Raw genomic sequence first — 115,343 nt, forward strand, 5'->3', positions numbered from 1 at the left:
GTGGTTGTACTTCGACGACGGGATTGTATGGCGCCAGACCGAACCACTTGACCGGCGAACCCGCGAAACGCCGGATCGCGTACTTCATCTTCAGACTCAACGCCTCACGGGCCGACAGCTTCGACTCCGGCATCAACGCCTTATGGATCAGCACATACCGCACCGTGCCGATATCCGGATCCGCATCCACCTTCGGATACACCGACACCTGCGCCGGCAACTCCCCCGTCGCCGACAGATCATGCATCACCTGATGGATGTACGCCGGAATCGACTGCGACACCTTGAACCCCAGACGGATACGCACCCGGAACATATAGTCCGTGCCGAAATCCTCCACCGAATACTCACGCGTGAACGGCTCGTCCGTGGTCACCACCGACACCGCCCACCACGCACGCGCACGCTTCGGATGGTCCGCGAAGATCGAGAAGAAGATGTCCGTGTCCAACCGGCGCATCTCGCAATCCGACGTCAGATACACGATGTTGTCCGCGAAATACGGCAGACGGAAATCATCATGCAGCTTCGCCAACGCCGGCTTGAAATCACGGGCCCGCATATGCCGACGCTGGCTCCGCTCGATCTTCGTGCCGTCATTCCACGTCACCATCACCAACAGAATCAACGCAGTCAACAACATCGTAAACCAACCACCACGAAGGAACTTCGACATGGACGCGATGAAGAAAAGGGTCTGAATGGCAATGAAAATAACGAAGAACACGCCCGCGATCACATGGTAGTGCTTATACCACAAATAGACCGAAAGCAAGATCGTGGTGGTGATCATGGTGATGGTCAGGGCCAGTCCGTAGGCGGCGGAGATATGCTCCGAATCCTTGAACAGGGCCAGCACCATCAACGTCGCCACGCACAGGACCACGTTCACCACCGGAATATACAGCTGCCCACGCGTACGCGACGGATACCGCACCTGAAGATGCGGCATCCAGTTCAGACCCGTCGCCTCCGACACCATCGTGAACGCGCCCGTGATCAACGCCTGCGACGCGATCACGCCCGCCGCCACCGACAGCACCACGCCCACATACCGCACGCCCGGGCTCATCATCTCGAAGAACGGATTCACGTTGACCAACGCCGCATCGCCCCGGTTGCGCAGCATCCACGCGCCCTGCCCGAAATAGTTGAACACCAGCGCCACGAAGATGAACGGCCACGTGAAATAGATGTTCCCACGACCCACATGACCCATATCCGAATACAACGCCTCCGCACCAGTAGTCGAAAGAAACACCGTACCCATGATGGCGAGGCCGGCCATATTATGCGAGCTGAAAAGGAATTCGATGCCGTACACGGGGTTGGCGGCTTCGAAAATGCTCCAATCACCGCCGATGTTGACGATGCCGGTTATCGCCAGGAAGGTGAACCACACAAGCACGACCGAACCGAACACCTTGCCGATGCTCTCCGTGCCACGCGACTGCACACAGAACAACAATACGATGATGACAACGGTGATAACCAGCGAAATGCTGCCATTCTCATGGAATGCAGGCTCGAAAAGCGGGATGGTCTTCAGCCCCTCCACGGCCGACGAGATCGACACGGCGGGCGTGAGCACCGAATCGGCAAGGAACGCCGCACCACCAAGCATGGCGGGAACGACCAGCCACTTGCCGTGGTGGCGAATCAGCGAGAACAGCGCGAAGATGCCGCCCTCACCCTTGTTGTCAATGCGCATGGCGACCAACACGTATTTGACCGTCGTAATCAGCGTAATCGACCAGAAGACCAGTGACAATAGCCCCAGCACCGCAGGCCGGTCGATATTGGTCAGTCCGCCCTGCCCGGCAAGGAAGGTCTGCGCCGTATACAGCGGCGACGTGCCGATGTCGCCATACACCACACCCAGCGCAACAACCGACATCGCCAGCGTGACCCGATCTGGGCTGGACTGTATCTTGTGCCACCATCGTCCGACCGGGCCGCGCGAAGGAACCTTGGCGAGCTTCTCAGCCTCCTCGGCCTCCTCCTCATGCAGTTTCTCAATCTGTTCACGCTCTTCGTTGGTCAGCGTACGAGCCGAAACCCTCGGGGCATTGGTGAAGGTATCCGCACGGAGCAATGCCCGTTTTTCAGCGCGGGCCTTCTGCTCCTCACGAGTCACCGACCTATTATTATTCTTGTTACGTTTTTTGGGTTTTGTACCCTGTTTTTCTGCGCCTGTGTCATGTCCACTACTATGCGACTGCGCCATGACGTGTCCTCCAAAGACAGGAAAGAACTTTTTCCCGCCAGCTCTCTATCTGCATCTTTTACTTACAAACCCAAAGGGATAGTCTAGCTAGGGGTGTCCCGAATGCCAAAAATCACTAATCTCTGAGCCGATAATCTTCACACGCCATAGACGGCCCTTGTGGTGCTGCGAGTCGCTTGGGCGACCTCGACGAGCGGCAGGTCGAGCGCTTCGGCCAGGGCCCGTAACGTGTAGGGAATCATGTATGGAGCATTGGTGCGGCCTCGATAGGGCATGGGCGCGAGATAGGGTGCGTCCGTCTCGACCATGATGTGATCGAGGCCCACCACGGCGGCCGAGTCCCGAATCTGAGCGTTGCCCTTGAAACTCGCAGTGCCGGAAAAACTCAGGTACCAGCCATGTTCACAGGCAATTTGCGCGGTTTCGATGTCTCCGGACCAGCTGTGGAACACCGTGCGCTCGGGACTGCCGTCCTTCAGCAGCGTTTCGATGACCTCGCGGTGCGCGTCGCGGTCGTGAATCTGCATGGGCAGGTTGAGCTCCTTGGCCAAGGCGATGTGCGCGCGGAACGCCTCGCGTTGAATTTCGAGCGCCTCCGTACCGGTGCGGAACAAATCCATGCCGGTCTCCCCGATTGTCACGACCTGCCGAGGGTACTGTCGCGCCAGTCGCTCGACTTGTGCCAGAGCGTCTTCGAAGCTTGTTTCATGCCAAGGCTGATAGCGCACTGGCAGACCATCGGGACCAGCTGCACCGCGATGACCGTGCAGCACGGCCTCGTTGGGGTGAATAGCCAGTCCTGCATGCACGACACCGGGGTGGTCGAGCGCCATTTGGACAGCGGTCATGAGGTCAGGCAGTTCACACCCCACGTCGATCACTCCCTCGACCCCCACCGCCTGGGCCTGTGCAAGCAGTTCGCCCACACCGTAGACGGGAACCGGCGCCTGACCGCGCTCGATCGCCTGCCGGTTCATCTCACGAGCGAAGGGCACCACGCTGGCCACATGCGTGTGGTCGTCCACCACCCGCACCCCTTCAGGCAACGCCTCCGGCGCCGGCGCCCAGCTTCTGTCACGATGTTTCGTCTTAGCCATAACGCCTGATTCTAGTCGTCTGACCCCACGCATCGAGTGACGCGGAAAGATCCCGCCTTTATCCTGACCCGAATCCATCCGCAAACGCATAGACACCCGAAGTGATCAGCTCTGCGCATTGCACAAATCTCATCCGCCGTGTCCTGGTTTTGGTCTCAAACGAAGCATGTCATCCACGATATCCGGTAGTATGGTACATACAACGTTGTAAAAAAAAAGAACCGGATCTATCCGATTCATCAGATAAAGGAGCAGGATGGCTGCGATGTCATGCACACAAAAGGCACAGCTCATCGTCGACGAGGATTTCGAAATAGGTCAGGTGAACGACCGCCTATTCGGCTCGTTCGTAGAGCATTTGGGACGCTGCGTATATACGGGTCTCTACGAACCCGGTCATCCCACAGCCGACGCCAACGGATTCCGGCGGGACGTCATCGACTTGGTACGCGAACTGGGCGCAACCACCATCCGTTATCCTGGCGGCAACTTTGTCTCCGGCTACCGGTGGGAGGACGGCGTCGGGCCGAAAGGTGGCCGTCCACGTCGGCTCGACGAGGCTTGGCACTCCACCGAAACCAACCAGTTCGGCCTGCATGAGATGGCGACCTGGCTCGACACCGTGGGCGGCAACGAGCTGATGGAGGCGGTGAACCTCGGCACGCGTGGGCTCGAAGACGCACTCGACCTGCTGGAATATGCCAACATTCCCGGAGGCACGGCGCTTTCCGAAGCCCGCAGGGCCAACGGCGCGGACGAACCCTTCAACATCCGCATGTGGTGCCTGGGCAACGAGATGGACGGCCCTTGGCAAATGGGGCATAAGTCGGCCGAAGACTACGGCACGCTGGCAGCGTCGGTCGCACGCGGCATGCGACAGATCGACCCCGACCTTGAGCTGGTGGTGTGCGGCTCCTCGGCCCACAACATGCCCACCTTCGGCAGCTGGGAGGAGACGGTGCTGACCAAGGCGTACGACCTAGTGGACTTCGTGTCGTGCCACGCGTATTACGAACCGCATGACGGAGATATGGCCAGCTTCCTCGCCTCCGGGGTGGATATGGACGGGTTCATTAAGGACGTGGCCGCGCTCATCGCCGCCAGCAAGGCGCGCCTCAAGAGCAAGCACGACGTCTACATCTCCTTCGACGAGTGGAACGTGTGGTACCAGAGCGCCGAGGCGAGCCGCAACCCGGAGGGCATCGGCAACTGGCCGGTCGCCCCGCATCTGCTTGAGGACGTTTACTCCGTGGCCGACGCCGTGGTTTTCGGAGACCTTATGATCACGCTGCTGAAGAACGCGGACCACGTACGCTCGGCAAGCCTGGCCCAGCTGGTCAACGTCATCGCGCCGATCATGACCGAACCGGGTGGTCCCGCTTGGCGGCAGACCACGTTCTACCCCTTCTCGACCGTTGCGCGGCTGGCCAAGGGCGGCACCGTGCTGGAGCCGAAGCTCGAATCGACGCAGGTGGAAACCGGTCAGTACGGCTCGGTGGACACCGTGGACTCCGTGGCGGTGCGTGGCGCGGACGGCTCGATTTCCGTATTTGCCGTCAACCGTTCACTCGACGAGGCCGCCGAATTCGAAGTGAGTCTGCCTGAAAGTCTGTCGGACCTCGGCTCCCGGACACTGACGGCCTCGACCCTGCACGACGACGACATCCACACCCGCAATACGTTGGAATCACAGAACCGGGTAGTGCCGAAGACCAACACGACCGCCAAGTTTGACCCCGCGAGGCGCACGGTGAACATCACTCTGCCGCCGGTTTCATGGACGGCGATTCATCTGTCATAAGAGTAGCGGCACCTTGGCGCAAACCCCCGACCGCACAGGCATCACAGCATGATTGCGATCGGGGCTTGCCCATCCACCGCCACGAATCCGACACACCGTCCCGCTCTTCCCATCGAGCATAAACGTGATATGCCAGCATTGAACCACACAAACTGACTTGCAAATAAGCAGGTTGGTCATCCCGACGCTACAGATCGCACGTAGGGCTTACTCAAGCCTACCGGCACGCGGCACGGGCGACGACCGCTAACCACGTCCGTACGGGTGACCGATCAGATCCTCCAACACCTCACGGTCGGCTTGATCCACCTCGGTTCGAGAACCACCCGAACGTACCCGCTCGACTTCTGCGAGTGCTATGACGTCGATACGCTTGTTGAGGTTGAAGCGGCGGACGATCAGCCGGCAGACCACAACCGAAATGGCGTACCAGCCGAATACGAATGCGGCCGGACCGTTTTGTACCAAGGGCGTTTGCTCATGCAATGCCGTATTGAAACCGACGGCGCCCAGCACCCCCCTACGATAAGGAAGGCCAGACCGCTGGTGATTTGACGGAAGAAGCCCTGCAACCCTGAGAAGGTGGAGCCGCGATATCGCCGTGTAACCACCTGATCGACATCGGCGATGAATGGGAACACGGCCCACGGCAGGTAGCCGATCATCCCTTTGAAGCAGAAGAACCAAAGCGCTCCGGTCACGGCGAATGCCGTCCACCAAGGCTCGGGCAGCGTTTCGAGCATTCTCCAGGCGAGGGAAATCCACGCGAGCCGGACCAAGCAACCGGTGAAGCCGACGACATTCAGCCGTTTCGGACCGATTTTGGTCATGGCCGCGCCAAAAAGCGGGGTCAGCGGTGTGGAGATGATGCCGGCGCTCAGAAGCAGCGAGGCGAATGCGGCAATCTTGTTCCAGTCGTAGATGATGAAGAACAGGAACGTCTGACCAAGCAAGTCCCCGGCGGTGAGAATCAGCAGGTAGATGGCAAGATGGTGGCGGAAAACGACAAGTTTCAGCGTGCTGGCGTATTCGCCCGCCACATGCACGAGACGGTGCCACCAGCCGCGTAACCCAACGTGTGCCGAATGTGTGTTGCGACTCTCGCCGAAACCAACATCCTGCGGAGTCATCTCCCACGTGGCGCATCATCAGGCGAACAGCTGCGACACCGCCACCCACAACACATACGCCCCGCGTACATCGCAAGCGGCAGATCCGGCACCCACATCAGCATGCCGATCAGCAGGAACGGCATCGTCGGAAGCATGAAGAAGTGCCTGCGCCCGAAGCGTCTGCCCACGCCAAACAGGAAGAGGTTGCCGTCCAGAACGCCGAACACCAGCGCCGAGATGCCACTGATAACGACGCTGAGCCCGAGCACGGATTGCGCTGCGGTGATCGGCATGCCATATCCGATTGCGTCAAGCAGAGTGACGGGCGCATTGCGGTGCGCCCGATAGGGTTGATGACCGATATTTCGCAGAACATCTCGGACTTTCACAACGTGTTTCGGTTTTATGAACTGCTTTTTATCCTTCGCTCCGCCCGGCCGTCATCGACACGGACGGCGACACCGGTGGGCCGACGACATGGAGCGACACCGCTTCACCGTCATGAACCGGTCCACACAACAACCGGCAAGCGTCGAATCACGTTTGCCGGATCACGCATTGTCCAACGCAAACCAGAGGACGCCATGGGAAGGGACGACACCACGAATCACGCGATCGCGGCCCTCGCCGTCGATACTGGCCACATGAGTCGAGCTCCCCGCTCCGTCAGAAGCCGATGATCGGCCACCATCCTTGACGTCCTCGAACAAATCGGTCAGGCACCAAGGCTCATTCGCCCTGTCCAAACCTACAAGCGCCTTGAGTTCAACATGTCCCTCGAGTTCATAATCGTCGTCTCCGGTCCAGAAGATTGCGGCATACCGGCCGTTCGGGTGCGCCGATACGGTGCCATCGGCCCAGTCAGCAGCATCCGCGGCCCACACAATAAGGTCGCCACGGTACGATTCCGGATGGTCGTACCCCTGCGCGTATATCCGCTCACGCGCCACCTCGCGGTTGTGCGTCGATCCGGCGGTCACCTCACGCAACGCCGGGTTGGCGAGCATCGCTATCGTCTCCGGGGTGCTGGTGGGGAGGTCGCCGCCGACCATCAGCGGCGAGCGCCCCATCGCCCAAAGGGTCAGCAGTGTGCGGCGTTCGTCATGCGTCAGCCGGCTGTCGCGATCGGCGCCGACATGGGCACGAAGGCCTATATGCCCCAGCGGCAGCATGTCCGCGTCAGCCCAGTGCCCGGTCTGCTGCAGGGGCGCCCATCGCGCAAGCCGCGAAAACTGCTGGTACACATCGTCCCAACGATCCCACAGGTCATCGGAGATACGCCACATCTGGGCGTTGCCGCGCAGAAAATCGACGTAGGTCGTGTTGTTCCACTGCCCGGGCGACAGCGACAGCGAGATGGGGTGGCCGTGGACATGCTCGGCCTTGGCGATGGCACGGTGATAGGCTTCAATCTCGTCGTCGTGGAACGGTGTCTGCATATCGTCCATCTTGAGGAAGTCAACACCCCAGGCCGCAAACTGGTCGACCTGCGCGTCATACCATGCCTGCGCGCCGGGATGGGACTGGTTCAACCCATAGTTATCAGGATTCCACACGCACACGTGATCGAGATCCGCCACATCCTTAGCGGTATATTGCGTATCTTTGACCGGCAGGTTCCGTTCGACCGCCAGCTTCGGGATGCCCCGCATCATGTGCAGGCCGAACTTCAGACCCAGCTCGTGGACACGCGAGGCAATCGACGCGAAGCCATGTCCGTCGGCAGCGCTCGGAAACCGACCCGTGTCAGGCATCTGACGGCCGTATTCGTCAAGCACCAGTGGCGCGCCGACGTTATAATTGTGGGCCGCGGCGGTCGGGTCATACCAATCGATGTCCACCACCACCGTATCCCAGCCGAAGGCCTTCAAACGCGCCGCCATGAACTCCGCATTGGACATCAGCTCACCCTCCGTAAGCGACGAACCATAGGAATCCCAACTGTTCCAGCCCATCGGCGGACGTAACGCATTATCGAAATTATTAATCAGAACCATATCAACTCCCTCATCATCGAACATTTCTCCCTACTGTACCCAGTGCCACACAAACCACGATGACATCGATTGACGACTCACATGACACGACGTACACATCGTTTTTCGCCATAAGGCATCCCGCTCGTAATCGACCCGTCCCGCAAGAGATGGTCAATGGGAACCGGCGTTTGCCCGTTCCCGTCCCCCGGAAACCAATACCTCCGTGGGATCAGGATATATCGAGAAATACGCGCATCTCGTTCTCCCCTCGGTTGGCCCAAGCGAAATATGGAATCAAGACGGCCTCCACCCTTCGACGCACGGGCGGATGCCAGCGCGAATAAAGAGGCTTCGCATCACGAACCTCGTCGCGCCAGGCTGGCACTCTCAACCGCACCATACACCTTGAGACCGGCTCGACACCTCCGGTGCCCTTCCCATCCAACGCCTCGGCTCCGGCCTTGAAATCGAACGGTTCGACCGTCACATTCTCGGCACGCTCCCCCACACGAGCAGCATCGACGTGGAGGCAATGCAACCGCGAACCATTGTCGCATTCCTCAGCGCAATAGACCACTGGTCCGCGCACGAAGGCGACCTTGCCCGCATCCTCGCTCACACGCAAGTTCGCCTCGAGCATCATAACCGGCATTGGAAAGTCAAATTCAAAAACGTCGCCATCTCGCCATGTTCCGGCCAGATACAGGTAACCATCACGCACCCTGCGATTGACGCGCCCCTGGGCCTCTGCCGGCACAGTGGTGCACGCGGCGACTTCGATCTGGTCCCCGGCCCATGCCGGCAGACGGAACGCGAATATGAACGGAACGGAGATTTTGCCATCATGCCCATCCCCATAATCGTCAGCGCCGCCATCACCTTCGTCGACGTGCACGACAGCCCGAACGTGACCATTCCACGGCAGGCCCGATTCCACTTCCAGACGCAACGCCACATCCTCATCGTCCTCATCCTTCGACAGGACATGCACCACCGCCATTCCATCGATATACAGATGCGTGAACAGCGTCCCTCCGTCGTCGGCCAAGGTATAGGCGTATTCCTGCACGCTTTCGACCAGTCGCGCGAGGTTCGGCGGGCAGCAGGCGCAGCCGAACCACTTCTGCCTCACGTCCTTGATGTGCAAAAAGCGCGCATCGTGGCTACGGACCGCTTCGGTCCTCACCTCAAGCGGATTGACGTAAAAGAAGCTCTTGCCGTCCATCGCCATGCCCGCCAGCACAGTATTGTAGAGAGCAAGTTCCATCACATCCGCATACTCTGACTTCGGCTCGAGCTCAAGCATCCGCCTTGCGAAGAAGACAAGCGCGATGGCGGCGCAGGTCTCGGAATAGGCCAAATCGTTCGGCAGGTCGTAATCGTAGGAATACGCCTCGCCAAACGCCGTGGCGCCCACGCCCCCCGTGACGTACAGCTTCCTGTCGACGATGTTGCGCCATAGTGCACGGACGGTGTCCGCGAGTCGCTCATTCTCGGTCAGTCGGGCCACGTCGGCCACACCCGAGTACAGATAACCCGCTCGAACCGCATGACCGACCGCCTCGCGCTGGTCGACCACCGGTTCATGGGCCTGATAGTACGCATATGGCATGGGCTGGTTGTCGTTGGGAACGTACGTTGCACCTTCACGCTTCGCTCGCGTCCGATCCTCGACCTCGAAATACAGCGGTGCCCTGCCGCGCTCGTCGACGAAATATGCGGCCAGATCAAGGTAGCGACGTTCATTGGTCACCTCGTAAAGGCGCACCAACGCCATCTCGGCGATCTCATGACCCGGGTAGCCTCGCAGCCTGCCAGGCTCCGTTCCGAAGACGGAGGCCACATAGTCGGCGAAACCTTGGGCCGCATGAAGCAATCTGGTCTTACCTGTGCCCTCGTAATAGGCAACCGCGCCTTCAATCAGATGACCCATGCAGTATAGCTCGTGATGGTCCTTGAGATTGGTGAAGTGACGGTCCATGCCATTCAATATGTAATATGTATCAAGATAGCCGTTCTCCTGCTGGGCCGCACAGACGATGTCGATCGCCGCATCCGCTCGCGCCTCGAGCTCCGCGTCGGGATGATGCGCCAACGAATAGCCGACCGCCTCGATCCACTTCGAGAAATCCGTGTCCTGAAAGACGAAACCGTAGAACCTGTCGGGATCCGGCCGCTCAGGATCATCAGGCAGCACGTTGAACCCACGGTCGGTATAGACAGGCGGGACGAAACGATCGCCCTGCGACCGCGCGGCCGTGCGTCGCCTATTCTGTGCGGCCGCGGCTCTGAAGTTGTGCATGCAATAGCTCGGAGCCGCACCCGGCACATTATCATTAAGCGCGCACCATTGGAAAGGCAGCACCTGCGTTCGCACCAGCTCCTGTTCATCTCCCCAGAAACCCTGGCCCACCGTCGCATCGCGTAACGGCAGAGGCCTGCTGCGCACGGAACTCGCGCGCGCAATATCGTTGGACACAAATTCGCCGTCGCCGGCGTGAGCGTCGTCAGCCATGTCAAAACTCTCTTTCACCACAATGTCGACTTTCAAGAACGTCATCGCTTAGATCGCCGGAAAGCCGGACCTCAGACACTCATAGGAGTTGCGGGTCAGCGTCAGCACACCTCCGTGCTTGGTGTGCGGGGCGAGGCCAAAGCCCGCATCACCAAGGAGCTTCCAGCCGACATCCAGATCATCGGAAACCATTGGGCGATAGCCCACAGACGGAATCACATCGACCAGCAGATACCACCGGTCCGCATTCCCTCCATGGCCGGCAAAGACGGCCGGCCCCTCCAGACCATGACCGTCGGAGTACCCATCACCTATATTCGTTTGAATGGTGCGCCACGGGGTGTCCGGCTCCCACCAGTCGGGCGCGTCCGTGGCGTCCATCCAGATGCCACGTCCGAACGTGTTGTCCTTGGTGATGCGGTAGGTCCGCAAGGTTGCACCCGCATCCGAATCGCCTGTGCCCACTGGCCGTTGAATCATGGTCGTATCGATCGAATCGCCACCAGTGTCAATGAACACACCTCCATATTCATACATCTCCTGCGAAAAATCGGTGGTCACCCCCCAAAGCACCGTGTCATGCACCGATTTTTCGGTATGGTCGTGGTCATCAGGGGAGAAGAGCTTCGACGACCAGTACATCACGAACGCCCCACGGCCACCTTGGTGACCCACCGGGTAGTAGTCTGGCACCCACAGACACTCGCACGCCCATGCCTGCCCAAGCTCCAGCGGGGTTTCACGGTTAACCGGACGCGCCATGTCAAGCATTCGTGGACCACGCCACGAGACCAAGTCGTCCGACTCCCAGACGATCAGACATGTGCTGCCCCGATGCGACCAGTCGTACCAGTTCGCCCCGTCATCGGGTCTACCGCCGAAGACTCGCAGATCGGTCGCAATAATATAATACGTTCCCGTTTCAGGATTCTGCGTGATATGCGGGTCCCGTACGCCCGTCGTGCCGATTGAGGAGGTCAGCACCGGCTTCCCGCCGTTCAACGGCACCCAGCGCGTCGGGTCGTCTCCATCCGAAAGATCGAAGTAGATCCGTTCGGCGTACCCGTTCGGGTCTTCCCTGAAATGCACCAAGAGATAACCATACGGATCATTCTCATTCGCAAGGCCTAAAACCGATCGGTCGTCCCCAATCACGCCGCCCTCCATCGTCATCCCAAACTCCCCTCATTTTCGTAAGCCGTTTCCACACTTGCATTACAATGATTACCATTTTGCAACACACTACCTTCAGACGGTTCCACAAGGCACATGATGTCGCCACACAACTGCCGATTTCCTGCTTATTTGCACGCCACCCGGCAGGTGAAACGCGCCCGCAACGACCATCACAGCCCGTTGTCCCATTCGTCGTGCCACTGAAGCCGTGCGTGCCCATCACCGATTTCAATTGGCAGCGTCACCAAAGGCGAGCCACCCAAATCATCCGGACTCCAACGATCACCGATATAAAGGAACCGCTGCATATCAGACGATTCGGTTTTATCATCCACGCCACCTCCTGCATCACAGCGACTGTCAATCGGCACGATGGCATCGCACTGTGAATCAAACGTACGAGTACCCAAAGGAGCAAATGGACGCCACCTACTCCACGGACCATGTAGGTCGGAGGCCGTCGCGTACCGATTGTCGTTGCAGTCCCAGCCCGTCAGTTCGGAGCCAAACCAATAATACAATCCATTGCTTTTTAGCATGACCGGGGACTCGTAGCCCGCCCAGTAATCCGTACCCTTCAGGCACACTACATCCTCGACGATGCTCAGGTAATCGGGTGAGAGACGATAGACGTGAGTGCCGTGCTGGCGATCCTCGCTAAGCAGGTATCCAGTGCCGTCGTCATCCTGGAACACGCCGATATCACGCGACTCATTGCCATGAAATTGAACGGTCTCAAAAAGCTCGAACGGCCCAGTCGGACTGTCGGATAACGCAAACCCTATGTGCGCAAAAGAATAATCATCCCCACCTTCTACATGCAGATACATGACATACCTACCACTAGAAGGACAGCACAATACACGTGGACGCTCGACGACACGACCAGCCCCGAGGAAACCCTTACCTGCATCCATCGCCAGCGCATCACCATGAGCACGCCAATGCACAAAATCATTTGTCGAATAACAGGCCACCCCTTGGAACAGCCGGCCTTCGTTCTTTCTCTCGCCGTAGGCATACCACGTCGAGCCTACGCACAGTACACCAATGCCATGCAGCTGCGCCACATTGCCAACCTCGTCTCGAAAAAGCTGCACGCCTTTCATCTTCGCCATTGCCATCCTCCAAAATGCGCCACTAGCGCGCCCTACAACACCCTCGTTCGTTACGGCACCATCGATCAAGATATTCGTTCGTCACAACACAATTCACTACGGCATCGTCAGCCATATAGCCATTCATCACTTCACTATTCGTCGCTTTGCCAGCCATCTCCTCGGGACTACTTCGTCAGCGATCATCGTTCGGATCAGCAATGCCGTCCAGATCCTCACGATGCCGTCCCAACACGAAACCATCATCAGTAACAGCGACCTCATAAATGATGCCATGCGAGTCTAGAGGTACCCCCGATCTATCCTTGCGCACCATATTCGTGTGCATAATGAGCATCATGGTTCCGTCAAATGCCCGGAAAATCATGGCATGTCCGGCATCGCGGTGATCGATTGCAGGCAATTGCTCCCACGGCCCGACAACACACCCGGAACGTGAAATCGCCTGAGCGAGAATATATTCGCCACGGCTATACGAGGTCCATAAACACAGCAAGGAGCCGTTCGGTGCCCGCTCAGCAAACGGACCGTCAGTGACAAAACCAGGAGCCCCCTCCGCAAGCTTACGCACGGCCGTATCGCCGGTGAAGTCTGACTTCCATCCACCCGCCGGCGCATCACCCTCCTCCTTGTGCCACAGTCCTTCGCTAGCTGACCACAGACGCACAGAACCACCCGCGGCCTTCGCCAAATTCCACCGGTCAAGTGGCAGCGCCTCGATGGTCCCATCGAACATTTGCACCCATTCGCGAGCATAAATCATCCACGGGCTGCCGTCGGAATCGAAGGCCAGCGTGCCGTCAAGAGCCATCTGGTCTTGCGGAGTGACCGGTAGCGTCGGATCCATAATTGCGAACGGACCCGCAGGATTGTCAGCCACAGCGACGAACACGCCACGATGATCACGTATCAGTCGTTTACGGTACCATTCCGGGCCATCTACAGGATGAATGGCCGGCTGGCGCCGAGAGTGCAAGGTGACAAACATCCAGTAACACCCACGATATTCGTGGACCTCAGGTGCCCAAGGACAGTCGGAATCATCAAACCACACTCTTTCTGATAAATTCTCAAGGTCGAAGACAGCGCGTGGGCGGCTGAAATGCACAAGATCAGGACTCATGTAGAGTTCGACCGACCTGCCCCATCCGTGCGAAACGTCACGGTAGTCGAAATAATTCGCGTTATAGAGGCAATACACTTTCCTGTCTGCATCAGCCAGCACAAACGGGTCATGCAAATGAAAATCGTGCATCTTCAGGGGGTATTCAGTTAATGCCATACATATCAACCTTCACGCAATATCGTCACAGGAACCCATCTTGAGCGGAAATCACCATGTGGCCCACCTACATATGGTTGCCCCCATCTCAAAAATGTGTCTGACAACCAGCACATAACAAAGCGCCCCACTCTTACAACGCTAAAACATTGAACCAATCAACCCTTGACGGCCCCAATCATTACTCCCTTGTCGAAGTACTTTTGCAGGAACGGATAAATGACCAGCAGCGGCAGCGTCGAGACCATAATCACTCCATATTTAATCTGGTCCGCTATTTGCTGATTTTGCAATGCATTCTGTCCACCAGAGCCGGTTCCCAGCTGATTCGTCTGGTTCGCCAATAAAATATCACGCAACACGTTTTGCAATGGCTGCAAACCACTTTCGCGGATGTAGATAAGACCAGTGAAGTAGTCATTCCAATGGCCCACGAAGTAATATAGTCCGATCACAGCGATAATCGCCGAGCTCAAAGGAATAACGATTTTCATGAAGTATCCAAAATAGTTCAAGCCATCAATTTGGGCCGCATCGTGCAGATCTTCGGGAATCGAGGTTTCAAAGAATGAACGTGCAATGATGAGGTTCCATACGCTCACCGCGCCCGGCAGAATGAAGACAAGCCAATTATCGAGCAAGCCGAGCTGCTTGTAAAGCAGGTAGTTCGGAACCAATCCTCCGGCAAAGTACATAGTGAAGGTGAAAAGAAACAGAATGACCCGTCGCGGCTTCCACTCCACACGCGCAAGTGCAAAGGCGGCAGGTAGGGTGACTACCAGGTTTAATATGGTACCTAACACCGAGTAGATAATTGTATTACGATAGCCGGTCCAGATACGCGAGTCCTGAAAGACCCGCACATAACCTGCAAAGGTCAGTCCTTTTGGCCATACGGTCACCGATCCATTCGAGACCAAGTGTTGATCAGATATGGAAGCGATAACCACGAACCACAACGGGTAGAGTACCACCAGCACAATCAGGATAATCAACGCCCAGATAAGAATGTCCGCAACCCAATCACTGGCATTGCGCCGTTGATGGACATGTTTGTTCCAAGGTACGGCATCTGCAACCCGTTTAGCGCTCACGGCAGGAGATTTAGTTGTTCCGTTATTCATTTTCCTCACCTTTCACCCTAGAAGATGCTCGTATCGGATACACGCCGCGATATCTCGTTGGCGACAATGAGGAACACAAAGTTGATCACCGTGTTGAACAACCCAATTGCGGTGCCGTAGCTGAACTGGAAGGACTGGATGCCGATTTTGAACGTATAGGTCGAGATGACTTCAGAACCCGGCATATTCATAGCGTTCTGCATCAGCCAGACCTTTTCGAAACCGACGTTAAGCACAGAACCCATGTTCATGATCAGAAGGATGACACAGGTAGGCATGATGGTGGGGATATCTACATAGCGGATGAGCTGAAGCCGGCCGGCACCATCCATCCTCGCCGCTTCATACAGGCTTACATCTACCGAACTGAGCGCCGCAAGATAGATAATGGCATTCCAGCCGCAATGCTGCCAAACTTCAGAAAGCCAATAGACCGGTGCGATAGCATTCGGCTCATCAAGCGTGCTCTGCGAGCCGAAAAATCTGCCGATGATGCCGGTTTGGGGAGTCAGGAAAATGTTGAGCATGGCCACGATCACCACGGTCGAGATGAAGTGGGGCATATAGGTGATCGTCTGCACGAATCCTTTGACCTTCTGCGAGCCAAGCTGATTGATCAATAGCGCCAGAATGATTGGGGCGATGAAGCCGAACACAAGTGTTCCAAGACTAATCTTGAACGTGTTGATCATCGTTGAACCGAACATCGGCGAGCTGAAGAACTGCTTGAAGTACTTGAAGCCAACCCACTTGCCGCCGGTAAGGCCCAGCGCCGGCACGAATTCACGGAATGCGAGCTGCACACCGTACATCGGTATGTAGGCGAAAACCGCAATGAACACCATGGCGGGAATCGCCATACACCACAACTGCCAGTAATGCTTAAAATGCCATATAATCCGTTTAAATAACGGCCAAGAGCGGCGAACCTGATTATTGTCCACCACACCATTGATATCCACGACAGCCAATTCCCCACTCCTCGACATCCTGCCCCCTTGATGGTTCCCACATCACTTAGTCACACGGTGTCGGAGAGTGGGAACAACTGCACTCTCCGACACTGCGGTGCTTGGTGTTACTTCACGTACTTGTCGTACGCTTTCTGCCAAATCTGTACGTTCTGCTCAATCTGATACTTCTTGAGGCTGTCCCGGAACTGATTCCACTGAGAATCATCCTCGGCTCCACCCTTGGCCAACCACTTCGAAACCACCGGGATAGCATAGTTGAACAGAGCCGTATTGTTGTTGGCAACGGTATTCTGATCGGCTTCGCTGATGCGCACGTAGATGGGCATCATATCCTTAGTATGGTCGTAGTTGGCATACTGTTGCTTGTACGGAGCATCGGCGGCGGCCACATGATCCATGCCACGGTCACCCTGAACGGTCACATCATCGGAGACCCAACCGGCCAGCCGATCCTCAAGCGCCGGAATCTTGCTGGCGTTATCTTGAAACTTGTGGAACTCGTCCGTCACCTTATATGAGTGATCACCGGTCTTCTCCACATCCTTACCCAACGTTCCGTAAAGTTGCTGGATGGAATACTTCTCGGAGTATAGAAGGTTGATCACCTTGAGGCAGGCATCCTTATTCTTCGCATTGGCGGCCATCGACATGTGGTAGTCCTCAAAACGGTTCGCGTCGCGCGACCCATCCCACACGGCCTTGTCGACGGGCAGCCCGTCAGCTGCGGGAATGGGGATTGCCTCATACTGGTTGGCGAGCGGGGAGTCATAAGGCCCGAACGCCGATTCATCCCAGCCGAAGACCATGCCGACCTGTGCGGTCTTACCGTCGGACTGGTTGCGGGCGTTGTACTTGTCGTCTTTGATGGTCACCCAATCATTGGGAGCCCAACCCTTCTCGACCATCTCGTGGTAGAACTTGATGACCTGACGGAATTCGTTGGACTCCATCCAGTTGGAGACCTTGCCGCCCTTGACGTAAATGCCCTGCTGCGAAGGCCCGGAGTTGAAGGAGGTTGCGATACCAGTGGCGTTCATCATAAGGAACGGGCTCCACCAATCACCGATTTTACCGGTGACGAGCTCACGCGGATTGAACGGGATTTCATCGGCCTTGCCGTTGCCGTTTGGATCCTGCGTCTTGAACGCCTCCATGACGCTGCGCAGCTCATCCCAGGTAGCAGGCGCTTTGAGACCCAATTTCTCAAGCCAAGTCTTGTTAATGATAAAGTGCTGACCCGAGGCAAGGAAACCCTTGGCACGACTGGAAGGCAAAACCATGACCTTGTCGTCTACGGAAACGAATTTCTTAGCGGTGGGCTGCTCCTTGAAGAACTCCTTCACATTGGGCAACTTGTCCAAATCGTCACCCAACGGCTCAAACGCGCTCTTGTTTCGCGAGGCGTCATCAGGATTAAACGCACGGATATTGAGATCTGAAATCTCACCTGCCGCAAGCGAAGCGTTCTTCTGCTGACTCCACTGGTCGTCAGACACCTCTTTCCAATCAATTGAGACCCCTGCATCCTTCTCAAGATCCTTAGCCCACTTCATATCGGCCATAGGCGCCTGATTGCTGTTCTTGACTACGAGAATCGTGACGATGGGCTTACCGTCCTTGGTGATGGCCGACTTACCGCCGCCGCACGCCGACACTCCTGTCAATATCGCAACGGAAGCCAACGCGGCTACGAACTTCAATGTCGCATTTCTATAAGACATCTCAATTCTCCCCTTCTTTGCAGTTTCCCCTCCCCTGCCAGCTGCAGTCAATCCGCGTATCCACATCAAATGGCAACAGATCCAATTACAGCACAGGCTTTAAGGTATTTCCTACAATTTCCTTCTTTGAAATCGTAACGTTACTATTATCTTTCAACGTCGTTAATTTGTCAAATCAACTCCGACCATTTGTTTTTATTAACGATGTAAACATGGATATATAAAGGATATCGGAAAAACTGAGCTGAAAATATACAGGAATTGTTACAATATTGAAATTGCAAGGAGAGGCCTATTAATCGTAACGCTACGTTCTATCTTTTGCATTAATCGATACGTTACAACGTGTAAACTGGCACGATAAAGGTCCATAGAAACTATCGAAAGAGGGGGTCGTGGTAACACTCAAGGATGTAGCCGAAGCATCCGGCGTATCCGTCTCGACCGCCTCCGCGGTCATGCGCGGGCTGGACATCGTCAAGCCGGACACCACACGAAAAGTGAGAAATGCCGCTAAAAAGCTTCATTATCACGCCAACATCTCTGCGCGCAGCCTCAGGTCCGGCAGATCTAACATCTTTACGCTGATTGTGCCAGACCTAGAAAATCAGTATTACGCAGAATTGTCCAACTGCCTGTCGAACGAACTCCTAGCGCAACATAAACAACTGATCATCCAAGTTTCACAGTATGACAAAGACAAGGAAATCGAACAGGTACGTTCGCTCAATGCCTCAATGAGCGACGGTCTGTTCATCTGCTCAACAAATAACAGCGGGGCAGACATTAAATCCGTGGCCGGCGACTATCCCGTTATTATGTTCGACGATATGAGCGCGGCGACCGAGGCCCGCTACGATTCGGTCGAAACGCCAAGCCAGGCCGGAATGACTGCCATGATACGTCATCTGTGTCTGGAACACGACCGCAAACGGGTCGGCATCGTAGGCACCCTTGTTGAAGACCCATCGAATCGGATCTCGTACACGTTACGGCACAACCGTTGCAATTTCGCCCATCAGGCATTGATGGAATGCGGATACGACAGACCCAACACCTTTATTACCTGCGACTGGGACCACAATTCCGGCATAGCCATAGCACACCATTTGGCTGAAGAAGGTATGCCGTACGACGCGCTGTGTTGCATGAATGACGACCTTGCGCTTGGAGTGATGCGAGGGCTGGCGGAATGCGGAATCGTAGTACCCGACCAAGTGGCGGTCACCGGATACGATGGCATCACGAGCGGCTCTTACACAAGCCCCACGCTGACCACCATCGCGGTCGATTTTAAAGGCATGGCCCAAACAGCCACCGAACTTATGCAACAGAAAATATTGCATAAGGATGCATCAACACGGACCTCCATGCCGCGCAGAATCATCGTCGGGTTCCAATTACTCAGACGAGAATCGACGTGTCGATCAAGGCCTGAGGCCAACCGATAGTGTGATCCGGCAATGAATATGTGGGGCCGCGTCCTATGAACGGGGTCCCACATATCTGATGATTCGACGTTTTAAAGACGGAAGGAAAGCCCTAAACGTCAGAACCGCAATTTACCGGACGTTGTCGATAGCCTCAGATCCGGCACTGATTACTTCATGCCGGTCATGGCGATGCCTTCGACGAAACGCTTCTGAATGAAGAAGAAGACGATCACAAGCGGCAGAGCCGAGATGAGCGCACCAGCCATCACAACACCATATGGCGTCACGGACGAACCGTGCCCGGTGAGCATAGCCAGACCCACGGTGATGGTGCGGGTCTCGGGCCGTGAGGTCATAATCAACGGCCAAAGCAGGTCGTTCCAGTTACCCATCAGGTTGAACATCGTGATCGTCAACAAGGCCGGCACAGAATTCGGCAGGATGATCTGGAAGAAGATGCGCAACTCTCCCGCACCGTCGATACGCGCAGCGGCGTCGAGATCTTTAGGAATCGACACGAAGAACTGGCGCAACAGGAATATGCCGCCGACATCAGCCATACGCGGGATGATGATGCCCCAGTAGCTGTTGACCAATCCCATGCTCGCAAGCAGTTTATAGACCGGAATGAGCAGCGCCATCGCCGGAATCATCATGGTGGCGATGAGGATGTCCAGGAGCACCGTACGCCCCTTGAAATCGATGCGAGACAGGCCGTAGGCCGCCAAGGAATCGAAAAAGACGGAGAACACGGTCACCGCACAAGCGAATACCGCGGCATTGACCATCTCACGACCGATCGGCAAACGATGGAACAAGGAAGCGTAATTAGCCAGGGTGAATGTGCCGGGAATCAGCTTCGGGGGCCAGGTCTCCGTGATGTCCTTGGGGGTGAACGAGACAAGAACAACCACTAGGAGCGGGAAGATCATCAGGAACGTGATGATTGCCAGCGCGGCGTAACTGAAGAACAGACCGACGTGACGGCGGATTCTCGCATTTCTGCGCAAACGCTCGTTTTCGGCGTTGGCGGCCGCGTTCCGAGCCTCAGCCTCGGCGGGGATGGGCAGTGATGCGGAAGTAGACTCACTCATGCGATTTCCTCCTTCTCATGGCGCGCATTGTTGACCAGCACGCACAGCCCCACGATCAGGGTCATGATAAGCAATACATACGAGAGCGCGGACGCGTAGCCGAGCTTGCCGTTGCCGAACGCCTCGGTGTAGATACGGTAGACGATGGTCTCGGTTGCACGATCCGGGCCACCGGAAGTCATGATGAAGACCTGATCGAACACCTGGAACGAGCCAATCAGACCGAAAATCATAATGTAAACGAACGTCGGGCGCAGCGCCGGAACGGTGATGTACCAGAACTTCTGCCACACATTGACCCCATCGAGCGCGGCCGCTTCATACAGTTCCTGCGAAATGCCCTGAAGCCCCGCCAGGAAGATGACCATGAAATAACCGAAGTTCTTCCATACCGTGATGAGCACGATGGTGATCATGGCCGTGGAGCTTGACCCCAGAAGGTCGATGTGCTGGATGCCGGTGATTCTGCCGAGCCAATATGGAATCAGTCCCAACGACGGGGAGAGAATGAAGTCCCACGCAATGGCCGCAACGGTCATGGAGATGACATAGGGAAGGAACATGAACGTGCGGAAGAAACCGACGAACTTGAGATCCTTACGGTTGAGCAGAAGCGCGAAAAGCAGGGCCACAATCACCACGATCGGCGCGTACAGCACTGCGTAAACCAGGGTGTTGAGCACGTCCTTGCGGAAATCCGCGTTGCCGAACAGCTTGACGTAATTCTCGAAGCCCACGAACCTTCCGGAACGGTTGATGCGATCGGTGGTCAACGACGTGATGAACGTCTGAACCGCCGGGTAGAAGACGAAAATGAGGAGAATGATGAGCGCTGGGGCCACGAACGCGATACCGTGCAGGAAATTGCGCCTAGACAACGCCTTTTTGTTGTCTTTTGCGACCTGCCGCCCACCACTGTCGACTACTGCTTTGGTCATGAGATTCCTTCCATTGTACTACATAATTCAGGTGAACGGCCGGCTGCACGACCCCATGACCAAGTCGCACGAACCGGCCGAAACCGTCATCGGCCTACGCCGCTTATTCAGTTATGTATTCGAATCAATCGGTCGAATATTCGTTGAGGTAACCCTTGATCTTGCCCTCTGCCGTGGTGAGCAGCTGGGAGATGTCCGTGTCCTTACGGACGGTGTTGTTGGACAGCGCATCAACGGTGGCCGCGATATCGCCGAAGCCGCCCTTGAGCCCGGCGATGGCGATGTAGGAGTGATCCGTGTTCTTCGCGATCTTGGCGATCAAAGGACGGGACTGGAGATCCGAGGCCTGCACCTGCGTGTTGTTCGGCGGGTAGGCGGAACCAAGCGACCAGGTAATCTGGTTTTCCTTGTCGTTGTAGAACTTCATGAAGTCGTAGATGCCCTGCTTCTTCGGGGAATCCTTGACCTGGGAGGTGACCCACCAGTACAGGCCGGTCGAGCCGGTGTTGGACCCCTTGGTGCCATCAGGGTAGACGTACGTGCCGTTGCCGTCAGGCACCGGGAACAGGTCATGATCGATGTGCTTGTCGGTGGCGGCCTGATCCTCCCACGGCCCCACGATCACCATTGCCGACTGGCCGGATTCGAAGGATTCGCGAGCCTTGGTGTCATCCATGCCCTTGAGGCTGTAACCGCCCTTGTAGAAATCACGCATCTTCTCAAGGAACGCCTTGTTCTCCGGGGTGTTGATGGAGACCTTGCCGTCGGTGGTGTACACGCCGGAGCCGTTGCCCTTCAGGAACGAGGCCCAGCCGGAGTCAGACAGCGCCATGCCATACTGCTTGCCCGGGATGGTGAGCTTCTTGGCCGTCTCAAGCAGCTCGTCCCACGTCTTCGGGTAGTCGTTCTCGGTCAGGCCGGCGGCCTGCCACATCTTGGTGTTGTACCAGACGGCCGTTGGCGCATAGCCCATCGGGACACCGCATTTTTCCTCTTTGCCGTCAATCTTGAAGGTAATCTGCTTGACGACGTTGGGGATGTAGTTCTTGGTGCCATACTTCGCGTCACTGTAGAAGTCCGAAACGCACTGGAACGTGCCGTCGATCGACCAGCCCTCGCCGTTATCGGCGCCGGTGGTGACGATGTCCGGGCCATCGCCGGAGGTGATCTTGGTGACCATCGTCTCGCCGATGGTGCTCCATGGCTGCAACTGCGCATCGATTTCATACTTGTTCTGGGACTTGTTGAAGTCTTTCACCAGCTTTTCGAGCGTCTTGCCGTCGGCTTCAGAGAAGCCGTGCCACATGGTGATCTTCACCTTGCCATCCGCAGTCTTCTCGGTCTTGCCGCCGCCGTTGGAACCACAGCCGGAAAGCCCAAGCCCCGCGGCCAGAACCAGAGCCGTGGCCGCTACAAGGGTCTTTTTGATTTTCATGGATTTCTCCTTTTCTTTTTCTTGGGTCTTCCCAAGATGGTTGCGACGTCGAATGATCCAGGACCTCAAAGCTCCCGGCCATTCCACAGCCCGTAACAATGCTTGCAACACCTTTGTTTAGCTATAGAACATCAACGCCTTTGCAACGATGTAATGTCAGTATAACCTAATTTCTATCGTTGTACAAATTGTGGGCATTTTCACTTATTCACGCCGTTATTCCGCCCCATCACCGTTTCGCAAGCGTGGTCCCGGCCAGCGGTCCGCCATCATCCGGCAGGATGGTCGCCGTTTGTGGCGTCCACAGCGTGTCGGGCTGCGGCACACCAAAATCGGGGCCATTCTCGTTCCAACGGACCACTCCGACACGTGCATGACGGTTGGGGTCGAAAAGAGGATCCCCGTCAATATGGGTGTAATTCCGGGCGTGGTAAATCATCAGATCTTCCGTGTCATCCTCGGATTTGGTGAAGCTGTTGTGCCCTGGTCCATATTGACCGTTGGCCTGCGAAGTGACAAAAACCGGCTTGGGACTCTTGGCCCATGAGCCCGGGTCGGTCAGGTCGGAGCCGCGATTGGCGGTCAAAAGACCCACGGCGTACGGAACACCCGTACCGGAGGCCGAATACGTGATATAAACCTTATCGCCGTGGAGCAGGAAGGCGGGACCTTCGTTGACTTTAAAATCCACGCACTCCCAGTCATACTCGGGTCGGCTGAGCATCACCGGGTCGCTGGCCAGAGTCCACGGATTGCCCATTTTCGCAATATACAGATTGGAATTACCGGGAATCTCGGGATCTTTTTGCGCCCAGACCAAATACTGTACGCCATCGATCACTTCAGTGGTGGCATCAAGCGCGAAGGAGTCAATCGGGGTGACGATGCGCCCTCGCTCCCGCCACTGGTCTGCCGTGGGGTCGTCGGCTTCGCTTTCCAGCACATACATCCGATGGGTCGGCAAATCCTGCGAGCCGAAATCGGTTTCAGCGGCGGCAAAATAGATATACCACGCCCGACCTATGCGGTGCAGCTCCGGAGCCCAGATGTAACGACTCATCGGTCCGGACTCGTGCTTGCGCCAAACAACATGTTCCTCAGCCTTTTGCAGGCCAGCGAGAGTGTTGGCGTGCCTGATGCCAATGGTTTCGTAGGATGGATGCGAACCCGTGAAATAGTACTCACCGTTGTATTTGAGTACCCAAGGGTCCGCGCGCTGCAAAACAATGGGATTGTCGTAAACAATCATATCCAAACCTCGGATTCGATTCTCTTGGATTCTACAACGTTGAATATAGCAGATTTACATCGTTATAACAAATCAGGTGAGCTCTCAACTTCCTGTCGCTCGCAGAAGTCGCAACACCACAAAAAGTCCTTTCGCCCACCACCAGGCAAAGCGTTCATCACTCCGCCGGTCAAGCCATCGGCAATGGTCGTACCCATCTACCTGCAAGTCGAATACGGCAGGACGGCGGCAACTTTCTCAAACCACCGCCCTGCCACATACCCGCAAACTACTTCTCACGCCCCGGGGACTCTCTCCTGTAACGAAACACCAGCAGCGATGACGCCAGCCCTGGCGGCGCCCACAGCAAACAGCGCCAACACGGATACGGCACAACCAGTATTCGGCAGCGACGCGGTCTCGGATTCGGCAATCGGATCGAAGCGTCGGCGCTCCATGACTCCAACCGGATTCGCCGAGCACGGAATTTCTTGCCCCGACAGCGTTCCTGAACGCGGCAATGCACGCATGCCCCAGAAGGCGGCTCGACCCTCATGGGACGTGGCGTCAGGGCCGGCATCAGCGAAGACATCACCACCGAGGCCGGAAATAAAGAGCCGTTCAATGCCGGTCTCATCAGTCTGGTAGCCAACGGTGCCCATGTAAGTACCGTGCAACTTAGCGGCGGCCGGAGCGGCAGTGAAGAGAAGGGTCACCTTCCCGCCATCAACCTTCCATGCACCGGCAATCCCATCACCGCCGAGTGTGCCATCTTCCTTGAGCGTCACATTAACCGAATGATATATCGCGGGACTCGTCTCGCCTCCTCCGGAATAGAAGGCAACCGGATTATGCACCACGAACCGGTAGTCTCCAGCAAGCTTTTTGACGGTGATCGACGAACCGGGCACAATGCTACCCGACTTCTCGTATGGAGCCATAACCAACCACCCATCAGCCAAGACCATTGGCTGCACGCGCACTTGGTGCTCCTCCAGGGCGGCGCCGGAACGCACGTAGCGGGTGTGGAACACATTGTAAATCGACCCATCAGAATCAGAAAGGATGGCGTTGCCGCCCTGAGATGTCTTGACGTTTTCACTACCGGGTTGGTCGTAGGAACTGAGAATGCGCAAACCACGATTAAAGGCCGTGTCATTGGGGACTTTCTGCGTGTAAACAGCAGCATTGCCGTTCTGATCAAGATAGGGGCCCGTGATGGACCTCGAACGGAACTCACGCATCTGATAGCCACCGGTCTGCCCAAACCCTCCATATGAGAGCATGAGATACCAATACCCACCGTCCTTCGCCAGTGCCGCCCCTTCACCGGAATTGCCGAAACCACCTGCAAGCTTATGGCCATAATAAGCGTCGGAAACATTCTTGACCGTCTGATACTTGATCCCATAATCACGCAAGCCGGTCGTCGGATCGAGCCTAATCATCCAAATCCCGCCGAACCAGGAGCCGAAAGCCATCCACAGATTCTTGCCGTCATATTTGACAGAAGCGTCTATGGCATTGATGCCCGTGTCCTCAAGGCTATCGTAACGCGTCAGATCCGGATTCACCCCCAAGACCTTCGGCACATCCGTCTTCATATAGTTCGACTTGTTGAAACCCGAATAGACCACTGGCCCCACATAGGTCCAGTCTCCTTCAATATCGTCCGCGGTCAGCAGCACGATCATGGTTTTCTGGTATGGAAAACCGCCACCGTTAAGGCTCAAATACATGCACCATTTGTTCATGGTCGAGTTCCAGATCACCTCCGGAGCCCACATGTTCCCGCTCACATCATTGTTGCCCCTCTGGCTGGGCCAAGAAGCAAAGGCACGGTCAAGCACACGGTGGTAGTCGGTGACGAGGTTGTTGCTCAAGTACTGCCAGTGCTGCAAGTCGGTGCTTTTCGCGAAAGCACGATGGGAACCGAAGATGTAGTACCGTCCATTGGCCTTGACGATCGACGGATCGTGTGAAGTTACACGGGTATGCGTGGCATCGTCGCCAGCCGTCATCGGCTGGACGGACAGGACGAACGTCTTGGTCACCGGCGAGCCGAGTCTCTGGCCGCCAGATCCGGCAAGTGAACGGTCGCTGACGCTGGCGATCAACCTCACCTCCTGCGCCCCACCGCAATCTGGACGCCTGACCTTGGCGACATAGTCATCAGCGGCATTCCTTCCCTCGTCATCGTCGTCGTTCTGCACACCGACCTTGGCTCTGGGCCCTCCATCAATCCCGACCAACTTCGTATTGTCCGACGCCCAAGCAATGTCGCCTACGAATCCGTAATCGTTCACGTTCAAAGTCGAAGGCAGTAATATGTCGCCACGCACATTGTCGCTATTGACGATGCCGTCGAGGGAAAGCGAATCGAAGACCTTCTTTCGGAATTCGTCCCGCGTCAGCCTCTTGGGCACAGTGACGACGAATGTCTTAGTCACGGCATGGTTCGGGGAGGCGATTCCAGCGCCAGGCGTCAGCCTTGCCGTTAAAGTCACTCGTGTATCAACCTGGGGCAGCGTGACGACGGCTTTCCCCCGATCGCCGATGGCAATCACCGGATTGTCGGAAGTCCACGTCACGCCAGCATCGGCAACGCTCATAGGCAGAGTGAAATCCGCATTGGCACTTGCCGGCACCTGAAGGGCGGCAGCCTGACCGGACAACAAATCACCGACCGCATCCGCAGGCAGTATCCGCGCAATCTGACCGGGAGTCATAGCTTGGTCATATACGGTGAACGAGCGAACGGCGCCATGATAGAACGCATCGCCCACTCCGGGGTAACGGGATTGCCCAATCACATCGTTGGTCTGATTGGAAAACCGGGAAATATCGACTTCCGCGTCCTTTGAACCGACACTACGGCCGTTGATATACAACGTCAGCTTCTTTGTCGCACCATCGAAAGTTGCCGTAAGCGTCTGGAATCTGCCCGTTGAGAGATTATCGCTCGCATTAAGCACCAACTCCCCCGACCCGTTCCCCTTCGAGGTGATGGACGAGTAAAGCGAAGTATGGGTGGACACGGTCCAAGATCCTTTAGCTTCCTGACCGGTGCCGCCGAGTGACCACAGATAGGTCCAAGGGTTGGGGCCGCTGTTGAACTCGTCATTGCTCACCACGGTCGACACCGTTGCCGAATGAAGCCCTTGAAGAATGCCATCCGGCAGCTTCACATAATAGTTGCCCGTCATGCTCAAAGCATTATCGCGATACACCCCAGCCACCTCGTCAATGCCGTTCGCGGTCACTTTGGCGGGACCAAAACTCGATCCGTTTACGCCATTATTCACGGAGGATGCAGTCGTCGATGAAAAGTCGTAATCCACGACCTTATCGGGCAGTGAACGCGAATCAGGCTGCATAAGCGGTGCGTCTTGCCGACCCTCCGTGGCTCGAGGAACCGGTTGCGCTGATGCCGAAACAGCCCCAACCAATCCAAACAGCATGGAGAATGCAGAAAGCAGGGCCGCCGACTTGACACAGGCCAAACCGAGCGCCCCAGAAACCCTAACCGATTTTTTACATCGTTGTAAAACAGACATCATGTCCTTCTCCCCATCCTTCAAATCGAAAATCCACCCTTTGATAAAACCGCTTCCGCGCGGCCACCAAAGAAAATGAAAGACCATTTTCAAAACACTCTACACGGCAAGATGACCGCCGGCAAATACACAGCAACCGAACAGAACCGCTCATACGCCATGCGACCACAGCTCACAACTCGCGAAACAACGCCGTAGCCCCAATCCGACATGGGCCGTAGTCATGCGAATGCAGACCCCAGCACCAGGCAGCGATATCCAGCGAGGCAGAAAAACAGAGCTAACGACCGATGACACGACGAGTGGAGTCACGCACGATCAACGTGGACGAAACCTTACGGAACACAGGATCCGTTGAATCGAATGGGGCAACTCCGTCAATACGATTCTTGAGCACCTTCACGGACAGTCGCGCCACGGCCTCGAGCCCTGGAGCAATCGTGGTCAACGCCGGAGAAAGATACTGAGAATCATCAGAATTATCGAAGCCAATGACCGAAATATCTTCGGGAACCGAAAGACCATGCATCTGAATGGCGTGCATCGCGCCCGAGGCGAGCATGTCGTTCAACGCCACCACCCCATCGGGCTTGACGCCGCTATCCAACAACTCATTCATCGCGCTTACTCCATCGCTGCGATGCCACATCCCTGCCGGCACGACAAGACGTTCATCGAAATCGATGCCATTCTCTTCCAAAGCCTCTTTGTACCCTTGAAAACGCAAGCCCGCCGAACCGACCTTCTCGCCGGGATGCACACCCAGCACCGCGACACGTCGGCACCCGGTTTGCACCAGATACCCGGTAGCCCGCTTGGCGCCCTCCACGTTCTCAGTAGCAATGTGATCGACTTTGTCGGTGAAAATGCGCTCGCCGATCAACACCAGCGGGTAATCCACTTCCAGCTGAGCCACATCTTCCTGGCCGAGTTCCAATGGGCTAAAGATCGCACCGTCGAGCATGGCGTGCCGTCCGTCGTGCAGAGCGGCGATCTCACCGTCACGGGAATAAAGAGTCGGTTCCACTATAACCTGCAGGCCAAGCTTTTTGGCTTCAGTGATTACCAGCGACGAAAGCTGGGCGAAATACGGCAGTTGCAAATCGGGAATGATAAGCGCAATGACGCCGGTCTGACCACGCCGCAGATTTCGAGCCGAGACATTGACGATATAGCCGAGTTCGTCAATGGCCTTGGTCACCTTTTCGCGCGTGGCATCGGAAACATATTCGTAGTCGTTGACCACGTTCGACACGGTTTTAATGGACACGCCCGCCTTTTTGGCAACCTCACGCATGGTCACGACTCTGGAATCGCCGGACCTGGCTTTTGTTCCGTCCTCAGCCGCAGTTTCCATAGCACACACCTTTCGCATTGCGACGGATAACCATATTCTACATGACCGCCATATACATCGTTATAGTTTCGACAGGGAAACATCATACCTTTTTATAAAACCGCCTCCGTCGTTCCGCCTGCCGGCTGGCAGTCATATCCGGATAACCCGTCCGGTCAGAGCAGGGCCCGATTGTATCGATTCGCCAGTTACCAATGATCATCAGGCAGCAAGTCGGCTGGCGTGTTCCATTTCAACGTTGTACAGTAGCATCAGAAGTTACAACGTTGTAGAAGCGAAAAGCCACAGCGGTTTATGCAAAGGAAGGACACCTCCATGACCTGGACCACAACAATGAAAACGACCATTCAACGGGTCTCATGCGCGGCACTGACCGCATTCACCTTGGTGGGAGCAGGCTGTGGCGGCGCTTCATCAACCGATAAGCAGTCTCAAGCATCCAACGACAACAGCGACAACGTCGCCTCGAGGCAGTTCAACGCCAAACGAATCAGCCGCGTCTCCGTTCACGATCCATCGGTGGTCAAGGCAAACGGAAAATATTATGTTTTCGGCACACACCGTTCCTGGGCGAAAAGCGACGACATGGTCAACTGGAAGCCGTTCACCAACAACCTGAGCCGCGACTACGAGAAGATCTTCGACAAGATCTGGCAGGACTGGCCGTCACAGCCAGAGAACGACGATATCAAGGGCAATATGTGGGCTCCGGATGTCATCTGGAACCCCACGATGAAGAAATGGTGCATGTACCTCTCACTCAACGGGGCCAACTACAAGTCGGTCATCGTGCTGCTGACCGCCGACAAGATCGACGGCGACTGGACGTATGTGGGTCCGGTTGTCTACTCCGGATTCCGCCAGAGCGACATCAACCAGACTGACGTGCCGAAGGTGCTCGGCCAAGGAGCCGATGTCAGCCGCTATGATTCGCCGGAAGACACGGAAATCAACGCAATTGATCCCTGTGTGAAAACCGACACGAACGGAGACATGTGGATGACCTTCGGCTCATGGTTCGGCGGCATGTGGATGTTCAGGCTCGACCCCGCCACCGGTTTGCGCGACTATTCCAAGGCCTACGAGACCGTCACCGATCAATCCGACGCATACTATGGCATCAAGCTCGGCGGCGGATACGGCAACTCAGGTGAGGGCTCGTACCTGCTGAACGCCAACGGCTGGTGGTACCTGTTCACCTCCTATGGCCATCTCGATCAGAAGGGCGGCTACCAGATTCGCATGTTCCGCTCCAAGTCCATCACCGGCCCATATGTCGACGAAAACGGCACTCACGCGGTCTCCACCTCCGCCGAGGCCAACAACTGGGCCGGCACCACAGGCATACGTCTGCTGAGCTCGGTTCAGTGGAGCGGCAACAAGAACGACGACATCGAGGTTTCGCAAGGGCACAACTCCGCCCTGGTCGACAGCGACGGCACCATCTACCTCGTCTACCACACGCGTTTTTCGGACCGGGGCGAATACCACGAGGTCCACGTGCGCCAGCTGCTGCCCACGGCGGACGGATGGTTGACGGCGGCACCGTACGAATATACCGGAGTCAAGGCCAAGCCCAAGGGCTACCCCGCCTCGGCGCTTGCCGGCGAGTACGAGCTGGTCACGCACAACCCGAGCACCTCGTTCCGCGGCAGCCGAAAGGCCAGCGACACGTCCAGCAAGCACTACCTCGGCGTCAACAAACCCTCGCATATCGAGCTCAAGGCCGACGGCACCGTGAGCGGGGACGAAACCGGCACCTGGCAGGCCGAATCCGGCTCGAACAAGGTGACCCTCAAACTCGGGGACACCACATATTCCGGCGCCTTCGACCAACTGCCGCGCGAGAAAGACGGCAAGACGGTGATGACCTTCAGCGTCATCGGCGGCAACCTGTCGATCTGGGGGTCACAGGTCTGACCGTCCCGGCAAATTCCCAGTCTCTTTTTGACCGCATTACCACAACACCTTAACGCCCCCCCCCACCAACGCAAAGGGCCGACAAATACGATCGCACGAATGACGGGATCCCGCCGATTCACAATGCGTATCTGCCGGCCCTTTCATCGCCAGAAAGCTCACCGCCGGCGGTCCGGGCCGTCGCCGCCAACAATCCAAGCCATCACCGCCAAGAGATGGGCGACCGTTGATCGCCGCAGTACAACGAGCAACGCCCCTAACAGCGCCCCGAAGGCGGCAAGGCTCTTTTGCCTGGTTGGCGATTTTCTTTTGCCTCGTTGACGTTTTTCGAGTGTGAGAATGGTTCAAAATGGCGCAATTCCAACGAAAATTTCTTTTGCCTGCCATTTGCTTCTTTTTTGATTTTCAAAGCAAAGGGGAAGCAAAACAGGCAAAGAATAGCTATGGACCCGACACTGGAGACCGGTCACATAGCCGATGAAAGCGCGAGCCACCGGACGTTATACATTGCCGGCATGATACGCGTCGCGGTGACGCTTCAACGGCACCACGAGCGACATTTCTATATCAACGGAAAGCCCACCACTGGTAGTCCAGGCCGTCGCTGAACGGATGGTCGAACAGGGCGAGTACGAACTTCTTACGCAGGAGCGCGCACCCGCGACGGACCATCCCGGGGCACAAGTACTTTGCGCGCCGATGTGCGTACGGGCGAGAAAAGGTGAAGGAACCGTTCGCTCAGATGCGGAGCGACGGCTACCTGCGCAACAACATCGACGCCGACCGACTCGCGGAGGATCTCATGGCGCCGATGATGGACGGGCTGCAGATTCAGTGGGTCTACGAGCCCGGCAGCGTTGACGTCCTCGAGCGGCTTAAATCGGCGGTTGAGCCGTATCTCACCGTGCCTTACGAGGACTAAATACCGAGGGTATGAGAAATTAGAGGCCAAAACCGAAACGCCGCGAAGACCCACACGAATCTCAGCGGCGTTTCGAATTTCAGAAATTGTAGACGACTATGGCTGTCAGTCAAGTCCCAACTTAAGCTTGCCACCGGGAATGGCGTCAAGCAGGTCACGCGTGTACTGCTGCTGCGGATGATCGAAGACCTCGTCGGTGGTGGCATGCTCCACGAGCCGACCCTTCTGCATCACAACCACCTCATCCGCAATCTGGCGCACAACAGCCAGATCATGGGTGATGAACAGGTAGCTCAACCCGCGTTCGGCCTGCAGATCGTTGAGCAGGCGCAAAACCTGATCCTGCACCAGCACATCCAAGGCCGAGACAGCCTCATCACAGACAATGACGTCCGGATCGAGCGCCATGGCCCTCGCAACGGCGATACGCTGACGCTGGCCACCGGAAAGCTCGTTCGGATAGCGTTGCATCACGGAGCGCGGCATTTTCACCAAGTCCAGAAGCTCCTCGACACGCTTGCGACGGCTCTTGGCGTCACCGATTCCATGGATGCGCAACGGTTCCTCGATCGACCGATAAATGGAGTACATCGGGTCGAGCGAACCATACGGGTTCTGGAAGACGGGTTGCACATGCCTGCGGAAGTCAAGTAACTTCGCTCCCTTGAAACCGGAGATATCCTCGCCTTCGTAAGTGACCGTGCCACTCGTGGGCTCCAAAAGCTTCAACACCATGTTGGCCACGGTGGACTTGCCCGAACCGGACTCGCCCACGATCGCCAGTGTCGTGCCGCGTTTGACGGAGAACGACACGTCATCGACCGCCTTGAACATCTCCTTCTTACGCGGTAGCTTGAACTCGCGGGTCAGGTGGTTCACGGTGATGATGTGCTCGCTTTTTTCGAGCGTATCCTCGCCTTTGGCGTGGTGCTCCATCAACGCTTCAGCATTCTCGCCACGTTCGTGGGCGGAAATGATGCGCTGTGACGCCAGGGACGGCGCCGCGGCGACCAGACGCTTGGTGTAAGGGTGCTGCGGGTGCTGCAAGACCTCAAGCGACGGCCCCGACTCCACGACCTGGCCTTTGTACATCACGACGATGTGCTGTGCACGTTCGGCGGCGAGGCCGAGATCGTGGGTGATGAAGAGCACCGCCGTACCAAGCTCGTCGGTCAAAGTGTGCAGATGGTCAAGGATCTTCTTCTGCACCGTCACGTCGAGTGCGCTGGTGGGCTCGTCCGCGATCAGCAGATCGGGACGGCATGCCAGGCCAATGGCGATGAGGGCACGCTGCAACATGCCTCCGGAGAACTCGTACGGATACTGGCGTGCGCGAGTAGCGGCATCGGGCAGACCGGCCTCGTCCAGAAGACCCGCGATGCGGTCGTCCATGGTGCTGCCAATCACGTACTTCTTGGCGATACGCCAAGCCTCGTCGTCCCCCACACCGGCTTTGATGAGCTCTTCGGCCACGCGCCAACGGGTCTCCGAACCGGGCACCCCCTCCTGCTTGAAGCGGGCCATGGCCCGTTCGGCTGCCCCGTCACGCACACCGGCCTTGTCCAACGCCGTGGCAGCGGCCTCGAGCAGTCCCGGCAGTTCCTTCGACCCCAGGAACGTCTCGTCATCGACGTTCTTGAGATTGATGTCGCCTTCGGCTTCGGCTATGGCCGCAGCTAGTTTGGAACGCTTCTCGTGGCTGATGTCCATGTGGTTGGCTTTGAGCGCTTCCTTGACCTGCGTGGAGATGCGCCACACGGGGTTCAGGTTGCTCATCGGGTCTTGGGGAACCAGCCCCATCTTCTCACCGAGAATCTGCTCATATTGCTTACGGCTGTAGTGTGAAATCTCCTTGCCCTCGAGCTTGATGGAGCCGCCCACGACATGCCCCGTCCCCGGCAGCAGCCCGAGGACAGCCATGGCCGAGGTGGACTTGCCCGAACCGGACTCGCCCACAATCGCCACCCACTGGCCGGGATATACATTGAACGACACGTCACGCACGGCATGCACCTCGCGCTTGTCGTCGGTGATGAAATCGACCTTGAGATCCTTGACATCGAGGATCGGCCCCTGCTCACGCTGCATCGCCGACAGCCTGTCTTCAGTCTCCGCCGGTAAGACGGGGGCATCGGCGTTGTTCACAATATCGTTATTCGCTACGTCACTCATTATTCGCTCCTCAAGTTCACGCCGTGCGGCTCTTCGGATCCAACGCGTCCTTCACGGCATCGCCCATCATGATGAAGGCAAGGACGGTGATGGCCAAGGCTGCGGACGGGTAGAAGAGCACCGAGGGATCCGTGCGCAGAATGGCCTGCGCGTTCGAGATGTCACCGCCCCAGCTGACGGTGGTGCTCGGCAGACCGATGCCAAGGAAGCTCAGGGTGGCCTCGGAGACGATGTATGAGCCGAGTGAGGTCGTGCCCACCACGATGATCGAAGCGACCGAATTCGGCAGGATATGCCGTACCAGGTTACGCAACGGCGTCGAGCCCAATGCGGTGGAGGCCGTGTTGAACTCGAGGTTCTTCGTCTCCAGCACCGAACTTCGGGCGATACGGGCGGTCTGCGTCCAGCCGAATAGCGTCAGCACCAGTACAATCTTCCAAATCGAACTGGAGGTGCGGAACATCTGCAGAACCACGATGGCGCCAAGAAGCATGGGGATGGCCATGAAGATATCGGTGAACCGGCTAAGCACGGCGTCGATCCAGCCGCCGAAGAACCCGGCCAGCCCGCCGATGAGCGTGCCCACGATCACTACAAGCAAGGTGGTGAGCAGGCCGACGGAAAGCGACGTGCGCGTGCCATACACCGTGCGGGTGAACACGTCGCAACCCTGCGTGTCGTAGCCGAAGGGATGACCTGGACCGCCCTTTTCAAGGGAATGCTCAAGCTGGCAATAGTTCGGGTTCTGATGGGTGAAGACCCCGGGGAACAACGCCACGAAGACGATGAAGACAATCAGCACGCCTGCCACGATGAACAACGGATTACGCCGCAACGTACGCCATGCATCGGTCCACATGTTACTGGCCGGAGCCGATTCATCCATCGAATCGACTTCATGCAAAGGGGTCTCGTCGAGAGAGGCCACATACCGTTCCTGCCCCGGCAGCACCGTCCCCGTCCCAGAGGTTACGCTCGACCGCGAAGTCTCGTTCATTGCGAAATCTGTCATATCGTCATCCTGATGGTTTTTGTCACTCATATTCGTCTCAGCCTCCCCTCTCACGCGTACCGGATTCGCGGATCAAGCACCGCATAGAGCATATCGACCACGAGATTGCATACCACGAAAATCAAGGTGAGCAAGGTGACAATGGAGACGACCATGTTGCTCTCACCCTTGAGGATGCTCTGGTAAGTAAGGAAGCCGATGCCGTGAATGTTGAAGATCGTCTCGGAAATCATCGCACCGCCCATCAGGGCGCCCAGATCCTGACCGAGATAGGTGATCACGGGAATCATCGAGTTGCGTAGCACATGGCGGACGATCACGGAGCGGTTCGTCATGCCCTTGGCGCGCGCGGTACGCACATAGTCCTCGGAGATGTTGGAGGATATCTCGGAACGCGAGAGTCTGATGATGTACGCCATGGAAACGGATCCAAGCACCATCGCCGGCATCAACAGATCAAGGAAACCGGGGTCGTTGCCCGCGGTGACCGGCAGAAGGTGCCATTTGACGCCAATGAAGTACTGCATCAGGAAACCGGTGACGAAGGTCGGCACGGAGATCAGAAGCAAGGAGACAATCAGAATGACGGCGTCATACCACTTGCCCTTCTTCAGTCCTGAGATGATGCCGAACACCACGCCGAACAGAGCCTCGAACACGAACGCCATCAGACCGAGCTTGATGGTGACCGGGAAGGCGCGGGCTATCTCATCGATCACCGGTTGCCCCGCGAACGTATTGCCGAAGTTCAGCGTCAGCGCATTCTTGAGAAACAGCAGGTACTGAATGATGAACGGCTTATCGAGGTTGTATTCCGCACGGATCTGTGCCGCGACCGCCTGGTTGATCGGCTTGTCTCCAAACATGGCCTTCACCGGATCACCGGGAAGCGCGAAGACGAGCGCATACACCAACAGCGTCGTACCAAGAACCACGGGAATCATCTGCAAAATACGGCGCAGAAGATACTTGCCCATCGGTTGCTCCTTATTGTCAAATCGAGGCTAGCAAGACCTAAAGGAAAAAGCCGGCCAGAACATATGAACTCCAGTTTAACTCGCGCGCACGTCAAATATGTTGTAATGCAGTACTTTATGAGCATAATATGAGTACGGGCTCCGCATCGGCCTGCCAAGGCGGATCATTAGGCGCCATGCGGGAAACGTTGCGCCACCGCCAAAGAAGGCAAGGACCGTACGTGACAATCACGCACGATCCACCGTTTCTTTCAACGCAAACGGGAACTACTTATGCAGTTCGCTGTATACCGATTGATTTTGCCAGTCCATTTGGAAGCCTTTAACCCCCTTCATGGCCACACCGTGCGCATTGTCATAGTAAAGCGGGATGGCGGGAAGATCGTTGAGCAGGATCTCCTGGGCCTGACCGTAAATCACGTTCGCGGCATCCGTGGAAGGAGCGGCATACGCCTGGGTCATAAGCTCATCAAACCGGGAATTCGAATAATCCCCATCGTTCGCGCCGTTGCCATGTCCGGCCTCGGAATCATAGCATTGGAACAGATAGTCCTCCGCCGAAGGATAGTCGGGCGTCCATCCGGAACGGAAGCCGCCCTTGATCTGCCGCTTATCCACCAAATTGCGGAACTCCTGGAAGGTCGGCACCGGATCGGCGCTCACTTTGATGCCCAAGGTGTTCTTGATCGAGTTGACGATGGCATCATAAATCGGCTTGTTGCCGCCGTCCGCGTTGTAGGAGATGGCGAACGGATCGACGTCCTTGCTGATCGCGTCCGCCTTCTCCCACAGCTCCTTGGCCTTCGACGGATTGTAGACCAGATTTTCCTTGCCCTTGAGGTTCTCGGAGAAGCCCGGCGTTTTGGGCGAGGTGAAATCAACGGGCTGGGTGCCGGTCCCGTTCAGGACCTTGGTGACGATCGACTTACGGTCGATGGACATGGAGACGGCCTGACGACGCAGCGTGCCCTCCTCGGTGCCGGACTTGAAATGCTCAAGGTTCGAGGGAATGGAGAACATTTGGATGATCGAACCCGGCTTGTTATAAGCCACAACGGTCGGATCGCTCATGAAGCTCTTGGTATCGGCCGGCGGTACCGTGTCCATCACATCGAGGTTGCCTCCCTGCACATCGGCGTAGGCGGCATCGACCTTGGTGTAGATCCTGAAGGTGATGCCTTGGTTCCGGGGCTTGACATTGCCGTGGTAGTAACCGTTCCGCACCAGCCTGATCTCCTGTCCGTGCGACCATTCGGCCAGCTTGTACGGCCCGTTGCCCACAGGCTTGTCGCCGAAGGCCTTCGGGTCTTTGTAGAACGAATCAGGCAGCGGCGCAAATGCCATGTAGCCCACCTTCACCGGGAAGATCGAATCGGGCTTCGACATATCGACGGTGAAGGTGGTGTCATCAAGGACTTTCAGACCGGACAGTTGCTCGGTGCCGTTCAGCCCTTTCTGCTGCAGGTCGTCATAACCCTTGATGGTCGAGAAGAACGACGCGCACTTCTGGACGTTCTTCACATTGGCGACGTAGCTCCATGCACGGGTGAAGGATTGCGCGGTCACCGGTGTGCCGTCCGAGAACTTCCAGCCCGGCTTGAGCTTTATGCTATATTGCGTCGAATCGGAGTTCGGCGTGATCGACTGCGCCACTTCGTTCTGGGCCTTGCCATTTGAATCGAACGATACCAACTCCGCGAAAATCTGCGAGCCCGGTCGAGAGCCGCCCGTTTCATTGGTATTGCCGGGAATCAACGGATTCTGCGGCTCGCTGTCGAACACCGTGATGACATTATCGCCGCCGCCCGAAGCCTTCGACGCGGAACCGGATCCACCGCAGCCCGCCAACGTCCCCGCCGTAACCGCCATCGTCGCCAAAAAGGCGACCATCGTTTTCTTCGAAGTGCGTATTCCCATATTCTCTCCTCCCTACCGCCCTCTGGATCGTGGCATCGGAACGAATCGTCTCAACCCCACACCAACGACGATATGCGCGGTAACGCATTTATGCACAACGCATCTCACACTTTGAAAGCGCACCGAAAAAAAAATCACGGAAAACCGCAGGCGGCGGGCCGCATCACGGCATCCCTCGACGCAAATAGCCGTGCAACCGCGCCTCCGCACGAGACCTTGTTCCTTATGCCGTTCCTTGTGCCCCATGCCGCGTTCGCCGCAGGGTACGGCCGTCGCACCACCCATCCAAACCACACCTCTTCGGCCGCCCATCCACCGTCGACGGGATTTCACCCCCATGCGCAGGTCGATCTAGATACACGAAGAGGACGGACCGCATGGCGGCCCGTCCCCTTATGCCCTTTGCTTCCAGTGAATCGCAGGCTACTAGGCGTATGCCCACACCGCGCAATCACCAGAACGCCAGAATCTCACTGGTGCATTCTCAGTGGTGCATCTTGACGAAGGTCCCAAAGGACTGCCAATCGATCGAGAAGCCCTTGACGTTCTTCGAAGCTACCCCATCATTCGCACGGTAGTAGAGCGGGATGGCGGGCAGGTCGTTCAGGAGAATCTCCTGAGACTGCTGGTAGAGCTTGTTGGCCTCATCCACGGACTTGGCCTTGTAAGCCTCGGCGAGCAACGCATCAAACTTCGGGTTCTTGTAGTCACCGTCGTTCGAACCCTTGCCGTCAGCGGCCGAGGAGGCGAAGTTCTGCACCAGGTAGTTCTCGGCCGAAGGATAGTCGGGCTGCCAACCGGAGCGGTAGGCGCCCTTGATCTTGCGGTTGGAAATCGCGGTACGGAACTCATTGAACGTCGGCATCGGGTTGGCTTCGGTCACTTCGGAGCCGATGGAGTTGTTGATCGAGTTGACAATCGCGTCGAATACGGGCTTGCCGTCACCGTCAGCATTGTAAGACAATGAGAGCTTCTCGGTGTCCTTGCTGATCGAGTCGGCCTTCTCCCACAGTTCCTTGGCCTTCTTCGGGTTGTAGGAGAGGTTCTCCACACCCTTGATGCTGTCCGAGTAGCCGGGGATGCCCGGAGCTGTGAATTGCTTGGCGGGAGTGCCCACGCCGAAGAGCACCTTCTTGATGATGCCTTCACGGTCGATGCCCATGGAGATGGCCTGACGACGCAGCGTGCCCTCTTCGGTACCCGCCTCGAAGTGAGGGGTTTTCGCGGGAATCGTGAACTGTTGGATGACGGAACCGGGCTTGTTGTACGCCTGGAGGCTCGAATCCTTCTCAAAGGTCTTCAGGGCCGACTGCGGCACGCTGTCGAGAGCGTCGAGGTTACCGGCCTGCACATCGGCGTAGGCGGCGTCCATCTTGGTGTAGACCTTGAAATCGACGCCATCGTTGGCCGGCTTGTCCTCACCCGTGTAATTAGGGTTCTTCACGACCATGATGTCTTGGCCGTGGGTCCAGGACTCGAACTTGTAGGGGCCGTTTCCAACGGGCTTGTTGCCGAAGGCCTTCGGATCCTTGTAGAACGAATCAGGCAGAGGCGTGAAAGCGGAATAACCGACCTTGATCGGGAAGGTCGCGTCCGGCGCATCCAGGTCAACGGTGAAGGTTTTGTCGTCCACGACCTTGAGGCCCGAAAGCTGTTCGGTGCCCTTGAGGCTATCGGCCTTCTGCAGATCGTCGAAGCCCTTGATCGTGGAGAGGAAGGCTGAGCACTTCTGGGCGTTCTTCACATTGGCCACATAGCTCCATGCCTTGGTATAGTTCTCGGCCTTGATCGGAGTGCCGTCGCTAAACTTCAGCCCCGACTTGAGCTTGATCGTATATTGCGTTCCATCCGCGTTCGGCTTGATGGATTCAGCCTGATCGTTGACCGCATTGCCCTTTTCATCGAAACGCACCAGCTGCGAGAAGATGGCGCGCAGAACCTTCCCGCCGCCCGTCTCGTTGGTGTTGCCGGGGATCAAGGGATTCTGCGGCTCTGAGTTGACGATGGAAACGATGTCCTTGCCACCGTTGCCGGAAGCGCCTTTGGAAGACCCGTTCGAACCGCCGCAAGCACTGAGCAGCATGGCCGCGGAGCACGCCACGGCCGCGAAGGCCAAAGCTTTCTTCTTCATATCTCTCCTATCCAATCGGTCTACGTGGTCGATAATCACGCCGAAAAACGAAGACGCCGGCATTTCCTGTTTCAGCCGACCCCAACGCTGTTGTCCCATTGTCGCGCGCGGTGAGGAATTATGCAAACGCCTACTCAATAAATGGACGCATGTCGGAAAGCTTGATGGGGTCCGGCAACGAATGCGACGGCAGAGAAATGAGAAACCCGGCGACCGAGGCCGCCGGGTAAGAGAGAAGAGAGAAGATTCAGTTATGAGGCCCTTTATCAAGAACCACACCAGCTCTGTTACCTGCTGACAATGTCCATATAACCCCACTTACCTTGGAGGAGGGATAGGCAAATCTCAAAGGTATCTGTGAAGTATGTGAAGGTATTGGAAAAGTGCTTATCATGACGATATTTCGCCGCGTGCATGGCCTTGTCGCTAAGACCCCGGACCGATTACCACAAACAGCACCAGCCCCGCCAATCGTCACAGCCGATGTCGGGAAGTTAGGCTCCGGATGCCATAGTCGGCAACACGGGTTTCAGCACCCGACGACTCGGCATCGTGACGGCCCCGCATGCAAGCGGAAGAGCCTCATGCGACATGGAAGTCAGAAACCGACAATCGTGCCCCGCCAATCAGCAGCCGTTCAAGCCCCGCTCAACAACCAATCGACGTGCATGCCGAACGGTATATCCACGTCGTTCATTGATGAAACGCCCCAAGTCATCGACAGGTGGCGTCAGACTTGGGGCGTGTTCCATAAAGCGAACCCGACTTAATGGCGGACGAATCCGTATCGCAAAAAGTGAGTGGATGTCGGATCTAAAGCTCCGATTCGGGGCTACTGTTCCTCGCCGCGTTCTTCGAGTCTGGCTTTCGCCTCCTTGAATCGTTTGGCTTCCTCGTCCTTGCGCGACTGCAGATCAGCCTCGAAGCGTTCAAGCTCCTCCGTGATGGCCTCTTCGGGGATTTTCGCGAAAATCGGCTGAGGCTTAGGGACAGGAACACCTGCGACCAGAGTCTCGCTCCTCCAAGGGTGTACGTTCTCACCCAGCTGATAGTCACCGGTGATGATGGGATACTTGAACCCCGGCTTATCCAGATCCTCGACCTCTTCGACGCGAGGCATCGGAGAGAAGGTGCCGGTGCCGCCAAGGGCCTCCCAAACCTTCTGTGCAGAATGTGGCAGGAACGGCGCCAGCAAATGGTTCGCGTCCAAAACAGCTTGGGCGCAGGTATGGAGGACCGCGCCGAGGCGTTTTTCGTCGTCCTTGATCTTCCAAGGCTCGACCGCGGAAATGTACTTGTTGATATCGCCCACGACCTTCATGGCCTCGTTCAACGCGTTCTTCTGGTGATGATGCTCGATCAGTCCACCGACCACATCGAAGGCCGCGGCGGTCTCCTCAAGAAGGGCCTTGTCTTCCGGGGTCATCGAGTCCTCATTAAGATCAGGGACCACACCGAAGTTCTTGTATATCAGGTTCGCCACACGGTTGACCAGATTGCCCCAACTGGCCGCGAGCTCCTCATTGTTATGCCGCACGAATTCCGACCAGGTGAAATCGGCGTCTGAGGTTTCAGGACCGGCCACAGAAATGTAATATCTTACGGCATCCACGGGATACCTTGCCAAGATGTCTTTGACGTAGATGACGATGCCACGGGAAGAACTGAATTTCTTACCTTCCATGGTCATGAACTCGCTAGCCACGACCTCCTGCGGAAGGTTGAGTTCTCCGTACTCCCCCGGCTGGCCACCTTTGGACCCCTGCCCGTTGTAGGCCAACAGCTCGGAAGGCCAGATCTGCGAATGGAAGGTGATGTTGTCCTTGCCCATGAAGTAGTACCCAGGAGCCTCGGGGTCGTTCCACCAGGCCTTCCACGCCTCGGGATCGCCCTTGCGCCGAGCCCATTCGATCGAAGCCGAGAGATAGCCGATCACCGCATCGAACCACACGTAGAGCTTCTTGTTGGGATTGTCGATCCAACCATCCACCGGCACGGGAATACCCCAGTCGATGTCGCGCGTGATGGCGCGGGGCTTGACCTCTTTGAACAGGCCGATCGAGAAGTTGATGACGTTCGTGCGCCAGCCCTGCCGGGTCTTGAGCCACGCAAGATTCGCCTCGGCCAGAGCCGGCAGATCGAGGAAGAAATGCTCGGTAAGCTCGAAGCGCGGCGTCTCACCGTTGATCTTGGAAACAGGATGAATCAACTCGTCCGGGTCAAGCTCGCGACCGCAATTGTCGCACTGGTCGCCGCGAGCGCCGTCCGCACCACAGATTGGGCAGGTGCCTTCAATGTAGCGGTCAGGCAGGGTACGGCCGGTGGAAGGCGAAATCGCGACCTTCTGGGTGCCTTTGTAGATATATCCGTTGTCGAGGCACTGCTTGAACAGCTCCTGCACGACATGCTCGTGATTGCCCGTGGTGGTGCGGGTGAACAGGTCGTAGCTCAAGCCCAGATCGGCAAGGTCCTTGACGATGACGCGGTTGTACCGGTTCGCAAGTTCCTGCGGCTTGACCCCCTCTTTATCCGCCTCAACGAGAATCGGCGTTCCGTGCTCGTCGGTGCCCGAAACCATCAGGACATCGTTGCCCTTCATGCGCTCATACCGCGCATAGACGTCGGAGGGTACGCCAAAGCCCGCGACGTGGCCGATATGGCGTGGGCCGTTGGCGTACGGCCATGCTACGTTCACCAAAATATGTGTCATAGCTATAGATTATTGGGCCTTACGGGGACAGCGCCATCGACGAAGGCGCAACGAGACGAATCAACACAGGCTCGGAAGTCAGTTGTTGACAGTGTCGTCCACACTTTTCGAAGACCGAAACAAGTTGTCCACTTATCCACAATCTTCACGATTCGATTTTGCGCTTTAGGAACCAGCGGATATCGTCCTGAACATGATTACTACAACAACACACTCGAGGACTTCGAAAAGACCGTCCGCATCCACTCCCGGACCGCAAAGCCGCAACTACCTGACGCCCATGCTGGTCGGCAATCGGGACCTGCCCGGTCCGCTGAGCATGAATCGTCTCAGCGGGTACGGAGCGGTCCATCAGCTCGACGATGTCAACGGATACCTCGCGGAATACTCCGAAACCCTATTCGGCAGAGGGATGATCATGGGCAACATCGTGCCTCGGAATACGGTGGCCTGCCTGACAACAGCGGCCTGGGTATGGCTTTCGGGCGCGTTTCCCGACACCATCAGCGTCGTTTCAGCCTCGCACTACCGCGTGCCGATATACGGCAGAACCGTCACGACGATCTACCGCAAGATGCCGGAGGGGCACGTCAGTCAAATCGCCGGATTGAAACTCACCTCACCAACCAGAACGACCTGCGATATCGCCCTGCAAACGAACAAGGAGATTCCGTGTCGCGAACGCAGCGAACTGGTGTGCAGCCTCATCCAGGAGTACCACGTGGATCCGTCCGAATGCCTTGACATCATCGCCAACAACCGTCACTGGCCCAACACATCGCAGGCACGAAGGCTGCTCAAGTCCGTGGAACACTGTTTCGAGCGTTTTGATCAGGCGTCAAACTATTGAGCAAACCATTGATTGAGCACCCCACCGGCAAGAAAGGACGGCTTACGATGCGACAATAACGACGACAATCACTCAGGCCCAAGCCGCGCACGCATGAAACGGCGCACGGCGCGATTGCCGATATCCGGATTCTTCGGGATTCGCACAAACCACAGACGGCTGCCACGATGGGCAACGAACAGTAAGTTCGCTCGCACGCTACACGCTACTTAAGCTTCAGCGTCTCGGCATACACCAACTTGCGGTTGACCAGCGACCCGTCAGGCAACGGATGCTCATCCACAACCTCCGCAATCGCATCCTTGATGCGCAACCCTTCCGCCTCCGCACGCTCAACGGCGAGGCTCGCCAACTGCGGCACATCCATCACCCGACCGCCCGCGTGAACTTCAACCGCGAGCGCCTCCTCATCGGACGCCCCGCCAATAACCAGCACCATCTCGCCGCGCGGCGGATTGCCGATCACCGTGTCGCGAATCTGGTCAATACCGCCACGCCGCACCTCCTCATAATCCTTGGTCAGCTCACGACACAGCGCCATCGGGCGGTCTGGGCCAAAAACCCCAGCCAAATCGTCCATCGTCTCCGCAATACGATGCAGCGTCTCATAGAAAACGATGGTGCGGCGCTCGGCCTTGAGCGCCCGGAACCGCTGCATGCGCTCGCCGTGCTTGCGGGGCACGAAACCCTCATAGCAGAAGCGATCCGTCGGCAGGCCGGATAGCGCCAGCGCGTCCAGCACCGCGCTTGGCCCCGGCGCGCAGGTGACGGGCAGCCCGCGTTCGATCGCGCGGCGCACGATGGCCATGCCCGGATCATTGATGGTGGGCATGCCTGCATCCGAAACCACCAGTACCGTGGCCCCCCGCTCCACCTCGTCCAAGAGGCCGTCCGCCTTGGCCCGCTCATTGTGGTCATGGTTGGCCACAACACGGCCCGAAACGTGAACCCCAAGCCGGTTGGCCAAATCGTAGAGTCGTCGCGTGTCCTCCGCGGCAACGACATCCGCCTGTCCAAGCAGGGCCACCAGCCGCGCCGAAGCGTCGCCCATGTTGCCGATGGGCGTCGCCGCCAGCACCACCGTGCCGCGCGGAATCGCAATCGCTCCCGCCGCCGTCCCGGGCGCTCGTGCATCGTCTTCACTCACATTTCGTAAACCGCCTCGGACCGCGTTAGGATCGTGTACAGCACCGTCGCACGCCCCATCCTCGTGCCCGTCAGCGCCCGCTTCCGCTCCATGCCCAGCGGCGCCCATCCCGGATCCGCTCATACCGGCGCCCGTTTCTCCAGCTTCAGTCCATGTCTGCATACCCCAAGTATCCCCCATCACACTGACGCGCCCTACGTTTCTGTGAGCAAACGGACTCTGACAACCCTTTCGTTTCCGTTTCATCACAAGACCGAAACAACCAAAGGCGCGGACGCCAACCCTTTACCGCATGCCGCGCTGGCGATATTCCAAGGAGGCGACCGGGCCGTCGATGGTAAAATCGCCGTCCTGATAAATCAGTCTCGTGACCGCCGCGTTGTCCATGTCGAGCCGCCCGATCTGCGCGTCCACGGTGGCAAGGAACTGCTGGATGCTCCAACCTGAGCTGACCACGAGCACGTTGCCGCCGCCGGCCTCGCTGGTTGTGCGTCCGATGGCGGAAAGCGCACGCCTCATCCGCTCCTGCACGCGTGCCGAGGTCTCCGCGCGGAACGAGTCAGGCAGACTGGGGTTGCCGGCCGCAGTGAAGTCAAGGTCGTGCATGCCGTCGATCATCACGGTACCGGCGCGTCCGCCCAGTTTTTCGTAGGCCTCTTCAGCCCCGTCGTAGCCCAGGAACCGTGCGGTGGCGTTGAACGTCTCGACACTGTCGCGACCTTCGAAACTGCCGAAATTCACTTCGCGCAGATCCGGGTCGACCCTCAGGACGACACCGCCATTGCCGGAGCTCTCAAGCGCGCCCTTGGCGGTTTCGTAGTGACGCGACAGGTTGCCGCAATAAGCGGCCACGAAAGTGATGCCCCTCAAACCGCGTCCCAGGCTGCGGATGATCTCTCGGCCCTCGTCGGTCACCGGAAAATCGGACCAGCCCTGCATCACCCCCATCACGTTGGAGGTGGTCTGGGTATGCCTAGTCAGGTAGATGGTGTCGTCAGTTCGCCGTTCGCGTTCATTATCGCGCCTTTCTGGAGTCTCATATCGCAAAATCCAGTCTATCCCACGACGACAATGAGCGCGAAAAATCTGATCCACCGGCCATTCTTCATCGAAGATCCCGTCTCCGACTGCCAATGGAGCACAATCGCAAGAACAAACAGGGTGCCGACGGCACCATGCCGAATCCCAAAATGACCCACATTCTTGACGTCAGAAGCTCTCGCTTACTCCGTGCCGGGTAGCGACGAAACGACACGCCAGAGCGCGCCCGCAAGCCAGTCCGAATACGGGAAGACGATGATAGGAGGACAAGAAGAAAAGGCGGCTTTTGTGCAGATTCGCCGTACGAGAGACTGATATACGTTTCAAACGCTCGGACGGCTGGTACAGTGACCTTTAGCACAGCGCATTTGCATTACATTCATAAAGCGCAACGACAGAATAGGACACTCGAGCATCATGGGATTCATCAGGTTCATCATCGAGCTGTTGAAAGATCCGCGCACCATCATCGCCGGGTGGATCGCGATGGGCGTGGCGCCGACGCTGGCGTTCATCTTCCTGATCGTCTTCGTTGAAACCGGCGTCGTGTTCTTCCCGTTCCTGCCCGGCGACTCGCTGTTGTTCGCGGCCGGCTTCTTCGCCGCGCCCGATGCCATAACCGGCAGATCCGCCCTGCCGCTGTTCGCACTGCTGCCCGTGGTGTGGCTCGCGCCGATCATCGGAGACCAGTGCAATTACTTCATCGGACACTTCTTCGGCCGCCGCATCATCGAATCCGGCAAGGTCAAGGCCATGACGCCCGAGCGCCTGGCGAAAACCGAAGGCATGATCGAAAAGTGGGGACCGCTGGCCGTCTTCCTTGGCCGCTTTTTCCCGTTCATCCGCACGTTCATGCCGTTCATCTCCGGGCTTTCCGGCATGCGCTGGCGCCGCTTCACGCCGTTCTCGATGCTCGGCGGGCTGATATGGTCGACGCTGTTCACCCTGTTGGGATATTTCTTTGGTGGCATCCCTGTGGTGCAGCAGAACTTCGAACTGGTCATCGTGGCGATTCTGGCGATCTCTTTGTTGCCGACCATCATCGGCCTGCTCAAGGCGAAGTTGCCCAAAAAGGAATAACGGGAATGATGCGGAGGGGCAACGCCAGTCGCAATCGCCGTTCACAACGGTTCTGACAGGTCGCAACCAGCACCAAACCGCCCCCCCCCGACCGTCACACTTCGCGAAGCCCGCACCGCGAAATCAGCTGCCACGGGTCGCCGCACGAAATCGTCGGCGCAAACCCGTGGCTTTCCCGGTAATCGAGAACTGGCAACACTCGATTTTCAGAACCCTCATCAGAAGCATCGCGGGATCAGGAAGACCAGAATCATATTGCTTAAAAGCAACGTGAGGTCACGACAATCAGAATAGCACTAAAAAATCGTTTTTAGACTGTAATGCCATTCCATTTGTGTGTAACGTTAGTCCGACATCGGCCAAAAGCCTTATTCCACACGCCCTCATCTGCACAATCCCCAAATACCCACCAGTGCCGCATGACCCACCCTATCGCGATCGCCTTCCGTGAAATCAGGTATTGTGAATCTTCGACCCAATATGCAATCAGCGCACAATCCCTGACTTTTCGCGCAACTCGCCTGTCATTGATACCTTTGCAGACAACACCTGAAGTCAATGGTGCAAGCATGAGAACACCATCCCGAAATTCCCGCCGTCCATAATCCACAACAACATGCCGACACTATTTCCGGAATATTTGAGCGTGTCGTGACAGCTTGTTTCGATTTTGCGTATATCGTTATATGTACATTATCTTTATACACGAATGCATGGAGGCGGCGGTATGAAGGCGACAATATTCTCCACCTGTCTGGTCGATTTAGTGTTTCCCAATGTCGGCAAGGCGATGGTTGAAGTGCTGGAAAGATTCGGTTGTGAAACGTATATGCCGAAGCAGCAGATCTGCTGCGGGCAGATCACGTATAACAGCGGTTACGTAAAGGAGTCCATGCAGACCATGCGCAACGAGGTCGATGCGCTGCTGAGCGAGGACACGGACTACATCGTGGGGCCGGCCGGCTCCTGCGTGAACATGCTCAAGGAATTGCAGTTCCATTTGGCCGATGACCCGGAATACCAAGCGAAGGCGCATGAGTTGGCGGGTAAGGTCTATGAGTTCTCCCAGTTCATGTACCGGGTGCTGGGCGTGCTCGACGCGGGCGCCGAACTCGAGGCGAACGCCACCTATCACCGTTCATGCCACATGACCCGGCTCCTTGGCGAGCGCGAAAGCCCGTTCATCCTCATGGAGCACGTCAAGGGGCTGAACGTGGCTCCGCTGCCGCATATCGAGAACTGCTGCGGGTTCGGCGGCATGTTTTCCATGAAAGTCCCCGAGGTCTCACGCCAGATGGTGGATGAAAAAGTCAAGGACATCGAAAGCACCGGTGCCGACGTGCTCATCTCCTGCGACCCCGGCTGCCTGATGAACATCGGCGGGCGTTTCAACCGCGACGGCAAACCCATCAGGATCATGCACCTGGCGGAGGTGCTCAACAGCAACGTCGACATGAGCCGCGTGCGGTACGTCAACGCGGAGGAACGGGCCGAAATCGACCGCGAATACCTCACGCGATCCAACAAGCAGGAGGAGGCGCTGGTATGAGCAGGACACAGTTCACCGACGACACCATGTTTAAGCGCACCGGACTCAAAACCGGCACCATGCTCCGTAGCAACGAGGGCACCTTCAACCAGCGCGTGGCGCAGTCCGAAAAGGACACCTTCGGCCAGCGGGCCGTGGCCAAGGCGCAGGACGCGCAGTGGGTCTCCCGCGAGAAGGCCCGCGCCGAGCTGGGCAATTGGGAGGGGTGGCGCGACCTCGCCGAGCAGATTCGCCAGCACACCATCCGCTATCTGCCGGATTATCTGGAGGAGTTCAGCGACAATGTCGAAAAGCGCGGAGGACACGTCTTCTTCGCCCAAACGGACATCGAGGCACGGGACTTCATCATCGATCTTGCCAAGCGCAAGCAGGTCAAGCATGTGGTCAAGAGCAAGTCGATGGTCACCTCGGAAATCGGGCTGGACCCGGCGCTGCTGAAGGTGCCTGGGCTGCAAGTGACCGAAACCGATCTTGCCGAGTTCATCCTTGAGGAGGACAACTGGGACGAACCGACCCACCTCGTGTTCCCCGCGATCAATAAGGACCGCGACCGCGTGCAGAAGGTCTTCCACGAGAAGCTCGGCTACGAGGGCGACAACGACCCGCAGCATGAGGCGCGGTTCAGCCGCAAGGTGCTGCGCGAGCGCTTCCTCGAAGCGGACATGAGCATCACGGGATGCAATTTCGCGGTTGCGGACACCGGCATGGTCAACGTCGTGACCAACGAAGGCAATGCCGACCTCTCCATGGCCATACCGCCGACCCAGGTCGTGGTGATGGGCATGGAGCGCATCGTGCCCAGCCTCAAAGAGGCCGAGACTATGGATAACATGCTCGTGCGCAGCGCCGTGGGCAGCAAGCTCACCTCATACTGCACCTTCACCTCCCCGCAGGTTTCCGGCGAAAGCGACGGTCCCGAGGACTTCTACGTGGTCATCGTCGACAACGGGCGCAGCAACGCGCTGGGCACCGACTTCGAGCCGATCCTGCAGTGCATTCGTTGCGCGTCGTGCCTTAACGTCTGCCCGATTTACCGCCATATCGGCGGCAAGGGTTACGGCTCGATCTACCCGGGGCCCGTGGGCGCCGTGCTGTCTCCGATACTCCAAGGCGACTACGAGGACTTCCACGACCTGCCGTACGCATGCAGCCTGTGTTCGGCCTGCTCCGCCACATGCCCAGTGAAGATTCCACTGCACGAGCTGCTGTTGAAACACCGCAAGATCGAGATGAACGACGACCACCTGGCCGACGCGATCGCCTCGCTGACCATGAAGGTCGTGGGCATCGGCATGGGGCATTCCTCGCTCTTCCGCACGGCGCTCGAATTCGACCATGTGGCCACCAACCCGATCGCCAAGCGCGGGCACAAGGTGACCGACGGGGTGGAAGGCGCCAAGCGCGTGCCCGACAGCGCGCAGAACCTCAACACCACCGGCAAGCACGAGGAATGGATGCCTCTGGTGTTCGGCGGGTGGACCAAGGTGCGCGATCTGCCGCAACCGCCGAAGCATTCCGAGAACTTCCGCAGCTGGTATTCCGAGCGCAAGAAGGCCCAGGGCTCACCCGAGGAATTCGCCACGCGGCAGGCGGCCATACTGGCCAAGAACCCGAATGCCCGCGGGGCTGCGCCATCGGGATCCAAGAACGTCGGCAAAACGGGAACCACCAAAGCCAATGGTTTCGGCACCTACGATAATTCCGTTTCCGCACGCCGCGCAGGTAACGAAAAAACCGAACCGTTGGGCGCCGACACCTTGCCCACCGCTTTGGGCAGCATTGAAGGCGAGACCTACGGCAAGCGGGTATATGACATGGTACGCGAGGAGATACAAGCCGGGCGCGCCGATTCCTCGACCTCTTCTACGAACGCAGCCAACGGCGGAAAGGGGCTGAACCAATGACCGATCGCGAAGTATTCCTTGATTATTTGGCCGAGAAAAGCGGACGGCCACGGCATCAGCTCAAAGACCACCCGCTGGTGCCGGTCAACGATCTGCCGGAATCCACGATGTCCGGGCTGTCTCAGGACGAACTGCTTGAAGTCGCCCGCCGGAACGCCCCCGCCGTGCATGTGAACTTCCAGACCTGCACCGCCTCCGAATTGCCGGGCGCCTTGGATTCCTTCGTCTCGGCGAAAGCACAGGGGCATCTGCTGCTGCCCACCGATGACGAGAACTTCGCGGAGTTCGGTCTGGAAAGCTGGCGTGAAGGGCTCGACCCCAAACCCACCTATTGGGTGCCTGCAGCAAGCCGCGAAACGAACATCACCACGGCTTCGCAAGCGCAGGCCGCCATCGGTTTCGCCGATTTCCTGTGCGCCGAAAGCTGCACGATAACCGCTCCGACCACCCCCGGCCAAGGGCGCGCGTTCCATTTCCTGCCGGTGAATTATCTGTCGATCATTCGCAAGTCGAAGATCGTGCCACGCACGCGCCAGGCGATGGACTATTACGATCCGGCGATCAAATCCGGCAAGCTGACGACATCCAACCTCAATTTCATCACCGGAACATCAAGTACCGGGGACATTGAGATGGTGCTGGTGGTCGGCGTGCACGGGCCGCTCGAGATGACGTATCTGGTGGTGACGGACCGCTGAGGCCGGCACCGAACATGCAGCCATAGAACAGGAGGTGCCGCGATCCCCAAAGATCCGGCGCTTCCCTTTTGCTCACCTTTTGCCCTCACAGCCGTATCGACCGGCGACCGGCACCGGTTCGTTGCATCTGTCCCACAACGCTCCGAGTCAGTGCTGGCCGTACACGTTCTGATAGCGGTCGTTGAGCTTGGCGATGTCCTCATCCGAAATCGGGATGATATCGCCTATCTGACGCGCGGCCCACATGGTGTGAGCCACCTCCTCGGTCATCGCGGCCGCCTTCACCGCACCCTCGGCGTCCTTGCCGATGGTGAAAGGCCCATGGTTCTGCATCAGTACGGCGGGCGAATGAGGATACTTCCTGAGCGTTTCGACCACGCCCTCGCCGATGGCCTCCGAACCGATGAGCCTGAACGGGCCGGCCGGCACGGGGCCGCCGAACTCGTCACCCATCATGGTCAGCCCGCAGGGGATGTTCTGCCCCGTCGCGGCCCAAGCCGTGGCGTAGGTGGAGTGGGTGTGCACCACACCGTAGACATCGGGCATATTACGATAGATATAGGCGTGGGACTTGGTGTCGGAACTCGGCTCAGCCAGCCCGTCCACCTTCTCGCCGTTGAGGTCGCACACCACCATCGATTCCGGGGTGAGGCTTTCGTACCGCATGCCGCTCGGCTTGATCACCATGAGATCGGCCGTATGCAGCCGCTGGGAGACGTTGCCGGCCGTCCATACCACAAGGTTCCACTTCAGCAACTGCTCATGCAGCGAGGAAACGACCTCACGCACCTGCTTGACCTCAGCACGAACCTCAGGACCATAATCGTTCAACGACACCATCATCCACTCCTTTGTACAACGTATAACACATAACGAAATTATTTCGCCGGAAAACGCATCCCGGTCTCAATGCGTATTGTAGCCTATAGTAGGTATGTTACCGCTAACATGATAGCCGCATGGTCTTGAGGCGGGTATACCGTTTCGACGCTCGATACGCTCAGGACATGCACGACGTTCTGCCCCCTCGATTCACTCGGCGCAGGCGGACCTTTTGCCGTCGACACACAGGCCCTTCGAATCGCTCGATGCGTCCGACGCCCCTCCCAATCGCCAACCCATCCGGAACTTTCGCCCTCACTCAACGTCTCCAACTTCCACCCAGCCAGTCGCGAACCGCTCGATACACCGACTCCGCGTGGCAACTCTCTGCGGACTGAACGTGCCCCCTGACGTCACCTCCCAAACCACTCGATGCGTCCGTTTAATATCGCACCTCCCCCGATTGATCCGACACGTAAGCCCGCATGGTGCTTCACAACCACGACCAGGCAATCACAATCGACTCCATCGCCGCACATCTTGACCTGTTTAACTCGCCGACATTGCGCTTGGGGATAGGTCGTACTAGAATACGTAACGTTGCTTCTTTGGAAGCGGCACATGTTTTTGGGGCTGTAGCTCAGTTGGTAGAGCGCTTCGTTCGCATCGAAGAGGTCGTGGTTTCGATTACCATCAGCTCCACAAGCAAGGTTTCCGACGTTTCGCCGGAAACCTTTTTTCATGCCGCTTTCTTTGAAATACCAGCGAAAATGACCCATAACAGTAATTCCATATTTGTCTATGATTGTCAGCCACTGTCAACCTTTTAAGTACACAGGCAGGTACACACGTCTTGTCCACTATTTGTTCTTTTGTCTAACAACATGCAATCTGCGAGGCAAAATCATTATATGACAAAGCGTAAAGGTGCATGGGGCAGCGTTATAGAAGACAAGAAACGCAAGCGCTTCAGAGCTAGATACCAGAATCCACATATTCCTGGCAAAGTTGTCCAACGGACTTTCTCCGATCGAACCAATGCGTACGCTTGGCTTGCTCAGGAAAAACAGCTTGTCGATGACGATAAAGCGGGACGAAAAACATGGACACATCCGACTGAGCGTGAGGAAAAGAAACGAGAGAATCTTGAAAAAGAGACTCTGACTTTAGAAAGGTACGCGTCTCAAAAATATTCGAATTTCAGACAGCAGGACGGCAGTGAACCCTCACCCGGTTACCGCCGCAAAATCAACGAATATCTCCGACATCTCAGTATGGCATCTTTCTGGGAAAAGCCACTTACCGACATCACCCCCGAAGAGGTAACGGAGTGGAAGAACAATTGTAACCTTCAACCGACACCTCGTTTGAGAACATGGCAGGAGCTAAAGAAAATTATGAACTGGGCTGTTGAGGAGGGCCACATATCAAAGTCTCCAGTAACTGGCAAAAGCCCGAAAATACCGCCGAGCAAGCAAGCTATGATTCCTACGGCCACCAGCGCTGAGCTGAGGATCATTTATGAAAATATGCCCGAATACAGCCGCATCAGCGTGTACATCGCCGCGATATTCGATTTGCGAATTAGCGAAGTACTAGCGTTGCAAGTCAAAGATGTTGACCTCAAAAAGCTCATCCTCCATGTCCGCCATGGTCTCAGAAGAGGCAAAGACGATAAGGGAACTCTGCATGTAGATGCGACCAAGACTACATCTAGCATTGCGGATCAACCAATTCCACAAGAAATGGTGAGCATGCTGCGCGTACAAATCAACGGCAGAGCGGCTGATAAACAGCTCATCGAATCTCCCAAAACCGGAGATGTCCTTTCGCAGACCACCTTGCGCAACCAGTTCGACAAAGCGAAAGTAATAGCCGGGAGGCCAGATCTGCATTTTCATACGCTTCGTGCCACGGCTATCGATACAGCAGCTCGAAGTGGAGCCAGTTTTAAAGAAGTGCAAAAATACGGCAGGCATAGCGATCTAAAAACCAGTGTCGATCGGTATCAAAGAGCGACCCAGCAGGGACAACGAGAAATTGCCAACAATGTTGCGGCTTCGATTCTGCCTCATCAGCGCACGCGGGAAGATATCGAAAAAGAGTTGGATGAAACACGTAAGCATCTCATCCAACTCGAAGCGGAACTACAAAAATTCAACGGAACAACTTCGCCAAAGAGTCACGGTTAACAAGCCGCTTACCATGAATACGGTAAGACTTTAAAGTGCCGTCACCGATAAGTTTGTAAACGAAAGCCCGCGAACCGTGAAGTGCCGCCATAGTCTCTGGAATGGTCAAGGTCTCGGGAATCATCGTGTCACCTTCTCTACAGTCGGAACACCGATAAGAATGGACTGCTGATTTGTGTCTTTGACAGTCTGAGCCACTCGGCAGCCAATCTGTTCCTGATTGTCTGCAATATATTGCAATATCTGACGCTGCGCCTCGGAACTCATCCACCCTGAGATACCTCGACGCTGTGACCCCAGATGAGTGCCCAGCCGAGGAACACCAAGAATGTCACGACGGCTACCTGATAAATTAAACGCTTGGCTCGATTCTCCCCATGGATCCAGATTTTTCTGCCCTGTAAAATCGGACGGCTCAACAGGTTGGTCAAGCCATTGCTCTTCAGCAGTCCTCCTGCGATCCAACCCATGCTTACGCCGATGCTTCCAGAAACCCATATTACGTTTCCACTGGCGCATAGCGACTATACCGGAGTCGGGCTTCTCCGAACGAAGCTTTGAAAGCTCCCACGCACAAACCAGACGCCTGTATACGTAAAATCCTTTTCCCTCGGAACATCTGGAATCGGCGTTCACATCTGAATCTTCGTGATGATCTAAATCAAATTTATAGACTGCCTCCAACGGGAAATGTTGGCTATGACCCCACATCGCCCCAGGACGCCTAGTCCAACTCTCTGGCATGGTCTCGTATGAACGCTGATACGAATTAACACCCATACTGCCATGTTTGGAAAGATACAAGAACCAATCCGTATCGCGCATCAGTTTTATGGCGTAGCCACTGCCGCCCATATCGTAGTCGTCTGCATTTAACACTTTGCGCCATCTGTCAACCATACGACGCCGAACATCTTGTACGGGTATATCTTCCGGCCACCAAGCAACACCATGCAGGTGAGGCTCCCCATTCCCTTGCCACTCCAGAAGCCAGACGTATGCGAGCAGGACATCCTCACGTTGGCCTTGAGGATTCCTCGCACACCCCTTAAAGAGCTGATTAATCCAACGATGGAACATATCCGAATCGGGAATGTTCATAGCGATACCGTTCTCATCAAGCTCTGCTTTTATTGTCAGCGACAGCGCAAACGGTCTGCCGCCAACATCGCAAGGATTGACGCTTTGAAGAAACTTCTCAAGGCTTCGCGCAGCCTGCTTTGTCCAGCCTTTATTCATTCTGCGCACTCCATGTGCGCCACCGTTATTGCCACTGTTTCCATTACTCAGACTGGCACTACCACCGCAATACCTCATCGTTATTATTGACATCTTGACTTCCAAACCGTCTTCAGCCGAAGCTACATAATGTCCCAAATCAGAGCGTTGGTATGTAGCAAGGGCAGAGAGACTTGACTTAATTGCCAAGATGGAACGCAGGCGTAGTAGTTCAATATCAGAAAATACTTTGCTGTTCCAGATTTTGATGACTACCATGATTTGTGTTCCTCTTGGAATACGTGAAGTTTGCAGTGCTAGTGCTTGCTTCACTTGTTGTCTATCAATGCGGGCCACTTGTCTTGCCGGACGTTTAGCCCGCATATAGTTTTCTTTTCATCAAAAGCGTTTGGAACAAGTTCCGCGTCCGCTCCCGCTTTTCACGGGATTGGATGCCTTATCGCGACATCTGAGACCATATTCCAATAAATTTGCAAAGTTGTATAGTACTAACTACACTGCTTAAGTACTACACCTAGAAAGGAAACAATTATGGCTCGCTTAGAAACCCAGTCATTGCACCAATACGACAACGCACGCAGGCTGCGGGACTTTGATATGAATGACCAATATCGAGGCCTTCTCAAGCATCATGTAACAGAACTCATCAAGCAGCTAAATTACGATATTGTCGAAATGGCGGAAGAACTTGAAGAAGAGACCGGCGGCGGCGTAGGCAAAGGACTGTGTCACCACGTCGGGGCAGTACTGATTACAGCAGAGTTGCAGCGCGAATTGGATCGTCTGCTTGCCTCACAAGCTGCATGGGCAATTCACCAAGGCGACAGCAAGGGCAGCGTCGCCAAGGCAATGCACAAAAACCCCAGCAACCTTTACAACCGGAGCAATATCGGCATTGATATTGCCAGACTGCTGAAATTGTACGATGAAGCCGAACGGAGATTACAGGAGAAAGGCAAGGGAACAGACTGGTTCATCGCAACGCCATTGAACGATGGGTACCAGTTCACGATTCATCCGACCGGATTGAGATGGGAAGATAACCACAAGGACACAGAGAAGGAAGAAGGAGACGATACGCGGAATTAACTAAATTTTGCCGCGAAGATGAGTCCTCTTCCATCCCTCGTAATCAAAATCGTCTTCGAATGCACCTTCAAATGGACTCGGATCGCCAGCCGTCTCCTTGTAGAGTTGCGTCTGCGCCCGGTCGCCTTCAGGATCATTCTTGGGGTCGAACAATGTGACTGCAAGCCAGCCATCATAACGGTTACCCGGTTTATCAATGCGCTCAATAAGCTGGACTTTCCCACAGTCAGGATCATTCGGATCGGTGATTTCATTGATTATGGGAGCATCACCCTTTTCCGGAACTCTGCCGGATAATGGTCTGACATCCACATGTTCGCTCGGCTCGCTGGTGTCGCCACCTTGGGCTTCGAGGACGCGGTGCTGGAACTGGTCGTTCTGGTCTTGCCAGTATGCCAGCTCGTCGGCGTAGCCGGGATATGGCTCCCTGCCAGTAGTCTCGTAGGCGATAAGCTGGGCGTTGGTGACCGGCTTCGAAGGTTTGAACTCTTTCAGTTCCTCGGGCCGGTCGAACGGCAAGTCCTCATCGTCGTAGCAGTCGTCCGCATCGATGTCATCGCTGACCTGCGTGGGTATGCCCTTGCACATGCTCCCCGCTCCTTCACTTTTGCCGTCTTACTTTCGATAATACTCAAGCACAAGGCCAGTAGGATTTACGAAATTCTGTGTGCCTTTTATCTTAGGCCGATTTCGCAGCTGCGCCGCCTTACCGTGGAAGGCGTGTCTCGTAAACGCCCCCAAGATACCGACTGGCTGAAATACGTCAGGCAGCTGGGCAAAAACATCGAGGAAACCCGCGAAGCAAAGCATCTGAGTCAAATAGAAGTAGCCAACGCCGCCGACTTATCGCGCTATACGTATCAAAAACTAGAGAGCGGCATCGGATCTAAACCTACCGGAGCTAAAGGCACCACGCCATCAAATCCAAGCCTGCGTAACGTAATGGCCGTAGCCCAGGCACTTGGCGTGACACTGGCAGACCTTCTGCCCGACATGTGCGATGAAGGAACCAAGCCGCCGGATCTCAGCGCACGTTGACCGCATCCGAACCCTTCTCCATAAATAGCCCTATATTCGAGACTTCAAAGATGTTTTCGGCAAACCCGCCTTCTCAGCAGACGCTTTTCAATGTTTTTGACCAACGATACAGGATCGACGGTTTCCCACATACCTCTTCCAAGCAATATCTGCCCGTTAAGTGATGTACTCGGGATACCGGATACGCACTTGAGGGGCATGAACACACATACATAACCTGACATTATGACTAACAGAGAAGAGACATGGAGCGAATGCCTACGAATTACAGGCAAGCATATTCGGCAGGCACGCGAAGCAAGGAACATGACCGTCGAGGAATTATTCCGAAAATCGAACGTATCCGAAGATGAATACCGTCGAATCGAGGCAGGCAATGATCCGAATCCCGATCTGCGTTCCATCGTCGCCATCGCGCAAACGCTAAGAACACCAGTTGACGGATTGCTACCGGCACGATGGCCATCACTTGGCGCAGAAGACCAAACACCGGAGGCATGACCTGTCCGGAAGACGGTGAAGGGTCGCACAGCATAGAGACTGTGTGGCCCCTCATCGATTCCAACGATTATTCTCCGAGGAATTTCAAAAGGCTTGCCTTGGGTATACGCATCATGTTTTTTGTCGGTTTGACCGACTCCAGCTTTCCGTCTCTGGCAAGCTGGTAGACGGTATAGGTACTGCACCGCAGGCATTGGGCGACTTCAGCCGCTGTAAATAGTTCTGGCAATCCGCTCGGGGACACCCCGCCATTTTTCTTATTCGGTGCCTTCATGGCACTTCCTTTCCTAAAGCCGCACACAGTAGCGCACGGTCATATCGCTGACAACGTAGGGCTAGCCAGCACCGGACGGATCCTGTCCTTCCCGGCCGGCTACGAACACTATAAACCACCGCATTTGCGGAAGGTGCGCCAACAAAGACACCTAGATGAGTCAAGCCCGTAACCGTCGCTACATTTAAGAACTAGCCTCAACACAACTTCCATAGAACAGATAACGCATCATCCAAAAATGCCTATTTTAAAAGGTCTCTTAAATAAGATATAGTGTGTGACACGAACACACGAATTCATGGAGGAACAGCTATGAGCCAGAACAACCGATCCAAGGCACGCCACGCGTACCGGAATATCAGGAAACAGGAGAACCGGTACGACGGCAGGAAGCGAATCGCGGCGGCGGCACTGGGTGCGGCCACGATCCTCGGCGGTGGCATGGTATCCAACACGGCGCTCGCGGACGAAGTGACCCCCGAAGGCACGCAACCGCAGGACGGGAATGTCGTTCCGGTGACGCAACGCACCCCCGAACAGGCCGAGCAGGATGCCGCGAGCGTGAAGGCGAAGGCGGATGCCGACGCGCAGGCGAAGGCGCAGGAGGCCCGGCAGGCGCAGGCTCGTCAGGATGCCGCGAAGACGGCGCAGGAGCAGGCGCAGAGGCAGGCGGCTGATGCGGCCGCGAAGCTTGAGGCGCAGCAGCAGGCGCAGGCGAAGGCGCAGGAGGCTGCGAAGGCGGCGGCTCCGCAGGTGCCGCAGGCCACGGTCGAGCGTGACAATGCGAAGGCTGCGGATGATGCGGCGAAGGCGGCGCGGTCCAAGGCTGGTGAGGATGCCGGTCGGGCGCAGGAGGAGCAGCGTCGTGCGCAGTCGGACAAGGACGGCAGTCAGGCCGCCGCCGACAGCGCCCACAGGGTCGAGGAGGACAGCCGTGCTGCGGATCGGAAGGCCCAGTCCGACAGGCAGAATGCGGAGGACGGGCAGCGTCAGGCGGCGTCCGACGCTCGTGAGGCCAGCCAGCCGGGTGCCATCGACCGTGCCAAGAAGGATGTGAAGGACGGGACGGACGGTGTGGCTGCCGCCGACCGTGCGGTGTCGGCGGCGCAGGGCACGTTGGAGCAGGCCAAGGCCGATACGCAGGCCAGACAGCAGGACGTGCAGGCGAAGGCGCAGGCCGTGCAGGACGCGCAGCGGAAGGTCGATGACGCGCAGAAGGCCGTGGACGCGCACAACGGCGACGTGAAGGCCAAGAAGCAGGTTTTGGACAAGGCGAAGGACGGGTTGGACAAGGCCAAGCAGGCCAAGTCGGACGCGGATGACGCGCTGGCTGTCCAGCAGGCCGCGTTGCAGGCGGCGCAGGACAGTGCCGCAGCGGCGCAGAACGCGTTGAACGGCGCGCAGGCCGACGAGGACTCGAAGAAGACCGCGAGCGACGCGGCCGACGCCCAACGCGCCACGGGTGCCAAGGGCTTCTATGAAGACCAGGGACGTCAGGATCTCGTGAAGGAGCTTGATGGGACCGCGTATCCGGGTGAGGATTGGTACACGCAGTATGTCAAGCTCGGCAAGGATGGGGACGCGACGACCCTGAACAACATGCGCAAGGCGTTGGAGTATGTCAACAGTGTCAATCGTATCCGTCGTGAGAACGGGTTGCAGGAGGTCGCCGTCAGCGACTCGCTGATGGTCGAGGCCATGCTGCATGCCGATGTCAGCGCCCACACGCTACGTCACATGGGGAGCATGGGGGGAACTTCGGAGAACCTAGTGACCGGTGACTGGCTGTCCGAGAACATCGACAGCGCGTACAACGACCCCGACAACAGCTGGTATGTGAGTGAGAAGAAGACCTACGACCAGATGGTGGACTCCGGCCGGTATCCGGCGTTCACCCATCTCGTCGCCGGAAGCATCACGCAAAGCCAGTGGGATGCGGCGATGCATGCCGCTCAGTCCCTTGACTATGGCACCTATCGAAAGATCGGGCACTACCTGAATCTCATGAACCCGTCATGGAACGTGATGGGTGCCGGTCTGAACTCCGGTACCACCCATTACGTGGACAGCAACGGTGTGGATCACGGCTGGAACTACGATGGTGCCGGAATCAACGATTTCGCCAGCGACCTGACGCAGGAGTCGCATCATACGGTCGGTGAGTACCGTTCCATGCTGGATGGCTACACGGGCAAGCTGGACGCCGCCAACAAGGCCTACGAGGACGCCAGGAAGACCACCAGCGACAGGCAGCAGGCCCTCACGCAGGCGCAGCAGGCCGTCACCGACGCGCAGGCACGCCTCGCCGCCGCCCAGCAGGCCGTCAGTGACGCGCAGGCCACCGTCAACGCACGGCAGGCGGACACCGACCGCGCGCAGGGCGTGTACGACACCGCCAACAACGACCATGCCGCCCAACAGGCCCTCGACCGGGCCACGCAGGACAGGGACGCGGCGCAATCCACCCTCGACACCGCCCAACAGGCCCTCGACCAGGCCCGCTCCGCGCAGTCCACGGCCGAACACGACCTGAGCGCACGCCAGCAGGACCGCACCGACGCGCAGCAGACCCTCGACCAGGCCCGGCAGAAACTCGACCGCTACCAGAACGCCCTGGGCAACCTCGACGCCGCCAACCGGCAACTCGCGCAGGCCACCGCCGACGCCCAACGCACCGCCGACGCCTACCGCACCGCGCACGACGCCGCCCAACAGGCCGACCAGACCCTCGAACAGGCCAAAACCCGACTGGATGCCGCCAACAAGGACCTGGCGGACAAACAGGCCGCACTGAGCAAGGCCGACACGGACGCGAACACCACCGCGCAGGCACTGCAAACCGCGCAGGCACGCCTCGACCGGCTCACCCACGACGCCGACCCCGCCACCCTTACCGCCGCCCAACAGGCCGTCACCGACGCGCAGGCCGCGAAAACCAAGGCCGACAACGACCTGTCCGCAGCACAGGCCGCACTCGACAAGGCCACCACCGACACGCAGGCCGCGCAATCGGCCTACGACGAGGCCAAACGGAAAGCCGACCAGGCCGACGCCGACTACAACGCCGCCAAGACCGCACTCGACCAGGCCAACGCCATCAAAGCCGCACGGCAAACCCAAACCGTACGGGCCACACGGGCACAAGCCGACACGACCGGACATGACGACGGCACCATGACCCTCGCCTACGATACGAACGGCGACCCGCTCCCCGTCACCGGCGGCGACACCATCGCGGCGGCCACGATCGCCGCGACACTGGTACTGTCCGCACTCGGCATCGAAACCGCACGCCGACGCCGCGCATGACATGCCTTCCCCGCCGTTGGCTCATTGCGGCGGGGCCCATGCGCGCCCGACCGGGAACACGGAGGCCGGGTGCACGTGGAGCCGACGGAACCGACCCGCGTGCATCCGGCCTTCGTTATGAATCATGGATCACGACACAAGGAGGAACGTCTGCCGCTTAGGCACGTTCCCGTTCAACGACACAGACAACCGGCAGCATGTCATGACTTCTTTGATTGGATTCAAGACCACCCGATCAAAGGAAAGCCGGGAGAGTGGCGAGCATACGGAAACGGAAGAAGGGACCTTTATCACGATGAATCCTCACACCGAAGGAACCGGACGTCCCTTGATTCGAAAGCCGTCATCGGCGAGCGAAGGGAACTGGCGAACGCTTGGACCCAACGGACGGTGTCATGGATGCACTCACCGCGGCACCGGCAAAGCGCGACCCGCACCATGGACACCAAACCACGCGACCACACAGCAAATCGAAAACAGAAAACAGAACCTTAATTACAGTTAAAACCCGGTTTTTGCCCGTTTCTCCGAAAAAAAAAGCGCCGTTCTTTGGAGAAACGCCCACGCTCACGCAAAAAAGGATTCGGCGTTTTCCCAAGGGGCATTTGCGGCGGCGGCACTTACGGTTCCCGCGTTCGACGGGCATCGTCGAATGTTGGTCACATATACTAAAATGCCTCTTAGAGTTGTCTTTTGTTTTATGCCATTTGCTCATGCGCGCACGTCCGGCATGCAGCCGCAAGGATGCACCGGTGTCGGCGGAAGGTGACGCAAAACCGTCAAAGGAGGGCGGAGAAAATGCGATTGAAAAGGTACATGGCGGGGCTTCTCGCGACGTGCATGCTGGTGCCCGCGTGCGCGGGTTGTGGCAGCGCCGTCAGCTCACCGAAACAGGCGGCGCAGACGCTGCTTGACGCGATGAGCAAGGGTGAGGTAGACACCGTGCGAAAGTATACGTACCTTGACAAGAAAGGCGAACTTTCGAACGCCAAACCCACGCAAGGCATCACCGACGTGCAGGTGGGGGACGAGGCTAAGACCGACACGACCGGCAGCGTCAACGTGAAATTCAAAGTCGCGGGGAAGCAGGAGAACCTGACCCTGGGCTTGCGCAAGGACGCGGAGTCGGATCAATGGAAGGCCGACGGCAAGGAACTGTTCGTGGAGGTCGGTCCTCAGGATAACCATCATTTTCTGGGCGGCAGGCATCTCAACGAAATGCGTGACAACATGCTGCTCCCCGGCGTTTACAAGGCCGAATACCACGGAGGCTGGTATTCGGGAACGTGGAAAGAGAATGTCACCGAGCTCGGTAAGAGCCACGGTCTCGACGTCAGGAATCACGAACAGGATTTAGAAGCCAATGATGGCATCAAGACGGACACGAAGGTCAGAAAGGCCCTAGATAGATCACTGATGCATCTGGGCGGATGCGGCGTTCTCGACGACAAGATGGACCCGAAGCATCCCTACTTCGGCAAGAACAAGGACATCTCCGGCGCATGCAGAGATGCAGGGAACGGCATCACCGACACCGGCAAGACGATCATCGCATCCTATGCCAAGCATCCCGATAAGGAAGGGAACTTCCTGCTCACGCTCGGCGGCACCGCAACCGGCGCGAAAGGTAACTTTATCGCCGGAAACATCTTCAATCCGCCCACCGGCTACCAGTGCGAGGAACTCGGGCCAACGAACACCCAGTGCGTAAAATTCAGTGCCACTCCTGTCGACATGACCGGCATCCAGGTCACGCTGAATCGATACAAGATGGAAGCGGAACCGGCAGACGCCGTGGAGGAGCGGATCGGCGAGTTCCTGTACGCAGGGCACGGGCAGCGCGAAGGCATGCCCGACTAGGACGAAACTCCAAGCACAAACAGACCACAATCAGTTCGCATGAACACAACACAGGAGAGAAGAACCATGAACCATTGCAAGCAATGCGGGAAGCAACTGGACGACGACGCGCGATTCTGCCCGAGCTGCGGCACACCAACCACAACGGCAGCCACGGCGAAACAACCATCCGTGATACCTCCAACGGCATCCGTTGACTACAAGGAAGGCACGGCCACGCGCAAGCCGCTGTCCAAGCGGCGCAAAACGATGATCGCCATCATCGCAGCGATCGTGGCCGCGGCACTGGTAATCGCGTTCGTGGTCTTGCGGAGCGGGTCCTTAGGCGACGGCATCTTTGGCGACCCGTCACCGGTCGGCACCTGGTCGGCATGGCAGACCGACGACGGGGAAAAACCCGACTACAACAAGACGCCGTACTACCTTATCCAGGTCGACAAGGACGGCAAGATCACCACGAACATAAAAAGATCCGAGCATGATAAAACTACTTATAAACTCACCGGCAAGTATGCCAAGGAACAGATGCAGACGCCTCCGTCAGACGACGGAAAGAAGAACAATTTCTACCACATCGACAATATCTCGGCGAGCGACGACTTCTTCGGCGATCGCGTGACCCCCACAATCAGTATCATGACGCCGCAATCCGGCCTGATTGGCCAATGGTCAATCACTTACGACTTCCTAGAAAAAACAGAGTACTATTACGCCGACGTCATGGAGAACGGCACCATCCGCACTAAATACGATGACCCCTACAATTACATCTCCTCCGGAACAGGAACCGGCAAATGGGAACCGGTGCCCTGCGACCAAAAGGGTATGGTGCGGTACAAACTCACGTTCGACCACGACACCTGGTGGGTGCAGGCCCCCAAGAAGAACCTCAAGGTCAAGTAAGCACCGGGCGGGTTCAAGGGCCTGCGGCGGTTTGAATGCGGAACCGCAGAACAAACCATGATCAGTACCGCATGTCCCGCGGTTACGGGACGGAAGGAGAGCGAACATGAAGAGCGACAAGGCCACGGACAAAGCGAGCACGGAAGACGTGGCGATGGACGATATCGGCGCAGAAGGCCGGGCGGATGCGACGAAGGCTCATGGTCATCGGCGAAAGACCATGACGGCTGCGGGCATCGCGATCGTCGTCGCATTGCTGGGTGGGGGACTGTTCCTAGCCACGCGCGAAGCACACGCCCAGGAACAGGCGTGCGAACGCACGCTCGGCACGCCGGTCAAGGTTCTGGACGCGGCACTCAAGCTCACGAAGGACAACGTGCAGGACACGGAAAACCGTCACCACGCTAGCGCGCGACGCGAAGGAACGGCACGCCCTCAAGCCCGTGCAAACCGGCTCATGCTCGACGGGCGGATGGACGCACGCATGGACGGCCCGATCGGAAGCCTCGAAACGTCTGGATGAGGTCACCGGTCTGCGTGCCAGGGTCGCGCGTGACGTGGGGAACGTCAACGCGTCCAAGAACGCGCGCGATCTCAAGAACGCGCGCGACTCGCTGGCGCAGAGAATCGACACGGCCCGACGGTTGTTGAGTTCGAGTGGGGGGCAACGTCGCGGACGAGGCGACACGGCAGGATCTTTCCACGCGGATCGACGCGGCCGCCAAACTGTCCTCCGACGGGAACGGCACGTTGGAGCAGGTCGATGCCGCGTCCAGAACGCTTGATGATGCGGTCAACGCGTGAACGCGAGCATCGAGCGGAAACGGCAGGCGGCAGGCTCCTACACCCCACGGAACGTCTACAACAACGGGGGCGGCGTCCGCACCGCGCCCGCACCAGCGCCCGCTCCCGCGCCAGCACCGTCCGGGGGGGACTCGAAACCATCATGGTGGGACTTCGTGCATAACGTCAAACCTGGACCACCGATTCCTCCGTCCTGTGCGGGCTGACCCGACCCGCCCGTCCCGTCTTTGGAACCGTTCCCATACCACCGTCCCGGTGGCATGGGAACGGTTTTTTCGATGCCCGGCACGCAATGCGGAGGAACATGAGGATACCATGTTGATGACAGTGCATGTCCAACGAGCATGCGGGAAAGGGATTCGCATGAAAACAGGATTCAGAAGAACACTGGGCGCGGTCACGGCCATCGCCGCGGCCGGCGCGATGCTCACGACTTAAGAAGCTCGCAAACGATTTGGATGAACTCATCATCGCCCCCGAAATAATTCGGGAACGCCTTCGGAATGTCCTGTTCTCTGTCCGCGGCGATCAAAACAACGTCACGCCCCCACGGCCGTGAATTGTCCTCCGTAACAAACTCTTTCTCTTCGTTGTCGTAAGCATCCACGGCAGCCATGAGATCGTCCCGCTCAAAGTATTCCTTCTTCAGGGTCTGGGCCCCGAAATCAAAATCAAGAAGAACAAAGCCTTGCGACGCAACCTCATCGGAATCCTTGGAGTCAGACAAAGTAAGAATATTCTCTTCCGAGAAAAGTCTGAGTTCGTCACGAATATCAGAAGCAAGTCCGATCCCACCCAGCAGCTCACGAATCGAATTCTCGTCCCGCTCAACGTCAAGACGCGAATCCTCGCGCAAACGTGTCTTTTCGCGGATGCACAAATAATCAGACACCAGCATGAAGAACTCTGCCCGCTGTGCATCATCATCCTCATACTGCTCCAGGGGAATCCCTGTTTTTAAAAGTGGATTATGATGTCTGGCCTCGGCCTCGAGACTCGTTGCCCACAAATGTTGCAATTTCGTGCGAACCTGTATCTCGACTCTATGGACCTTGCCCTCGTGCTCTAAGCGGACGATGATATGCACTCCTCGATAGCCGCTCAACTCAGGCGACGCAATATAATCCTTTTTGACTTGCGGCCCGTCAACGGTCAGCACACGAGATTGTTCAATATCCTTGACGATTTCATTGACCCGTTCTATCGTATCGACGATAATACGGCATCCACCTATATCATCTAATTCGTCCAATCGGTAATGTGCCGGGCGTTGCAACTTGGCGATGATGGAACTCATACGTTTCAGCCTGAATACCACGGTTGCATCAGACGGCAAGCAGATTCTCTGCAATTCATCAAAGCACCGTTGCGTAGGTTCGACGCACAGCAGACGCCACTGGTGTGCTTCCTCTAAAGCCTGCTTGAAATCCGGATTTACGGAACCTTCGCGGAGGATCCTGCTGACCTGCCTCGCTCTGTTTTTTGAGAACGAGGCAGGTCTGCTACCTGATAATGCCGTCATATGTTTACTGTACAATAGGCTGTGATTAACTTTAAAAGCTCAAGGGGGGTGATTGACGTGGCTGCCATTATTGACGTTGCAAAATATATTCTGGAGTGCCGTGGGCGGGAAACCACAATGAAACTCGAGAAACTCGCGTTTTATTCGCAGGCATATTCATTGGCGTCTTGCGGAAAGCCACTATTCGAAGCTGACTTCCAGGCCTGGGCCAATGGCCCCGTTGCGCCGGAATTGTTCAAAGAACACCGCGGATTTTTCAGCATCACCTCTGATGAGATTTCGGGAAACTCGGACAATCTGACTCTTGAAGAGAAGAAGCAGATCGATTACATCGTCACGGAATTTGGGAAATTAACAGGTAATGAGCTTAGCCAAAAAACGCATAGCGAAAAACCCTGGGTTGAGGCGCGTGGTTCTTTATCACCGACAGCCCGCTCCCAAAAGATCATCAGCAAGGAGTCCATTCGCTCCTTCTATTCACAGAATCCAAAAACGCTGAGTCTGTGACACCGTTCCCCAGACAGCGGTGTCATTCGTATGGGTTGAATGATACCGCTGCCTAGGGAACCCGAAAATCCTGCATGCAGGATGAGAACGAAAAGCGTTAATCCCCCGCGAATCGCTCCATAAAATCGTAAACCAAGATAGTTGCGCGAAGCATACAAGACCGTCATATGGCGAAACCCGCCGTTTATTCGTAAGCCAGCGGTGAATTATGCCGGCCAGCAGTAATCAGTAGTAGTGAATGTGCGAAACAGTGGTTTTCAATGAACCTTAACGAATACCGTATACCTTTGATGCTCCCCATAATAAAGCCGTTTTGGGAAACTCCGATAACCTACCGTTTTTCATGGTAATTCACCGTTTCACAACAGAGGGTCGTCGGCCCCAACCCGGCTAGCTCCACTTTCTCAGCCCGCAGAGTTTCGGTGATTCTGCGGTTTTCCATATTGAGCCTCATAATTTTCAAATGGCGCGCGACCCGCCCTAGGATTCCAAAATGTTCACAAAATGAGCCATCGGAACACAAACCTTTACAACGTGCGCCGTAATGGACTATTCTCCAGAGTATGGCCGAATCGTTACGAACCTGCCCGCTCGGAGTGGACGTGGAGATATGCAGGATGGATTTCGAGGCTCGCAGCCGTTTTCGGCTCAACGAGCTTGGTTTCCGCGAGCACGAACCGCTCCGCGTCGTTCAGAAGGCGATGTTCGGCGGACGCGTGGTGGTTCATAACGGTGACCGCATCGCCCTCGACGGGGCGACGGCGCGGCACATTTTCGTAACCCCTCGGCCACAGCTGTATAGTGGAGATAGTTTCATTCCAAAGTCTGGCGGGCAATCATATGCACAAGAAAACCACGGTCGCATCACCCGTCGGAACCCCTGAAACAGGCAACGTCGTTCGGGCTGACGATGGCGACGGAACCTTGTGCTTCAGCGGAACGCCGGAACCGGCAAACCGTCATAACATGAGCGGCCACACCGACAGCCCGTTGGATGCCGGCACACCCGGAAACGGGCACGAAACCTGCTGCGACGATGGGAGTCATGCGGGGCACGGCGGCCATCATCATCGGCGCGGTCTTGCGGCGCTTCTGCCACAGCGGCACCATCACCACAGAGGCCCCAGCCAGACGTCCGGCATGGCGTCGATGCCCGGCAGCGACAGCCAACACCCGCACTCCACCCCGCGCATCGTGTTCGTCGGCAATCCAAACGTCGGCAAATCCACGCTGTTTAATGCGATGCTCGGCGCCAACGCGACGGTGATGAACGCACCGGGAACGACGGTTCTGGTGGAATCCGGCAGTCTGGAGTGCAACGGGCGACGGTGGGATTTCATCGATACTCCGGGCACCGCCTCGCTCGATGCGTACAGTCCTGACGAACAGGTGGCCGCGGAGGCCGCATTGGGCTTGAAGGGCAATGAACGGCCGGATCTCATCGTATTCACGTTCAACGCGGCATCCCCATCGAAATCATATTATCTTTTGAGCCAGCTGATGGATTGCGGCCTACCGATCGTGATCGCGGTGACCATGCTCGACCTGGCCGAAAAACGACACTCGCCGGCGACCTTGCAACAGCTGCGCCGCACCCTGCCAGGAATCCCGATGGTCGGGGTCGACGGGCGCACCGGTGAGGGTAAAGGCGAGCTGCTCGACACCATAGCGGCGGCGATCACGGAAACAAAAAGCCGGCAGGCTGGTCAACCCGCCCGAATCGGCGGCGGCACACCTACTGCCACACAGAAACCTCAGCAGAACGCCGATACGGCCTTGAACAAGACGCCCGGGAAAGCGGAGGCCGCGTTGACCGCGATGAACGCCGCCTCCGGGCCATTGGACGAGGGCGGCGCGGACATCTCGCGCGAAATTCAGGTGAAACTGACCCCGGCGCGGGTCACCTCCACGCCGCCGCCAGGCGCAAATGCCACCCAGGACGAGGTTTCGCGGTGGGTCCACGACAGTGCGGACGAACGGTTCGACTGGATCGCCACGAAACTGCGGGAAATCGACGACGGTTCACCACAAGGAACCGCCCAAGGGGCCGCTACCACAACGATCTCGGCAAGCCCCGAGACCTTCTCCGACAAACTCGACCGCGTGCTGCTGCATCCGGTGGTCGGCATCGTGGTCTTCCTGATCACGATGTTCCTCGTTTTCGAAGCGACCACGACGCTGGCCGGCCCCTTGCAGGATTGGTTCGACGTGACGCTGCGCGGCTGGTGCACGGACGGCATCACTTGGCTTTTCATCAGTATAGGCGGCAAGGCTGCGCTCGGCGGCTGGCTTTACTCGCTTGTGGTGGACGGACTGCTCAACGGCGCGATCACGGTGTGTACGTTCATTCCCCCGATGGGCATCATGTTCGTCATCCTTTCGCTGCTTGAGGACTCCGGCTACTTGGCTCGGGCCGCGTTCGTGATGGACCGCGCCATGCGCATGGTCGGCCTCGACGGCAGGGCGTTCCTGCCGTTGGTCGTCGGCTTCGGGTGCAACCTGCCCGCCCTGGCCTCCACACGCACCCTGCCCGATTCGAGGCAACGGCTGCTGACCGGCCTGCTCATACCGTTCACCTCATGTTCGGCGCGCCTGAGCGTCTACGTAGTGCTCGCCTACGCGTTCTTCGGCAAGTATGCGGGGCTGGCCATCTTTCTGATGTACGTCAGCTCGATCGCGATCATCCTCATCGTCGGTTTCGCACTTCGCAAGGCCCAGTTCAAAGACCTGAAAACCCAACCGTTCGCGATGGAACTGCCGCCGTATCAGATGCCGCGCCTCCTGCAACTGCTCAGATCGGTGCTGCTGCGCCTCTGGTCGTTCGTCACCGGGGCAAGTTCCGTGATCGTCAGCATGCTCATCGTGGTCTGGGTGCTTTCGGCGGTTCCGGTCTCCGCAGGAGCGGCGGGCACCAATGCCTTCGGGCATGTCGACGAGGTGCAGGATTCGGCCTTCGGTGCGGCGGCCTCGGCAATCGCGCCAGTTTTCAAGCCGGCCGGCTTCGATGATTGGCACGCCTCGGCCGCATTGGTCACCGGCTTCGTGGCCAAGGAGGTCGTCGTCGGTTCGCTGTCGCAGAGCTACGCCATCAACAGCGCCGACGACCAATCCGAGCAGGCGCAAGGCCAAGGCAGTCTTGGGCAGGCGGTTCATCGGAGCTTCGAGAAGTCCAGCGACGGGCACCCGTCTGCGGCCGCGGCGGCTTTCATGATCTTCATCCTCGCCTACACGCCCTGCCTGGCGACCGTGGCCGAAATGAAGCGGCAATACGGCATAAAAACGGCGCTCCAATCCGTTGGAATGGGGCTTGTGGTGGCATATATCCTAGCCATTTTGGTGTTTCAGATCGGAAGACTGTTGTGAGCATGCCAATGGCATCGGCACGAACCATGAACGCCCCCGACGCAAGACGTTCCCACGGCTCCAAGATGCGGGAAACGGCATTGCGTGGCGATGCGACGGGTGCCGAAACCCCTGCCCGCCCATCAAAGTCCGGCAACGATGAGCATGGGTTTAGACGCACCAAACCTTCGCATGCCCACACCGAGCGTCAGAGCACGGCACCGACGGCCGCGGCGATCACAGCGGAAACACCGGGAACACCGGCCCATCGTGGCCCCTCCATCACCCGCGAAGTCATCGACAACCTTACGCATGGCCAAACGCCACGCATGATCGCGAACCGGCTCGGCCTGCCGGTCGATTTCATCGAGCTTGTCATCAATCAGGAGCAGGCCGCCGGCAGGCTCGACGTCTACGACCTGCGCTCATGCAACTCCACCACCGGCCAAGGCTGCGATCCGGATCCGGAATCATTGGTGTGCGCCAGCTGCCCCATCCTGCCCGCAGCAATCCGTCGCCGCCAATCCCTCACCGCACGCCTGCGATCCAAACTGCACAAGCGGACTTAGGACCCCGCGACGGTCCGGTTGGACAACATACCGGCACACAACGTCACCAACAACCCATCTCAGCTCTCACAAGGCTTCCGTGCGACGATCGAGAAGGTGAGCGGCACGCGCGGGTAACCTTCGGGCATGAGCCACGCTTCGGTGGCCGGGTCCTGCTCCAGCATCGGCAGGCACTTCCAGTCGGACTGCGCGTACTCGCCCAGCTTCTCGATCACCAGACCGGCATCGATCAATACCTGCGTCATTTCTGCGAAATCGTGGGCCCAGTTGTGGCTACGGGTGTGGGTAACCACCGGCTTGTGGGCAGCACCCACGGAATCCGTGGCGACATCAATCGTGCCATCAGCCGTTTCTGCGTGATTGCCATCCTCGACATGTTCGTTGAACTCATACGTCTGACTACTGTCCCAAGAGTCCTCGGCACCGGCGAAATAGTCCCCACCCAGCTTGAGGCCGGAGTCATCCAGCGCGAAAAGCAGAGGATGCGTGTCACGAATCATGAAGATGCCGCCAGGCGCCAGCAGATGCGCTATGGAATGCGCCCATCCGTCGAGCTTTGGCAGCCATGTCACCGTGCCGACGCTGGTGACGATGACATCGAACCGTCTGCCGGGCAGGGCCTGAGCGGCTTCACGCGCGTCCGCCTCGACGTAATCGATATCGACTTCGGCACGATTGGCCAGTTCACGCGCATGCCGCAACGAGACGGGGGAGAAGTCGAGGCCGCACACGTCCTTTGCGCCGAGCCGCGTCCAGCACAAGGTGTCCGTGCCGATATGGCATTGCATGTGCAGCAACCGTTGTCCTTGCACCGAACCGTTCGGCAGAAACGGCTTGAGCACCTGCAAATCGCGCCGCACCACGGATGTGAGGCCCTGCGGATCGTCGACCAAAGCGTCCAAATCGCCATAGACGCCATTACGGAAATGCACTTCCGCCCGGTCATTCCAATTCTCCCGGTTTTCCGCTACATCGCGGTTTTCGGCCACGTCCATTGCCGCGCCGCCTCCATTCGCCATTGCCATATATACCGAGTATATCAACGTATATCGACGTATATCACGTGCGGAAATATGACGGACGAGCCGAATCAGAACCACCGCCGCCCATTACTCCGCACCCCACCGCACCGGGCACACCTACTCCAACATGGCACAAGCTCGACAATTGCCCACAATGCCGATCAGAGTCTCAGGCGCAACGTCTAAGGCCACAACCAACATGAATCAATACGCGGTCCGAGATTGGGTACCGGCACGATGCTGCAACGGACGGCACGGATGCGTTGCATGCCGATCGAAATCCAGTGGATGCACGGATTCCGCGCCTTCGAACTTCCAACACCGCAATCGCGGACGGCGGCCGCAACCCAATGCAGGAGCCGCCTTACTCCTATTCACCGTCGCTTGTCTTGAGGGCGCGCCGCAGCGACGAAACCGAACCGAAACCACAGCGGTCAGCGATTTCGACAAGAGTCAGCGTCGGCTGGCTCACCCGCAGCTCGAGAGCCGCCTCCGTACGCGCCCGCCGCACCAGATTGGTGAAATTGGTGTCGTTCTCCTGCAATGCAAGCTGCAGGGTGCGAATCGAAACGCCTTCGTGCTTGGCCGTTTTGGTCACGCTGAGCGTCGAATCCATATAGTTCGCGCTGATAAATTTACGCACACGCTCAATGAGCGGCATGGTGGTCATGCCCTGACAGAAGCATGATACGAGCAATGAACGGGAGACCTCGTCCGCCACGCCCTCAAGCATATCGGCCACCTCCGAGCGCGGGTTGTTCAGATTGCAGGTGCTTACGACGAATGCAAGAAGCGGTTGGAGCGAGGCGGTGTCGAGCGGTTCGTTCTGGCTCATGATTGAGAAGGTCTTGTAATCGGGCAGGATGGTGGAAAACAGGCGTCGTTCCATGTTGACGACGATCAGCTCGTTGGCCGGCGTTCTGGTTTGAACCGTGACTTTTGCGCACCCCGGTGGGACCAGCGAAATATCGGGAGTGCGCCTCATGATGTCTTTGCTTTCGGAGACGATCGCCGCATTGCCTTTGATGCGGAAAATCATTGTTACCGTGGATCGTTCAGCCTCTTCGCGCCGCCATTCGAGTACGGCATCGGGCACCGTGGCGTGGCAGAACGTGACTTCGGGGAAAATCGCGACACGGGCGGCAAGCGCATCGTTATCCTGCATGAAACGTATGTGCAGGTTTGACAGAGCCGGTAATTCCTCGGAAGCCGGGCCATGGTCTGAGACGACGGCAATGTCGGAAACCTTGCGCGCGCCGGTTTCGGAGCTCGACGGTGCCGTGTCGTTGCGAGCCACAAAACGCACGTTCCTCAACGTGGCTTTCCGAAGTTCGTCGTTCCTTAACATGCCGTCAAACCGCTCTTTCCGATCCAGATGACCATCATGGGCCGCACACGCCGACTCCTGACCTGAGCTAAATGACCATACAATACTCGCCGCAAGCGGCCTCCCAATGTTCCGGTGTTCATTCTATCGGTCTGAACCCCTCTGCGCAATGCCTACTGGATCCGTCGCCGAAAATGCCCGTATGATTTTACAAGCGATACGTAACTTTTCCTTCGGCTTGTGTTTCTTGATATCGCACGGTTCGATTCGTTTTTTCCGTGCGATCTGTAATGCCGATTGACCGATGTTGATCTTTGGGGATATTTTTGCATCGAAGATGAACGCGTATGAACATATGGGCATGAGCGCGCTTAGACTTGAGACGTTTATTCAGTGCATAATTACGACGACATTGGAGTTCTCATGTTTACAAACGAGTATGTGAAGCGCGTGTATGCCCAAGCCGAAGGCCGTGACGGCGGTCAGCCCGAATTCCTGCAGGCGGTGCGCGAGGTCTTCGAGTCCATCGAGCCTGTGGTCGAGGCGCATCCGGAGTATGAAAAGAACGGCGTGCTGGAGCGTCTGATCGAGCCCGAACGCGTCATCAAGTTCCGCGTGGCGTGGGTGGACGACGAGGGTCGTGTGCAGGTCAACCGCGGCTATCGCGTCCAGTTCAACTCGGCCATCGGCCCGTACAAGGGCGGTCTGCGTTTCCACCCGACCGTCACCGAGTCGGTGGTCAAGTTCCTTGGTTTCGAGCAGGTGCTCAAGAATTCGCTGACCGGCCTGCCTATGGGCGGGGCCAAGGGCGGTTCGGACTTCGACCCACGCGGCCGTTCCGACGGCGAGGTGATGCGTTTCTGCCAGGCGTTCATGACCGAGTTGCAGCGCCATATCGGTCAGTTCACCGACGTTCCCGCCGGCGACATCAATGTGGGCGGGCGAGAAATCGGCTATCTGTTCGGCCAGTACAAGCGCATCCGCAACGAGTATTCCGGCGCGCTTTCGGGCAAGGGCCTCGATTACGGCGGGTCGCTGGCGCGCACGGAGGCGACCGGCTACGGCCTGTGCTATTACACGCAGGCCGCGCTGAACACCCTCAGGAACGATTCGTTCGAGGGGAAGACCGTCGTGGTCTCGGGGTCCGGCAATGTTGCCATCTTCGCAACCGAAAAGGCGCAGGAACTCGGTGCGAAGGTCGTCACGGCCTCGGATTCCGACGGGTACGTCTACGACCCCGAAGGCATCAGGCTCGATGTGGTCAAGGACATCAAGCTCGGCCACCGCGGGCGCATCAGGGAATACGCCGACCGGGTGCCCGGCGCCGAATACCATGAGGGCAGCAAGGGCGTGTGGACGGTGCCGTGCGACATCGCGCTGCCGTGCGCCACCCAGAACGAGGTGGACGGCGAATCGGCCGAAGCCCTGGTCGGGAACGGGTGCAAGGTCGTGTGCGAGGGCGCGAACATGCCCTCGACGCCCGAGGCGATCGCGACCTACCAGCGTGCCGGCGTGCTCTACGGCCCGGCCAAGGCCGCGAACGCGGGCGGCGTGGCCGTTTCGGGCCTCGAGATGAGCCAGAACTCGTACCGTCTCTCATGGACCTTCGAGGAGGTCGACGGCAAGCTCAAGAACATCATGGAGAGCATCGTCGCGAACTCGCTGGCCGCCGCCAAGGAATACGGCCATGAAGGCGACCTTATGCTCGGCGCCAACGCCGCCGGCTTCGCCAAGGTCGCCAACGCGATGGTCGCCCAGGGCGTGTGCTGACGCGCTGGGCGCTGACCTCGCAAATCACCAAGCGCGATTCGCCATCAACATAATTACGTAGTTGCTTAGTTGCGCAATACGTTAATACCCCCGCTTACTTCCGAGTAGACGGGGTCTAATATATTGCGCGACAACCGTTTCTTACGCCGCCTTCATCATCGATCTAGCCCGCGTCAGTTATCCTAAGGCCATCTCACGCCAGCGCACATCAAGAGACCTTTCGCACGTTACCGCTTGAGTGCACATTTTATTTCCATCTAAAAACAAGCATCCTACATTCATACAATACCTTTGATAACATGACTCACATGAGATCCGTGCGGCCAACACTTAGAGCGCTACAGCAACTACGTTGCCTGCCGGCCGATCTCTTTCTTTCTGAAGCCCCGTGGCCAAGACTCAAGAGGAACATTACGCACAGAGAGCGAAATCCGTTCTTAGACATCGATTTGTCATCTCTCGATCATCGTTTGCTGCACGCCGCAAACAGCATTGTAGACAAAGGGTTTGCAAGTGATCGCTACAAGGCGGCAAGCCGAACAGCAGAACGTCCCGTTTATGAGGTCAGAGACCACTCCTCAGGCTGTCGCGGCGCAATGATTCTGGACGATAACGGAGACCCTTGGCTGGTATATGCGGGCTACCATGATTGGTCAGATGCAAAAGTGGCTGCTGCCCTCAAAAAATCAAGGTCTCGATATTGGATGCCCAACGAAAAGGACTTTGCGATCCGTGAGGCCGAAGATGCATGGCTGGCCTCAAAACGATTGGCCGCGGACACCCTTGATGCGCTGATCATCGGCATTCACAATGCCCTGTTATCGCCGAACGAAACCGTAGAGTGCGGAATCACCGACCACAACGGTTCCGAGCAACGATTGGAGGTTCAGGTCATTTCAGGCAAAGGGCAGCCACTGAACCTCGATGAATCGGGCGACCAAGAAGCCTACATTACCGTTTCCATTCTGTCCGGGCCAAATGATTATGAATCCCGACAGACCTTACAACGCGCGATATCCTATCTCAAACCCAAAAGCCTCGAGTACAACGTCATTCAAAGCGATGGCTCCCTATATATGGAAGTGACGGTCAGCGAAGCAATTATCGCGCAATTGTTCGCATCCGTCGTTCTTTCGTCTTCGGAACAGAAGCCGTCGCGACTTTCTTTTACGCCATACGAAGCACAGCCGTGCCTCCATTACATCAGAAAGGAAAGCCTTATCCCAAGCATGGTCTACGGAAAGGCGGCGCTGTCCTTATGCGGAGTCTGGTTTATTCCCAGTCAGGACGAGTCATCCGGAAAACCCATTTGCAAAGACTGCGAAAAAATCGAACCCGTGTTTAATGGACTTCATCAAGTAAAACTCGAATGACGCCCGCCAATTAAGCCCATGAAGCAGGCAGGCATCATTGAGTCATTCAAGACCATTCGATGATAATGCATCCTAAAGTTCGGCAAACATGGCGGCGATTTCTTCGCTCTGCTGTTGCGTCAGACGCGACGCGGCGCAGGAGATGCGACGATCCTGCTGCTCTTGCGTGGTTGCGGCGGCCTGGGCATATTCGGACATGGCCTGTTCGTGGCGTTTAACGTAATCAGCGAGATCGCTGGCAGCTATCCTGAAATGCGACCCCTTCTTGTCGTACTTAATCAGTCCTTTGTCCATTAAATGCCGCACGTGAGGACGGCTCACCCCGAGAACCTCCGCAGCCTTCTCGGGCGACATTTCTTTTTCAGCGATGAAAACGGAAGTCCCGTCGGTCATAGCCTTGCGTAAAAGAATTGCCAACGGCGAATCACTACGCATATGTTTCAGAGCCTCTTTGGCATCCGCCACATCTTGATGCTCCAGTCGATCCGATGCAATGGTCTCAAGTACTTTCGTCATAATTCCTCTATACTTTGTTCCGCATTTACCGTATCCATAACCACAACAAATGCAATAACTGAAATAACTATAACACACGGCGCCGTACATGAAGAGAAAACTTACAAACACACGGCAAACTCCGCCTGACCAGAACCGAACGGGCGCTCATTGGAACAAATGCAAACAACTGGTACCAGCTGCATTTGCAATCGTTCAAACAAAAGGCCCGTCCAACCGACAAAACGAAGCTGACAAACAGCGGCAATCCGGCATATCGCGATCCATGCACTCCGTTCACATATCTCAATGAACCAGCAGGCAATACCCTAAGTCACCCTAACTCACGGCAGATGCAGTCTACCGGCAGAAAACCCACACGACCGTCAACAAACCGCATCCAAGCAGCCAGCAAATGTGGTTTCCCGGCGACAACCCCGCGCCACTGCGCACGAAGCGCATCCAGCATGCCGCAAAATGCAGTCTGCCAGCTGGCGCAAGCAACCACTTCTGCCAAGAGACCGAACAAACCAAGTCTTCACGTCAGGATCTTTGTGATAGGCGAGCACGGGGAGGTTTGTCACACTTACCACCCAACGTCCCGGAACTTAACACCTACTTGTTATCGCTGGTAAGTTATAACAAGTTCAATGGTAAGTTATGGTAAGCTGATACGAAGTTAACATGAAGACAAGTGCCCTGATCAACAAGCCCCGCAAACCAGTGCGACAGCAAACCGATGGCAAACAGACAAGCGGCACAAGGGCAAAGGACGAGGCAGACCGAGGTGACCAGCATGGACGCTCAGCGACTCAACCGGATCGTCGCTCAGATGCGGCAGATCGGCAACGATACGCAGACCTGCGAAGTCAAGGAGGCGGTGCGCCATGTTCCCGGAAACCTTATCGACACGCTGTCAGCATTCTCCAACGGCAGCGGCGGCACCATCATCCTCGGCGTATCTGAACGAAATGGCTTCACGCCGGTAAACGGCTTCGATGCGCGCGCCATGCAGGAGGCCGTCAACGCGGAATGCGAGAAACTGACCCCACGGGTGCGCCCCGACATCAGCATTGTCCCATTCGAGGGGATCAACGTGTTGGTGGCGGAAATCGCGCCCATGCCCCAGAAGGACAAACCCTGCTATATCAGCACCAAAGGCCGTTATCAAGGGGCATACATCCGCAGTGGAGACGGGGACAGGAGACTCACCCAATACGAGGTCGACCGCCTCACCGAGGAGCATGAACAGCCCACCTTCGACAACGACATCGTACCTGACGCGACATTCAACGACCTCAACCCGGCACTAATCTCCCAATTCCTCACGCGCCAGCGGCAGCTCTACCCGCGCCTGCTGGCCACGCGCGACGACCAGACGATCCTCATCAACACGCACGTCATACGTCAAGACGAAAGCGGCACGATACGCCCCACGCTCGGCGGCATTCTTGCGCTCGGCCTGTTTCCGCAGCAGTTTTTCCCGCGTCTGAATGTCACGTTCACCGCGTTTCCCGGCATCACCAAGGCGGAGACCGTGAACGACGAACGTCGTTTCCTTGACGCGCAGACGCTGATCGGGCCAATTCCGTTGATGATTGACGACGCGCTGAACGCAGTGACACGAAACATGCGGACAGGAGCCGTAATCGAGGGCGCATTCCGCAAGGACGTGCCCGACTACCCGCGCAAGGCCGTGCGTGAGGCCATTGCGAACGCGCTGATGCACCGCGACTATTCGCCCGATTCGCGCGGCTCGCAGGTGCAGGTGAACATGTACGCCGATCGACTCGAAATCCTCAATCCGGGCGGCCTGTTCGGCTCCGTGACGGTGGACAGCCTCGGTCGGTCGGACGTATCGGCTTCACGCAACCAGTTCCTGTCGAATATCCTAGAAACGACACCGTACCCCGGAGGCGGTTTCGTGGTGGAAAACCGCGGCACCGGCTATCAGGTCATCGAGGAGGAGCTGCAGGACGCCCTCATGCCGCCGCCAAAGCCGCTCAGCACGCTCACGTTCTTCTCGCTGACCTTCGACAAACGCCGTGCCAGCAGCAGCGAACGGCAAACCATGGAAACCGCGGACGTTCCGAAGGCCATCGTATCGATGCTCAACGAACACAGTTCGGCCAGCGCGCGCGAAATGGTGGAGGCGTCGGGACTTTCGCGCTCGACCATCAACAACAACCTGCGGCACTTAATCGCCGAGGGCATCGTGGAGCCGACGGAAGCCAAGCGCAGCCCGAAGCAACGGTACCGGCTCAAGCGGTAGGTTCACTGTTGGGAACCGCCGACCTCAGCGCGAGGGCGGAAACGACGGAGGATCGGCAGGCGGCTGAGGGATGGCGAATGGACGTCCACTGGCGTCGGACCGATTGGCTGAGGCCGGTTCAACGCCGTATACCGACTTATCGGATGAGTCGTCTCCGCGCCATGGGGCAGCCGGGGTCAATGGCGAAGCTGGCTGATTGAGTACGGAGTCACCTACGCCACCGGTCTTACCGTCGCCGGCCGCATCAGTCACCGCCAACCACCGCTCCGGGGATCAGGTCGTAGGGCATCTGGCGCGCGACGAGCCAGAAGAGCGCGAGCGCGGCAATCGCAGTCCAGCCGATGCGGGCGGAAGACGCGCCGAACAGTCCGAATACGTTGGAGCCCGTGCCGTTGCCGACGCCGAGGATCTGCAGAGCCAGCACGAGCACAAGCGTGCGACCCACATAGAACACGACCCGCAGCCACCCTTGCCGCGCCTTCGTCTCCACGCTCATGTGCGTGAACATGCCGCCCAGCGTCTGCCCCCGGTGGGCGGCGGGAATCCAGATCTCAAACACGGCAAACGCGAGCAGAGCGAAAATCCGGGCAGTCTTGTCGATAACGCCGATTGAGAACGTGGTGCCCAGCAGCCGGAACGTCCCGTCCGGCAGAGGCGTGGCTGTTTTGTGGAACCAGTATGCGAAGCCGATGGCGCACGTGCCGGTGACGATGCCGACGAACACCATGTCGATGGCCAGGGTGACCACCCTGTGCAAGAGGTCGGGCCGCGCGTTGACATCGTCCGCATCGGCCGCGCGCCTGACCGGCACCAGCAGCCCATATGCCCATGCGATAAGGCAACCGACCATCGCGCCGAGTGTGTTGGTCATCAAATCGTTCACATCGAACTGGCGGTAGGAGCATGGATAAAGATGCCACATGCCCGTCAGCCGTGAGGTTTCGATGAGCAGCGAAACGAGAAGGCCGGCGGGAATCACCGCGTAGGACCTCCAGCGGGCCCAACGGTAGAGCGCGAATCCCAGGGGGACGAAAAGCACGGCGCTAGTGCGCAGACGATGGTACCGGTGAAACATTCCCGCCAGAATCGGCAGCGTCAGGAACGCCGAAAGGAACGGCCACACGACCAAAGCCAGCATGAATGAAGTGCTGAACGCTTTGACATACGTAATCATGCTGTTACTGTATACACTTAATAATTACAAACTAATCATTTACTTCGGTATCATCACTTGGCGTTGGAATAATATCAGGATTCTGCGCTAGGAATTGAGTAACCTGATCCAGCGTGCTGCCTATAACCCCGGTAATCCCTGTGCTATCACTATTGACCATAGCAGTGATGAGATCTTCATAAAAATCATCATCTCCGGTCAAAGACGTCCAAAATTCCTTGCCAATCAGCACACGATAATTCTCATCCTTAATGCGCTTATAGTTCGCGGACAGCTGTTTCGGAGTCCCATAAAGCACGCCCACTACGCAATCAGTACTGGGGTTGAAATCTGTGCTTCCATTTGTTCTCTTCAATCTTCCGACTGCACTAAAATGATCACATATGGTTTTTACATCATCTTTATTGATGGTCTGCGGACCAGCTTTTAATTGACAGTAGATATGTCGCTGATTTTGTGAATCCTTATACTCAATATCCATTCCCGCAGTAGTAGAGGCATAAGCCGAAAGGACTTTGGAACTAAAACGTTGAATCGCTGAACCGAACGAAGTGGCAATGGATGTACCCATCACACGAGGATATACCAGAGCTTTGGCCAATGACTCTGGTGAAGTGTCACCAAAAGAAAACTTAGCGATATAGGCGAGAGTAAAAGGGTTGAATTCGAAATTATGCTCAAACCTTTTCTCATTACTCAGTTTTTTTGTATTCTTAACATGCTTTTTGATGACTTCATTTCGAAAGAAGGCACTAGCTTTCTGAAGGACATCCTGCTTCTCCGCATCACTCATAGTCATAAAAGAAGAGTATATTAGTTCATTGACAATGCGTTTGCCCTGACTTCAGCTGTAGTAACGCTATTCAGATCGAACGGACGTACATGGCGATATTCATCTTGATGTTTTCCGCTTAACATCGCCACAATTCCTCTGCCAACATGGTAAGCAAGATTACAGGGTACAGCATTCCCGATTTGTTTGTATTGTGAAGCAATGCTGCCGGTAAATTGCCATTCATCTGGAAAAGACTGGATTCTTGCATATTCACGAACAGTAAGAGGCCGAGTTTCTTCCGGATGACAACGTTCGGTCTGCTTTTGAGCAGGAGCGCAGGTGAGCGTCAAAGATGGCTCATTCCACGCTAATCGTCGTGCCATACCAGTCTTACCACCTGAAAGTTTGAAAGAACCCTTTAGATACTCCTTCTGCACTTCCAAAGGTAAATCGCGCCAATATCCTCCTTGCGGAACCATGTCAAGAACTTTTTTCTTGGCAGGAGGGTATTGCGCACCAGATGACTTAGGACAGTTTCCTATAGCATCCCAAAGAGTCAAGACGTCGCGATCTTCTTTCGGATAAAGAATTGGCATATCCAGATCTTTGCGCACGCCTATCAAAACCAGTCGTTCACGTTTTTGGGCTACATCAAGAAATTGCGCATGCAACACTTTCGCTGCAACATCGTATCCCAAACCATCCAATATTCGAAGCATCGTCATAAATGTGCGGCTTTTATCATGGGTAAGTAAACCACGAACATTTTCCATCATAAGCACTTTAGGCTTTATTTCTTTAACGGCTCGAGCAAATTCAAAGAACAGCGTACCCCTGGCGTCATCGAAACCACGAGACAGCCCGGCATACGAAAAGGCTTGGCACGGAACCCCACCTTGCAGAAGATCCACCTTATCGTGATATGAAGTAAAATCAACTGTATGGATGTCACCTTCCAAGATATTCCAATTCGGCTGATTCAAACGTAATGTCTCACACGCATTATGATCGACCTCATTGAGCATCAGGTGCTTGAAACCTGCATTGTGCATACCGAGTGCGGTGCCTCCGGCTCCAGCAAATAGTTCAATACTTGAATATTGAGTAGCTCGGCTTTTTAGGACTTTAAATCGAGGCTTTTCTGAAAGTTTTTGCGGATCATGCCTTTTTTTCAGTTTCTTAAGCTCGGCAAGTTCGAAAATACGATTGTTATTCGAATCCCTGGTACAGCGAAGTAACCCAGCCTTCGCCCAACGACGTATTGTATCGGCTGAGACATTGAGTATATGACTTGCTTCAGTAACGGTAACTTGCTTTTTTTCAGAACCCATGGCTTGGAGTATACAGGTAACCCTACCTTAGGCAAGGGTTACCATATATCTGAAGTTCAGCTATAACGTTAATTGGATAAGATCATAAATTACTACTGGTTTACTAGCTGATATCCTCACACGAACACAATGGGCATTGAAACAACTCAATAAAAACTCGAAAAACATCAGTGATTATGTTCCAAAATCAGTCGTCCCCGAGAGTGACATGCACACCACCGACCAGTTGACTCACAACGTTGTACAGCGCAGCGATGATAACGGACAACAATGTCGCGACGACCACTTCAACGATCGAAACGATCGTGACGGCACTGAGCACCGTGCTCAACGAGAAAATGCTCGCAAGATTGAAACTGCCCGTGCTCAGTCCGGTGGAGGAGAAAATCTGCGTGACCTGATCGAAGACGCCGACCACGCTCAAAAGCACCCACAACAGGGCGACGGCGATAACCTGAATGATGCCGCCAGCCACGGAAAGCAGGAACGTGACCTTGGCCACCGACCACGCGTCAAGATGGGTGAGCGACAGACTCATACGCCGGGCGCGAGGAACCGGACGGCGAGGGCTTGTTCGTCCCTTAAAGCCGCCACCGTTACCGGCTTGATCCATTGAAGCGCGATAACGGTAAGCCTCGCCAGCTTCACCGGAAATCGAACGCGCTACGCGAGCATCTCCACCCGATGCCGCTTCGGTCTGGTTCAAAGGCGATTCCTTGCCGTTCTTGCTCATGCCCGTTCCTGTCCGCAAATAATGGTTCATGCATCATGATACCGCTGTATTTCTACGTCGAGGCTACCAGTCTTTCGCGACGAATCCCGGTCGACGAACGGTGTTCGTGACCGCTAAGAACACACATGGCCGCCGGATACCTGACGAGGTGCCGGCGACCATGGATCAGAAACTAGCTGGTCATCGATCAACTAGCGATAAGGCGCGTCACCGTTCGGACGAATTGGGATCGTCTCCGTCATCCGTGGATGCGCTTGAATCCGCGGATTCGGTCGCGTCCTCCGATTTGGCCGCGGTTGAGGTCTCCGGCGATTCGGCTGAAGCGACGGCAGCAGCGTTCTCGCCACTGGCGTCCTCCTCGGTTCCATCCTCGTCATCGGCGTCATCCGTGTCGTCGTTGCGGGCGATGGAGATGATCTCGTCGTTCTTGTCGGGCTTGGCGAGGGTCACGCCCTGCGTGTTACGTCCGGTCCGCTTGATTTCGGAGACGTCGGAGCGTATCACCTTGCCTGATTTCATGATGGCCATGATCTGGTCGGACTCGGCCACGATCAGGGCGCCGACCAGCTCGCCGCGACCCTCGGCCAGGTTGAGCGCCTTGACGCCGAAACCGTTGCGGCCCTGTAGGCGGTACTCGCTGATGGCGGTGCGCTTGGCGAAGCCTTCGTTAGTGACCACCAGCAGGTCGAGATCGTCCTCTTGGTCGGCACGGACCACGTCCATCGCCAACAGCTCGTCGCCTTCGCGGAACTTCATACCCTGCACGCCGGCGGTCTGTCGGCCCATCGGACGCAACTGCTCGTCATTGGCTTCGAACTTGAGGCTCATGCCGTGCTTGGAAACGAGGATGATGTCATCTTCGGAATTGCACAACGCGGCGCCCACAAGCTCGTCGGCCGGTTCGCCCGTTTCGGGATCCTCCATGAGCCTCACGGCGATGAGCCCGCCCTGACGAGACGAATCGTACTGCGACAACGGTGTTTTCTTGATTTTGCCGGAACGTGTGGCGAGCACAAGATACTTGGCCACCTCGTAATCCGGAATCGACAGCACGGTCTGGATGGACTCATCAGGCGCCAACTGCAGAAGGTTCGCCACGTGCTGTCCCTTGGAGTCGCGTGACCCCTCAGGCAGCTCGTACGCCTTGATACGGAACACGCGGCCCATGTTGGTGAAGAACAGCAGCCAGTTGTGCGTGGATGTCAGGAAGAAGTGATCGACCACATCGTCCTGACGCAGCCTTGTTCCCTTGATGCCCTTGCCGCCACGATGCTGTGCGCGGTATTCGTCGGCCTTGGTGCGCTTGACGAATCCGGAGTGCGTCACGGTGACGACGACGTTCTCGTCCGCGATCAGGTCCTCGTCGCTCATTTCACCGGAGAACGGCAGGATCTTGGTTCGACGCTCATCGCTGTATTTTGCGACGATTTCGTCCAGCTCGTCGCCCACGATCTTGCGTTCGCGTTCGGGGCTGGCGAGAATGTCCTCGTAATCGGAGATCTTCTTCATCAGCTCGTTGTGCTCGTCGAGAATCTTCTGCCGTTCGAGTGCCGCCAAGCGGCGCAGTTGCATGGCCAGGATGGCGTCGGCCTGTACGTCGTCCACACCCAGCAGCTCCTCAAGTCCGGTGCGGGCGGTGTCCACATCCTTTGAGGCGCGGATCAGGGCGATGACCTCGTCGATCATGTCGAGGGCCTTGAGATAGCCCTGCAGGATGTGGTCACGTTCCTCGGCTTCGCGCTTGAGGTAGCGGGTGCGCCTGTCGATGACCTCGATCTGATGGGTCACCCAGTGGCTCACGAATGCATCGAGCGAGAGCGTGCGGGGCACATTGTCGACCAAGGCGAGCATGTTCGCACCGAAGGTCTGCTGCATCTGCGTGTGCTTGTACAGGTTGTTCAGAACGACCTTCGGCACCGCGTCGCGCTTCAAAACCAGCACGAGGCGCTGGCCGGTGCGGCCGGAGGTCTCGTCGCGCATGTCCGCGATGCCTTGGATCTTGCCGTCGCGCACGGCCTCACGGATGGAGGCGGCGAGGCGGTCGGGGTTGACCTGGTACGGCAGCTCCGTGACCACCAGGCACATGCGGCCTTTGATTTCCTCGGTGTTGACCACCGCGCGCATCGTGATCAGGCCGCGACCGGTGCGGTAAGCCTGCTCGATGCCCTTGTGACCCAGAATCGTGGCGCCGGTGGGGAAGTCCGGACCCTTGATGCGTGCGATCAGAGCCTCTAGCAGCTCTTCCTTGGTCGCTTCGGGATGGTCAAGCGCCCAATGCACGCCGTCCGCCACTTCGCGCATGTTGTGCGGCGGAATGTTCGTGGCCATACCGACGGCGATGCCGGAGGAGCCATTGACCAGAAGGTTCGGGAAACGCGAGGGGAGCACGGTCGGCTCCTGGGTCTTTCCATCGTAGTTCGGCACGAAATCGACGGTGTCCTTGTCGATGTCGCGCACCATCTCCATCGCCAGCGGCGCCATACGGCACTCGGTGTAACGCATGGCCGCCGCCGGGTCGTCGCCCGGGGAGCCGAAGTTGCCCTGACCGTCCACGAGCATATAGCGCATGGACCAGGACTGCGCCATACGCACGAGGGTGTCGTAGATGGCGGAATCGCCGTGCGGATGGTACTTACCCATGACGTCACCGACGACGCGGGAGCACTTGTTGTAGCCGCGATCCGGACGGTAGCCACCGTCATACATCGCGTAGATGACCCGGCGGTGTACCGGCTTCATGCCGTCGCGCACATCGGGCAGCGCGCGCTCGACGATCACAGAAAGGGAGTATGCGAGATAGGAATCGCGCATCTCCTTGCCGATCTCGATCTGCCTGATTCGTTCACCCTTCATCAGGCCGTAGTCCGTGTTGTCCGCCTCCTGCGGGCTCAGCGGCTCAAGTGAGCCGTCGGGCGTGAACTGTTCGTCGAAGCCGTCCGACGAGGTGTTTTCATTGTTGTTTTCGTCTGCCACTGTGAATCCTTAGTTAAAAAGCCTGTTTTACGCTCATCTTGAGCATGACTCCGCACGCCGTTCATTCCGCAGGCACCTTTGCGATGCCATCCATTGGTTGCGCCGTAAAGAAACGTTGAGATTCCGCGGTTTCTTCCCAATCGTCATCTTCACCGTCCTCTTAAAGCGCCCACGGAATGGAACCGAATGCATCACGCGTCGATGAAGCGCACATCGTGGGCGTTACGTTGGATGAACAGGCGTCGTGGCTCAACCTCGTCGCCCATCAGCATGGAGAAGGTCTCATCGGCGCGAGCGGCGTCCTCGATGGTCACCTGCTTGAGAATGCGGTGGTCCGGATCCATGGTGGTGCCCCACAGCTCCTGGTAGCTCATCTCGCCCAGACCCTTATAACGCTGGATGCCTTCGCCCTTGGGCAGTTGGCGCCCGGCTTCCTTGCCTTCGGCAAGCACGCGGTCGCGTTCGGCATCGGTGTAGACGAAGCTGTGAGCGCCCTTCGTCCATTTGATGCGGTAGAGCGGGGGCATGGCCACATAAACGTAGCCCGCGTTGATCATCGGCCGCATGTAGCGGAAGAAAAGCGTGAGGTTCAGCGTGGCGATATGGGCGCCGTCCACATCCGCATCGGCCATGATGATGACCTTGTGGTACCGCACCTTGTTGAGATCGAAGTCCTCGCCATAACCGCCACCGACGGCGGTGATGAGCGATTCGATGGTGTCCGACTTCATGATGCGGTCGATCGAGGCACGTTCCGTGTTGAGGATCTTGCCTCGCAGCGGAAGGATAGCCTGCGTGTTCGGGTTACGACCCTGAATGGCCGAGCCGCCTGCGGAATCGCCCTCGACGATGAACAGCTCGCACTCTTCGGGGTTGTTGGACTGACAGTCCTTGAGTTTGTCGGGCATGCCTGCTGTCTCGAACACGGACTTGCGCCGCGTGTTCTCACGGGCCTTCTTCGCGGCGATGCGCGCATGCGAGGCCTCGAGCGCCTTCTGGATGATGTTCTTCGCTTCCTTTGGATTGGCGTCGAACCAGTCACCCAAACGCTCGGTCATCACGCGCTGCACAAAGGTCTTGGCCTCGGAATTGCCCAGCTTGGTCTTGGTCTGCCCCTCGAACTGCGGGTTGGTCAGTTTGACCGAGATCACGGCCGTAAGACCCTCACGCACATCCTCGCCGGAGAGGTTGTCGTCCTTGTCCTTGAGCAGGCCCTTGTCGCGAGCGTACCGGTTGATCAGGCTTGTCAGGGCCGCGCGGAAGCCCTCTTCGTGGGTGCCGCCTTCGGTCGTTGAAATGGTGTTGGCGAAGGTGTGCACGGACTCTGAGTACGCGGCCGTCCACTGCAATGCAATCTCTGCGGAGATGCCAAGCTTCAGATCCTCGGCGTCAAGGTCTATGACCTCTTCCTCGATGGGCGTCGATTTGCGCGACTTCACAAGGTAATCCACGTAATCCTTGATGCCGTTCTCATAACGGTAGGTGACGCTCTGGTTCTTGGTCTGGGGCTCTTCTCCCCGGGCTCCGGCCACTTCGTCACCGGCCATATCCGGCTCGCGCTCGTCGGTCAGGCTGATCTTGAGACCCTTGTTCAGGAATGCCATCTGCTGGAAGCGGCTACGCAGCGTCTCGAAGTCGTACGTGGTCGTCTCGAAAATCGCCGGGTCGGCCCAGAACGTCACAGACGTGCCGGTGGATTCGCCTTCAGTCAGAGCCGCACCCCGCTTGAGGGGAGCAAGGGCCTTCTGGTTCTTGAATTGCTGGATCCAGTGATAGCCCTGACGACGCACGTCCACGTCGATCTCCGTGGAAAGCGCGTTCACAACACTGATGCCCACGCCGTGCAGGCCACCGGAAACGGCATATCCGCCGCCGCCGAACTTGCCGCCCGCATGCAGTTTGGTCATCACCGTCTCAACACCTGAGACGCCTTCACCGGGAACCTCATCGACCGGAATGCCGCGACCGTCATCGACCACGCGCACGCCACCGTCGGCCAAAAGCGTGACCTCGATATGACTGGCGTATCCGGCCAGCGCCTCATCGACGGAGTTGTCGACGATCTCATACACCAAATGATGCAGGCCGCGGGGTCCGGTCGAGCCGATATACATACCCGGGCGGATACGAACCGCCTCGAGCCCTTCGAGCACCCGTAGGTCGCTTGCGTCGTAGTGGTCGGGCGACAGTGAGTCGTCCAACTGCTGGTCAGTAGACGCGCTGAGGGCGTCAGTGTCTTTTGTCGTTTGGTCTTCGGTCACAACATCACCGTTGGCGCCCTTTTTGACGTCGTTCGGCTCCTCCACATGTTCCGCAGAATCTGCCACAAGGTTCCTTCCCGCATTTTGCCCGCACGAAAGGGTTCCGACGAGCGCGATACCCTCTAAAACGCCAATAATGGGACTTTAGAGAGATTTAACCATATACTGGTATTTTACTTGGATACAGGGACTTTTCAGCGTGATAACCCTTAGCGTTATTCGCGTTCTCGTTGAGGGGTTCACTGCCTTCAGCGGGCGCCGTGGAGCCTGGCTCCTTCGCTCGATTCGATGCTCATATGGACGTTGTGGGATGGCGTGCATCCCAAAGATCGTGGGATCGTGTCGGCTTATCGGCCGAATAACGCCTGATCCGAGTCGCTGCCTACCTGGTGAATCGGCCGCGAGAAAAATGGTGGGACTGCGGGCCGGTGACGCGAATCTCGCGTATTTCCAGCCCCGGCAACCGCTGGCGGAGCGTTGCGATGAGCTGTGGCTTCAGGTATGTCAGCTGCGTGGTCCAGCTATTCGATTCCGCTCGGATGGTGAGCACCCCGTCGTTGAAACCGACGACATCGGAGTGCCGGGCGATTGCTTCACCCACCACCTGATCCCAATGATTACGCAGCTGCGCCAGTCGAAGGTGGAGGGTCCAGCCGCCGTTTTCGGCGATCGAGGACATGACACCGCCGAGCTTGTCCGGCTCGCGGCCGGGCTTGCCGAAATTCTCCCACGCCTCTTGCTCTCGACGTCGCCAATTCGCGCGACGCTCCGAGTATGCGGTGGCATGTTCGAAAACCTCGGCGGGGAGTTTGCTGGGGTTGAGGTGCAGCATAACGTCGATGGGCTCGTTCATTCCACCGCGCCTTTGTCGCCTGTGGCGCCCGGAGCGCCCAAACCGTCATGAGGCTCTTCGGCGTCGTTTCGTCCGGCTTGAGGACGGCTCGAACGAGCGTTGTCCGATTCGTTCGCCCGAACGGAGCCACCTTGCCCGGCTGCGTCGAAGCCGGTATTGGATTTATCTTGTTCCTTATCGGAACCGTCGGAAACCGCCGCATTGCCGTCAAGGGGTCCCTTCGCGTTCCCGGAATTCCCAACCTCTCTTTTGAAAGGCGAGAAGTTGTGAGAAACGTTGATTTGCCCGCCCCGGTCAGTCACCTCGCCTTGGGCCGCGTGCGCGTCGGATCCCAGCACATTTCGCAATTGCGCCACCAACGCCTCATTCTCGTCAGTCACCTCGGTTTTCAGTCCGGCTACGTCGATGGCATTGACATTCCGCTCTTTCATGATGCGCGAGGGCACATCACCGAGGGACGCCACGGTGAGCAGGACCTGGTCCTGAGCCAGGGCAAAATCAAGAATCTGGCTGCGACGCGCATCGTCAAGTTGCGCGAACACGTCATCCAGAATGATGATCGGCTTGGTGCCGACCACGCTCGAGACCTCGTAATAAAGCGCCATCTTGAGTGCGAGCGCCAGCGTCCACATCTCGCCGTTGGAGGCGAATTCCTTGGCCGGCGCTCCTTCAAGGCTGATGGTCAGCTCATCGCGGTGCGGTCCGATCAGATTGCGGCCGCGTGCTACTTCACCGGCGTATAACCGTTGAAAGTGCCTGCTGATTTCAGGCTCCGGCGCATCAGACTCAAGGACCTCGTCGAACGAGGGCTCGTAGGAAAGGTCCGCGTGTTGTTCGGCTCCGGCCAGACGGTCGTAGATTTGTCCGAAATGACGTGCCAGACGGTTCACCAGTTCACGTCTGGCACGTGTCAATTTGACGCCCGCTTTGATGAATTGCCCAGTCCACACTTCGAGTCCGCTGAGTGCCGTCTGTCGTTCGTCGAGTGACTCCTCGCGTGCACCCAGCTGTTTGAGCAGTGCTACGCGTTGTTTTGCGATTTTATTGAATTCCGAGGCGATGGGCGAGTATTGGGGGTCGAGAAGGGCCGCCGCCTGATCGAGGAAGCCTCGACGTGCCCTTGGGTCCGCCGTGATTAGGCTCTGATCGTCCGGCGCGAAGGAGACGCTCGGTACTCTGCCGACGATATCGCGCATATATAGGGCATTGCCGTTGTTGATGCGTCCACGATTGGCGCCGTGGGCGGCAATGGTTACTTCGTAGGTCGTGCTTTGGCCGTTAATCGGATCCTGAGGTTCATGCTGCTGGGCATTTGGCTGAGCGCTTGAGCCCGGCTTTGAACCGTGCTTGCGATGAGTGTCCGGGTCGTCGTTCAAGGCATCAGTTTCCGAAACGGCGCCTTTTTTTTCATTGCTTCGGGAATATGCGGAATCGGCATCATCCTGGATGGCATCATCGTCGGTTCCGTCGCTGACATTCGCCCGAATCGTTGCTTTATTCTGGCCTCGTTCGACCAATGGCAACGAACTGGAAACCCGATGGCTCGACCCGGTCGAGAGGACTTCGACGGCCTCGACGATATTGGTCTTGCCCAGCCCATTGGCCCCGTGAAGGATATTGACGCCGGGAGCGAGGTCCATGACCAGCTGCCCCCAGGAGCGGAAGTGGTCGAGCGCCAGACGTGATATGTACACTCTGCTCCTCCCCGAATCAACGCCTTTTATGAGTAAAACGATATTATGCAATGATATATACCTTACGGTGTTCACTAAATTCGTCGGATAATTAGTGCACACCGTAAGGTATCTGTTTAGTTGTTGAACCTCATCGGCACCAGCAGATAGCGGTAGTTCTTCGATTCATCCGAATCGGCCTCCTGCTGCCCGTTGAACTCGACCGGTTTGACGGCGGTCGTCATCTTCATCCTCACGAACGGCTCGGTGATGGCGCCCAGACCTTCGATGAGGTACGACGGATTGAATGCCACGGTGATGTCCTGGCCATCCATGTCAATGTCGAGCATCTCCTTGGCCTGGGACTCATCCGCGGTACCGGCCGAAAGCGTAAGATTCTGACCCTCAAAGACCATGCGGATAGGTGCATTGCGTTCCGCGACAAGAGCCACCCGCTTGATTGCGTCGAGTAGCTTCTGGCGATCGATCACCGCCTCGATCGGGTAATCGTCGGCAAAGAGCCTGTCGACGGTGGGGAATTCGCCGTCAATGAGCTGCGACGTGGAAACACGGCCGGCGTTTTCAAAGCCGAGAAGCGACGGACTTTCCACATCAAAACCGATGGTTACGTTCTGGTGCTCATCGACGGATCTTGCCACGTCGCGCAACAATGACCCCCGGACCAAGGTCTGCGTATCAATGTCGGCATTTTCGGGGCTCCAGGTAAACGTCGAGCGGGAAAGACGGAAGCGGTCGGTGGCCGTCATGATGACCTGGTCGCCCTGGAACTGAATACGCACCCCGGTCAAAACCGGCCGGTTCTCCTCACGTGACACCGCGACCGAAGCCTGGGAAATCGCCTCGACGAAGGTCGGCGCATCCACCTGACCAAGCACCGGAGGAATCTCCGGGAGATCAGGATACTCGGATTCGGGCATGAGTTGCAGCGTGAACGTTGATTTGCCCGATGAAATCGTCAAGGTGTTGCCAGAGGTGGTGAGGTAGGCCTTTTCCTGAGGTAAGGATTTGGTGATATCCGCAAGCAGTTTGCCCTGAACCAGTACGGCTCCCGGTTCGTCTATGCCCGCTTCGATGTGATGGCGGGCTGAAATTTCATAGTTAAATGCGGATAGTTGCAATGTTCCGTCAACCGCTTCAAGACGGACACCCGCGAGAATCGGGTTGGCCGGCCGCGCGGCGATGACTCTTGTCGTCCATGCCACGGCCTCTGCAAGGGAGGTGGAGTTGATTTCTACTTTCATGTGTTCCTGCTTTCGATGTATTCGTTAGTTGTCATTCTACTGGCTTTTGAGCTGACTGAAGGTTGCTTTTAGAGCAGACGAATTTTGAAATGCGTTTATCGGGTAATTTATGACGATGATCTTAAAGGATTGAAGTAGTAGCCGTAGTAATAAGCACCGTGGATATGTGGATAAAGGTTCGGAACATTGACGGCAAGCGGGTTTCCACTCAGTGACGCTATGTGGATAACTCTTGCGGAGATTGTGGATAAAAGCCTAAGTTATCCACCGAGATGGTTTTGCAAAAAAATTATCCACACAAAACGTGCCTTTATCAACGAGTTGTCCACCAAAAAACAGGCGTCCGTCAACGACTTATTCGCAGGATTTACCCACAATTGTGAATAACGCTGTGGATAACTTTTTCTTCTAAAAACTCACAGCCGGGTGTGTCGCGGTGGATAATTCTCGAAAAGGCAGTTCCGCTCCGTGAGCGGCTTCGAGCTGATTCGACGGTCGTTTTCACTGCTAACGCTGGTCAAAACGACGAACGGTGTGGCTACGTGCAGAGGCCACACATGCTTCACTTCGCCAACCTCGTATCCTTGTTCATCGGCAAGCGTCATTTCCTTCGCATGATTTGTTCCGCAGTGCAAGCGAGCGTACGGAGATAACACTATTGAGTTGTGAAATGGGCACAAAACGAAGGGTCTGTAATCGGTCTCGGATATTCGGTCGACTAAGCGCGGCGACGATCGATGAACTTAGTGAACGTCAAGCGTCGGTGATCCGCCGACGAGGGGATTGGATGATTCTGCTGTGATCTCGTCCGATTTTCGTTTATTCGTCGGAATGCTGCTTCAAACGCACGGTCAATTCCATCACGTAGTTGTAGATCTCCTGTTTTTCCTGCATCTCGTCGGAAATGCGCGTGTATGCATGCATTACGGTTGTGTGGTCGCGTCCGCCGAACACCTCGCCGATATCCACCAGGCTCATGCTGGTCATCTCACGAGCCAGATACATTGCGATCTGTCGCGCCAACGCCACGTTTTTGGTGCGTGCTCGACCCACAAGGTCATCGAAAGTCAGGTGGAAGTACTTGGCCACCTGACCGATGATGTCGGTTGGCTTGATTTCCACGTCGGAGCTAAAGAAGTCTTGCAGCGTCTGCTCTGCAAGGGACCGCGAAACCGGTTGGCTGCTCAACGACGCCACTGCGGTCACGCGCGTGAGGGCCCCCTCGAGCTCGCGGATGTTTTCGGTGAACCGTTCGGCGATCAGGTCGAGAACGTCGTTCGGGATGGAGGTGTGGTTCATGCTCGCCATCATCCGCAGAATTGCGATTCGCGTTTCCAGATCCGGCGGCTTGACGTCAACGGTCAGCCCCGATTCGAAGCGCGAGATGAGCCGGGCCTCGAACCCTTTGAGATTTTTCGGAGCCACGTCCGAGGCGATCACGATGCGCTTGTTGGCTTGGTACAGCGCGTTGAACGTATGGAAGAACTGCTCCAGAGTGGCCTCTTTACCGCCAAGGAACTGAATGTCGTCGATCAGCAGCACGTCGACCTGCCGGTAGCGGCGGTTGAATGCGGCGATCTGACCCTGGGACTGGCTGGGGTTCTGCAACGCCTCGATGAATTCGTTGGTGAATTCCTCACTGGTGACGTAGCGCACTTTAAGATTGCGGTCCTTGACCAGCGCATAGTTGCCGATTGCGTTGAGCAGGTGCGTTTTCCCAAGACCCGAGCCGCCGTAAATACACAACGGGTTGAAGTCCTTGCCGCTGCCTTCCGCGACTGCCAGTGCGACCGTGCGCGCGAACCGGTTGGAATCACCGGGCACGAATGTGTCGAATGTTGCGGCTTTGTTCAGGTGCGTCTGCGGATCCCGAAGGAATTTCTGTTGGTCGACGTCGAACGGTTCAGCCGCTGACGGCGCTTCTGCCGGTTGTTGCCGGCTGAATTCCTCAGTCGGTCCGTTTCCGCTTAGGGCACGTTCATGCATCGTGTTCGCGTCGGGCTGGGATTGTATGAAATCCGCGGCATTCTGACGAATCGCCTGGTGCATCCCGTCCATTTCGCGGCGTTGTCTTAGTTGCGCGGCCGACAGTCCCTCAAAACGAGGATCACGTTGTGAGGGCAGACCGGCGAACGTGGGCTGCACAGCCTGGGTCGGAGCCGCCTCATGGTTGGAATTCCTTTGCTGTTCGCCGCTGATTGCGACGGACCTGTCGTCAGCTTGTTGATTGTGGTTTATGGAAGTCGCTGCTTGCGGCGGATTCGTTGCCTGGAAGGATGACGATGATGGTGATTCCTGCAATCTCTGCTCGGTCTGAACAGCCTGGCCTGGATTCATGGTTGCCGGGGCCATGCCGCTGATCGAAGGGCTCATCGTGTCGTTGTCGTTACGCAAATCAGCCGATTGCGGCTCCATAGGTTCCGTCGTCGGTTCGTTGGGTGCAACGCGGAATGCCGGAAACATGTCATGACCGGTGCTCGCCTTGAGTGCACGTAACAGAGCAGGGTTCAGCTCGCTTTGCAGCGCCTGCTGTGTCGCGTCGCTTGAAACACGAAGTACGATCGTGGGGCCGAATACCCCCTCGGGCACAACGTCTTCCAGCCAACCTTGCCCTCGTGGCGTAACGGAAACATCTTTGCGCAAAATGCCCAGTGTGTCGTTCCAGATTTCGATGGCGAGGGTTTTGGGGTCGCTCGATTGTGCCTCCATGGTCCCCTCCCGTCTTATCATCCGTGTCTTTACGACTGTTACGGCAGCATGGCGCCAGCCGTTACACACTGCTCATGCATAGGTAGTTCTTTTCTACTCCTACGCCGGGAAGTTATCCACAGCCTTGCGTGTTGGGATTATTCAAATGTGAATAACATGCTTGTAATTTGTGGATAACTTTGTGCCGTTTCGTTGACGTACCGCGGTTTTGGCGTGTTCACGCCATTTTTGCATTACCGACGTTTTCCGATGCCATGCGCTGAAAAACGTGAGCGTGTTTTGACTTGAGACCAGGGGTAAGAGTAATTTGGTAGAGCTTGACTCATGAGGAAGCCGTGTTGATGCACGGCTAAAAAATCGGGAGCGTTATTATGAAGAGGACATTCCAGCCGAACAACCGTCGTCGTCACATGAAGCACGGATTCCGTGAGCGCATGCGTACTCGCAGCGGCCGCGCGGTCATCAACCGTCGTCGCGCCAAGGGCCGCAAGTCCCTGACCGTCTGATATCATTCACGGCCAAGGCGCCGGGCATGGAGCGGCTTCAAAGTCATCGGGACTTCGTCCGGGTGCTGAAACGCCGGGCGAAAGTTTCCGAAAAGGACATCGTCGTGCATTTTCTGGTGTGCGACGATGCTTCTTGTGACACCCAACAAGTGCGGCAGAGGCGTCGACTTGGGCTCGCCGTGGCTAAGAACGTCGGTAATGCCGTAACCCGTAACACCATCAAGCGACGTTTTCGGGTATTGGCCAGACGGTATGAAGACCGGCTGCCGGCACGTTGCGATGTGGTGATGCGTGCGAAACCCGGTATCGAGCGTACCCAGTTCACCGAACTCGACCGGCAGGTCGCGCAACTTTTTGATGCGATCGGGCATAAGGCTAGGCATATGCGCGAATCACACGGGCGCGGCGCACTCAAGGATTCCGGTCAGCAACACGTTGCGACGTCGATCGGGTCTGATTTGTTCCGGGCGGATCGGATGGCGGTCGGCGCCTGCAACGGCACCGGCGATACTGGTCGCGGTGCGGGAACGCCAGGCGTTACCGCCGACCATGATTCAATGCCCGTCGATCCGAATGCGCTCGATTGCATCGAGCCCAACTCGTTGTCGGTTCCTCCCGTCGTCAGAGACGGTCCGGACGCGGTCTTTGCCGAAGCGAAACGAGGTGACTGACAATGGGACCGGATAGCATGACGCGGCAAGATCGCGTCCGTTTGAATACTGTTCCGCTTGGCAAAAGCGCGATGCCGGGTGCTCCAAAGGTCAGGGATTTCGTCGTTTTATGCGGCTCCATCGGACAATCCGCTGCAATCCGTGCAATTCGGTGGTATCAACGTACCATTTCTGCGCATAATCCCCCCTGTTGCAAATACTATCCTTCGTGTTCCAATTATGCATTACAGTCTTTCGAACGATATGGGCTGTTGCGTGGGGGACTGCTGTCTCTATTGCGTCTGTTGCGTTGCCGGCCTTGGAGCCTTGGCGGCATCGACGATGTGCCGCAACGTTTTTCGCTGTTTTATCGATTTTCCTGGTCCAAAGCTCATGAAGAGCCTCGACTGACACCACTTGTTTCGGGTGAGAAGGAGACTGCCTGACAATGTTCGTAAATCCTGACTATAACAACTTCCTTTTGGATCGCGGCTTTTTCGGTTGGATCTATAAGATACTCACGCCGATTGAGTGGCTGATGACGCAGATCATGGCCTTGTTCCACAAGCTGTTGACGATGCTTGGCATGCCTGCAATCGGTCTGTCGTGGATCTTCTCCATCGTATTTCTCGTGCTGATCGTCCACGCGATCATCCTGCCGATGTACATCAAACAGATGCGTTCGATGGCTCGCATGCAGGCGTTGCAGCCCAAAATGATGAAGATCCAGAACAAATACAGGGGCAAGACCGACCAGGCCAGCAAAGAGGCCATGAGCCGCGAAACCATGAAGCTCTATCAGGACAACAAGGTCAACCCGATGGGTTCGTGCCTGCCAATGCTTATCCAGGGTCCTGTGTTCATGTGCATGTTCTACATGCTTTCGGCCATCCCGTATATCGCCCATGGCTCACGCAGCTCGCTCGGTGCGTTCGATATGGCCACGGCAAAAGAATTCTCGTCCACCACGTTATTCGGCGTGGACGTCGCCAGCGTCTTCGCGCAGAATGACTTATCCGGCAAGATTGTCATCGGCATTTTCACCGCGTTGATGTGCGCCGCAATGTGGTACATGCAGTTCAACAACATGCGTAAGAACCTGCCCAAGGAGTCGATGGAAGGCTCTCAATACAAGATGCAGCAAGCCATGACCTGGGTGTTTCCGCTGATGTACATCTTCTCGGCAATTAGCATGCCGTTCGCCGTGTTGGTTTACTGGCTGACCAACAACATTTGCAACATGTTGCGTTCGCTGTGGCAGGTTCGAGAATTCCCGACCCCGGGTTCACCTGCCGACAAGGAGAAGAAGCGTCGTGAACATGAACATGAGAACGCCCGCCGCGCGAAGGCCGGGGAGCCTTCCATCGAGGAAGAAAAGCTCATTCTTGCTCGGGAAGATGCCAAGCGCCGTGAAGAAGAGGGCTTCCAGCGTCAGCAGCCGAAGCGGCGTAAGAACAAGAAGAAGCGTTAGCGATGACTCATGTGTGCTGCAATGTTTCACGTGAAACATGAGCGGAGTGGCATGGTCGGAATCATGGTCGAGCAGTGAATGCATGAACCAAGAGTTGACGTGGCGTAGCATCAGTCGACCATGATGCCGGCAATAGGTTAGACTTTTAGTAACTGGCATAAAGGAGTACAATATGACAATTGATGAAGGGAAGACGGTCGAACAGCTCAACGATGAAGCTGATATCGCCGCCGACTATCTCGAGGGGCTTCTGGACATCGTCGATTATGAAGGCGACATCGAGATGAGCATCCGAAACCATCGTCCGAATATTCAGATCGTGGCGGACGATGACGAGGACATCAAGCATCTCATTGGTCGCAATGGTGAAGTGGTCGACGCGCTTCAGCTATTGACTCGGCTTGCGGTGCAACAAAAAACAGGCGAACGTTCCCGTCTGATTCTTGACGTCGATGGTTATCTCAAGAAGCGTCGTGAGCGTTTGCGCGACGTGGCGCTTGATGCCGTCGATGAAGTGCGTGAAACCGGTGAGCCTGTCGATCTCAAGCCCATGAACTCCTTCGAGCGTAAAGTCGTGCATGATCTGGTGCGTGAGGAAGGACTCAAATCACGGTCGCACGGTGAGGAACCGAATCGTCATGTCACGATTTATATGAAGGCAAGCGAAGAGATCGACGACAGCGTTGAGGATGAATCCGATGTCGAAGAGTTCGAACGGGATGAATCTCCCCGCAGTCGTCGTTCGCCCCGTTCCTTCCGTCATGCCAACGCCGATTTCGAAGAGCCGGTTGACTCTGCCGTCGATGTGAACGGTGGGACGGAAGATGAGTTGATCGATGATGCCGATTTTGTTGAGGAGTGACTGCCGCTTCTGATCGTTCGTTTTCATTACCACTGTAACGGTTATCGTGGGTAGGGGTTTCTGGCTTTACCCACGATTTTCATGTTCTGAACGTTGATTCCGTAATGTTTCACGTGAAACATTCATGGGCTCGCTGACCAATGGTTTTATGATTGGCAAACGGTCAGCATTGTGCCCGGTGGTTTCGCATTGAAGTCGAGGATTTCGTTTCCGCTTCTGCCTATACGAGGTGTTCTGCCCGTTTTATGCGCTTCGCTCTCAGGGCTCAGTTTTGCTCCCGGAATGTATGTTGTTGCTTTCGTTTTTTGCTGGCCGGTTCGAATCCTTGCTTTTCTAAATATTGTCGGTCGGAACCATGCCGTTTTATTCATGTACCGATACTGCTATGTGCCGCTATGTGTTTTATATCGAATAGCCTGTGTCCTTGCTGCTTTGCCTTTTGCTGACCGTAAGTTTTACGGATTTGCATGGAAGATCGTAGTTTTTGCTTAGGCACAGCGAATAAGGCTGCATCGATTCCGAGTCAAGAAATGAACAGGCAGTTTTGACATCCGAAACACCCGCACGATGAAAGCGGTCTTCGGCAGATTACGATGAAGAAGGTCACGGTCATACATGGTTCATGGTCGGCTAGTACAATTAAAACATAATGCCGAACTATGCGAAAAGGTTGTCATGAGTATTGAAATGCACACAGATGATGAATTGAATCAGTCGTCGATTCTTGAGTCCATACTCGGACAGGCTCTGGGGCCGTTGCGGACTTTCTATAACAAACTCGCGACGGAGGGGGAGGAACGTGGGCTCATAGGGCCACGGGACGTCAATATATTATGGGAACGGCATATTCTGAATTCAGCTGCGGTGGTCCCCTTCATCAGCGAGGCGTTGGATGCTCCTCGTTCACATTCCATTGCCGATATTGGCAGTGGCGGCGGTTTTCCGGGCTTGATTGTCGCGGCATGTCTTCCGGATAAGGACGTCACCCTTATTGAGCCGATGGAGCGGAGAGTCATCTGGCTCAATGAATGTGTACATGAGATGGAACTTACCAATGTTGAAGTGGTCAGAGCACGTTCTGAGCAGGTCATCGGCCAGATCAAACGGCATGGCTCCGTTCACCCGTTCGGCGTCGTCACTTGCCGAGCCGTAGCCCCGATGACAAAACTTGCAGGATGGACGTTACCGCTGCTTCAACACGGTGGTAGATTGATTGCGCTTAAAGGTCGCTCAGCTTCTGAGGAAATAGCCAAAGCGTCCAAGGAGATCAAAAAAAACGGTGGGTTTGACCCCCAAGTTCGCCAAGCGCCTGTAGCGGACGGCTTCGAGCCGACAACCGTCGTAATTGTCGAGAAGCGATGATGTATCGGCATGGATTGTTTCACGTGAAACAATCCATGCGGGTCATTGTTATTGTCGGCGGGAAGGTATGTGCGTTCTCCCGACGGGATAAGGCGTATTGTTGAAGGAGAATGTCGTTACTTGTGTCCCGATGAAAATATGAGCGCTTCAAGATCGACGCATTTATCATTTTGCGCCAATTAGGGTGTGTTGGGTCAGGCACATGCTGGTATGTCTGTGTTGGGAAGCAGTCTTCAAAATCGAGTTATCCACATTTCGCGTCGGTCTGCCGACTTATCCACATTTTTTATGGTTTCGATGCATGTCGTAGCATAAGCGCGTCATTCCAAGCAAAAAACATGTCCAAACAAGTCGTTCCTCGAATTGCCTCATTAAGTTATGCACAGTTATCCACAGTTATTCACATTATCGATAAACGTGGGTCAGACGGTTTTTCTGTCCATACGAATGAGGAAACTTGAAATAGTAAGAATGAACGAGAACGCCGCGTGATTCCATAGTTTGCGATTGCCGGTGATACTTATGGGAGTTTAAGTATATGGAGTCAGCTGAGGAGACCATCAGGCGTATATTCGGTGGTGATGACAGTTCACTGGGCTCAAGCCTGTTCGAACTGTCGGCTCGGTACGAAAAAATCAACAAGACGCGATTTCCAAAGCCTAAACAAACCAGGTATATCGCTGTAGCCAATCAAAAAGGTGGGGTCGGCAAAACAACCACCACCGTCAACATTGCCGCGGCTCTGGCCAACAGTGGGGCCAAAGTCCTTGTCGTTGATATGGATCCGCAGGGCAATGCATCCACTGCCCTCGGCATCAAGCATGGATTGGATCAACCTTCTGTCTACGATGTGCTGGAAGGTCGCAAAACCATTGCAATGGTGAAACAGACATGCCCTGATTTCCCCACGCTCGAGGTGGTGCCTTCCTCCATCAATCTCAGTGGAGCCGAACTTGAAGTGGCTGATTTGGCGAATCGCAACGATTTGCTTAAGTCCGCCTTAGAGGAGTTCATGGCACAGGAAGGCGTACACATGGATTATGTTCTTGTTGATTGCCCTCCAAGTTTGGGACTTCTTGTTATCAATGCCATGTGCGCCGTCAATGAGGTGCTTATTCCAATTCAGGCAGAATACTATGCGTTGGAGGGCCTGGGACAGCTGATCCATACGATAAGCCTGGTTCAAGCGCATTATAATCCTATGTTGATCGTTTCCACGATGCTGGTCACGATGTTCGATCGCCGCACAATTTTGAGCAAGGAAATATACGACAAGGTACGCGAGCATTATCCGACAATCACCCTGAAAACGACGATCCCACGAAGCGTCAAGATTTCTGAAGCGCCGAGCTATCAGCAGAGTGTTGTTGCATATGAGCCCAAGGGAACAGGCGCTGTGAGTTATCGTGAGGCCGCATTGGAGATTGCCCGTAAGTCGCCGGTTGTGTTGGCGGAGCTTGAGGCAAAGAAGCAGGGGAGGAACTGATATGACTGCGAAATCACGTCTTGGGAAGGGACTTGGTGCGCTATTCCCGCCACTGCCGGGCGAGGAAGATACGGCTTTCCCGAGTAATGGGTTTTCTGATAATGTTTCACGTGAAACAATTAATGAACCGGCTTCACCTCAGGAAGAGCCGAAGCAAAAAAAGCAGCTACGTAACAGCAAGAATTCTGACCGCGGCACGAGGCCGTCATCACAGAAATCGCGGGCGCAGAGCAAGCATGACGTCGTCTCGCGGAAGGTCGCTACCGATCATGAACATGTCATGGATCTGACCGCCGCCTCGACGCAAGAGGCGGAAACTGAAATTGTTTCACGTGAAACAATCGACCGAAATTCCACTAAAATGGTTTCTTCGGATAAACCGGAGGAGCATTCGAGAAGTCGTAGTCAGAGTTCGGATACGCAAAGACGACCAAGTAAGGACGGAATCGAAACCGACAACCGCAACAATGGGGTTGAAGGCGCTGTGAATCATGCGGATAGCGGCTTTTCATCTGAGAAAAGCGGAACGGGTGACAAACAAAAGCACAAGTCGATCGGCGGGGAAACGCAGGTTTCATCTCGCAATGTTTCACGTGAAACATCCAAGCAAGCCATACGGAAGAGGAATCACATACCGGCGATTAAGGATATGGCCCGCCCCAGTGATGTCTTTTTCGGCGGCGTCTCCGATGTCGTCAAGAAACCGAACGACGGTCGTCGCTCGGCAGTTGCCGATCAGGTGGCACGGCGCGAGAAAAGCGACTTGAAACCAGTGGCGGGTGGCTATCTGGCCGAGTTGCGATTGGATCAGATCGGACCCAACGTGCAGCAACCCCGTACCATCTTTGATGAAGATGAACTGCGGGAGCTGTCTGCGTCGATTCTGGAAGTCGGTGTTCTTGAACCCGTGGTGGTTCGCAAGCGGCCGGTGAATGAGTCCCTGCCGGCGGATCGCACTGGCGAGGAGGGAATGGGCAGCGAATACGAGCTCATCATGGGTGAACGTCGCTGGCGTGCGTCGAAGCTTGCCGGCTTGAAATCCATGCCTGCCATCGTCAAAACCACCACTGATGAGCACATGCTACGTGACGCGTTGCTTGAAAACCTTCATCGTGTGGCGCTGAATCCGCTGGAAGAGGCCGCCGCATATCAACAAATGATGAGCGATTTCGGGATGACTCAGGAACAGCTGTCCCGGTCCGTCTCTAAATCCAGACCACAGATTGCCAATATGCTCCGTCTTCTGAATCTGCCCGGATCGGTGCAGAAAAAAGTGGCGGCCGGCGTGCTTTCGGCCGGGCATGCACGGGCTTTGCTAGGACTTTCTTCACCGGAAGACATGGAAAAACTCGCCAATCGTGTTATAGCCGAGGGACTGTCCGTACGGAGCACCGAAGAAATCGTGTCCATGAAAATGGATTCCGGTGCTAAGTCCAAAAAAAGTCTGGTCAGTAAGGCCGGTTTCTGGAATGGATCTCCGGTTCAGCAGGGCCTTGAAAACAGATTCGATACGAAAGTGAACATCAAAGGCAACAAGAAAAGCGGACGAATCGAAATAGTGTTCTCTTCTCCTGAAGATATGGATCGTATTTTGGGGTTGCTGATGCCCCACAATGATGAGAATCACAAGGATGGCTGGGTGTGAGAACCGAGCAGGAGCTCTGAAATGCAGTCAGGTGGGGCGCAGGAGCGCCGCACCTGTGCAAAACCGTAGGATCCAGGTGGAAACAAGGATAAATTGTTGAACCTGTGGTTCTACGGTGAACAAGTTCGATACGTAATGAACCGCCAATGCTCGATGGTCAAATTGTTATTAAATGACTGGATATTCAGTTAAATCACCTTGATTCGTTCATATGTTGTGAAAACTTCAGCTTTGACCATTGCGGGGCGACATGGATGATGGGTCATCATAATGTCGTTAGCGATTATTGCGGGCGAGTGCCCAATATGCGTGAGGTTGAATTTCCGTTGACGTTCTGCCTTGTGGCAGATATTAGTTCGGCTGCCCGTACGCGAGCCATGGTTTTATGCAGGCAGCCGGTGCATCGACGGATGATTGGCATAAAGCAGATCAAATCAACGTAAGTTATCTAGATATCGCTGAGCGTCAAGAGCGGCCCGGCAACCCATGCCAGCCGCTGAAACCGCCTGACGGTAGAGACCATCGACCACATCGCCAGCCGCGAAGACTCCCGGCACCGAAGTGCATGTGGAGGCCCCATCGACCAAAACACAGCCGTCGCTGCCGATCGGAAGCTGGCCTCCAAGGAATCCGGTGGTCGGAGTCTGGCCGATGGCGACGAACACGCCGTTCGCCTGAACCGTCGTGATTTCGTCGGTGTTGACGTTGCGCACGGTCAGTGATGTGACACCGTCTTGATTCCCGTGGATTTCGTCCACCACGCTGTCGAGCAAAAAGCTCATTTTCGGGTTGGCCTTGGCGCGATCGACCAGAATCTTCGAAGCGCGGAATTCCTCGCGCCGATGGATTAAGGTGACGGATGAGCCGAACCGTGTGAGGAATTCGGCGTCGGTGAAGGCGCTGTCTCCACCGCCGACCACGACAATGGGCTTGTCTCTGAAGAAAAACCCGTCGCAGGTGGCGCAATAGGAGACTCCTTTGCCGGAGTACTCCCTTTCCCCGGGCACGCCGAGTTTGCGGACCGCTGCACCAGTGGAAATGATTACGGCTTTCGCCCGATAGGTGTTGCCTTGGTCGCATGTGATCGTCTTGACGTCACCGCGGAAATTCACGTTCACCACGTCATCCCAAAGGATTTCTGCACCGAATTTTTCGGCCTGCCTTTGCATGGCGTCCATCAGATCGGGGCCCATCACGCCATCCGGGAAACCCGGATAATTCTCGACTTCCGTGGTGTTGACCAGTTGCCCCCCGGGGCTGACCGCCCCCGCGACAACCAACGGCCGGTATCCTGCGCGTCCCAGATAAATGGCTGCGGTATAGCCCGCCGGACCTGACCCGATGATGACGGCATCACGCACATCCTCTGCGATCCGTACCGGACCTGCAGGAGTTTGCTCGGCATTGGGGCCGGAACCGGCCGCCGGGGTGACAACGCTTGACCCGGGGCCGTGCACCGGCTCCGTGTTGCCGGACGCATCGACGTCCGTGTTCGCCGCCGATGGTTCAGAATTTGACGGCGTTGACAGTTGGATTGCGTCCGTATGGTAAGTAAGTTTGAGTTTCTTTTCTTCGGTCATGTCCTAACCCTACCATCGGTGCGAACAGGCTGAAGCCGTGGGCTCAAAGCTTTGCGCCGCCGGAAGCATGCCTGCGTTTCATGGGATTGCGATGTCCCATCCTGACGATGACCCGGAAGGACATGCGATGCCCACTGTATGGCCAAGCGCCTCCTTGGGTATTGACGAAACCGCATGATGTCCAGGTTGATGTGCGATCGATGCCCATAAGAGGATGGTTTCGAGTGGTGTATGAGGCATCATGGTGTGGCGGTCGGCTAATCGTCCGTGCGGAGGGTCGTACGAGATGGCTCGGAAGAGCAGTGCGGGCCACGCTCTGATTCGCTCACGTGTTCGGCACGGCCACGTAGTTCGACATCTCTTGCAGGAAGGGGATGTTTGCGGCGGCCCAGGGGAAGCCCCATTGGAAAAGCGCGACGATGACGGCCGCGACCAGCAACAGGACGAGCAGCAGGCGCACCGGCTTGATGCCGGGTTGCAGATGCGCCAAACCACCATACAGGCTAGGATCGGGTTTGCGCCGTACTTTCCCGTCCCAGACGCCTTCGCGCACGCCGCGGCGCACTGCGCGCCGGAACGGCCAACGCCAGGCAATGGCGGCCGCGATGAACAGCACCGCGTAGACCACCAGCAGACCGACGAACAGGGGTTCCAGCGATCCGATCTTTGCGACAGGGGACACTTTGCCGTTGTTGATGAACTCGACCTGTCCGTTCGTGTCCTGACGCGTGAGTTCCTGTGGCACGCCATCGGCTGTTTTCGCCCAGTATTTCAGTTTCCCGTAGCTGATCCAGCGATGGGTCGCGGTCGAATATTTCGGTTCGCAGGTGGTCAGAGTGATGAGTCTGCCGACGGGCTTGCTCGTCCCGTCCTTGGGATTGGGCGCCACGACGCGGACCTGGTCGGGGGTGACGATCTCGTAGTCCGTGAATTCGTACACGTACCAATGATCATGTGTGCGTATTACAATAGGGTCGCCTTTGACGAACTTGTTCACGTCCCCAAGGGGTTGACCGTAACCGTTTCGATGTCCTGCGACCGCGAAATTGCCCTGCTGCCCGGGCATCTGGGATGACGTGTAATGCCCCAGACCGTGCTTGTTGAGCGCCTGCATGTCGGTGCCCTGCACGATGTTGCGCACCCATTGGTCGCCGAAACGAGGAATGTAGATCTCGGCCATCAGGTCGCCGTTCTTTGGATTTCCCGGCTCAAGGGGAGCGTCGCCCTCCTGCGGCTTGGCGATCTTTGCGGTGCCGTCTTCGGTCGGGGCGCTCCAGGAGACGGATTGACGTTGCATGACCTGCGTGTGTTCGGATTGCACGCCGGTCCACCACATCTGCCAGACGACGTACAAGGCGCAGATCAAGCCGATTGTGAGCAACAGTTCAGCGAGCAGGCCCATGACCTTCCAGAAGGTGCTGGTCTTGCCGTGATTCGTTTCACGGCGGTGCCGGGCCGCGCGGTGCGAATGGCCGGAAGGGGCAGTGGCATCCGAGCCGGCGACGGATGATGACGCCCGCGATGGTGCCATGAATCGGTCGGCATTGTCGAAGGTGGAGCCGGCTGTGGGGTAATCGCGGTCTGATCCGCCGCTGGCGCCCTCCGAACCGGGCCAATCCGAAGCGCTCGCTTCATCCCAGGTGTCGTCGTGCGTCCTCGTCATTTTCTGCTCCTTCCGATGCTTTCTTCTCTTGCCTCGCCGGTGCCTTTGTTGTCGGGATTGTTATCCGTCCTATCGTCGGTCTTGCTGTCGGTCTTATTGTCCGTCTTGCCTGCGTTCGCATACTTCAACGTCTGCAACAGCACGGCCGCCGGGAACTTGAGATTGTCCTTATCTTCCACTTTCCATCCCAGTCCGAACGCATCCACATACTGCTTATACGTCGCGATGGCCGCGGAATCGTCCAGCGCCTGCCGCATCTGGCCGGCCGGCCCGATGGCCGAGACCGTGTAAGGCGGCGAATACTGTTTGCCTTGCAGCATCAGGACATTGCCCTTGCAGATGATGGCGGAGTTATAGACCACGCGCTGCCCTTGGATGGCCATGGCTTCGGCCCCTCCCCGCCACAAGGCGTTGATGACCGACTCAATATCCTGTTGATGTATCACATAATCATTGACGTTTGCCGTGGTGCCAGAGTCGTTCACCATGTGCTGCCACAAAGGGGAGTCGTTGAGTGTCACGGAAATCCCGGGCCCCTCGACCGCCGGCAGAGCCGTTCCGGGCCCCGCGTCCTCGAGGTGATTGGCGCCGGCTCGGGAATCGTTGTTGGCGATTTTGTTGAGCGTATTAATCTGGGAGCTCAACGATTTCACGGAATTCTGGAGTTTGTCGACCTGCTTGACGCGCTGTTCGACCAGCTCGGCCGTGTCGGAAGTGACGACGGTCGAATGGTTCACGCGCACGTTGGTCATCAAAAGGTAGCCGGAAAAAGCGACGACAAGAAAGACCGCCACGCCTCCAAGACGTGAACGTTTGGCGCGATGTCTGCCTTCATGGTCAGCCATAATGGTCTATCCGTGTCCTTATCGAAATCATACGATGTTGGTGTTACATTCGATTACTGCTTTCGAGTGTACCCGCTACTATAGGATGTAGCCTATCGAATGGAGACTACGCTTATGGCTGACGAAGAGCTGGACGAGAATACCAACGCTGGCGCGCGCGACGACGAAGCGCAGGCGGCTGAGACAACTGCGTCCGAAAAGACCGAAACCGAGACTGCACAGACGGCTGAACACGCCGCTGACAAAACTTCGGACGACGGCAACGATGCTGAACAAACGGTCAATGGAGACGATGATGATCTCGACCTGCCCATGGACCAGATCGAGGCCCTCCTGAGCGCCGACCAGATCGACAAAAAGTCCATGAGCCCGCAGATGCGCCGCGTCGCCCAACGTCAGGCGGAAAACGCGAAACGCGTTGAAGAGACGATCAAGGACACCAAGACAAGCCCGAAATGGTTCGTCCCCGTGTTCTGCGCCTTGATGATCATCGGCTTGTTCTGGGCCGTCATCTACTACTTCACCAGCAAGTACCCGATCCCCGGCATCGGCGCGTGGAATCTCGCGATTGCGCTCGCCATCGCGATGGTTGGCTTCCTGATGACCATCGGCTGGCACTGACCCAGACCTCCGCCGCTGAACCGGAAGCATCTGCCGGGGTCGCGGCCCACCACGTAGACTTCCGCGACGGTTTCAATCGTATCGGGAAGACTGAATCCCGTGGATGCGTTATATCGGTTGTGTCGGTTCGGCGCGTCACTCGTCTGCGTTGTTAAAGTCGGGCGGACAAAGCTTTAGCAGATGGAGCCGAAATCAATCAGGTGATTTCTTTCACTCCCGCTATATAGAGCTGTGGTTCAGCGTCTGATTCGTTCGGGCGCCGGCCCGACGGCTTCTGGTAGGTGCAGATGGCATCGTTCCGTCGCGCCTGCTTGATGGAAGCGCATCGGAGATATAGCGCTCGATTAGCTGTCAGGCTTGTTTGGGCGCACCGTTAGTCGCGGGTTGGCTTGCGCGCCGTATCCGTGCCCTGCCATGTCTGACTCAATCAGAAGGCGAAGATACTGCGACAAGTCTGCGCACCCGTAGTTTCGACTGCGGCGTCGCCTGACGTGTGTATGCGTATCGCACGGGATGTCATTTTCTGACAAGTGATTGCCGCAGTTACCATGTGTCTGGATCCCCGCTTAGAGGCATGAGCAGGCGTTATCCACATTTGTGGATAACTATGTGCATAGAGGTGTGAATAATGGTGGATGGCAGGGCAAAATAGCGTCCATAATACCAAGAACTGGGATGTTGTGCACCATAGGTTATCCACATTGTCCACAATTTATAAACGTTGGAATTTCAGTGTTTTTGAGCTATAATGTGGATTTTAATTCTGGTTTTCCTCAGGTAATAACCTACTTATGCCCAAGTTATCCACAGTCTTTTCCACAGCTGTGGAAAACTACACGACCGTAGTTTACCCAATGTGGATAAAGCTATTATCGTGACCTCAGTCCCGTGACCCCTCGGTCCCATACTTTCGTGGGTCCGTTTCAGCTTGACAGGCCGATTCGATTTCAAGGCCGACTGTCGCAGACGTCGTTACCGGATGACTATTGGGCGACGACGAAAAACGATTTCCACATGGGAGGGTCGGGGGCGATCCCGTACTGTGCGAACGGCGCGGCATCGGGCTTCTGCGTCAACGATTGGAACGACAGATGCCGCGTCGGAGACCTTCCGTGTCTACTAGGCTGGAGCGTCCGGTGGCGTTTCATGTCTTTTGTTTTGCCGTTGCGCCCGGGCGGTTGTCATGTCGTGCGCACTGTGGAGTCGTTTGTGGATTGCGTCCTCGGTTGGCACTGCTTCGTCATGCGATGTTCCTAAAATGGACGTAACCGAACATTCTTTGATGCTGTTCAAGGATGGTTGAAGAGAGAGGGAATGATGGCATTCTTGGGTAAGATGGCGGTGGGCCTGCTGACTGCGGCCGCCGTGATGGCGTGTCCGACGGTCGCGTCGGCAGATGATCATGTCAACGGCGCACCTCGGGGGGGGGGCTTCTCGCATGCCTCTTCCGCTGTGATGGCGGACGGTGGTGCTTCCGGCCCGGTCGGGTCGCATGGTGTTGCAGACAAGGGCGTGGTCGGTGACAAGGGTCTGAGTGACAAGAGCGCCGCCGGTGGCGTGGCTGGTGGCGTTTCGTCCAGTGGCCAGTCTGGTCCGTCTTTGAAATCCGGAGCATCGAAGTCTACGAAACCGTCCGTGCGGTCCATGGATGATAGGCCTTCGGCCCAGTCCGATTCGTGTGTTGCTACGGATGGGCAGACGTCGGGCACGTGGGGTACGACCACGTGGACCATTGCAGAGGATTCCGATAATTCGGATCATTGTGTGGTCAATGTGGGCGGTGGCGTGACGGGGAGCAGTGACGAGGCGCCGTGGCGACAGGTTGATGACTATGGCGAGATCATCACGAAGATTGTGTTCAAGGACCCGGTCACGGCCTCCGCCAAGACGGCCGGGCTTTTCTCGGGGTTGTCTGTCTTGGAGGAGATTGACGGGCTCGGCGAGATCGATACTTCCCAACTCACGGACATGAGCTCCATGTTCGCGGGCGATTCGATGTTGGCCGATGTCAGAGGTCTTTCGAGGTGGACGGTGTCGAGCGTCAAGAACATGAGCTCCATGTTCGCGAGCGACTCGGCGTTGGTTGATTTGAGTCCGCTTTCGAAGTGGGATGTGTCGAGCGTCAMGAACATGAGCTACATGTTTTACGCAAATTCAGCGTTGGACAATGTCAGAGGTCTTTCGAAGTGGGATGTGTCGAGCGTCACGGACATGAGCTTCATGTTCGACAATGATTCGACGTTGACTGATATCGATTTGTCCAGTTGGGACACGCGTGGCGTTACCAATTTCGTTGCCATGTTCCCGGCAAATTTGTCGGTGTTGCGTGTGGGTCCGCTTACGAGGCTTTACGAGGGATCTTTTGTTTTTGAGCCTTCGGATGGTGGCGTGGCGGAGTCGGCCGGTTATACGGGTCGTTGGACCAGTGGTGACGGTTCGTGGGTGAGCAGTGTGGACAAGGGCAGCGACAAGGCTCAGTTGGCGGCGAAGACGCAGGAGGCCGGGTTCCGGGGCGGCACGTTCGTGTGGCAGCAGTATGCGGATGTGTCGTTCGACAAGAACGCGCCGCAGGGCGTGTCGGTGTCGGGCGACCCGTTGTCCGTGCACATGGTTGGTCCGGACGCGGCCGGGTTCAAGGTGCCGGAGTCGGCCAGGGAGCCGTATAAGGCCGAAGGGTACCGGTTTGCGGGCTGGGCTCTGAACAGGGAGGCCGGTCGCAGAGGCGTGCTCAAGGCGGGTGACGTGATTCCAGGTCTGACGCGTGGGGTGAAGGTGACCTTGTACGCGCAGTGGGCGAAGCCGTCGTCGCCGGTGGAGCCGTTGCCGGTTGAGTATCGTGTGCGGTATGTGGCGAACGAGCCGGCCGGCCTGTCGGCGACAGGCAGTGTGGCCGATGACGTGTTCCGGGTGGATCCGCCGTATAAGGGTTCGGATCTGGTGAACCGCGCGCGCAAGGTGTCGGGCAACTCCTATGTGCTTGACGGCTACCGGTTCACGGGTTGGAACACGAAGGCGGACGGCAAGGGCGTGTCGTACCGGCCGGGCGTGGAGGCATCGTTGATGCCGGGGGTGACGACCCTGTACGCGCAGTGGGCGAAGGTCGTTGTGCCTTCGGTCCCGTTGACTCCTGCGAATCCGTCGCCTGCGGCTCCTGCGGCGCCCGGTAATGCCGCGGTCGTGGCCGCGGCAGCCGTGGCTGGTCCGTTAGCCTTGGCCGCTGCCCCTACGGCACCCGCTGTGGCCCCTGTGCCGGCCCAAGACAGTACGGTTCCGTCGAGGCCGTTCGCCCGTCCTTCGTGCATGCCGGATAATGTGGCGCGCCGGTTTGAGTCCCATAAGGCCGGTGTGTCAAGACCTGTGTCCTGGGATGAAAGCCAGTTCGCTTCGGCGGGTACCGTGTCGTTGGCGGCACAGTGGACGGATGCGGATTATGCTGGTCTGCCGCGGTGCGCGACCGCCGGTTCCGATACGGGTTCTGGTCCTGCGCTGTTGGACTATCGCGGGATTGGGTTGTGCATGTCGGCGTTGGTGCTGCTCATGGCTTTGATGTTGTTGTTCGCGCTCAGGAACCTCCGCCCAGTGCACACTGCGCGTCACCGTGATCTGCGGTTCGCCAAGCTAGTGCTGTGATCATGAGCGTGTGATCAGTTGTGCTCATGGGTACGGCTGGGTTTCCAGCCGTACCCTGAATAAGAGGCGCTCGTGCCCGGTCTTGATGACGAGGGGCACGGGCGCCTTCCGGTATCCATAAGGCTCGATCCGCTCGATGTTCGTCAAGTTACGCGTTCGTGGTGTAGCCGTTGGGGTCTCGGCCGCCATGTGACTGACGAATACCGTTATCGTGCACTGGCAGATGTAGCCGTTTAAATTTCGATGCCGTCATGTGCATTGCCATAATGATCCAACCTTGTCTGTTGTCTGCTCCATGAGGTTTAGAGAGTGTCCTGCGATGTCGATGGTACCCGGCACGTCTCGTTCCATGCCTCGTGTATACTTGCGATTGTCGTCGGGTTGGCCGTCGGCACGCGGATGTAGCTCAATGGTAGAGCCTCAGTCTTCCAAACTGATTACGCGGGTTCGATTCCCGTCATCCGCTCCACACCGCAGGGTCGCGGAAACGTTGGGATTCCAAGCTTTGAAAATCACGGTTAGGCCATTTAGTCATTCATGCTTGGTTGAGGCTGCAGGTTTTGAGCAACCCGATTCAGCCTGAGTCAGTGTGATTTCGGCCGATTCAGTCCGATTCAAACTGCGGTTAAGGCCGAATGCACCTAGAATTGTCGAACCGACCCGATAATCGGTTTATTCTCGAACGAATTGCTCTGAAAGACGGATCGTACGGATTCGTGACTTGCCGCAGTTGGGTCTGTCTCATTCCCTCTCTTATTTCCTGATGCTGAGGTAAAGTGTTGCGGTGTCCTTGGGGTTGTTCAGGGGCGAGTATTGGATGACAGGGGCGCTCAATCGCGTCTGAGCAAATCAGCGAGGCATGGTCGATGAGTCACGAAGGTTCAAAGGGCAACGTGGTTGGCGCGCTTGAGACGAACACGCATGACCCCGCCCCGGTTTCGTCCAATGCGGGCAACGAGGTTGTCGAGATCGTGGAGGGCAAAGTCGAGAAAGTCAGCGTCTCCAAGCATCCTGAAGCGTCGATTCCTCAGACGGAACTGTCTTTGGCCGACATTCAGCGCAGCCAGTCGCATCCGGTTCGTTGGGCTGTGTTCTTCACGGCCCTGTTCTTGGCCATCATCGCCCCATATTGGATCGGACGGAATTTGGCAGTGGATCACACCGCGCGTGTTATGCGTGTGTTGGGTATATTCGCACCGCGGGGGCTGGCGTTCGTTTCCTGGACGGTGACGGTGGTGCTGTTCGCGACTGTCGCGCTGTCGATCGTTGAGGAGCACGCATGGCTGTGGCGCGTGCTGATGCTGTTCGTGTTGACCGTCGAGCAGCTCATGGCGGGCGTGTGCCTGCTACGGTTCGATTTTTGGCATTCGACGTATGTCGTGTACGGGGAGCGGTCGGCATTGCCGGACGCGGTGAACTTGGGCATTGTGGCTGCGTTGTTTGCCGTTGCCGTCTATGCGGTGCTGTTTGTGGGGCTCTTGATCGGCGTGAAAAGGACCTCGCCGCTGAACGTGCTGACACGCAGTTGGGCGGCGTTCCTCATGTTCTTTGTCATTGAGGTCGTGGCGCTGCTGATCGTGCTGTTCGGCGGACTGCTGGCCGTGGTCTGAAGTGTCGTCGCAGATGCTCTGATGTGGTTGCTATGGGGCGCAAGCCGCTTCTGCAGCGACCGCAGCATCCATATGCGTCTACTGCGATTCGTGTCGAAACTGTTCGCTTGACATGCATACATGTTGTCCGCCTGTTTTTCCGGCATAAGTGCTGTTTCATACGGAAAATGGAATATCGGTGACGGACTTATGGCCGATGCGACCGCGATGGGCGGTGCTGATTGCCGAGCGGCGCCTTCGGCTCGTTGCCCGGCGGTGCCCTGTGAAATACGCGGGTGAGTACACGCCAAGTTTTAGGTGTACGTAGAGGCGTGGATGAACGTGCTTGAACGATACGAGGCATGCGTTATCTTAGCCGTAGCCCGCCCGTCTCCCGACCGCATCGGCCCAGATTGCCACCGGCACGCTTAACGAAAGGGAACACGCAAAGCAGTCACGCCAGCAGCAAAACCGTCACTGGCCGGTTTTCGGCAGGAACGTGTGGCTATGCCGAAAATAGGCCATTTGGACCCCGTAATTGGCTGTTTTTCGGCATAATCGAGCGACTGTGCCGAAAATGGGTCATTTGGGGGGGGGGCGCTAATTGGCTGTTTTTCGGCAGGAACAATAAGGTTGCTGTGAATTCACCGTCGCGTACGCGTCTTTCCCGTTGCTGAAAGTCCGCCGACCACAGAAAGTCGCAGTGGCGATGACTGAAAACGGCATGGATGTGGTCCGGTTGCGGGTGCAAGGATGGGTGGAGGTGTGTGTGCAAGGACGGGGGAACTGCGACTTTACGTGTATGGCTAATGGTGCCCGCCGTCCGGAGGTGTGGATGCAGAGACAGGGAGGTGTGTGCAAGGAGGAGGGGAACTGCGACGAGTGCAGAGAATGAGGGCTGGGATGGAGCGGACGCGTATCCATTGCTGACGAATGTTTTGGGTGTGGAGTCGTGTCGGTGCATTCATCCACACATCTGCGTACAATGAAAACTTGGCGTGTACTCGCCCGCGGATTTGAGAGCGCTGTCGGCAATGGGTCGATGGCACCGCGCAGCAATCACAAGGAGGATGCCGTGGCACTTACGGCTGAGGAAAAGCACGAGATTATCACGAAGTATGCGACGCACGAAGGCGACACGGGTTCCCCTGAGGTTCAGGTTGCCCTGCTGAGCAAGCGTATTGCTGACTTGACTGAGCATCTGAAGACCCATCAGCATGATCACCACTCACGTCGTGGCTTGTTGCTGATGGTCGGTGATCGCCGTCGTCTGCTCGATTACCTCAAAGGCGTTGACATCAATCGCTACCGTGCGCTGATTGAAAAGCTCGGCTTGCGTCGATGACTCTATTTTCAAGTGCCCGAACCTTCGAGGTTCGGGCGCTTTGCGATGGTATGGCGCTCGACGAACAGTGGTTTGTTGGACGCCGGACGAAACGCGAAGAATACGCCAAAGGGTTTGGTCGTGTTTTCGTTTGGTGAGCAGTATGAGAAGCGGTCGCAGGTAAGGGCAGTTGAGGCGCCTAGGTAGAGTAGAAGTATAAATGAACGCGGGGAGACGGCGATACCCTAATGTCGGTGGCCGTCGAAAACCGCAATGTTGTAGCAGATGTGACTGAAAAAGTTAAGCTGCGGCGCTTGAGATGAGAGCGGCGTGCGACGGGTTTGCCGTGGACGAGCAAGGTTCCAAGTGTCGGCAGAGCATTTTTGAGGCATGTAGGTAATAGGAAATTAGACAAAGGAGGAACCCTATGGAGGGTCCCGAAATCAAGGCCGTGGAGGCCGTAATAGATAACGGTTCATTCGGCAAACGCACCCTGCGTTTTGAGACGGGTCGTTTGGCTCAGCAGGCCGACGGTGCGGTTGCCGCCTATCTGGACGACGATTCGATGGTCCTTTCGACCACCACCGCCGGTTCCAGCCCGAAGGAGAACTACGATTTCTTCCCGCTGACGGTGGACGTGGAAGAGAAGATGTACGCCGCCGGCAAGATTCCCGGCTCATTCTTCCGTCGCGAAGGCCGTCCTTCGAACGAGGCGATTCTGGCCTGCCGCATCATCGACCGGCCGTTGCGTCCGCTCTTCCCGCACACACTGCGCAACGAGGTGCAGGTCGTGGAGACGGTGCTCGCCTGCAATCCCGATGACGCTTACGACATGATCGCACTGAACGCTGCGTCCGCGTCCACCATGATTTCCGGCCTGCCCTTCGAAGGCCCGGTCTCCGGTGTGCGTCTGGCACTGGTGGATGGACAATGGGTC

The 115,343-nt window shown here is 56.8% G+C and carries 84 protein-coding genes, 2 tRNA genes and 4 pseudogenes (1 of these 90 running past the window's edge); 41 read left to right on the top strand and 49 right to left on the bottom strand.

Annotated features, from left to right (window positions below):
• The coding region (locus BBOH_RS06995; protein ID WP_044098309.1) for a KUP/HAK/KT family potassium transporter at positions 1 to 2,227 on the bottom strand (2,227 nt) is incomplete at its 3' end.
• Positions 2,228 to 2,364: 137 nt separating this feature from the next.
• A complete protein-coding gene (locus BBOH_RS07000) occupies positions 2,365 to 3,324 on the bottom strand; it encodes a TatD family hydrolase (protein WP_033522436.1) in 960 nt (319 codons plus the stop codon).
• Positions 3,325 to 3,589: 265 nt separating this feature from the next.
• On the opposite strand from BBOH_RS07000, the gene arfA reads away from it, so the two are divergent.
• Positions 3,590 to 5,125, top strand: a complete 1,536-nt coding sequence (gene arfA, locus BBOH_RS07005; protein WP_143242508.1) for an arabinosylfuranosidase ArfA — start codon at positions 3,590 to 3,592, stop codon at positions 5,123 to 5,125.
• 398 nt (positions 5,126 to 5,523) lie between these two features.
• Here the strand turns inward: arfA and BBOH_RS07010 are convergent, their stop codons facing one another.
• From BBOH_RS07010 to BBOH_RS07050, 10 genes are all read right to left on the bottom strand, one after another.
• Positions 5,524 to 6,255, bottom strand: coding sequence for an MFS transporter (locus tag BBOH_RS07010; protein ID WP_052118238.1), 732 nt, complete (start codon positions 6,253 to 6,255; stop codon positions 5,524 to 5,526).
• On the bottom strand, positions 6,252 to 6,626 hold the full coding sequence (locus BBOH_RS08355; protein ID WP_052118239.1) for a hypothetical protein: 375 nt from the start codon (positions 6,624 to 6,626) through the stop codon (positions 6,252 to 6,254). The genes BBOH_RS07010 and BBOH_RS08355 overlap by 4 nt, the downstream gene beginning before the upstream one ends.
• Positions 6,627 to 6,788: 162 nt before the next feature.
• The gene (locus tag BBOH_RS07015) at positions 6,789 to 8,192 is read right to left on the bottom strand and encodes an alpha-amylase family protein (RefSeq protein ID WP_033522488.1); all 1,404 of its coding nucleotides are present in this window, start codon (positions 8,190 to 8,192) and stop codon (positions 6,789 to 6,791) included.
• Between the two features lie 253 nt (positions 8,193 to 8,445).
• Positions 8,446 to 10,731 carry a glycoside hydrolase family 127 protein gene (locus BBOH_RS07020; protein ID WP_081930436.1) on the bottom strand — a complete coding sequence of 762 codons (2,286 nt, stop codon included), beginning with the start codon at positions 10,729 to 10,731 and terminating at the stop codon, positions 8,446 to 8,448.
• Positions 10,732 to 10,779: 48 nt separating this feature from the next.
• Entirely contained in the window at positions 10,780 to 11,904 is a 1,125-nt protein-coding gene (locus BBOH_RS07025) for a glycoside hydrolase family 43 protein (RefSeq protein WP_237743177.1), read from the bottom strand.
• A gap of 173 nt (positions 11,905 to 12,077) precedes the next feature.
• Positions 12,078 to 13,025 (bottom strand): family 43 glycosylhydrolase, encoded by a 948-nt coding sequence (locus tag BBOH_RS07030; protein ID WP_033522440.1) that lies wholly within the window; start codon positions 13,023 to 13,025, stop codon positions 12,078 to 12,080.
• A gap of 175 nt (positions 13,026 to 13,200) precedes the next feature.
• Positions 13,201 to 14,307 carry a glycoside hydrolase family 43 protein gene (locus BBOH_RS07035; RefSeq protein WP_033522442.1) on the bottom strand — a complete coding sequence of 369 codons (1,107 nt, stop codon included), beginning with the start codon at positions 14,305 to 14,307 and terminating at the stop codon, positions 13,201 to 13,203.
• Between the two features lie 158 nt (positions 14,308 to 14,465).
• Complete coding sequence (locus BBOH_RS07040) at positions 14,466 to 15,431, bottom strand: carbohydrate ABC transporter permease (RefSeq protein ID WP_033522444.1); 966 nt, start codon at positions 15,429 to 15,431, stop codon at positions 14,466 to 14,468.
• Between the two features lie 17 nt (positions 15,432 to 15,448).
• Complete coding sequence (locus BBOH_RS07045) at positions 15,449 to 16,420, bottom strand: ABC transporter permease (RefSeq protein WP_033522446.1); 972 nt, start codon at positions 16,418 to 16,420, stop codon at positions 15,449 to 15,451.
• 89 nt (positions 16,421 to 16,509) lie between these two features.
• Complete coding sequence (locus BBOH_RS07050) at positions 16,510 to 18,126, bottom strand: type 2 periplasmic-binding domain-containing protein (protein ID WP_033522448.1); 1,617 nt, start codon at positions 18,124 to 18,126, stop codon at positions 16,510 to 16,512.
• A gap of 395 nt (positions 18,127 to 18,521) precedes the next feature.
• Here BBOH_RS07050 and BBOH_RS07055 point away from each other — a divergent pair, with 395 nt between their 5' ends.
• On the top strand, positions 18,522 to 19,577 hold the full coding sequence (locus BBOH_RS07055; protein ID WP_033522449.1) for a LacI family DNA-binding transcriptional regulator: 1,056 nt from the start codon (positions 18,522 to 18,524) through the stop codon (positions 19,575 to 19,577).
• Between the two features lie 149 nt (positions 19,578 to 19,726).
• Here BBOH_RS07055 and BBOH_RS07060 read toward each other — a convergent pair whose 3' ends face one another.
• From BBOH_RS07060 to BBOH_RS07085, 6 genes are all read right to left on the bottom strand, one after another.
• Positions 19,727 to 20,653 carry a carbohydrate ABC transporter permease gene (locus tag BBOH_RS07060; RefSeq protein ID WP_033522451.1) on the bottom strand — a complete coding sequence of 309 codons (927 nt, stop codon included), beginning with the start codon at positions 20,651 to 20,653 and terminating at the stop codon, positions 19,727 to 19,729.
• Positions 20,650 to 21,591 (bottom strand): carbohydrate ABC transporter permease, encoded by a 942-nt coding sequence (locus tag BBOH_RS07065; RefSeq protein WP_033522453.1) that lies wholly within the window; start codon positions 21,589 to 21,591, stop codon positions 20,650 to 20,652. The genes BBOH_RS07060 and BBOH_RS07065 overlap by 4 nt, the downstream gene beginning before the upstream one ends.
• A gap of 124 nt (positions 21,592 to 21,715) precedes the next feature.
• A complete protein-coding gene (locus BBOH_RS07070) occupies positions 21,716 to 23,026 on the bottom strand; it encodes an ABC transporter substrate-binding protein (RefSeq protein WP_033522455.1) in 1,311 nt (436 codons plus the stop codon).
• A gap of 229 nt (positions 23,027 to 23,255) precedes the next feature.
• Positions 23,256 to 24,275 (bottom strand): glycoside hydrolase family 43 protein, encoded by a 1,020-nt coding sequence (locus BBOH_RS07075; RefSeq protein ID WP_033522457.1) that lies wholly within the window; start codon positions 24,273 to 24,275, stop codon positions 23,256 to 23,258.
• Between the two features lie 275 nt (positions 24,276 to 24,550).
• Positions 24,551 to 27,811: a family 43 glycosylhydrolase gene (locus BBOH_RS08360; protein WP_162177115.1), complete on the bottom strand. Its 3,261-nt coding sequence runs from the start codon at positions 27,809 to 27,811 to the stop codon at positions 24,551 to 24,553.
• A 280-nt stretch (positions 27,812 to 28,091) separates the two neighbouring features.
• Positions 28,092 to 29,168, bottom strand: a complete 1,077-nt coding sequence (locus tag BBOH_RS07085) for a LacI family DNA-binding transcriptional regulator (RefSeq protein ID WP_044098280.1) — start codon at positions 29,166 to 29,168, stop codon at positions 28,092 to 28,094.
• Positions 29,169 to 29,483: 315 nt separating this feature from the next.
• Here BBOH_RS07085 and BBOH_RS07090 point away from each other — a divergent pair, with 315 nt between their 5' ends.
• Positions 29,484 to 31,088, top strand: a complete 1,605-nt coding sequence (locus BBOH_RS07090; protein ID WP_033522459.1) for a glycoside hydrolase family 43 protein — start codon at positions 29,484 to 29,486, stop codon at positions 31,086 to 31,088.
• A gap of 742 nt (positions 31,089 to 31,830) precedes the next feature.
• Positions 31,831 to 32,010, top strand: a complete 180-nt coding sequence (locus tag BBOH_RS07095; protein WP_052118242.1) for a TetR family transcriptional regulator C-terminal domain-containing protein — start codon at positions 31,831 to 31,833, stop codon at positions 32,008 to 32,010.
• Positions 32,011 to 32,115: 105 nt separating this feature from the next.
• Here the strand turns inward: BBOH_RS07095 and BBOH_RS07100 are convergent, their stop codons facing one another.
• The 6 genes from BBOH_RS07100 to metG form a co-directional block, all read right to left on the bottom strand.
• Positions 32,116 to 34,098 carry a dipeptide ABC transporter ATP-binding protein gene (locus tag BBOH_RS07100; protein WP_044098313.1) on the bottom strand — a complete coding sequence of 661 codons (1,983 nt, stop codon included), beginning with the start codon at positions 34,096 to 34,098 and terminating at the stop codon, positions 32,116 to 32,118.
• 100 nt (positions 34,099 to 34,198) lie between these two features.
• Positions 34,199 to 35,194 (bottom strand): ABC transporter permease, encoded by a 996-nt coding sequence (locus BBOH_RS07105; protein ID WP_033522503.1) that lies wholly within the window; start codon positions 35,192 to 35,194, stop codon positions 34,199 to 34,201.
• A gap of 50 nt (positions 35,195 to 35,244) precedes the next feature.
• Entirely contained in the window at positions 35,245 to 36,171 is a 927-nt protein-coding gene (locus BBOH_RS07110; protein ID WP_033522461.1) for an ABC transporter permease, read from the bottom strand.
• A 267-nt stretch (positions 36,172 to 36,438) separates the two neighbouring features.
• Entirely contained in the window at positions 36,439 to 38,061 is a 1,623-nt protein-coding gene (locus tag BBOH_RS07115) for a peptide ABC transporter substrate-binding protein (RefSeq protein ID WP_044098314.1), read from the bottom strand.
• Positions 38,062 to 38,572: 511 nt separating this feature from the next.
• Positions 38,573 to 40,219, bottom strand: coding sequence for a peptide ABC transporter substrate-binding protein (locus BBOH_RS07120; protein ID WP_033522504.1), 1,647 nt, complete (start codon positions 40,217 to 40,219; stop codon positions 38,573 to 38,575).
• 832 nt (positions 40,220 to 41,051) lie between these two features.
• Positions 41,052 to 42,929 (bottom strand): methionine--tRNA ligase, encoded by a 1,878-nt coding sequence (metG, locus tag BBOH_RS07125; protein WP_033522465.1) that lies wholly within the window; start codon positions 42,927 to 42,929, stop codon positions 41,052 to 41,054.
• Between the two features lie 193 nt (positions 42,930 to 43,122).
• Between metG and BBOH_RS07130 the strand changes: the two genes are divergently transcribed.
• On the top strand, positions 43,123 to 43,779 hold the full coding sequence (locus BBOH_RS07130) for a hypothetical protein (RefSeq protein WP_143242506.1): 657 nt from the start codon (positions 43,123 to 43,125) through the stop codon (positions 43,777 to 43,779).
• 205 nt (positions 43,780 to 43,984) lie between these two features.
• On the opposite strand, the gene rsmI is transcribed toward BBOH_RS07130, so the two are convergent.
• Complete coding sequence (gene rsmI, locus BBOH_RS07135; RefSeq protein ID WP_237743178.1) at positions 43,985 to 45,049, bottom strand: 16S rRNA (cytidine(1402)-2'-O)-methyltransferase; 1,065 nt, start codon at positions 45,047 to 45,049, stop codon at positions 43,985 to 43,987.
• 162 nt (positions 45,050 to 45,211) lie between these two features.
• Positions 45,212 to 45,973: a histidine phosphatase family protein gene (locus tag BBOH_RS07140; RefSeq protein ID WP_156097533.1), complete on the bottom strand. Its 762-nt coding sequence runs from the start codon at positions 45,971 to 45,973 to the stop codon at positions 45,212 to 45,214.
• 411 nt (positions 45,974 to 46,384) lie between these two features.
• Here BBOH_RS07140 and BBOH_RS07145 point away from each other — a divergent pair, with 411 nt between their 5' ends.
• The 4 genes from BBOH_RS07145 to BBOH_RS07165 all read left to right on the top strand — a co-directional run bounded on the left by BBOH_RS07145 (position 46,385) and on the right by BBOH_RS07165 (position 51,198).
• Entirely contained in the window at positions 46,385 to 47,047 is a 663-nt protein-coding gene (locus BBOH_RS07145; RefSeq protein WP_033522469.1) for a VTT domain-containing protein, read from the top strand.
• A 727-nt stretch (positions 47,048 to 47,774) separates the two neighbouring features.
• Complete coding sequence (locus BBOH_RS07155) at positions 47,775 to 48,596, top strand: (Fe-S)-binding protein (protein WP_081930415.1); 822 nt, start codon at positions 47,775 to 47,777, stop codon at positions 48,594 to 48,596.
• The gene (locus tag BBOH_RS07160) at positions 48,593 to 50,500 is read left to right on the top strand and encodes a LutB/LldF family L-lactate oxidation iron-sulfur protein (RefSeq protein ID WP_237743179.1); all 1,908 of its coding nucleotides are present in this window, start codon (positions 48,593 to 48,595) and stop codon (positions 50,498 to 50,500) included. The genes BBOH_RS07155 and BBOH_RS07160 overlap by 4 nt, the downstream gene beginning before the upstream one ends.
• Positions 50,497 to 51,198 (top strand): LutC/YkgG family protein, encoded by a 702-nt coding sequence (locus BBOH_RS07165; protein WP_033522473.1) that lies wholly within the window; start codon positions 50,497 to 50,499, stop codon positions 51,196 to 51,198. The genes BBOH_RS07160 and BBOH_RS07165 overlap by 4 nt, the downstream gene beginning before the upstream one ends.
• Before the next feature lie 147 nt (positions 51,199 to 51,345).
• On the opposite strand, the gene BBOH_RS07170 is transcribed toward BBOH_RS07165, so the two are convergent.
• On the bottom strand, positions 51,346 to 52,038 hold the full coding sequence (locus tag BBOH_RS07170) for an L-ribulose-5-phosphate 4-epimerase (protein WP_033522514.1): 693 nt from the start codon (positions 52,036 to 52,038) through the stop codon (positions 51,346 to 51,348).
• A gap of 611 nt (positions 52,039 to 52,649) precedes the next feature.
• On the opposite strand from BBOH_RS07170, the gene BBOH_RS07175 reads away from it, so the two are divergent.
• Together BBOH_RS07175 and BBOH_RS07180 are read left to right on the top strand one after the other, a co-directional pair.
• Positions 52,650 to 52,722 (top strand) — tRNA-Ala (locus BBOH_RS07175).
• 209 nt (positions 52,723 to 52,931) lie between these two features.
• Positions 52,932 to 54,212: a tyrosine-type recombinase/integrase gene (locus BBOH_RS07180; protein WP_033522475.1), complete on the top strand. Its 1,281-nt coding sequence runs from the start codon at positions 52,932 to 52,934 to the stop codon at positions 54,210 to 54,212.
• Here BBOH_RS07180 and BBOH_RS09615 read toward each other — a convergent pair.
• Both BBOH_RS09615 and BBOH_RS07185 read right to left on the bottom strand, forming a co-directional pair.
• Complete coding sequence (locus BBOH_RS09615; protein ID WP_420305215.1) at positions 54,178 to 54,336, bottom strand: helix-turn-helix domain-containing protein; 159 nt, start codon at positions 54,334 to 54,336, stop codon at positions 54,178 to 54,180. The two genes, BBOH_RS07180 and BBOH_RS09615, sit on opposite strands and share 35 nt — an antisense overlap.
• Entirely contained in the window at positions 54,333 to 55,814 is a 1,482-nt protein-coding gene (locus BBOH_RS07185) for a rolling circle replication-associated protein (RefSeq protein WP_143242502.1), read from the bottom strand. The genes BBOH_RS09615 and BBOH_RS07185 overlap by 4 nt, the downstream gene beginning before the upstream one ends.
• Before the next feature lie 168 nt (positions 55,815 to 55,982).
• Here BBOH_RS07185 and BBOH_RS07190 point away from each other — a divergent pair, with 168 nt between their 5' ends.
• On the top strand, positions 55,983 to 56,540 hold the full coding sequence (locus BBOH_RS07190; RefSeq protein ID WP_052118244.1) for a hypothetical protein: 558 nt from the start codon (positions 55,983 to 55,985) through the stop codon (positions 56,538 to 56,540).
• Here the strand turns inward: BBOH_RS07190 and BBOH_RS09305 are convergent, their stop codons facing one another.
• Complete coding sequence (locus BBOH_RS09305) at positions 56,541 to 57,128, bottom strand: hypothetical protein (protein WP_033522478.1); 588 nt, start codon at positions 57,126 to 57,128, stop codon at positions 56,541 to 56,543. It lies immediately after the preceding gene.
• A 132-nt stretch (positions 57,129 to 57,260) separates the two neighbouring features.
• Here BBOH_RS09305 and BBOH_RS09310 point away from each other — a divergent pair, with 132 nt between their 5' ends.
• Positions 57,261 to 57,578, top strand: a complete 318-nt coding sequence (locus BBOH_RS09310; protein WP_033522480.1) for a helix-turn-helix domain-containing protein — start codon at positions 57,261 to 57,263, stop codon at positions 57,576 to 57,578.
• 225 nt (positions 57,579 to 57,803) lie between these two features.
• A complete protein-coding gene (locus tag BBOH_RS07205) occupies positions 57,804 to 58,079 on the top strand; it encodes a helix-turn-helix domain-containing protein (protein WP_074428604.1) in 276 nt (91 codons plus the stop codon).
• A gap of 67 nt (positions 58,080 to 58,146) precedes the next feature.
• On the opposite strand, the gene BBOH_RS07210 is transcribed toward BBOH_RS07205, so the two are convergent.
• The gene (locus tag BBOH_RS07210) at positions 58,147 to 58,353 is read right to left on the bottom strand and encodes a helix-turn-helix domain-containing protein (RefSeq protein WP_033522484.1); all 207 of its coding nucleotides are present in this window, start codon (positions 58,351 to 58,353) and stop codon (positions 58,147 to 58,149) included.
• 312 nt (positions 58,354 to 58,665) lie between these two features.
• On the opposite strand from BBOH_RS07210, the gene BBOH_RS09420 reads away from it, so the two are divergent.
• From BBOH_RS09420 to BBOH_RS08920, 6 genes are all read left to right on the top strand, one after another.
• Positions 58,666 to 61,662: a CAP domain-containing protein gene (locus tag BBOH_RS09420; protein ID WP_044098285.1), complete on the top strand. Its 2,997-nt coding sequence runs from the start codon at positions 58,666 to 58,668 to the stop codon at positions 61,660 to 61,662.
• A gap of 395 nt (positions 61,663 to 62,057) precedes the next feature.
• Positions 62,058 to 62,576, top strand: a complete 519-nt coding sequence (locus BBOH_RS08915; protein WP_143242514.1) for a hypothetical protein — start codon at positions 62,058 to 62,060, stop codon at positions 62,574 to 62,576.
• Positions 62,461 to 63,522 carry a nuclear transport factor 2 family protein gene (locus tag BBOH_RS07220; protein WP_033522565.1) on the top strand — a complete coding sequence of 354 codons (1,062 nt, stop codon included), beginning with the start codon at positions 62,461 to 62,463 and terminating at the stop codon, positions 63,520 to 63,522. The genes BBOH_RS08915 and BBOH_RS07220 overlap by 116 nt, the downstream gene beginning before the upstream one ends.
• Before the next feature lie 39 nt (positions 63,523 to 63,561).
• Positions 63,562 to 64,425, top strand: a complete 864-nt coding sequence (locus BBOH_RS07225; RefSeq protein ID WP_081930419.1) for a zinc-ribbon domain-containing protein — start codon at positions 63,562 to 63,564, stop codon at positions 64,423 to 64,425.
• A gap of 106 nt (positions 64,426 to 64,531) precedes the next feature.
• The gene (locus tag BBOH_RS07230) at positions 64,532 to 64,948 is read left to right on the top strand and encodes a hypothetical protein (RefSeq protein WP_033522562.1); all 417 of its coding nucleotides are present in this window, start codon (positions 64,532 to 64,534) and stop codon (positions 64,946 to 64,948) included.
• A gap of 134 nt (positions 64,949 to 65,082) precedes the next feature.
• Entirely contained in the window at positions 65,083 to 65,229 is a 147-nt protein-coding gene (locus tag BBOH_RS08920) for a hypothetical protein (protein WP_156097534.1), read from the top strand.
• Positions 65,230 to 65,656: 427 nt separating this feature from the next.
• On the opposite strand, the gene BBOH_RS07235 is transcribed toward BBOH_RS08920, so the two are convergent.
• The gene (locus BBOH_RS07235; RefSeq protein ID WP_081930420.1) at positions 65,657 to 66,751 is read right to left on the bottom strand and encodes a RelA/SpoT domain-containing protein; all 1,095 of its coding nucleotides are present in this window, start codon (positions 66,749 to 66,751) and stop codon (positions 65,657 to 65,659) included.
• Positions 66,752 to 66,808: 57 nt separating this feature from the next.
• Here BBOH_RS07235 and BBOH_RS07240 point away from each other — a divergent pair, with 57 nt between their 5' ends.
• The gene (locus BBOH_RS07240) at positions 66,809 to 67,258 is read left to right on the top strand and encodes a Panacea domain-containing protein (protein WP_033522596.1); all 450 of its coding nucleotides are present in this window, start codon (positions 66,809 to 66,811) and stop codon (positions 67,256 to 67,258) included.
• Positions 67,259 to 67,821: 563 nt separating this feature from the next.
• Positions 67,822 to 68,142 carry a FeoA family protein gene (locus tag BBOH_RS08625; RefSeq protein WP_074428609.1) on the top strand — a complete coding sequence of 107 codons (321 nt, stop codon included), beginning with the start codon at positions 67,822 to 67,824 and terminating at the stop codon, positions 68,140 to 68,142.
• Here the strand turns inward: BBOH_RS08625 and BBOH_RS07250 are convergent.
• Positions 68,123 to 68,428, bottom strand: a complete 306-nt coding sequence (locus BBOH_RS07250; RefSeq protein WP_143242515.1) for a hypothetical protein — start codon at positions 68,426 to 68,428, stop codon at positions 68,123 to 68,125. The two genes, BBOH_RS08625 and BBOH_RS07250, sit on opposite strands and share 20 nt — an antisense overlap.
• Between BBOH_RS07250 and feoB the strand changes: the two genes are divergently transcribed.
• Both feoB and BBOH_RS08365 read left to right on the top strand, forming a co-directional pair.
• The gene (feoB, locus tag BBOH_RS07255; RefSeq protein ID WP_033522553.1) at positions 68,408 to 70,621 is read left to right on the top strand and encodes a ferrous iron transport protein B; all 2,214 of its coding nucleotides are present in this window, start codon (positions 68,408 to 68,410) and stop codon (positions 70,619 to 70,621) included. The two genes, BBOH_RS07250 and feoB, sit on opposite strands and share 21 nt — an antisense overlap.
• An 8-nt stretch (positions 70,622 to 70,629) precedes the next feature.
• Positions 70,630 to 71,169: a hypothetical protein gene (locus BBOH_RS08365; protein ID WP_143242517.1), complete on the top strand. Its 540-nt coding sequence runs from the start codon at positions 70,630 to 70,632 to the stop codon at positions 71,167 to 71,169.
• Positions 71,170 to 71,228: 59 nt separating this feature from the next.
• Here BBOH_RS08365 and BBOH_RS07265 read toward each other — a convergent pair whose 3' ends face one another.
• Together BBOH_RS07265 and BBOH_RS07270 are read right to left on the bottom strand one after the other, a co-directional pair.
• A complete protein-coding gene (locus BBOH_RS07265; protein ID WP_237743180.1) occupies positions 71,229 to 72,194 on the bottom strand; it encodes a class I SAM-dependent methyltransferase in 966 nt (321 codons plus the stop codon).
• Between the two features lie 367 nt (positions 72,195 to 72,561).
• Positions 72,562 to 73,539, bottom strand: coding sequence for a helix-turn-helix domain-containing protein (locus tag BBOH_RS07270; RefSeq protein WP_081930421.1), 978 nt, complete (start codon positions 73,537 to 73,539; stop codon positions 72,562 to 72,564).
• A 402-nt stretch (positions 73,540 to 73,941) separates the two neighbouring features.
• Between BBOH_RS07270 and gdhA the strand changes: the two genes are divergently transcribed.
• Both gdhA and BBOH_RS08630 read left to right on the top strand, forming a co-directional pair.
• Positions 73,942 to 75,288: an NADP-specific glutamate dehydrogenase gene (gene gdhA / locus BBOH_RS07275; protein WP_033522549.1), complete on the top strand. Its 1,347-nt coding sequence runs from the start codon at positions 73,942 to 73,944 to the stop codon at positions 75,286 to 75,288.
• A gap of 449 nt (positions 75,289 to 75,737) precedes the next feature.
• Complete coding sequence (locus BBOH_RS08630) at positions 75,738 to 76,661, top strand: DUF3039 domain-containing protein (RefSeq protein WP_161786455.1); 924 nt, start codon at positions 75,738 to 75,740, stop codon at positions 76,659 to 76,661.
• A gap of 72 nt (positions 76,662 to 76,733) precedes the next feature.
• Here BBOH_RS08630 and BBOH_RS08370 read toward each other — a convergent pair whose 3' ends face one another.
• Positions 76,734 to 77,177 (bottom strand): helix-turn-helix domain-containing protein, encoded by a 444-nt coding sequence (locus BBOH_RS08370; RefSeq protein WP_052118248.1) that lies wholly within the window; start codon positions 77,175 to 77,177, stop codon positions 76,734 to 76,736.
• 718 nt (positions 77,178 to 77,895) lie between these two features.
• On the opposite strand from BBOH_RS08370, the gene BBOH_RS07290 reads away from it, so the two are divergent.
• A complete protein-coding gene (locus BBOH_RS07290) occupies positions 77,896 to 79,428 on the top strand; it encodes an ATP-binding protein (protein ID WP_202805407.1) in 1,533 nt (510 codons plus the stop codon).
• Between the two features lie 244 nt (positions 79,429 to 79,672).
• On the opposite strand, the gene BBOH_RS07295 is transcribed toward BBOH_RS07290, so the two are convergent.
• The 10 genes and pseudogenes from BBOH_RS07295 to dnaA form a co-directional block, all read right to left on the bottom strand.
• Positions 79,673 to 80,602 carry a VanZ family protein gene (locus tag BBOH_RS07295; RefSeq protein ID WP_052118247.1) on the bottom strand — a complete coding sequence of 310 codons (930 nt, stop codon included), beginning with the start codon at positions 80,600 to 80,602 and terminating at the stop codon, positions 79,673 to 79,675.
• 31 nt (positions 80,603 to 80,633) lie between these two features.
• Positions 80,634 to 81,401, bottom strand: a complete 768-nt coding sequence (locus BBOH_RS07300; protein WP_033522543.1) for a PmeII family type II restriction endonuclease — start codon at positions 81,399 to 81,401, stop codon at positions 80,634 to 80,636.
• A 14-nt stretch (positions 81,402 to 81,415) separates the two neighbouring features.
• Positions 81,416 to 82,708: a DNA (cytosine-5-)-methyltransferase gene (dcm, locus tag BBOH_RS07305; RefSeq protein ID WP_052118246.1), complete on the bottom strand. Its 1,293-nt coding sequence runs from the start codon at positions 82,706 to 82,708 to the stop codon at positions 81,416 to 81,418.
• 187 nt (positions 82,709 to 82,895) lie between these two features.
• Positions 82,896 to 83,441, bottom strand: coding sequence for a DUF3566 domain-containing protein (locus BBOH_RS07310; protein WP_044098291.1), 546 nt, complete (start codon positions 83,439 to 83,441; stop codon positions 82,896 to 82,898).
• A gap of 207 nt (positions 83,442 to 83,648) precedes the next feature.
• A complete protein-coding gene (gyrA, locus tag BBOH_RS07315; RefSeq protein WP_033522539.1) occupies positions 83,649 to 86,414 on the bottom strand; it encodes a DNA gyrase subunit A in 2,766 nt (921 codons plus the stop codon).
• A gap of 191 nt (positions 86,415 to 86,605) precedes the next feature.
• Positions 86,606 to 88,621, bottom strand: a pseudogene (gene gyrB / locus BBOH_RS07320) (DNA topoisomerase (ATP-hydrolyzing) subunit B); the annotation flags it as partial.
• 436 nt (positions 88,622 to 89,057) lie between these two features.
• The gene (locus BBOH_RS07325; RefSeq protein ID WP_033522538.1) at positions 89,058 to 89,528 is read right to left on the bottom strand and encodes a DciA family protein; all 471 of its coding nucleotides are present in this window, start codon (positions 89,526 to 89,528) and stop codon (positions 89,058 to 89,060) included.
• 389 nt (positions 89,529 to 89,917) lie between these two features.
• Positions 89,918 to 91,222 (bottom strand): annotated as a pseudogene (recF, locus tag BBOH_RS09055) (DNA replication/repair protein RecF); the annotation flags it as partial.
• A 116-nt stretch (positions 91,223 to 91,338) separates the two neighbouring features.
• A complete protein-coding gene (dnaN, locus tag BBOH_RS07335) occupies positions 91,339 to 92,463 on the bottom strand; it encodes a DNA polymerase III subunit beta (RefSeq protein ID WP_033522536.1) in 1,125 nt (374 codons plus the stop codon).
• Positions 92,464 to 93,282: 819 nt separating this feature from the next.
• A pseudogene (gene dnaA, locus BBOH_RS09620) lies at positions 93,283 to 94,470 on the bottom strand (chromosomal replication initiator protein DnaA); the annotation flags it as partial.
• A gap of 1,073 nt (positions 94,471 to 95,543) precedes the next feature.
• On the opposite strand from dnaA, the gene rpmH reads away from it, so the two are divergent.
• The 8 genes and pseudogenes from rpmH to BBOH_RS07385 all read left to right on the top strand — a co-directional run bounded on the left by rpmH (position 95,544) and on the right by BBOH_RS07385 (position 103,154).
• Positions 95,544 to 95,678 carry a 50S ribosomal protein L34 gene (rpmH, locus tag BBOH_RS07350; protein ID WP_033522530.1) on the top strand — a complete coding sequence of 45 codons (135 nt, stop codon included), beginning with the start codon at positions 95,544 to 95,546 and terminating at the stop codon, positions 95,676 to 95,678.
• Between the two features lie 26 nt (positions 95,679 to 95,704).
• Positions 95,705 to 96,052 (top strand): annotated as a pseudogene (rnpA, locus tag BBOH_RS09320) (ribonuclease P protein component); the annotation flags it as partial.
• Positions 96,053 to 96,486: 434 nt separating this feature from the next.
• Positions 96,487 to 96,774: a membrane protein insertion efficiency factor YidD gene (yidD, locus tag BBOH_RS07360; RefSeq protein ID WP_044098322.1), complete on the top strand. Its 288-nt coding sequence runs from the start codon at positions 96,487 to 96,489 to the stop codon at positions 96,772 to 96,774.
• 2 nt (positions 96,775 to 96,776) lie between these two features.
• A complete protein-coding gene (gene yidC / locus BBOH_RS07365) occupies positions 96,777 to 97,799 on the top strand; it encodes a membrane protein insertase YidC (protein WP_033522528.1) in 1,023 nt (340 codons plus the stop codon).
• 172 nt (positions 97,800 to 97,971) lie between these two features.
• On the top strand, positions 97,972 to 98,661 hold the full coding sequence (locus BBOH_RS07370) for a Jag family protein (RefSeq protein WP_081930425.1): 690 nt from the start codon (positions 97,972 to 97,974) through the stop codon (positions 98,659 to 98,661).
• A gap of 675 nt (positions 98,662 to 99,336) precedes the next feature.
• On the top strand, positions 99,337 to 100,023 hold the full coding sequence (gene rsmG, locus BBOH_RS07375; protein ID WP_033522526.1) for a 16S rRNA (guanine(527)-N(7))-methyltransferase RsmG: 687 nt from the start codon (positions 99,337 to 99,339) through the stop codon (positions 100,021 to 100,023).
• A gap of 538 nt (positions 100,024 to 100,561) precedes the next feature.
• On the top strand, positions 100,562 to 101,509 hold the full coding sequence (locus BBOH_RS07380; RefSeq protein ID WP_033522524.1) for a ParA family protein: 948 nt from the start codon (positions 100,562 to 100,564) through the stop codon (positions 101,507 to 101,509).
• 1 nt (position 101,510) lies between these two features.
• Entirely contained in the window at positions 101,511 to 103,154 is a 1,644-nt protein-coding gene (locus BBOH_RS07385) for a ParB/RepB/Spo0J family partition protein (protein ID WP_237743181.1), read from the top strand.
• A 434-nt stretch (positions 103,155 to 103,588) separates the two neighbouring features.
• On the opposite strand, the gene trxB is transcribed toward BBOH_RS07385, so the two are convergent.
• The 3 genes from trxB to BBOH_RS07400 all read right to left on the bottom strand — a co-directional run bounded on the left by trxB (position 103,589) and on the right by BBOH_RS07400 (position 107,242).
• Positions 103,589 to 104,527: a thioredoxin-disulfide reductase gene (gene trxB, locus BBOH_RS07390; RefSeq protein ID WP_033522573.1), complete on the bottom strand. Its 939-nt coding sequence runs from the start codon at positions 104,525 to 104,527 to the stop codon at positions 103,589 to 103,591.
• Between the two features lie 532 nt (positions 104,528 to 105,059).
• Entirely contained in the window at positions 105,060 to 106,265 is a 1,206-nt protein-coding gene (locus BBOH_RS07395) for a class E sortase (RefSeq protein WP_081930441.1), read from the bottom strand.
• Between the two features lie 128 nt (positions 106,266 to 106,393).
• On the bottom strand, positions 106,394 to 107,242 hold the full coding sequence (locus tag BBOH_RS07400) for a DUF881 domain-containing protein (RefSeq protein WP_044098292.1): 849 nt from the start codon (positions 107,240 to 107,242) through the stop codon (positions 106,394 to 106,396).
• Between the two features lie 114 nt (positions 107,243 to 107,356).
• Between BBOH_RS07400 and crgA the strand changes: the two genes are divergently transcribed.
• The 6 genes from crgA to BBOH_RS07430 all read left to right on the top strand — a co-directional run.
• The gene (crgA, locus tag BBOH_RS07405) at positions 107,357 to 107,863 is read left to right on the top strand and encodes a cell division protein CrgA (protein ID WP_033522523.1); all 507 of its coding nucleotides are present in this window, start codon (positions 107,357 to 107,359) and stop codon (positions 107,861 to 107,863) included.
• A 1,299-nt stretch (positions 107,864 to 109,162) separates the two neighbouring features.
• A complete protein-coding gene (locus BBOH_RS07410; protein WP_156097535.1) occupies positions 109,163 to 111,493 on the top strand; it encodes a BspA family leucine-rich repeat surface protein in 2,331 nt (776 codons plus the stop codon).
• Between the two features lie 395 nt (positions 111,494 to 111,888).
• Positions 111,889 to 111,962 (top strand) — tRNA-Gly (locus BBOH_RS07415).
• A 397-nt stretch (positions 111,963 to 112,359) separates the two neighbouring features.
• Positions 112,360 to 113,103 (top strand): hypothetical protein, encoded by a 744-nt coding sequence (locus BBOH_RS07420; protein WP_237743182.1) that lies wholly within the window; start codon positions 112,360 to 112,362, stop codon positions 113,101 to 113,103.
• A gap of 1,054 nt (positions 113,104 to 114,157) precedes the next feature.
• The gene (rpsO, locus tag BBOH_RS07425; protein ID WP_033521028.1) at positions 114,158 to 114,427 is read left to right on the top strand and encodes a 30S ribosomal protein S15; all 270 of its coding nucleotides are present in this window, start codon (positions 114,158 to 114,160) and stop codon (positions 114,425 to 114,427) included.
• A 406-nt stretch (positions 114,428 to 114,833) separates the two neighbouring features.
• On the top strand, positions 114,834 to 115,343 hold the beginning of the coding sequence (locus BBOH_RS07430) for a polyribonucleotide nucleotidyltransferase (protein WP_033520955.1). 2,220 nt of this gene lie beyond the right edge of the window; 510 of the gene's 2,730 nt are visible here — the first part of the coding sequence; the start codon lies at positions 114,834 to 114,836; the stop codon falls past the right edge of the window.

Origin of the sequence: Bifidobacterium bohemicum DSM 22767 (assembly GCF_000741525.1) — a bacterium.
In the GTDB taxonomy this organism is placed as follows: domain Bacteria; phylum Actinomycetota; class Actinomycetes; order Actinomycetales; family Bifidobacteriaceae; genus Bifidobacterium; species Bifidobacterium bohemicum.

Bases quoted from the DNA above. Each gene is read 5' to 3' on its own strand.
- BBOH_RS07370 (WP_081930425.1), top strand. From the start codon at position 97,972: ATGACAATTGATGAAGGGAAGACGGTCGAACAGCTCAACGATGAAGCT.
- BBOH_RS07160 (WP_237743179.1), top strand. From the start codon at position 48,593: ATGAGCAGGACACAGTTCACCGACGACACCATGTTTAAGCGCACCGGA.
- BBOH_RS07325 (WP_033522538.1), bottom strand. From the start codon at position 89,528: ATGAACGAGCCCATCGACGTTATGCTGCACCTCAACCCCAGCAAACTC.
- BBOH_RS07180 (WP_033522475.1), top strand. From the start codon at position 52,932: ATGACAAAGCGTAAAGGTGCATGGGGCAGCGTTATAGAAGACAAGAAA.
- BBOH_RS07205 (WP_074428604.1), top strand. From the start codon at position 57,804: ATGACTAACAGAGAAGAGACATGGAGCGAATGCCTACGAATTACAGGC.
- dnaN (WP_033522536.1), bottom strand. From the start codon at position 92,463: ATGAAAGTAGAAATCAACTCCACCTCCCTTGCAGAGGCCGTGGCATGG.
- BBOH_RS08370 (WP_052118248.1), bottom strand. From the start codon at position 77,177: ATGACGAAAGTACTTGAGACCATTGCATCGGATCGACTGGAGCATCAA.
- BBOH_RS07300 (WP_033522543.1), bottom strand. From the start codon at position 81,401: ATGACTATGAGTGATGCGGAGAAGCAGGATGTCCTTCAGAAAGCTAGT.
- BBOH_RS07010 (WP_052118238.1), bottom strand. From the start codon at position 6,255: ATGACTCCGCAGGATGTTGGTTTCGGCGAGAGTCGCAACACACATTCG.
- BBOH_RS07095 (WP_052118242.1), top strand. From the start codon at position 31,831: ATGCGGAGCGACGGCTACCTGCGCAACAACATCGACGCCGACCGACTC.
- BBOH_RS07380 (WP_033522524.1), top strand. From the start codon at position 100,562: ATGGAGTCAGCTGAGGAGACCATCAGGCGTATATTCGGTGGTGATGAC.
- rpmH (WP_033522530.1), top strand. From the start codon at position 95,544: ATGAAGAGGACATTCCAGCCGAACAACCGTCGTCGTCACATGAAGCAC.
- rsmG (WP_033522526.1), top strand. From the start codon at position 99,337: ATGAGTATTGAAATGCACACAGATGATGAATTGAATCAGTCGTCGATT.
- BBOH_RS08915 (WP_143242514.1), top strand. From the start codon at position 62,058: ATGGATGCACTCACCGCGGCACCGGCAAAGCGCGACCCGCACCATGGA.
- BBOH_RS07190 (WP_052118244.1), top strand. From the start codon at position 55,983: ATGGCTCGCTTAGAAACCCAGTCATTGCACCAATACGACAACGCACGC.
- BBOH_RS07235 (WP_081930420.1), bottom strand. From the start codon at position 66,751: ATGACGGCATTATCAGGTAGCAGACCTGCCTCGTTCTCAAAAAACAGA.
- BBOH_RS07270 (WP_081930421.1), bottom strand. From the start codon at position 73,539: ATGTTAAGGAACGACGAACTTCGGAAAGCCACGTTGAGGAACGTGCGT.
- BBOH_RS07050 (WP_033522448.1), bottom strand. From the start codon at position 18,126: ATGTCTTATAGAAATGCGACATTGAAGTTCGTAGCCGCGTTGGCTTCC.
- yidC (WP_033522528.1), top strand. From the start codon at position 96,777: ATGTTCGTAAATCCTGACTATAACAACTTCCTTTTGGATCGCGGCTTT.
- BBOH_RS07065 (WP_033522453.1), bottom strand. From the start codon at position 21,591: ATGACCAAAGCAGTAGTCGACAGTGGTGGGCGGCAGGTCGCAAAAGAC.
- BBOH_RS09305 (WP_033522478.1), bottom strand. From the start codon at position 57,128: ATGTGCAAGGGCATACCCACGCAGGTCAGCGATGACATCGATGCGGAC.
- BBOH_RS07155 (WP_081930415.1), top strand. From the start codon at position 47,775: ATGAAGGCGACAATATTCTCCACCTGTCTGGTCGATTTAGTGTTTCCC.
- rsmI (WP_237743178.1), bottom strand. From the start codon at position 45,049: ATGAGCGGATCCGGGATGGGCGCCGCTGGGCATGGAGCGGAAGCGGGC.
- BBOH_RS07400 (WP_044098292.1), bottom strand. From the start codon at position 107,242: ATGGCTGACCATGAAGGCAGACATCGCGCCAAACGTTCACGTCTTGGA.
- BBOH_RS09615 (WP_420305215.1), bottom strand. From the start codon at position 54,336: ATGATTCCCGAGACCTTGACCATTCCAGAGACTATGGCGGCACTTCAC.
- BBOH_RS07110 (WP_033522461.1), bottom strand. From the start codon at position 36,171: ATGGGCAAGTATCTTCTGCGCCGTATTTTGCAGATGATTCCCGTGGTT.
- BBOH_RS07045 (WP_033522446.1), bottom strand. From the start codon at position 16,420: ATGTCGAGGAGTGGGGAATTGGCTGTCGTGGATATCAATGGTGTGGTG.
- BBOH_RS07385 (WP_237743181.1), top strand. From the start codon at position 101,511: ATGACTGCGAAATCACGTCTTGGGAAGGGACTTGGTGCGCTATTCCCG.
- BBOH_RS07020 (WP_081930436.1), bottom strand. From the start codon at position 10,731: ATGGCTGACGACGCTCACGCCGGCGACGGCGAATTTGTGTCCAACGAT.
- BBOH_RS07185 (WP_143242502.1), bottom strand. From the start codon at position 55,814: ATGCGGGCTAAACGTCCGGCAAGACAAGTGGCCCGCATTGATAGACAA.
- BBOH_RS08360 (WP_162177115.1), bottom strand. From the start codon at position 27,811: ATGTCTGTTTTACAACGATGTAAAAAATCGGTTAGGGTTTCTGGGGCG.
- BBOH_RS07225 (WP_081930419.1), top strand. From the start codon at position 63,562: ATGAACACAACACAGGAGAGAAGAACCATGAACCATTGCAAGCAATGC.
- BBOH_RS07040 (WP_033522444.1), bottom strand. From the start codon at position 15,431: ATGAATAACGGAACAACTAAATCTCCTGCCGTGAGCGCTAAACGGGTT.
- BBOH_RS08365 (WP_143242517.1), top strand. From the start codon at position 70,630: ATGGCATCGGCACGAACCATGAACGCCCCCGACGCAAGACGTTCCCAC.
- BBOH_RS07120 (WP_033522504.1), bottom strand. From the start codon at position 40,219: ATGAAGAAGAAAGCTTTGGCCTTCGCGGCCGTGGCGTGCTCCGCGGCC.
- BBOH_RS07290 (WP_202805407.1), top strand. From the start codon at position 77,896: ATGGCAAACAGACAAGCGGCACAAGGGCAAAGGACGAGGCAGACCGAG.
- BBOH_RS07395 (WP_081930441.1), bottom strand. From the start codon at position 106,265: ATGGCACCATCGCGGGCGTCATCATCCGTCGCCGGCTCGGATGCCACT.
- BBOH_RS07105 (WP_033522503.1), bottom strand. From the start codon at position 35,194: ATGACAGATTTCGCAATGAACGAGACTTCGCGGTCGAGCGTAACCTCT.
- BBOH_RS07070 (WP_033522455.1), bottom strand. From the start codon at position 23,026: ATGAAAATCAAAAAGACCCTTGTAGCGGCCACGGCTCTGGTTCTGGCC.
- BBOH_RS07085 (WP_044098280.1), bottom strand. From the start codon at position 29,168: ATGGAAACTGCGGCTGAGGACGGAACAAAAGCCAGGTCCGGCGATTCC.
- BBOH_RS07130 (WP_143242506.1), top strand. From the start codon at position 43,123: ATGATTACTACAACAACACACTCGAGGACTTCGAAAAGACCGTCCGCA.
- BBOH_RS07295 (WP_052118247.1), bottom strand. From the start codon at position 80,602: ATGATTACGTATGTCAAAGCGTTCAGCACTTCATTCATGCTGGCTTTG.
- BBOH_RS07035 (WP_033522442.1), bottom strand. From the start codon at position 14,307: ATGGCATTAACTGAATACCCCCTGAAGATGCACGATTTTCATTTGCAT.
- BBOH_RS07100 (WP_044098313.1), bottom strand. From the start codon at position 34,098: ATGCAGCGTGAGCAGGGGCCGATCCTCGATGTCAAGGATCTCAAGGTC.
- BBOH_RS07310 (WP_044098291.1), bottom strand. From the start codon at position 83,441: ATGAGCAAGAACGGCAAGGAATCGCCTTTGAACCAGACCGAAGCGGCA.
- BBOH_RS07025 (WP_237743177.1), bottom strand. From the start codon at position 11,904: ATGACGATGGAGGGCGGCGTGATTGGGGACGACCGATCGGTTTTAGGC.
- BBOH_RS07165 (WP_033522473.1), top strand. From the start codon at position 50,497: ATGACCGATCGCGAAGTATTCCTTGATTATTTGGCCGAGAAAAGCGGA.
- BBOH_RS07060 (WP_033522451.1), bottom strand. From the start codon at position 20,653: ATGAGTGAGTCTACTTCCGCATCACTGCCCATCCCCGCCGAGGCTGAG.
- BBOH_RS07420 (WP_237743182.1), top strand. From the start codon at position 112,360: ATGAGTCACGAAGGTTCAAAGGGCAACGTGGTTGGCGCGCTTGAGACG.
- gdhA (WP_033522549.1), top strand. From the start codon at position 73,942: ATGTTTACAAACGAGTATGTGAAGCGCGTGTATGCCCAAGCCGAAGGC.
- BBOH_RS08625 (WP_074428609.1), top strand. From the start codon at position 67,822: ATGGCCGAATCGTTACGAACCTGCCCGCTCGGAGTGGACGTGGAGATA.
- crgA (WP_033522523.1), top strand. From the start codon at position 107,357: ATGGCTGACGAAGAGCTGGACGAGAATACCAACGCTGGCGCGCGCGAC.
- BBOH_RS07145 (WP_033522469.1), top strand. From the start codon at position 46,385: ATGGGATTCATCAGGTTCATCATCGAGCTGTTGAAAGATCCGCGCACC.
- BBOH_RS07015 (WP_033522488.1), bottom strand. From the start codon at position 8,192: ATGGGCTGGAACAGTTGGGATTCCTATGGTTCGTCGCTTACGGAGGGT.
- BBOH_RS07030 (WP_033522440.1), bottom strand. From the start codon at position 13,025: ATGGCGAAGATGAAAGGCGTGCAGCTTTTTCGAGACGAGGTTGGCAAT.
- feoB (WP_033522553.1), top strand. From the start codon at position 68,408: ATGCCCGGCAGCGACAGCCAACACCCGCACTCCACCCCGCGCATCGTG.
- BBOH_RS07220 (WP_033522565.1), top strand. From the start codon at position 62,461: ATGCGATTGAAAAGGTACATGGCGGGGCTTCTCGCGACGTGCATGCTG.
- metG (WP_033522465.1), bottom strand. From the start codon at position 42,929: ATGACACATATTTTGGTGAACGTAGCATGGCCGTACGCCAACGGCCCA.
- BBOH_RS07210 (WP_033522484.1), bottom strand. From the start codon at position 58,353: ATGAAGGCACCGAATAAGAAAAATGGCGGGGTGTCCCCGAGCGGATTG.
- BBOH_RS07170 (WP_033522514.1), bottom strand. From the start codon at position 52,038: ATGGTGTCGTTGAACGATTATGGTCCTGAGGTTCGTGCTGAGGTCAAG.
- BBOH_RS07230 (WP_033522562.1), top strand. From the start codon at position 64,532: ATGAAGAGCGACAAGGCCACGGACAAAGCGAGCACGGAAGACGTGGCG.
- BBOH_RS07075 (WP_033522457.1), bottom strand. From the start codon at position 24,275: ATGATTGTTTACGACAATCCCATTGTTTTGCAGCGCGCGGACCCTTGG.
- dcm (WP_052118246.1), bottom strand. From the start codon at position 82,708: ATGGGTTCTGAAAAAAAGCAAGTTACCGTTACTGAAGCAAGTCATATA.
- BBOH_RS07090 (WP_033522459.1), top strand. From the start codon at position 29,484: ATGACCTGGACCACAACAATGAAAACGACCATTCAACGGGTCTCATGC.
- BBOH_RS09420 (WP_044098285.1), top strand. From the start codon at position 58,666: ATGAGCCAGAACAACCGATCCAAGGCACGCCACGCGTACCGGAATATC.
- BBOH_RS07115 (WP_044098314.1), bottom strand. From the start codon at position 38,061: ATGGTCGCCTTTTTGGCGACGATGGCGGTTACGGCGGGGACGTTGGCG.
- arfA (WP_143242508.1), top strand. From the start codon at position 3,590: ATGTCATGCACACAAAAGGCACAGCTCATCGTCGACGAGGATTTCGAA.
- BBOH_RS07000 (WP_033522436.1), bottom strand. From the start codon at position 3,324: ATGGCTAAGACGAAACATCGTGACAGAAGCTGGGCGCCGGCGCCGGAG.
- BBOH_RS07265 (WP_237743180.1), bottom strand. From the start codon at position 72,194: ATGGCAATGGCGAATGGAGGCGGCGCGGCAATGGACGTGGCCGAAAAC.